119 protein-coding genes and 4 tRNA genes (1 of these 123 running past the window's edge) are annotated in these 113,348 nt (G+C 58.1%); 47 read left to right on the top strand and 76 right to left on the bottom strand.

The features are described from left to right. Together MMG91_RS19000 and MMG91_RS18995 are read left to right on the top strand one after the other, a co-directional pair. Positions 1–21: the 3' end of a C13 family peptidase gene (locus MMG91_RS19000; RefSeq protein WP_310660377.1), read on the top strand. The gene continues 1,695 nt to the left of window position 1, outside the view; only the last 21 of its 1,716 coding nucleotides appear in the window; its start codon lies off the left edge, out of view; the stop codon is at positions 19–21. A 26-nt stretch (positions 22–47) separates the two neighbouring features. After that, positions 48–689 carry an oxidoreductase gene (locus MMG91_RS18995; protein ID WP_305447038.1) on the top strand — a complete coding sequence of 214 codons (642 nt, stop codon included), beginning with the start codon at positions 48–50 and terminating at the stop codon, positions 687–689. A 121-nt stretch (positions 690–810) separates the two neighbouring features. Here the strand turns inward: MMG91_RS18995 and MMG91_RS18990 are convergent, their stop codons facing one another. The 4 genes from MMG91_RS18990 to MMG91_RS18975 form a co-directional block, all read right to left on the bottom strand. Further along, a complete protein-coding gene (locus MMG91_RS18990; protein ID WP_305447039.1) occupies positions 811–1,095 on the bottom strand; it encodes a YceK/YidQ family lipoprotein in 285 nt (94 codons plus the stop codon). Further along, on the bottom strand, positions 1,088–1,720 hold the full coding sequence (gene ubiX, locus MMG91_RS18985; protein ID WP_310660376.1) for a flavin prenyltransferase UbiX: 633 nt from the start codon (positions 1,718–1,720) through the stop codon (positions 1,088–1,090). The genes MMG91_RS18990 and ubiX overlap by 8 nt, the downstream gene beginning before the upstream one ends. Further along, complete coding sequence (gene mpl, locus MMG91_RS18980) at positions 1,717–3,066, bottom strand: UDP-N-acetylmuramate:L-alanyl-gamma-D-glutamyl-meso-diaminopimelate ligase (RefSeq protein WP_310660375.1); 1,350 nt, start codon at positions 3,064–3,066, stop codon at positions 1,717–1,719. Before mpl ends, ubiX begins: the two co-directional genes overlap by 4 nt. Before the next feature lie 187 nt (positions 3,067–3,253). Beyond that, on the bottom strand, positions 3,254–5,167 hold the full coding sequence (locus tag MMG91_RS18975; RefSeq protein ID WP_310660374.1) for a sigma-54-dependent Fis family transcriptional regulator: 1,914 nt from the start codon (positions 5,165–5,167) through the stop codon (positions 3,254–3,256). A gap of 437 nt (positions 5,168–5,604) precedes the next feature. Between MMG91_RS18975 and MMG91_RS18970 the strand changes: the two genes are divergently transcribed. From MMG91_RS18970 to MMG91_RS18895, 16 genes are all read left to right on the top strand, one after another. Beyond that, on the top strand, positions 5,605–7,125 hold the full coding sequence (locus tag MMG91_RS18970) for an aldehyde dehydrogenase family protein (protein WP_030129557.1): 1,521 nt from the start codon (positions 5,605–5,607) through the stop codon (positions 7,123–7,125). A 133-nt stretch (positions 7,126–7,258) separates the two neighbouring features. Next, a complete protein-coding gene (eat, locus tag MMG91_RS18965; RefSeq protein ID WP_038981364.1) occupies positions 7,259–8,707 on the top strand; it encodes an ethanolamine permease in 1,449 nt (482 codons plus the stop codon). A gap of 51 nt (positions 8,708–8,758) precedes the next feature. Next, positions 8,759–10,153, top strand: coding sequence for an ethanolamine ammonia-lyase subunit EutB (locus MMG91_RS18960; protein WP_310660373.1), 1,395 nt, complete (start codon positions 8,759–8,761; stop codon positions 10,151–10,153). Between the two features lie 8 nt (positions 10,154–10,161). After that, positions 10,162–10,986, top strand: coding sequence for an ethanolamine ammonia-lyase subunit EutC (eutC, locus tag MMG91_RS18955; RefSeq protein WP_310660372.1), 825 nt, complete (start codon positions 10,162–10,164; stop codon positions 10,984–10,986). A 112-nt stretch (positions 10,987–11,098) separates the two neighbouring features. Beyond that, complete coding sequence (locus tag MMG91_RS18950) at positions 11,099–11,560, top strand: N-acetyltransferase (protein ID WP_030129561.1); 462 nt, start codon at positions 11,099–11,101, stop codon at positions 11,558–11,560. A gap of 378 nt (positions 11,561–11,938) precedes the next feature. After that, positions 11,939–12,595, top strand: a complete 657-nt coding sequence (locus MMG91_RS18945) for a DedA family protein (protein WP_305447046.1) — start codon at positions 11,939–11,941, stop codon at positions 12,593–12,595. 6 nt (positions 12,596–12,601) lie between these two features. Next, positions 12,602–13,414 carry a zinc-dependent peptidase gene (locus tag MMG91_RS18940; RefSeq protein ID WP_310660371.1) on the top strand — a complete coding sequence of 271 codons (813 nt, stop codon included), beginning with the start codon at positions 12,602–12,604 and terminating at the stop codon, positions 13,412–13,414. Positions 13,415–13,527: 113 nt separating this feature from the next. Then, complete coding sequence (ppa, locus tag MMG91_RS18935) at positions 13,528–14,055, top strand: inorganic diphosphatase (protein ID WP_008052339.1); 528 nt, start codon at positions 13,528–13,530, stop codon at positions 14,053–14,055. Positions 14,056–14,291: 236 nt separating this feature from the next. Next, on the top strand, positions 14,292–15,038 hold the full coding sequence (locus MMG91_RS18930; RefSeq protein ID WP_305503437.1) for a S24 family peptidase: 747 nt from the start codon (positions 14,292–14,294) through the stop codon (positions 15,036–15,038). Positions 15,039–15,708: 670 nt separating this feature from the next. Beyond that, positions 15,709–16,449, top strand: a complete 741-nt coding sequence (locus MMG91_RS18925; RefSeq protein WP_305447058.1) for an SDR family NAD(P)-dependent oxidoreductase — start codon at positions 15,709–15,711, stop codon at positions 16,447–16,449. A 214-nt stretch (positions 16,450–16,663) separates the two neighbouring features. Further along, the gene (locus tag MMG91_RS18920; protein ID WP_305447059.1) at positions 16,664–17,653 is read left to right on the top strand and encodes a hypothetical protein; all 990 of its coding nucleotides are present in this window, start codon (positions 16,664–16,666) and stop codon (positions 17,651–17,653) included. Beyond that, positions 17,653–18,888 carry a hypothetical protein gene (locus MMG91_RS18915; RefSeq protein WP_305447060.1) on the top strand — a complete coding sequence of 412 codons (1,236 nt, stop codon included), beginning with the start codon at positions 17,653–17,655 and terminating at the stop codon, positions 18,886–18,888. The genes MMG91_RS18920 and MMG91_RS18915 overlap by 1 nt, the downstream gene beginning before the upstream one ends. Before the next feature lie 3 nt (positions 18,889–18,891). Then, positions 18,892–19,515: a 2OG-Fe(II) oxygenase gene (locus MMG91_RS18910; RefSeq protein WP_305447061.1), complete on the top strand. Its 624-nt coding sequence runs from the start codon at positions 18,892–18,894 to the stop codon at positions 19,513–19,515. Positions 19,516–19,579: 64 nt separating this feature from the next. Next, positions 19,580–20,479 (top strand): DMT family transporter, encoded by a 900-nt coding sequence (locus MMG91_RS18905; protein WP_310660370.1) that lies wholly within the window; start codon positions 19,580–19,582, stop codon positions 20,477–20,479. A 178-nt stretch (positions 20,480–20,657) separates the two neighbouring features. Next, positions 20,658–21,440: a methyltransferase domain-containing protein gene (locus tag MMG91_RS18900; protein WP_310660369.1), complete on the top strand. Its 783-nt coding sequence runs from the start codon at positions 20,658–20,660 to the stop codon at positions 21,438–21,440. Between the two features lie 82 nt (positions 21,441–21,522). After that, positions 21,523–21,888, top strand: coding sequence for a hypothetical protein (locus MMG91_RS18895; protein WP_305447064.1), 366 nt, complete (start codon positions 21,523–21,525; stop codon positions 21,886–21,888). On the opposite strand, the gene MMG91_RS18890 is transcribed toward MMG91_RS18895, so the two are convergent. Continuing rightward, on the bottom strand, positions 21,869–23,299 hold the full coding sequence (locus tag MMG91_RS18890; RefSeq protein ID WP_310660368.1) for a PLP-dependent aminotransferase family protein: 1,431 nt from the start codon (positions 23,297–23,299) through the stop codon (positions 21,869–21,871). The genes MMG91_RS18895 and MMG91_RS18890 overlap by 20 nt on opposite strands. A 367-nt stretch (positions 23,300–23,666) precedes the next feature. On the opposite strand from MMG91_RS18890, the gene MMG91_RS18885 reads away from it, so the two are divergent. The 4 genes from MMG91_RS18885 (at position 23,667) to MMG91_RS18870 (ending at position 28,834) form a co-directional block, all read left to right on the top strand. Then, positions 23,667–23,909: an exodeoxyribonuclease VII small subunit gene (locus tag MMG91_RS18885; protein ID WP_007894317.1), complete on the top strand. Its 243-nt coding sequence runs from the start codon at positions 23,667–23,669 to the stop codon at positions 23,907–23,909. Continuing rightward, positions 23,906–24,793 carry a (2E,6E)-farnesyl diphosphate synthase gene (gene ispA, locus MMG91_RS18880; RefSeq protein WP_305447066.1) on the top strand — a complete coding sequence of 296 codons (888 nt, stop codon included), beginning with the start codon at positions 23,906–23,908 and terminating at the stop codon, positions 24,791–24,793. The genes MMG91_RS18885 and ispA overlap by 4 nt, the downstream gene beginning before the upstream one ends. 91 nt (positions 24,794–24,884) lie before the next feature. After that, a complete protein-coding gene (gene dxs / locus MMG91_RS18875) occupies positions 24,885–26,783 on the top strand; it encodes a 1-deoxy-D-xylulose-5-phosphate synthase (protein WP_305447067.1) in 1,899 nt (632 codons plus the stop codon). 167 nt (positions 26,784–26,950) lie between these two features. Then, positions 26,951–28,834, top strand: a complete 1,884-nt coding sequence (locus tag MMG91_RS18870) for a TonB-dependent receptor domain-containing protein (RefSeq protein WP_310660367.1) — start codon at positions 26,951–26,953, stop codon at positions 28,832–28,834. A gap of 44 nt (positions 28,835–28,878) precedes the next feature. Here MMG91_RS18870 and MMG91_RS18865 read toward each other — a convergent pair whose 3' ends face one another. The 12 genes from MMG91_RS18865 to nrdR all read right to left on the bottom strand — a co-directional run bounded on the left by MMG91_RS18865 (position 28,879) and on the right by nrdR (position 37,732). After that, complete coding sequence (locus MMG91_RS18865) at positions 28,879–29,679, bottom strand: cobalamin-binding protein (RefSeq protein WP_310660366.1); 801 nt, start codon at positions 29,677–29,679, stop codon at positions 28,879–28,881. Then, a complete protein-coding gene (locus tag MMG91_RS18860) occupies positions 29,679–30,098 on the bottom strand; it encodes an MFS transporter (protein WP_095054591.1) in 420 nt (139 codons plus the stop codon). The genes MMG91_RS18865 and MMG91_RS18860 overlap by 1 nt, the downstream gene beginning before the upstream one ends. Continuing rightward, positions 30,095–30,712, bottom strand: a complete 618-nt coding sequence (ribA, locus tag MMG91_RS18855) for a GTP cyclohydrolase II (RefSeq protein ID WP_007906827.1) — start codon at positions 30,710–30,712, stop codon at positions 30,095–30,097. Before ribA ends, MMG91_RS18860 begins: the two co-directional genes overlap by 4 nt. Positions 30,713–30,991: 279 nt before the next feature. Then, positions 30,992–31,729 carry an ABC transporter substrate-binding protein gene (locus MMG91_RS18850; RefSeq protein WP_305447070.1) on the bottom strand — a complete coding sequence of 246 codons (738 nt, stop codon included), beginning with the start codon at positions 31,727–31,729 and terminating at the stop codon, positions 30,992–30,994. Between the two features lie 23 nt (positions 31,730–31,752). Continuing rightward, positions 31,753–32,256, bottom strand: a complete 504-nt coding sequence (locus MMG91_RS18845) for a phosphatidylglycerophosphatase A (RefSeq protein WP_008073949.1) — start codon at positions 32,254–32,256, stop codon at positions 31,753–31,755. Then, positions 32,253–33,218: a thiamine-phosphate kinase gene (thiL, locus tag MMG91_RS18840; protein ID WP_310660365.1), complete on the bottom strand. Its 966-nt coding sequence runs from the start codon at positions 33,216–33,218 to the stop codon at positions 32,253–32,255. Before thiL ends, MMG91_RS18845 begins: the two co-directional genes overlap by 4 nt. 18 nt (positions 33,219–33,236) lie before the next feature. Further along, a complete protein-coding gene (nusB, locus tag MMG91_RS18835; protein WP_038981348.1) occupies positions 33,237–33,737 on the bottom strand; it encodes a transcription antitermination factor NusB in 501 nt (166 codons plus the stop codon). After that, complete coding sequence (ribE, locus tag MMG91_RS18830; protein WP_003228649.1) at positions 33,734–34,210, bottom strand: 6,7-dimethyl-8-ribityllumazine synthase; 477 nt, start codon at positions 34,208–34,210, stop codon at positions 33,734–33,736. The genes nusB and ribE overlap by 4 nt, the downstream gene beginning before the upstream one ends. 91 nt (positions 34,211–34,301) lie before the next feature. Continuing rightward, complete coding sequence (ribBA, locus tag MMG91_RS18825) at positions 34,302–35,393, bottom strand: bifunctional 3,4-dihydroxy-2-butanone-4-phosphate synthase/GTP cyclohydrolase II (RefSeq protein ID WP_007906834.1); 1,092 nt, start codon at positions 35,391–35,393, stop codon at positions 34,302–34,304. A gap of 31 nt (positions 35,394–35,424) precedes the next feature. Beyond that, positions 35,425–36,090 carry a riboflavin synthase gene (locus tag MMG91_RS18820; RefSeq protein WP_305503452.1) on the bottom strand — a complete coding sequence of 222 codons (666 nt, stop codon included), beginning with the start codon at positions 36,088–36,090 and terminating at the stop codon, positions 35,425–35,427. Positions 36,091–36,137: 47 nt separating this feature from the next. Beyond that, positions 36,138–37,271, bottom strand: a complete 1,134-nt coding sequence (gene ribD, locus MMG91_RS18815) for a bifunctional diaminohydroxyphosphoribosylaminopyrimidine deaminase/5-amino-6-(5-phosphoribosylamino)uracil reductase RibD (protein ID WP_310660364.1) — start codon at positions 37,269–37,271, stop codon at positions 36,138–36,140. Next, complete coding sequence (gene nrdR, locus MMG91_RS18810) at positions 37,268–37,732, bottom strand: transcriptional regulator NrdR (RefSeq protein ID WP_007906838.1); 465 nt, start codon at positions 37,730–37,732, stop codon at positions 37,268–37,270. Before nrdR ends, ribD begins: the two co-directional genes overlap by 4 nt. A 117-nt stretch (positions 37,733–37,849) precedes the next feature. On the opposite strand from nrdR, the gene MMG91_RS18805 reads away from it, so the two are divergent. The 3 genes from MMG91_RS18805 (at position 37,850) to trxA (ending at position 39,939) form a co-directional block, all read left to right on the top strand. Next, entirely contained in the window at positions 37,850–38,314 is a 465-nt protein-coding gene (locus MMG91_RS18805; protein ID WP_310660363.1) for a YbaY family lipoprotein, read from the top strand. Beyond that, positions 38,311–38,967 carry a 50S ribosomal protein L11 methyltransferase gene (locus tag MMG91_RS18800; protein WP_310660362.1) on the top strand — a complete coding sequence of 219 codons (657 nt, stop codon included), beginning with the start codon at positions 38,311–38,313 and terminating at the stop codon, positions 38,965–38,967. The genes MMG91_RS18805 and MMG91_RS18800 overlap by 4 nt, the downstream gene beginning before the upstream one ends. Positions 38,968–39,066: 99 nt before the next feature. Then, a complete protein-coding gene (trxA, locus tag MMG91_RS18795) occupies positions 39,067–39,939 on the top strand; it encodes a thioredoxin (RefSeq protein WP_310660361.1) in 873 nt (290 codons plus the stop codon). A gap of 29 nt (positions 39,940–39,968) precedes the next feature. Here trxA and MMG91_RS18790 read toward each other — a convergent pair whose 3' ends face one another. Then, positions 39,969–40,316, bottom strand: a complete 348-nt coding sequence (locus MMG91_RS18790) for a hypothetical protein (protein ID WP_310660360.1) — start codon at positions 40,314–40,316, stop codon at positions 39,969–39,971. 135 nt (positions 40,317–40,451) lie between these two features. Here MMG91_RS18790 and MMG91_RS18785 point away from each other — a divergent pair, with 135 nt between their 5' ends. The 5 genes from MMG91_RS18785 (at position 40,452) to MMG91_RS18765 (ending at position 44,585) form a co-directional block, all read left to right on the top strand. Next, positions 40,452–41,045 carry a DUF2796 domain-containing protein gene (locus MMG91_RS18785; protein WP_305447079.1) on the top strand — a complete coding sequence of 198 codons (594 nt, stop codon included), beginning with the start codon at positions 40,452–40,454 and terminating at the stop codon, positions 41,043–41,045. A gap of 166 nt (positions 41,046–41,211) precedes the next feature. Beyond that, entirely contained in the window at positions 41,212–41,922 is a 711-nt protein-coding gene (locus MMG91_RS18780; RefSeq protein ID WP_305503460.1) for an ABC transporter ATP-binding protein, read from the top strand. Between the two features lies 1 nt (position 41,923). Then, positions 41,924–43,189 carry an ABC transporter permease gene (locus tag MMG91_RS18775; RefSeq protein ID WP_310660359.1) on the top strand — a complete coding sequence of 422 codons (1,266 nt, stop codon included), beginning with the start codon at positions 41,924–41,926 and terminating at the stop codon, positions 43,187–43,189. A gap of 11 nt (positions 43,190–43,200) precedes the next feature. After that, positions 43,201–43,719, top strand: a complete 519-nt coding sequence (locus MMG91_RS18770) for a DUF3299 domain-containing protein (protein WP_305449867.1) — start codon at positions 43,201–43,203, stop codon at positions 43,717–43,719. Between the two features lie 167 nt (positions 43,720–43,886). Then, a complete protein-coding gene (locus MMG91_RS18765; RefSeq protein WP_305503463.1) occupies positions 43,887–44,585 on the top strand; it encodes an OmpW family protein in 699 nt (232 codons plus the stop codon). 74 nt (positions 44,586–44,659) lie between these two features. Here MMG91_RS18765 and MMG91_RS18760 read toward each other — a convergent pair whose 3' ends face one another. Together MMG91_RS18760 and MMG91_RS18755 are read right to left on the bottom strand one after the other, a co-directional pair. After that, positions 44,660–45,589, bottom strand: coding sequence for an NAD-dependent epimerase/dehydratase family protein (locus MMG91_RS18760; protein WP_310660358.1), 930 nt, complete (start codon positions 45,587–45,589; stop codon positions 44,660–44,662). Further along, positions 45,582–46,466, bottom strand: a complete 885-nt coding sequence (locus MMG91_RS18755; protein WP_305447084.1) for a sugar nucleotide-binding protein — start codon at positions 46,464–46,466, stop codon at positions 45,582–45,584. The genes MMG91_RS18760 and MMG91_RS18755 overlap by 8 nt, the downstream gene beginning before the upstream one ends. Before the next feature lie 225 nt (positions 46,467–46,691). On the opposite strand from MMG91_RS18755, the gene MMG91_RS18750 reads away from it, so the two are divergent. Further along, positions 46,692–51,008 (top strand): DEAD/DEAH box helicase, encoded by a 4,317-nt coding sequence (locus MMG91_RS18750; RefSeq protein ID WP_310660357.1) that lies wholly within the window; start codon positions 46,692–46,694, stop codon positions 51,006–51,008. Between the two features lie 116 nt (positions 51,009–51,124). On the opposite strand, the gene MMG91_RS18745 is transcribed toward MMG91_RS18750, so the two are convergent. Continuing rightward, positions 51,125–53,245, bottom strand: coding sequence for a mechanosensitive ion channel family protein (locus MMG91_RS18745; protein WP_310660356.1), 2,121 nt, complete (start codon positions 53,243–53,245; stop codon positions 51,125–51,127). Between the two features lie 228 nt (positions 53,246–53,473). Between MMG91_RS18745 and MMG91_RS18740 the strand changes: the two genes are divergently transcribed. From MMG91_RS18740 to MMG91_RS18720, 5 genes are all read left to right on the top strand, one after another. Then, positions 53,474–54,685, top strand: a complete 1,212-nt coding sequence (locus tag MMG91_RS18740; protein ID WP_310660355.1) for an MFS transporter — start codon at positions 53,474–53,476, stop codon at positions 54,683–54,685. 180 nt (positions 54,686–54,865) lie between these two features. Beyond that, a complete protein-coding gene (locus tag MMG91_RS18735) occupies positions 54,866–55,792 on the top strand; it encodes a DUF72 domain-containing protein (RefSeq protein ID WP_310660354.1) in 927 nt (308 codons plus the stop codon). After that, a complete protein-coding gene (locus tag MMG91_RS18730; RefSeq protein ID WP_310660353.1) occupies positions 55,789–56,586 on the top strand; it encodes an endonuclease/exonuclease/phosphatase family protein in 798 nt (265 codons plus the stop codon). Before MMG91_RS18735 ends, MMG91_RS18730 begins: the two co-directional genes overlap by 4 nt. Then, on the top strand, positions 56,583–57,869 hold the full coding sequence (gene clsB / locus MMG91_RS18725; RefSeq protein ID WP_310660352.1) for a cardiolipin synthase ClsB: 1,287 nt from the start codon (positions 56,583–56,585) through the stop codon (positions 57,867–57,869). The genes MMG91_RS18730 and clsB overlap by 4 nt, the downstream gene beginning before the upstream one ends. After that, positions 57,866–58,852 carry a lysylphosphatidylglycerol synthase domain-containing protein gene (locus MMG91_RS18720; protein WP_310660351.1) on the top strand — a complete coding sequence of 329 codons (987 nt, stop codon included), beginning with the start codon at positions 57,866–57,868 and terminating at the stop codon, positions 58,850–58,852. Before clsB ends, MMG91_RS18720 begins: the two co-directional genes overlap by 4 nt. Before the next feature lie 67 nt (positions 58,853–58,919). On the opposite strand, the gene MMG91_RS18715 is transcribed toward MMG91_RS18720, so the two are convergent. From MMG91_RS18715 to MMG91_RS18705, 3 genes are all read right to left on the bottom strand, one after another. Continuing rightward, positions 58,920–59,678, bottom strand: a complete 759-nt coding sequence (locus tag MMG91_RS18715; protein ID WP_305447092.1) for a S9 family peptidase — start codon at positions 59,676–59,678, stop codon at positions 58,920–58,922. After that, positions 59,668–60,777 carry a DUF3182 family protein gene (locus MMG91_RS18710; protein ID WP_310660350.1) on the bottom strand — a complete coding sequence of 370 codons (1,110 nt, stop codon included), beginning with the start codon at positions 60,775–60,777 and terminating at the stop codon, positions 59,668–59,670. The genes MMG91_RS18715 and MMG91_RS18710 overlap by 11 nt, the downstream gene beginning before the upstream one ends. Positions 60,778–60,998: 221 nt before the next feature. Continuing rightward, complete coding sequence (locus MMG91_RS18705) at positions 60,999–61,994, bottom strand: GlxA family transcriptional regulator (protein ID WP_310660349.1); 996 nt, start codon at positions 61,992–61,994, stop codon at positions 60,999–61,001. 102 nt (positions 61,995–62,096) lie between these two features. Here MMG91_RS18705 and MMG91_RS18700 point away from each other — a divergent pair, with 102 nt between their 5' ends. From MMG91_RS18700 to MMG91_RS18655, 10 genes are all read left to right on the top strand, one after another. Further along, on the top strand, positions 62,097–62,645 hold the full coding sequence (locus MMG91_RS18700) for a cysteine hydrolase family protein (RefSeq protein ID WP_310660348.1): 549 nt from the start codon (positions 62,097–62,099) through the stop codon (positions 62,643–62,645). Between the two features lie 318 nt (positions 62,646–62,963). Next, positions 62,964–63,545 carry a YjfI family protein gene (locus tag MMG91_RS18695; RefSeq protein WP_030131197.1) on the top strand — a complete coding sequence of 194 codons (582 nt, stop codon included), beginning with the start codon at positions 62,964–62,966 and terminating at the stop codon, positions 63,543–63,545. Positions 63,546–63,569: 24 nt separating this feature from the next. Beyond that, positions 63,570–64,268 (top strand): PspA/IM30 family protein, encoded by a 699-nt coding sequence (locus tag MMG91_RS18690; RefSeq protein WP_007896817.1) that lies wholly within the window; start codon positions 63,570–63,572, stop codon positions 64,266–64,268. Between the two features lie 164 nt (positions 64,269–64,432). Further along, positions 64,433–64,996 (top strand): rhomboid family intramembrane serine protease, encoded by a 564-nt coding sequence (locus MMG91_RS18685; RefSeq protein WP_305447096.1) that lies wholly within the window; start codon positions 64,433–64,435, stop codon positions 64,994–64,996. Positions 64,997–65,068: 72 nt separating this feature from the next. Continuing rightward, complete coding sequence (locus tag MMG91_RS18680; protein WP_310660347.1) at positions 65,069–66,103, top strand: ion channel; 1,035 nt, start codon at positions 65,069–65,071, stop codon at positions 66,101–66,103. Then, the gene (locus MMG91_RS18675) at positions 66,090–66,764 is read left to right on the top strand and encodes a DUF2491 family protein (protein WP_305447098.1); all 675 of its coding nucleotides are present in this window, start codon (positions 66,090–66,092) and stop codon (positions 66,762–66,764) included. The genes MMG91_RS18680 and MMG91_RS18675 overlap by 14 nt, the downstream gene beginning before the upstream one ends. A 14-nt stretch (positions 66,765–66,778) precedes the next feature. Further along, a complete protein-coding gene (locus MMG91_RS18670; protein WP_305447099.1) occupies positions 66,779–67,207 on the top strand; it encodes a DUF350 domain-containing protein in 429 nt (142 codons plus the stop codon). 19 nt (positions 67,208–67,226) lie between these two features. Beyond that, the gene (locus MMG91_RS18665) at positions 67,227–67,952 is read left to right on the top strand and encodes a DUF1190 domain-containing protein (RefSeq protein WP_305503474.1); all 726 of its coding nucleotides are present in this window, start codon (positions 67,227–67,229) and stop codon (positions 67,950–67,952) included. Between the two features lie 12 nt (positions 67,953–67,964). Then, the gene (locus MMG91_RS18660) at positions 67,965–69,122 is read left to right on the top strand and encodes a glutathionylspermidine synthase family protein (protein ID WP_310660346.1); all 1,158 of its coding nucleotides are present in this window, start codon (positions 67,965–67,967) and stop codon (positions 69,120–69,122) included. 107 nt (positions 69,123–69,229) lie between these two features. Continuing rightward, positions 69,230–71,434, top strand: coding sequence for an OsmC domain/YcaO domain-containing protein (locus tag MMG91_RS18655; RefSeq protein WP_310660345.1), 2,205 nt, complete (start codon positions 69,230–69,232; stop codon positions 71,432–71,434). A 69-nt stretch (positions 71,435–71,503) separates the two neighbouring features. On the opposite strand, the gene MMG91_RS18650 is transcribed toward MMG91_RS18655, so the two are convergent. After that, on the bottom strand, positions 71,504–72,028 hold the full coding sequence (locus MMG91_RS18650) for a single-stranded DNA-binding protein (protein WP_007896798.1): 525 nt from the start codon (positions 72,026–72,028) through the stop codon (positions 71,504–71,506). A gap of 9 nt (positions 72,029–72,037) precedes the next feature. Beyond that, on the bottom strand, positions 72,038–73,435 hold the full coding sequence (locus MMG91_RS18645) for an MFS transporter (RefSeq protein ID WP_310660344.1): 1,398 nt from the start codon (positions 73,433–73,435) through the stop codon (positions 72,038–72,040). 190 nt (positions 73,436–73,625) lie between these two features. Here MMG91_RS18645 and uvrA point away from each other — a divergent pair, with 190 nt between their 5' ends. After that, positions 73,626–76,460: an excinuclease ABC subunit UvrA gene (gene uvrA / locus MMG91_RS18640; protein WP_305447104.1), complete on the top strand. Its 2,835-nt coding sequence runs from the start codon at positions 73,626–73,628 to the stop codon at positions 76,458–76,460. 166 nt (positions 76,461–76,626) lie between these two features. On the opposite strand, the gene bfr is transcribed toward uvrA, so the two are convergent. The 50 genes from bfr to birA form a co-directional block, all read right to left on the bottom strand. Beyond that, positions 76,627–77,091: a bacterioferritin gene (gene bfr / locus MMG91_RS18635; protein ID WP_123359019.1), complete on the bottom strand. Its 465-nt coding sequence runs from the start codon at positions 77,089–77,091 to the stop codon at positions 76,627–76,629. A gap of 155 nt (positions 77,092–77,246) precedes the next feature. After that, complete coding sequence (locus tag MMG91_RS18630; RefSeq protein ID WP_310660343.1) at positions 77,247–78,695, bottom strand: catalase; 1,449 nt, start codon at positions 78,693–78,695, stop codon at positions 77,247–77,249. Positions 78,696–78,934: 239 nt separating this feature from the next. Next, entirely contained in the window at positions 78,935–79,321 is a 387-nt protein-coding gene (rplQ, locus tag MMG91_RS18625) for a 50S ribosomal protein L17 (RefSeq protein WP_007896790.1), read from the bottom strand. 42 nt (positions 79,322–79,363) lie between these two features. After that, entirely contained in the window at positions 79,364–80,365 is a 1,002-nt protein-coding gene (locus MMG91_RS18620) for a DNA-directed RNA polymerase subunit alpha (protein WP_003186012.1), read from the bottom strand. Between the two features lie 22 nt (positions 80,366–80,387). Beyond that, the gene (rpsD, locus tag MMG91_RS18615) at positions 80,388–81,008 is read right to left on the bottom strand and encodes a 30S ribosomal protein S4 (RefSeq protein WP_003176404.1); all 621 of its coding nucleotides are present in this window, start codon (positions 81,006–81,008) and stop codon (positions 80,388–80,390) included. 18 nt (positions 81,009–81,026) lie between these two features. Beyond that, positions 81,027–81,416: a 30S ribosomal protein S11 gene (rpsK, locus tag MMG91_RS18610; protein WP_002555466.1), complete on the bottom strand. Its 390-nt coding sequence runs from the start codon at positions 81,414–81,416 to the stop codon at positions 81,027–81,029. Positions 81,417–81,446: 30 nt separating this feature from the next. Beyond that, entirely contained in the window at positions 81,447–81,803 is a 357-nt protein-coding gene (rpsM, locus tag MMG91_RS18605; protein WP_003186020.1) for a 30S ribosomal protein S13, read from the bottom strand. A 130-nt stretch (positions 81,804–81,933) separates the two neighbouring features. Continuing rightward, a complete protein-coding gene (rpmJ, locus tag MMG91_RS18600) occupies positions 81,934–82,050 on the bottom strand; it encodes a 50S ribosomal protein L36 (protein ID WP_002555468.1) in 117 nt (38 codons plus the stop codon). Between the two features lie 27 nt (positions 82,051–82,077). Continuing rightward, complete coding sequence (gene secY / locus MMG91_RS18595) at positions 82,078–83,406, bottom strand: preprotein translocase subunit SecY (RefSeq protein ID WP_007896784.1); 1,329 nt, start codon at positions 83,404–83,406, stop codon at positions 82,078–82,080. Further along, a complete protein-coding gene (rplO, locus tag MMG91_RS18590; RefSeq protein ID WP_007896782.1) occupies positions 83,407–83,844 on the bottom strand; it encodes a 50S ribosomal protein L15 in 438 nt (145 codons plus the stop codon). 3 nt (positions 83,845–83,847) lie between these two features. Beyond that, entirely contained in the window at positions 83,848–84,024 is a 177-nt protein-coding gene (rpmD, locus tag MMG91_RS18585) for a 50S ribosomal protein L30 (RefSeq protein ID WP_003186033.1), read from the bottom strand. Between the two features lie 2 nt (positions 84,025–84,026). After that, entirely contained in the window at positions 84,027–84,527 is a 501-nt protein-coding gene (gene rpsE / locus MMG91_RS18580; protein WP_003186035.1) for a 30S ribosomal protein S5, read from the bottom strand. A 3-nt stretch (positions 84,528–84,530) separates the two neighbouring features. Further along, positions 84,531–84,881 (bottom strand): 50S ribosomal protein L18, encoded by a 351-nt coding sequence (rplR, locus tag MMG91_RS18575; RefSeq protein WP_003186037.1) that lies wholly within the window; start codon positions 84,879–84,881, stop codon positions 84,531–84,533. A 10-nt stretch (positions 84,882–84,891) separates the two neighbouring features. Further along, positions 84,892–85,425: a 50S ribosomal protein L6 gene (gene rplF / locus MMG91_RS18570; protein WP_003176412.1), complete on the bottom strand. Its 534-nt coding sequence runs from the start codon at positions 85,423–85,425 to the stop codon at positions 84,892–84,894. Positions 85,426–85,437: 12 nt separating this feature from the next. Then, complete coding sequence (gene rpsH / locus MMG91_RS18565) at positions 85,438–85,830, bottom strand: 30S ribosomal protein S8 (protein WP_003186040.1); 393 nt, start codon at positions 85,828–85,830, stop codon at positions 85,438–85,440. Between the two features lie 210 nt (positions 85,831–86,040). Then, a complete protein-coding gene (rpsN, locus tag MMG91_RS18560; RefSeq protein WP_003176414.1) occupies positions 86,041–86,346 on the bottom strand; it encodes a 30S ribosomal protein S14 in 306 nt (101 codons plus the stop codon). Positions 86,347–86,359: 13 nt separating this feature from the next. Then, entirely contained in the window at positions 86,360–86,899 is a 540-nt protein-coding gene (rplE, locus tag MMG91_RS18555; RefSeq protein ID WP_003176415.1) for a 50S ribosomal protein L5, read from the bottom strand. Between the two features lie 20 nt (positions 86,900–86,919). Beyond that, a complete protein-coding gene (gene rplX / locus MMG91_RS18550; RefSeq protein WP_007896770.1) occupies positions 86,920–87,234 on the bottom strand; it encodes a 50S ribosomal protein L24 in 315 nt (104 codons plus the stop codon). A gap of 11 nt (positions 87,235–87,245) precedes the next feature. Next, positions 87,246–87,614: a 50S ribosomal protein L14 gene (rplN, locus tag MMG91_RS18545; protein WP_002555479.1), complete on the bottom strand. Its 369-nt coding sequence runs from the start codon at positions 87,612–87,614 to the stop codon at positions 87,246–87,248. Between the two features lie 23 nt (positions 87,615–87,637). Beyond that, on the bottom strand, positions 87,638–87,904 hold the full coding sequence (gene rpsQ / locus MMG91_RS18540) for a 30S ribosomal protein S17 (protein ID WP_003176419.1): 267 nt from the start codon (positions 87,902–87,904) through the stop codon (positions 87,638–87,640). A 2-nt stretch (positions 87,905–87,906) separates the two neighbouring features. After that, a complete protein-coding gene (rpmC, locus tag MMG91_RS18535) occupies positions 87,907–88,098 on the bottom strand; it encodes a 50S ribosomal protein L29 (protein WP_002555481.1) in 192 nt (63 codons plus the stop codon). Further along, positions 88,098–88,511: a 50S ribosomal protein L16 gene (gene rplP / locus MMG91_RS18530; protein WP_007896757.1), complete on the bottom strand. Its 414-nt coding sequence runs from the start codon at positions 88,509–88,511 to the stop codon at positions 88,098–88,100. Before rplP ends, rpmC begins: the two co-directional genes overlap by 1 nt. 12 nt (positions 88,512–88,523) lie before the next feature. After that, on the bottom strand, positions 88,524–89,210 hold the full coding sequence (gene rpsC / locus MMG91_RS18525; protein WP_003176422.1) for a 30S ribosomal protein S3: 687 nt from the start codon (positions 89,208–89,210) through the stop codon (positions 88,524–88,526). Positions 89,211–89,223: 13 nt separating this feature from the next. After that, positions 89,224–89,556, bottom strand: coding sequence for a 50S ribosomal protein L22 (gene rplV, locus MMG91_RS18520; protein ID WP_003103908.1), 333 nt, complete (start codon positions 89,554–89,556; stop codon positions 89,224–89,226). Between the two features lie 13 nt (positions 89,557–89,569). Beyond that, a complete protein-coding gene (gene rpsS / locus MMG91_RS18515) occupies positions 89,570–89,845 on the bottom strand; it encodes a 30S ribosomal protein S19 (RefSeq protein ID WP_002555486.1) in 276 nt (91 codons plus the stop codon). 16 nt (positions 89,846–89,861) lie between these two features. Beyond that, positions 89,862–90,686 carry a 50S ribosomal protein L2 gene (rplB, locus tag MMG91_RS18510; protein WP_003176423.1) on the bottom strand — a complete coding sequence of 275 codons (825 nt, stop codon included), beginning with the start codon at positions 90,684–90,686 and terminating at the stop codon, positions 89,862–89,864. 14 nt (positions 90,687–90,700) lie between these two features. After that, entirely contained in the window at positions 90,701–91,000 is a 300-nt protein-coding gene (gene rplW / locus MMG91_RS18505; RefSeq protein ID WP_002555488.1) for a 50S ribosomal protein L23, read from the bottom strand. Then, the gene (gene rplD / locus MMG91_RS18500; protein WP_007896707.1) at positions 90,997–91,599 is read right to left on the bottom strand and encodes a 50S ribosomal protein L4; all 603 of its coding nucleotides are present in this window, start codon (positions 91,597–91,599) and stop codon (positions 90,997–90,999) included. Before rplD ends, rplW begins: the two co-directional genes overlap by 4 nt. Positions 91,600–91,611: 12 nt before the next feature. After that, positions 91,612–92,247 (bottom strand): 50S ribosomal protein L3, encoded by a 636-nt coding sequence (gene rplC / locus MMG91_RS18495; RefSeq protein ID WP_003186059.1) that lies wholly within the window; start codon positions 92,245–92,247, stop codon positions 91,612–91,614. 80 nt (positions 92,248–92,327) lie between these two features. Then, a complete protein-coding gene (gene rpsJ / locus MMG91_RS18490) occupies positions 92,328–92,639 on the bottom strand; it encodes a 30S ribosomal protein S10 (RefSeq protein WP_003186070.1) in 312 nt (103 codons plus the stop codon). A gap of 156 nt (positions 92,640–92,795) precedes the next feature. Beyond that, positions 92,796–93,989, bottom strand: coding sequence for an elongation factor Tu (gene tuf, locus MMG91_RS18485; RefSeq protein WP_007896660.1), 1,194 nt, complete (start codon positions 93,987–93,989; stop codon positions 92,796–92,798). Positions 93,990–94,020: 31 nt separating this feature from the next. Next, complete coding sequence (gene fusA / locus MMG91_RS18480; protein ID WP_007896659.1) at positions 94,021–96,126, bottom strand: elongation factor G; 2,106 nt, start codon at positions 96,124–96,126, stop codon at positions 94,021–94,023. 30 nt (positions 96,127–96,156) lie between these two features. Beyond that, positions 96,157–96,627 (bottom strand): 30S ribosomal protein S7, encoded by a 471-nt coding sequence (gene rpsG / locus MMG91_RS18475; protein WP_002555493.1) that lies wholly within the window; start codon positions 96,625–96,627, stop codon positions 96,157–96,159. 118 nt (positions 96,628–96,745) lie between these two features. Continuing rightward, positions 96,746–97,117, bottom strand: coding sequence for a 30S ribosomal protein S12 (gene rpsL, locus MMG91_RS18470; protein ID WP_002555494.1), 372 nt, complete (start codon positions 97,115–97,117; stop codon positions 96,746–96,748). A gap of 216 nt (positions 97,118–97,333) precedes the next feature. Continuing rightward, entirely contained in the window at positions 97,334–101,533 is a 4,200-nt protein-coding gene (gene rpoC / locus MMG91_RS18465) for a DNA-directed RNA polymerase subunit beta' (RefSeq protein ID WP_007896632.1), read from the bottom strand. Positions 101,534–101,597: 64 nt separating this feature from the next. Further along, on the bottom strand, positions 101,598–105,671 hold the full coding sequence (rpoB, locus tag MMG91_RS18460) for a DNA-directed RNA polymerase subunit beta (RefSeq protein ID WP_305447107.1): 4,074 nt from the start codon (positions 105,669–105,671) through the stop codon (positions 101,598–101,600). Between the two features lie 220 nt (positions 105,672–105,891). Continuing rightward, positions 105,892–106,257 carry a 50S ribosomal protein L7/L12 gene (gene rplL / locus MMG91_RS18455; RefSeq protein ID WP_008073881.1) on the bottom strand — a complete coding sequence of 122 codons (366 nt, stop codon included), beginning with the start codon at positions 106,255–106,257 and terminating at the stop codon, positions 105,892–105,894. A gap of 80 nt (positions 106,258–106,337) precedes the next feature. Beyond that, positions 106,338–106,838, bottom strand: a complete 501-nt coding sequence (rplJ, locus tag MMG91_RS18450) for a 50S ribosomal protein L10 (RefSeq protein ID WP_007896629.1) — start codon at positions 106,836–106,838, stop codon at positions 106,338–106,340. A 198-nt stretch (positions 106,839–107,036) separates the two neighbouring features. Continuing rightward, positions 107,037–107,732: a 50S ribosomal protein L1 gene (gene rplA, locus MMG91_RS18445; RefSeq protein WP_007896626.1), complete on the bottom strand. Its 696-nt coding sequence runs from the start codon at positions 107,730–107,732 to the stop codon at positions 107,037–107,039. Beyond that, the gene (rplK, locus tag MMG91_RS18440; protein WP_008008888.1) at positions 107,732–108,163 is read right to left on the bottom strand and encodes a 50S ribosomal protein L11; all 432 of its coding nucleotides are present in this window, start codon (positions 108,161–108,163) and stop codon (positions 107,732–107,734) included. The genes rplA and rplK overlap by 1 nt, the downstream gene beginning before the upstream one ends. Before the next feature lie 117 nt (positions 108,164–108,280). Further along, positions 108,281–108,814, bottom strand: a complete 534-nt coding sequence (gene nusG, locus MMG91_RS18435; protein WP_007896622.1) for a transcription termination/antitermination protein NusG — start codon at positions 108,812–108,814, stop codon at positions 108,281–108,283. A gap of 9 nt (positions 108,815–108,823) precedes the next feature. Next, the gene (gene secE / locus MMG91_RS18430; protein ID WP_007896620.1) at positions 108,824–109,192 is read right to left on the bottom strand and encodes a preprotein translocase subunit SecE; all 369 of its coding nucleotides are present in this window, start codon (positions 109,190–109,192) and stop codon (positions 108,824–108,826) included. Between the two features lie 45 nt (positions 109,193–109,237). Beyond that, positions 109,238–109,313 (bottom strand) — tRNA-Trp (locus MMG91_RS18425). A gap of 53 nt (positions 109,314–109,366) precedes the next feature. After that, positions 109,367–110,560 (bottom strand): elongation factor Tu, encoded by a 1,194-nt coding sequence (gene tuf / locus MMG91_RS18420; RefSeq protein WP_310660418.1) that lies wholly within the window; start codon positions 110,558–110,560, stop codon positions 109,367–109,369. Between the two features lie 84 nt (positions 110,561–110,644). Beyond that, positions 110,645–110,720: transfer RNA gene (locus MMG91_RS18415), tRNA-Thr, on the bottom strand. A 26-nt stretch (positions 110,721–110,746) separates the two neighbouring features. Continuing rightward, positions 110,747–110,820 (bottom strand) — tRNA-Gly (locus tag MMG91_RS18410). Positions 110,821–110,844: 24 nt separating this feature from the next. Further along, positions 110,845–110,929, bottom strand: a tRNA-Tyr gene (locus MMG91_RS18405). A 142-nt stretch (positions 110,930–111,071) separates the two neighbouring features. Next, positions 111,072–111,512, bottom strand: a complete 441-nt coding sequence (locus MMG91_RS18400; RefSeq protein ID WP_305447108.1) for a hypothetical protein — start codon at positions 111,510–111,512, stop codon at positions 111,072–111,074. A gap of 7 nt (positions 111,513–111,519) precedes the next feature. Further along, positions 111,520–112,269 (bottom strand): pantothenate kinase, encoded by a 750-nt coding sequence (locus MMG91_RS18395; RefSeq protein ID WP_310660342.1) that lies wholly within the window; start codon positions 112,267–112,269, stop codon positions 111,520–111,522. Continuing rightward, positions 112,259–113,218 carry a bifunctional biotin--[acetyl-CoA-carboxylase] ligase/biotin operon repressor BirA gene (gene birA / locus MMG91_RS18390; protein ID WP_310660341.1) on the bottom strand — a complete coding sequence of 320 codons (960 nt, stop codon included), beginning with the start codon at positions 113,216–113,218 and terminating at the stop codon, positions 112,259–112,261. Before birA ends, MMG91_RS18395 begins: the two co-directional genes overlap by 11 nt. Positions 113,219–113,348: the final 130 nt, after the last annotated feature.

The raw sequence follows: 113,348 nt of genomic DNA, 5'->3' as shown, positions 1-113,348 counted from the left end.
AAGGATGAAAAGAGCAACTAAGCTGAATGTATCAAGGGGGAATTACTATGTACTTGACGCCTCAGCATGTATTGCTTGCCGGAGCTACCGGGTTAACCGGTGAACATTTGCTTGACCGTCTACTCAACGAGCCAACGATTACACGGGTATTGGCCCCCTCACGCCGGCCATTGGCCGAGCATCCTCATCTGGAAAACCCGGTCGGCGACCCGGCGGTGTTTTTGCCGCAGTTGAACGGTCGCGTCGACATTGCCTACTGCTGCCTCGGCACCACGATCAAACAGGCCGGCTCCGAAGAAGCATTTCGCGCAGTGGACCTGGACATGGTCGTGGCCTTCGCCAAACGTGCGCGGGAGATGGGCGCACGGCACTTGATCGTGATCAGCGCCTTGGGTGCTGATCGCAGATCCTCGATTTTCTACAACCGGGTTAAAGGCGAGATGGAACACGCATTGCGCGCGCAGAATTGGCCGCAGCTGACCATTTGCCGGCCTTCGCTGTTATTGGGCGATCGCGTGGAGCCGCGACTGGCCGAGAAAGTCGCCGGTCCGTTGTCGCGATTGATCCCGGGCAAATACCACGGCATCGAAGCCTGCCAACTGGCCCGCGCCATGTGGCGCCTGGCACTGGAAGAGCAGGATGGCGTGCGGATTGTCGAGTCGGATGAGTTGCGCAAGTTAGGCAAGTAATTCAGCGGCACCCAAGAGGACGTCTTCGCGGGCAAGCCTCCCTCCTACAAGCTTTGCATACGTTGTGACACCGTACCTGTAGGAGCGAGGCTTGCCCGCGAATAGAGCGCGAAACGCTCTCTTACAAACCACCCGTCGCCTGAAAACTTACGCCAATCACCGTCAACAACGACAGCGGCAACAGCAGCGTGTCGAGCAACGCACTGGCCGGCAGGTCAACACCCGGATAACTCGGCGCTTCTGCGCCAAATCGGTCCATGGCACAGCAACCGCCGTTCAGCGCATACAAATCCAGACGCGTCCCCGAATACACCACCGGCGCTCCAGGCTTGGCGGCATCGAGGGTGCGCGCCGTGGCGCAGCCCGCCAATTGCAAAGCCAGCAGGATGATCAGCAGCTTATTCATCGCTGCTCAAATGGTGTTCGCCCCAACGCGGCAGCATGTCTTGCGGAATGTTCAGCAGATTGAGAATCCGCGCCACGACGAAATCGATCAAGTCATCAATGGTCTGCGGCTGATGATAGAAGCCCGGCGACGCCGGCAGAATGGTCACGCCCATGTTCGACAGCTTGAGCATGTTCTCCAGATGAATGCTCGAATACGGCGCCTCGCGCGGCACCAGAATCAGCTGACGGCGCTCCTTCAAGGTCACGTCGGCCGCCCGCTCGATCAAGTTGTTGCAGGCTCCGGTCGCGATCGCCGACAAGGTCCCGGTGGAGCACGGTACCACCACCATCGCCGCGGGCGAGCCAGAGCCCGAAGCCACCGGCGACATCCAGTCTTCCTTGCCATACACCCGAATCTGCCCGGCGGCGGCACCGGTGTATTCAGTGAGGAAGGCTTGCATCATCTGCGGTTTCGACGGCAGCGAGACATCGGTTTCGGTAGCCATCACCAGTTGCGCGGCCTTGGAGATCAGGAAGTGCACCTCGCGGTCTTCACGCACCAGGCAGTCGAGCAGGCGCAAGCCATACTGGGCGCCCGAAGCGCCGGTCATCGCCAGCGTGATGCGTTCCGGGTCGTTGTTCATTGCAGCGCCTCGGCCAGTTTGCCGTGCAGGCCGCCGAAGCCGCCATTGCTCATGATCACCACGTGAGTGCCAGGCTGAGCCTGGCTCTTCACGCGTTCGATGATGCCTTCCAGCGAATCGCTGACGATCGACGGCACCGTGCACAACGCAGCGGTGGCGCCCAGGTCCCAACCGAGGTTGGCCGGCGAATACCAGATCACCTGATCGGCATCGACCACACTTTCCGGCAAGCCATCGCGGTGAGCGCCAAGTTTCATGGAGTTGGAGCGCGGCTCGATGATCGCGATCAACGGCGCGTCGCCAATGCGTTTGCGCAGACCGTCGAGGGTGGTGGCGATGGCGGTCGGATGGTGAGCGAAGTCATCGTAAATGGTGATGCCACGGACTTCCGCGACTTTTTCCATCCGCCGCTTCACGCTTTTGAACGCGCTCAGTGCCGCAATGCCCATCGACGGTACTACGCCGACGTGACGCGCAGCGGCCAAGGTGGCCAAGGCGTTGGCGACGTTATGCTGACCGGTCATGTCCCACTCGACCACGCCTTGAACGGCGCCTTCGAACATCACTTCGAATTTCGAACCGTCTTCACTGAGCAGTTTGACTTGCCACTGACCGCCGGCACCGGTGGTTTGCACCGGGGTCCAGCAGCCCATTTCAATCACGCGCAGCAATGCAGGTTCAGTGGTCGGATGGATGATCAGGCCTTCGCTCGGAATGGTGCGCACCAAATGGTGGAACTGCCGCTCGATGGCCGGAAGATCGGGGAAGATGTCCGCATGATCGAACTCAAGATTGTTCAGGATCGCCGTACGCGGCCGGTAGTGAACAAACTTGGAGCGCTTGTCGAAGAATGCACTGTCGTATTCGTCGGCTTCAATTACGAAGAACGGCGTATCACCCAGACGCGCCGACACCGAGAAATTCTGCGGCACGCCGCCGATCAGGAAACCCGGGCTCATGCCGGCGTGTTCCAGAACCCAGGCGAGCATGCTGCTGGTGGTGGTTTTGCCGTGAGTGCCGGCAACCGCCAGCACCCAGCGACCTTGCAATACGTGATCGGCCAGCCATTGCGGGCCGGAGACGTACGGCAGGCCTTTGTTCAGCACGTATTCGACGGCCGGGTTGCCACGGGACATGGCATTGCCGATCACCACCAGGTCGGGGGCCGGATCGAGCTGCGCCGGGTCGTAACCCTGGGTCAACTCAATGCACTGGGCTTGCAGCTGAGTGCTCATCGGCGGATAGACGTTGGCATCGGAGCCCGTCACGTGATGGCCCAGCTCTTTGGCCAGAACCGCCATCGACCCCATGAAAGTGCCGCAAATACCAAGAATATGAATGTGCATAGTCGACCTCGTAAAACATGGCCGCAGGTTAGCGTAGGGAGGGGAAAATCGCACTCTTTAGCTGTAACCACGCTCGTTCCCACGCTCTGCGTGGGAATGCAGCAAGGGAGGCTCTGCGTCCCAAAAGCGGACGCAGAGCGTCCGGGGAGGCATTCCCACGCAGAGCGTGGGAACGATCAGTCACAAGCTAGCGGGCGATACCGTGTTTGCGCAGCTTCCGGTAGAGGGTATTGCGGCTCACGCCCAACTGCTCGGCGGTGTGGGTCATGTGCCAGCGCTGCTGTTCCAATGCGTTGAGCAACGCCAACCGCTCGGCATCGTCCAGCGGATACTCGGACAGGGCTTCAACCGCGGACACCGTCACCGGCCGGGCCTGGCGAATCGTCGCTGGCAAATCCTCCAGCCCGATCCGACCGCCGTCACACAATGCCGCGAGGGTCCGCAGCACATTGCGCAACTGCCGCACGTTCCCCGGCCAGGCAAAATCCAGCAAGGCCTGCCGCGCCGGCCCGTCTATCAATACCGTTTCCCCGCCCGCCTCTTCGGCCAGCAAAAAGTCGAGCAACTGTGATTTGTCAGCGCGCTCACGCAACGCTGGCAATGCGACTTCCAGCCCATTGAGCCGGTAATACAAATCCTCGCGGAAACTGCCGTCCTGCACCCGCTCAAGCAGATTGCGGTGAGTGGCGCTGATGATCCGCACATTGACCGATTCCGGCTCACCGCCAATCGGCACCACCTGACGGTCTTCCAGCACCCTTAATAGACGGGTCTGCATGCTCAGCGGCATGTCACCGATTTCATCGAGGAACAACGTCCCGCCATCGGCCTGCTGCAACTTGCCGCGCATGCCTTCCTTACGGGCGCCGGTGAAGCTGCCGCCGCGATAGCCGAACAGTTCGCTTTCGATCAGGCTTTCGGGAATCGCCGCACAATTGAGGGCGACGAACGATTTTCCTGCCCGTTGGCTGGCCTGATGCACGGCTTTGGCGAAGGCCTCCTTGCCTGAGCCGGTTTCGCCGTTGATCAGCAACGGAACATCCCGTTCAAACACACGCAATGCCTTGCGGAAATCCTCCTGCAATGCGGCATCGCCCAGGCAAATGCCTGACAAGCGCGGACGCTCGGCAACCATCGGGCTTTGCACCACCGGCACCGGAATACTGCGCGGCTGCCCGCGCAATACGGCAAACAACCGCCGTCCGTCACGGGTGCGCAATGGCCAACTGGCGCTGGCATTAGCGCTCGCGCGGCCGAGCAATTCATCCAGCGAGCAGTCGAAAAACGCCTCCACCGGTTTGCCCAACAGCCCGCCACGAATATGCCCCAGCAAATTCAGCGCACTCTGGTTCACCGCACAGATCCGCCCTTCCCCGTCGAACGCCAACAAACCTTCGCTGAACAGCCCCACGGATTCGGCCTGCAGGTGAAAACGCAGCAACCACTGATTGTCGAAGTAACGCAGGAAATAGCAGCTCTCGATCATCTTCGCCGACAGATTGACCAAAGCCATGGTGTGGAACTGGCTCTGACGAGAAACCTCGTGACGCGCCGAAGACACGTCGAGTACCGCCAGCAGCTCGCCGTGAGGATCGAACACCGGGCTCGCCGAGCAGGTCAGGCCGGTGTGACGACCACGAAAATGTTCGTCTTGATGGATGGTCAGGGACTGGCGCTCCACCAGGCAGGTGCCGATGCCATTGGTGCCTTCGCAGGCTTCGCTCCAGTCGGCGCCCAGCCAAAGGCCGGCGCGCTCGAAAATTTTCCGTTCGGTAGGCGCGGTGACGCAGTTGAGGATCACCCCGCGGGCGTCTGTCAGCAGCACCGCGTGGCCGGCGCCGGAAAGTTGCTGGTGGAGGCTGGTCATTTCGTTGCCGGCGATCTGCAGCACTTGCTGCAAACGTTCGCGGCTTTCCAGCACGCGGCCATGTTCCAGCACCGTCGGCGCCATGGTCAGGGCCGGGTCGAGGTGATAGTCCTCAAGACAACGCAGCCAGGAACGGGCAATGGACGGATCGCTGCCGGGACCCTGCAGGTGAGATTTGCCTTGGGTCACGGTCAGCACTTGCTGGGCATGGCGACTCAAATGGTTGTCGTGCATTTCTTATTATTCTCCCCCGCAGGGTCTGGCTCGCTTCCGTGTAGCAGCTGCCGAAGGCTGCGTCCGGCCGCGAAGCGGTCGTAAAACCTGTGCCCCATATTTCATTGCCAAATCGAGGCGAGCGCTTCGCACTCGAACGCAGCCTTCGGCAGCTGCTACAAAAGCAAAGCCTTCACGTGAAGCCAGCATCCTCCAGCCATCGACGCATTGCAATGCTGGCAAGACCCGTCAGTCACAGCCTGCGCCATAAACGGTACAAAGTGTCACGGGGGGCTGTACCGCAAGCGTCACAAACGCCGCCCATCCGTCCGACAAAAAACGCGCAAGGCCTTGATTTACCTGACCTGCAACGCAGTGGCCCGACCTTTGCTCTAAGCTTAATGCAGCGCTCTAGCGCGTCCTCCCTTATAAGCACAAAAGCCAAGGAGAAACCCATCATGCGTTACGCTCACCCCGGTACTGAAGGCGCTATCGTTTCGTTCAAGAGCAAATACGGTAACTACATCGGCGGCGAGTTCGTCGCGCCTGTCAAAGGTCAGTACTTCACCAATACATCGCCGGTCAACGGCCAGCCTATTGCCGAATTCCCGCGTTCCACCGCCGAAGACATCGAAAAGGCCCTGGACGCTGCCCATGCCGCCGCCGATGCCTGGGGCGCCACGTCCGCCCAGGCTCGCTCGCTGGTCCTGCTGAAAATCGCCGATCGCATCGAACAGAACCTGGAAGTGCTGGCGATCACCGAATCCTGGGACAACGGCAAAGCCGTGCGCGAAACCCTCAACGCAGACATCCCGCTGGCCGCCGACCATTTCCGCTACTTCGCCGGTTGCATCCGCGCCCAGGAAGGCAGCGCCGCCGAGATCGACGGCAACACCGTGGCCTATCACATCCATGAACCGCTCGGCGTGGTCGGGCAGATCATTCCGTGGAACTTCCCGATTCTGATGGCCGCCTGGAAACTCGCCCCGGCCCTGGCCGCCGGTAACTGCGTGGTCCTCAAACCGGCCGAGCAAACCCCGCTGGGCATCACCGTGCTGATGGAACTGATCGGCGACCTGCTGCCGCCCGGCGTACTCAACGTGGTGCAAGGCTTCGGCAAAGAAGCCGGGGAAGCCCTGGCCACCAGCAAGCGCATCGCCAAGATCGCCTTTACCGGCTCAACCCCGGTCGGCTCGCACATCATGAAATGCGCCGCCGAGAACATCATTCCATCCACCGTGGAGCTGGGTGGCAAGTCGCCGAATATCTTCTTCGCCGACATCATGCAAGCCGAACCGACCTTCATCGAGAAAGCCGCCGAAGGTTTGGTGCTGGCATTCTTCAACCAGGGCGAAGTCTGCACCTGCCCGTCCCGCGCCCTGGTGCAGGAATCGATCTATGACGAATTCATGAAAGTGGTCATGAACAAAGTCCTGCAAATCAAACGTGGCGACCCGCTGGACACCGACACCATGGTCGGCGCCCAGGCGTCCGAGCAGCAATTTGACAAAATCCTTTCGTACCTGGAAATCGCCAAGGGCGAAGGCGCTGAGCTGCTGACCGGTGGCAAGGTAGAGAAACTCGAGGGCAGCCTGGCGACCGGGTATTACATCCAGCCGACCCTGCTCAAGGGCACCAACAAAATGCGCGTGTTCCAGGAAGAAATCTTTGGCCCGGTGGTGAGCATCACCACCTTCAAGGACGAAGCCGAAGCCCTGGCCATCGCCAACGACACCGAGTTCGGCCTGGGCGCCGGTCTCTGGACCCGCGACATCAACCGCGCCTATCGCATGGGCCGTGCCATCAAGGCCGGTCGAGTGTGGACCAACTGCTATCACCTGTACCCGGCGCACGCCGCGTTCGGTGGCTACAAGAAGTCCGGTGTCGGTCGTGAAACCCACAAAATGATGCTCGATCACTATCAGCAGACCAAAAACCTGCTGGTGAGCTACGACATCAATCCGTTGGGCTTCTTCTAAACGTCTGTCGCGAGCAAGCCACTTCCCCCGTGGGAACGGGCTTGCTCGCGAAACGTTGAACATTCAGCAGAAATACCTAGCGCCACCCCGGCAAAAACGCCGACTAAAAAACAATAAGAACAGGTGAACCCCTATGCCTAGCGATCAAGCCAGCGCGCAGCCGGCAATCTCCTCGGTCGACTTCGAAAAAGTCGGCTCCGATTATTTCCAACAACGTGAACTGAAAAAAGGTGCAGCGGGCTGGGTCCTGCTGGTGGGCCTGGGCGTGGCCTATGTCATCTCAGGTGATTACGCCGGCTGGAACTTCGGTTTGGCCCAAGGCGGATGGGGCGGCATGTTTCTCGCCACGTTGCTGATGGCCACCATGTACTTGTGCATGTGCTTCTCCCTGGCCGAATTGTCTTCCATGATCCCGACCGCCGGCGGTGGCTACGGATTTGCCCGTAGTGCATTCGGGCCGTGGGGCGGGTTCCTCACCGGAACCGCGATCCTGATCGAGTACGCGATCGCCCCAGCGGCGATCGCGGTGTTTATCGGGGCGTATTGCGAGTCGCTGTTCGGCATTGGCGGCTGGATGATTTACCTGGCGTTCTACATCATCTTTATCGCCATTCACATTTTCGGTGTCGGCGAAGCCCTGAAGCTGATGTTCGTCATCACCGCCGTCGCAGCCTTGGCATTGGCAGTATTTCTGATCGCGATGGTGCCGCACTTCAACGTCGCCAATTTGCTGGACATCCCGGTGACCGAGGCCAAGGGCGCCAGCAGTTTCCTGCCCTTCGGCTATGTCGGTGTCTGGGCAGCCATTCCTTACGCAATCTGGTTCTTCCTGGCCGTCGAAGGTGTGCCACTGGCAGCGGAAGAGACCAAAAACCCGAAACGCGATCTGCCGCGCGGGCTGATCGGCGCCATGCTGGTGCTGGTGAGCTTTGCCTTGCTGATTCTGGTTATCGGTCCTGGCGGTGCCGGCTCCAACGCCCTGCTGACCTCTGGTAACCCGTTGGTCGAAGCGCTGACCAAAGCCTATGGCGGCTCGACCTGGATGGGCAGCTTCGTCAACCTTGTGGGCCTGGCCGGGCTGATCGCCAGTTTCTTTTCGATCATCTATGCCTATTCGCGGCAGATCTTTGCCTTGTCCCGTGCCGGCTATCTGCCGCGCAAACTGTCCGAAACCAACAAAAGCAAGGCGCCGGTACTGGCGTTGATCATTCCCGGCATCATCGGCTTTGGTCTGTCACTGACCGGCCAGGGCGACCTGCTGATTCTGGTGGCGGTGTTCGGCGCGACCATCTCCTATGTGCTGATGATGGCCGCGCACATCACCTTGCGTATCCGTCGCCCCAAAATGGATCGTCCGTACCGCACGCCGGGCGGTATCTTCACCTCAGGCGTGGCACTGGTGTTGGCTTGCATCGCCGTGGTGGCGGGTTTTCTGGTGGATCCGCGGGTGGTTATTGGCGCCGCGATCATCTATGGAGTGTTAATTGCTTACTTTGCTTTCTACAGTCGGCATCACTTGGTAGCAGGCACGCCCGAAGAAGAGTTCGCGGCCATTCAGAAAGCTGAAGAAGCCTTGCACTAACGGCCGCAAATCCCGGCGCAGGCCCTGTCTGCGCCGTCACGGAGAATCTGTATGGCGAGTTTTGCTCACACTGTCGGCGCCCAGACCTACCGCTTCGACAGCCTCAAGGACGTCATGGCCAAAGCCAGCCCGGCGCGCTCCGGGGACTTTCTGGCTGGCGTTGCCGCCCTCAACGATGGCGAGCGAGTGGCCGCGCAAATGGCCCTGGCTGACATCCCGCTGACTCACTTCCTGCAGGAAGTACTGATTCCATACGAGACCGATGAAGTCACCCGGCTAATCATCGACACTCATGATAAACAGGCTTTTAAAGCGGTCAGCCACCTCACTGTCGGCGGCTTTCGCGACTGGCTGCTCAGCGACGCCGCCGACGAACAGAGCCTGCGCGCGCTCGCTCCGGGCCTGACCCCGGAAATGGCCGCCGCCGTGTCGAAGATCATGCGCGTGCAGGACCTGGTGCTGGTGGCGCAGAAAATCCGCGTGGTCACGAAATTCCGCGGCACTCTGGGCCTGCACGGCCGACTCTCGACACGCCTGCAACCCAATCACCCCACCGACGAACCGGCCGGCATCGCCGCGAGCATTCTCGACGGCCTGCTGTACGGCAATGGGGACGCAATGATTGGCATCAACCCGGCCACCGACAGCATCGCTTCGATCTGCGCCATGCTGGAAATGCTCGATGCGATTATCCAGCGCTACGAAATTCCGACACAGGCCTGCGTGCTGACCCACGTCACCACCTCCATCGAGGCAGTGAATCGCGGCGTTCCGCTGGACCTGGTGTTCCAGTCGATCGCCGGCACGGAAGCGGCCAACGCCAGTTTCGGTATCAACCTCAACGTCTTGCAGGAAGGCTATGACGCGGGTTTGAGCCTGAATCGCGGCACGTTGGGCCAGAATCTGATGTATTTCGAGACCGGCCAGGGCAGCGCCTTGTCGGCCAACGCCCATCATGGCGTCGATCAACAGACCTGCGAAACCCGCGCCTACGCCGTGGCACGCCATTTCAAACCGTTTTTGGTGAACACCGTTGTAGGCTTCATCGGCCCCGAATACCTCTACAACGGCAAACAGATCATCCGCGCCGGTCTCGAAGACCACTTCTGCGGCAAGCTGCTGGGCGTGCCCATGGGTTGTGATATCTGTTACACCAACCATGCCGAAGCCGATCAGGATGACATGGACACCCTGCTGACCCTGCTGGGCGTGGCCGGGATCAACTTCATCATGGGCATCCCCGGCTCCGACGACATCATGCTCAATTACCAGACCACGTCGTTCCACGACGCTCTCTACGCCCGGAAAACCTTGGGCCTGAAACCGGCGCCGGAATTTGAACAGTGGCTGGCGAACATGGGCATCTTCACCCAGACAGACGGCAAAATTCACTTCGGCGATAACCTGCCGCCGGCCTTCCGTCAGGCCATGGCGCAACTGGGATGAGTATTGAGATGGATAAACCACCTGTCGATCCGCAAAACCCGTTGCTGGAACTGCGTCGCCTGACCCCGGCACGTATCGCTCTCGGTCGCACCGGCACCAGTATGCCGACCAGCGCGCAGCTGGATTTCCAGTACGCCCATGCACAGGCCCGGGATGCGGTGCATCTGCCGTTCGACCACAGGGGGCTCAGTTCGCAACTGGCCGAGCGTGGACGTGAGAGTTTGCTGCTGCACAGCGCCGCCACGGACCGGAACAGCTATCTGCAGCGCCCCGATTTGGGGCGCAAGCTGAGTGATGAGTCGGCGCAGACTCTGCGCGACTACGCGCTGAGTCATCCTGGCGGGGTGGATCTGGCCGTCGTGGTAGCCGACGGCCTCTCGGCATTGGCCGTTCATCGCCACACCTTAGCGTTTCTGGCGCGCATGGAAGAACAGACAGCTGCTGAGGGCTGGTCCCTGTCGCCGGTGATCCTTGTGGAACAGGGTCGAGTCGCGGTGGCCGACGAGATTGGCGAGCTGCTGGGCGCCAAAATGGTGGTCATTTTGATCGGTGAACGCCCTGGTTTGAGCTCGCCAGACAGCCTGGGGTTGTATTTCACCTATAATCCCAAAGTCGGACTGACGGATGCCTATCGCAATTGCATCTCGAATGTCCGTCTCGAAGGCTTGAGTTACGGCATGGCGGCACACCGTTTGCTGTATTTGATGCGCGAAGCCTGTCGGCGGCAGTTATCGGGGGTCAGTCTGAAAGACGAAGCCCAGATTCAGACGCTGGAGTCGGACATTGGTGCGGACATGAAAGGCAATTTCCTACTGAGCCCGTCGGATGCCTGAACCGTTTCCGCATTGCGTTTCTATTCAGGTTTCAGGCAGGATCGATGCACGGCCGCCAGGGTTTCCCGTCGCCGTCACCATGTAAGACAGCCACTTGAAGACGAGACCTACCATGCGGATTATTCAAGCGACCCTCGAACACCTCGACCTGCTGACCCCGTTGTTCGTCAAATATCGCGAGTTTTACGGTTCCCTGCCGTATCCGGACTCGTCCCGGGCGTTCCTCGAGAAACGCCTGCGGCGCAAGGAATCGGTGATCTACCTGGCCCTGGCCGATGACGACAACAACAAACTGATGGGTTTCTGTCAGTTGTACCCGAGCTTTTCGTCTCTTTCGCTTAAGCGCGTGTGGATCCTCAACGATATCTACGTCGCCGAAGACGCCCGCCGCCAATTGGTGGCCGACAACCTGATCCGCACCGCGAAAAAAATGGCCAAGGAAACCAATGCCGTGCGCATGCGCGTTTCCACCAGCAGCAATAACGAAGTCGCGCAGAAAACCTACGAATCCATCGGGTTCAAGGAAGATACCGAGTTCAAGAACTATGTGTTGCCGATCAGTGACGGGCTGTAACACATAGCCTGAAGTTGCGTGCTTTTGGGTGAGGGGGCTTGTCGGAACGCCGCATCGCCCCGTTCGACTGCGCAGCAGTTGCAAATTGCTGAATGCGGTATGCCTGAAGAAACGCGCCGTCTGGTTTAGGGGTCGCTTCGCAACCCAACGGGGCGATGCGGCGTTCCGACAAGCACCTCGCCACAGGGTAATGCGCAAGGGCAAATACCCCGATCGCCCCATCGACATCCCCCGCTACAAACTCGAGGCGTTTTACACTTCTCTCCCCGTATAATGCCCATTCTTCCGGCTCGTAAGAAAAATTACACTCCGCTGTAGTCTTACGCGAAGCCATCCGCACAGGCCTGCAGAGTCGGGCCATCACCACAGGTGCTATTCATGGATTTCAACCCGATCGACCTTATCCTGCATCTCGATGTTTACCTCGACCTGCTGGTGACCAACTACGGGGCATGGATTTACGCCATTCTGTTTCTGGTGATCTTCTGCGAAACCGGTCTGGTGGTGATGCCATTCTTGCCGGGCGATTCCCTGCTGTTCATCGCGGGCGCCGTGGCGGCCGGCGGCGGCATGGACCCGGTGCTGCTGGGCGGCCTGCTGATGCTGGCGGCGATTCTGGGTGACAGCACCAACTACGTAATCGGCCGCACCGCTGGCGAACGGCTGTTCAGCAACCCGAACTCGAAAATTTTCCGCCGCGACTACCTGCAACAAACCCACGACTTCTACGACAAGCACGGCGGCAAAACCGTGACTCTGGCGCGTTTCCTGCCGATCATCCGTACCTTTGCACCATTCGTCGCCGGTGTTGGCAAAATGCCTTACCCGCGCTTCTTTGCCTTCAGTGTCCTGGGCACCATCCTCTGGGTGGGTGGCCTGGTCACCCTCGGTTTCTTCTTCGGCAACGTACCGTTCATCAAGCAGAACCTGTCGCTGCTGGTGGTGGGCATCATCCTGCTGTCGCTGCTACCGATGATCATCGGCGTAATCCGCAACCGCCTCGCCAATGCCTCGTCCAAAGCCGAACCCCGCTGACTCACGATGTGGTCCCTTAGCGCCTGGCGACGCCAGCGTACCCTGGCCAGGCATCCGATTGCCGACGACATGTGGCAACGGGTGCGCCATCACCTGAGTTTTCTAGATGGCCTCAGCGCAGACGAAGACCAGTGGCTGCGGGAAGCCTGCGTGCTGTTCCTGCAAGACAAACACTTGACCGCCCTACCCGGCGTCGAACTTCACCAGGAACAACGCCTGCTGCTCGCCGCCCAGGCCCAATTGCCGCTGATGCATCTGGGCGACCTGAACTGGTATCAGGGTTTCCACGAAATAATCCTTTACCCGGACGACTTCCTCAGCCCCCAGCGCCATCGCGATGCCAGCGGCGTCGAACACGAGTGGGACGGCGAACACAGCGGCGAAGCCTGGCCACAAGGCCCGATCATCCTCGCCTGGCCCGGCGTGATGGCCAGCGGTGGCTGGGAAGGCTATAACCTGGTCATCCACGAACTCGCGCACAAACTCGACATGCTCAACGGCGACGCCAATGGCCTGCCGCCGCTGCATGCCGATATGCGCGTCAGCGACTGGGCCAAGGTGATGCAAGAGGCGTATGACGACCTCGATCGGCAAGTGGACCGCAACCCTGACGCGCAAACCGCCATCGACCCGTACGCAGCGGAAAACCCCGCCGAGTTCTTCGCGGTCACCAGCGAATACTTCTTCAGCGCCCCGGATTTGCTGCACGAGGCTTATCCACAGGTCTATGGGCAGTTGAAGCTGTTTTATCGTCAGGACCCATTGGCCCGGCTGCGGCAACTTCTGGCCGAGAACCCTGTCTATCAGGCACACGACTAACGTCTACGCGACCTCTGGTCCATAGCGTCGAAGGCGGAATATGCCTATAATCGCCGCCACTTTTTGGTCAATCCGGCCAAGTATTTTTGGTCAACTAACGGGGGCACCGCCCAATGAGCTACAGCAAGATTCCGGCTGGCAAAGACCTGCCGAACGACATCTACGTCGCGATCGAGATCCCGGCCAACCACGCGCCGATCAAATACGAAATCGACAAAGACAGCGATTGCCTGTTCGTTGACCGTTTCATGGCCACCCCGATGTTCTACCCGGCCAACTACGGTTACATCCCGAACACCCTGGCTGACGACGGTGATCCCCTCGACGTGCTGGTCGTGACCCCTTACCCGGTTGCCCCAGGTTCGGTAATCCGCGCTCGTCCAGTCGGCATCCTGAACATGACCGACGACGGCGGCGGCGATGCCAAAGTGATCGCGGTTCCACACGACAAGCTGTCCCAGCTGTACGTCGACGTGAAGGAATACACCGACCTGCCACCGCTGCTGATTCAGCAGATCGAGCACTTCTTCGCGAACTACAAAGATCTCGAAAAAGGCAAATGGGTGAAGATCGAAGGCTGGGCCGGCGCAGATGCCGCCCGGGACGCGATCACCAAGTCGGTTGCTGCCTATAAAGGCTGAGAAGCCGCGGTAAGCTTCTAGCTGCAAGCGCCAAGAAGAACCCCGGTTGATCCGGGGTTTTTTGTGGGCGCTCCGCTCAGACACTGACCTTTAACGGTACGTGGAACACTTCTTGGCTTTGGTTTTTTCCTGTTTAAATTCCACTAAAAGCGTCTTACATCCAGTCTTAAATTTCCCTCGAAATTTGAACGGATCGTTTATTCAATCCCCCATCCTGCGCCAGTAAACTCGTGTTTATGAAAAAGAACACTAGCGGCCCACGGTTTAGAGCGCTCCTCGAAGCATCGAAAATCACAACCACAGGATTTGCCGCTTTCTTCGACACGGAAGCGCAAAATATCCATAACTGGTACACCCGAGGTGTGCCCGCCTACCGCATGGAAGAGGTTGCCAGACTACTGTCTGTAAACAGCGACTGGCTGAAAACCGGAGAAGGGCCGAAAGAGTCCTCACGCCTGCGCGTGCTCGACGAGGCCGGCAACACCTTCGACGCCCAGGCCATCCGCGGCATCTACACGGTGATCGAGCCCATCGACGTCGAGTTGCCTTTCTATAAAGAAACAGCCACCGCCCCGGGCTCCAACAAAACTCACGTCGTCAAAGACCCCAGCCAATCCATCCGCCTGCCTCGCAGCCACCTGGACTCCCTGGAAATCAACCACGCCGACGCTATTTGTACCCGCATGATCGGCAACAGCATGGGGGAAAAAATTGAAGACGGTTCGACGCTTGCGATCGACCGCGGGCTGACTCAGGTTATTGATGGGGAGATTTATGCGATCGAGCATGACGGGATGTTGCGGATCAAATACCTGCATCGGATGCCGGGAAATGCACTGCGGTTGCGCAGCTATAACAAAGCCGAGTATCCGGATGAGATCTTCAGTGCCGAACAGATCGACAAGCAAAACATAAGGGTATTGGGATGGGTATTCTGGTGGTCGACGCTCAATAAACGGCGGCCGTCCGTACCGTTTCTCTAAGCGTTAAAAGATCGCAGCCTTCGGCAGCTCCTACGGTGAGATAGGGAAATGCAGGTGGCTGTAGGGGCTGCCGAAGGCTGCGATCTTGGCAATTCCCGAAAACCAAACTGCCCGGCCCCATACAGAAACGCTCCTACCACCACCCCCCATTGCTCTACCCGGCACGTCCCGCTGGGAATTCTTCAAAAAAATCAGTATGCTGCGCCCCACATTTGCGCATCGACCCTTCTTCAGGCTCAGATCGCACCGACAAGGCAGATGACTTTCTCGCCAAGTCCCACAGCCGGACGCAAGATCCGGGTGTACGTTTTGAAGGCTGGCGCGGTTTACCAAAAATAAACCAAGCCAGTCCCCGAGAAGCCGGCCACAAGCCGGCTTTTTAATGCCCGAAATAATCCCCAACACTCTCCTGACCCAATCTCCCTCATCCCCCTTCCTGGTGAAATCCCTCATCAGGCGTCAAGTCGTGCGCACACGCATGCCTGCACTCTATCGAGACCAGACAGGTTTCCAACTGTCATGGTCGCTCAACGATACAGTTCGTTGCCCATCCCCGTCGCCGTACCGGTACATCCCTCGCCAAGCTCCCTAATCTGCAGGTCGTCATCAGGCACCCACGCCTCAGTTCGCCAATTACCGATAAAAAATGCAATAAAAAAAGGAGCTGCAATTGAACACTGATGAAACAGTGGTTGTCACCGGAGTGACATCGGGTATTGGTCTGGCCTGTGCCAGGAAGTTGATAGAGCAGGGAAACAAGGTCGTTGGGATCGGGCGCAGAACCGAGCGCCTCAATGCATTGGCCGATGAATTGGGGGAACGTTTTTACCCCCTAAGCTGTGATGTGCGTGACATCGACTCACTCAACATACAGTTGAAACAACTTCCCGATGCATTTGCCGCCTTTAGCAAACTCATCAATAGCGCTGGCTTGCTTCAGGGACAAGGGACGTTACTGGACGTCTCGGATGCTCAAATATCCACCATGCTGGAAACCAATGTTCACGGTTTGATCAATGTCACTCGGGCGGTATTACCCACGCTGATAGAAAGTGGGTGCGGGCATATTATCAATCTGACCTCGATTGGCGCTCATTATCATTACGCCGGAGGCCATGTCTATGCGGCATCCAAGGCCTTTGTCGACCACTTCGGACAATGCCTGCGCACCGAGCTGGTGGGCGCACGGGTCCGGTTGACCAACATCGCCCCGGGTAAAACCCGCTCAGAATTCGCCTTGGTTCAGTTTGCCGGCGATCAAGCCAGAGCCGACCGCGTGTACAGCACACTGACGCCGCTTGAGCCGATGGATGTTGCCAACTCGATCCTCTGGGCCCTGCATCAGCCCTCCCACGTCAATATTAATCTTATTGAACTAATGCCCGCTGATCAGGAACTTTCATACCGGTGATCCCATGAGCCAATCTCTCGCCCACTACTATGTCAGAAACAAACTCACCCACAAGTTGATCAGCAAGCGTGTGCTGTCACCTATTTCACTTTCCCAGCAGCCACCGGCTGATTTGGTACAGGCACTTTGCATTGAAAGCGAAGTGTCAAAGTTGTCAGCGGTTTATGCCCAATTCCAACACTCGGACGATGGCCAGACGGGTCTTCCTCGTTACATGCCGTTTTATCGTTTCATTCAGTCAAAATTCCCCGGCTTTCAATGGCAGGTTCGTTCCACTCAGGGCAAGAAAACCTTGATTCTGGACAAGCCGTACATCAACCAAAGCCGTCCTTCGCTATTGAATTTGCTGTTGTGTGCGATCAACGACAACACCGCCACGACCCCCGCCCTGAAAGTGCGGTACCCCGCCATGCGAGAACTGCCGGACGAATTGGTGGTGGATCTCGAACAGGCCTTTGAGCGCCTGTCATTTGCCCAATCAGCGCCACACTTTGTAGCGCGTTTCGCCCAGGCCCTGGCCAAGGGATTGGCCGGTGAAACCATTACCCTGGTCTCTCCGGTGTGCCCTGATTACGGCTACGAAAACAAGAATGGCCGCCTGCGTTATACCTTCGAGCATCTGGGCGAAGGCATCGGGCTGGTGGCCGGACGTGTGGTCAAGACCCTGCCTGACCTGCAAGCAGTGCTGAAAAAGCACGGCATCGATGCACGGATCGCCGTCGCGGCCGGGGATTTTGAAGGGTTTGACGCCAGTACCCTGAACCGCCTCAAGGAAACACGCGAAGGCTTCGCTCACAAATTGCGAATCAGCCAGCAAAAAATCCTCGACGTTCTTGGCCCTGACGCCGAGTCGATCATGATCGCCGAAGCCGCCGGTGGCGAAGACTGCTGGCATGCACTGACGGCTGAGGCACAACAGCGCCTGGCACACCAGGAAAATGGCTGCATCGTTGAGGATGATCTCGACTACGCCTCCATCTTCAGTGCACGACTGCCGCTCTATCAGGCGTGGCACCAGCAGCGCAGCAACGAAGAACTGATGCAGATCCTCTATGCCCAGGGTGCGGAGTATGCGGCCATCGGCAAGGTGTTTGCCCAGCAGTGGACCAACCCCATTGTTATCGGTGCGGATCACAATCGCATGCAACCCTTCTATTGGTTGTACAGCACCATTCCTGTTCTTTACTTGACCAGGGTTTACTGATGAACGCCCGTGAAAGTGCAGGTCAATGCACTCTCTACTGTCAGTACGGGCCACAGAGCGATGTCCGCGCCAGCTATGCCCATCTGCCCTTCCAGGGTTTCTGGACCTGGCTGACTGGCAAGGGGCAGGCACTTGCACCCGAGGCGTTGAAAAGCGCAATGAATGAGAGCGGCGAGCGCTTTCTGGTGGCTCATTTGCTGTTCACCTGGGTAGTGATGATCGCCTTGGTGATGCTTGGCCACGCCGTTCTGGAAGGTGCTTTTGCCACGGGTACGTCAGTGGTGCTGGTGCTGGTGGGCTGGGTCCTGATGGTTAACCGCTTGCGCAGCATGCAAGCGACCTTCCACTACTTGACCCACGGCGCGGTGCTCAAGGACAAGGCTCGCGCACAGCGCTATGCCAGGCTCTTTCTGACCACGCCGCTGCTGTACCAGGACTGGGACACCTATAACCAGAGCCATGTGCGCGAACACCACAACATCCACGTGTTGTGTTCTGACACGGATCCCGACCAGCGCTTCATCCGCGAGCAAGGTTTTTACCCGGGGATGCCTGAAGCGGTCTACTGGTGGCGGGTTTGCTGCACGCCCTTTCGCCCCGTTTACCTGATGCGCCAATGGCGTGGGACGTTGCTCGACAGCTTTGTTCGTCTTGACCGTCGTGAAGCGCTGTTTCGCTGGGTGTTCTGGGGCGTATTGCTGACGCTGCTGTGGGCGGCAGGCGGGTTGCAAGCTTTTGGCTTGATGTATGTGATCCCACGCGCCGTGCTGTTTGAGCACTCCATGTGGCTGCAATTGTTTACCGAGCACCTGTGGTTCTATCGCCGGGACACCCGGAACACCGAGAAAAGCCACTATGGCCGACTGACTTGGGGTCGTTTCCAGGGCCGTACACCGCCAGAGCGCGGGATCATCGCGCATGCCGTCTGGGCGCTGAAATGCGCTCTCTACGATCTACCGGTGCGCTTGTATGTGTACCCGCAAGACTTGCCCAACCACGACGCACACCACCGTCGCCCCAACGTGCATTACCGGCATATCGCCAATTATCGCGCCAGCGTCGAGCAACAGCCCTCCCCTTATGGCCCGTTCCTCGAAGTCTGGGGGTTCATGGCGGGGCTGTACCTGATTCGCGACCATTTGTGTCGAGGGGTGGTCGAGCCGTTTACCCCTCGGAAATCTTCTCTCAATACCCCAAACAGCCTGTACCCAACGTCCACCTCTCAAGGAGTCTGAGCAATGCAAGAGACGATTCAAGCTGCGAACCATGAACTGAAGAACAACGCCTACGCCTCCCTTAAAGCCTCACAGCTGTTTTCTCAAGAAGAGCTGGAGTACATGGAAGCGGCGTGCCAGGTCATCCCCAAAACCATCATCGAAATCGGCGATGTGGGCGAAGAAAACTTTCTCGCGGTGGGACGCTTCATGGAGGATCAAAAAGGCCAGTTACCCGTGTATCGCAATGATCCTTACGGACAACGCGTGGTGGAAATCCTCTCTTCGGGGAAAAGTCGTGAGTTCTTCAACGGCATCATGGAAGCCGAGTGTTTTATCCGTCGCTGCCAGTCCAATCTGCTGGAAGCCGGCAACTTCATCGGCAAACACATCGATACCTACAGCAACCTGGAATATCGCTACTCCGTGGTGATCCAGTTCGGCAAACAATACGAAGGCGGCGAGTTTTTTATCGAGCATGAAGGCCGCGAATCGCAATTTAAAACCGGCTACGCCGATGTGCTGATCAATCGCTGCGAGATTCCCCACGGCGTACGCAAGGTGGAGAGCGGCACACGCTCCTCCCTGGTGTTTTTCCTGAGCACCAGCCCGTTGGACAAACCCAACCTCAACAACAAACAGATCTGATCGGCGTGTACGTCCACCCCCGCAGGGTGGACGCTCGACCGACGAAGCCATAAGGAAACGTCCCATGACACAAACCAACGTAGCCAGCTTTCAAGAAACAAAGAATCAAGACCTGCAAGCCTATTTCCTGGGCCTCATTTCGGTCGCGGCCTTTGCCATGACCTTACCGGCGGCAAAAATGCTCGCTGGCGACCTGAGTGCCCTGCAAGTCGGATTCTTTCGGTCGGTGTTGGCTGCGTTTGCGGCAATTCCCTTTTTGCTTATCGGTCGGGCAAAGTTTCCCAATCGCTCACAAATCAAGCGGATGTTGCTGACCTCCACCGGGATTGTTTATGGCTTTCCGATTCTCACCGCGCTGGGCATGCAGTACGTGCCGGTCAGCCATGGTGGCGTGGTGCTCGCGGCACTGCCGCTGTCCACAGCGATCTTCGGCACGCTCATCACAGGCACTCGCCCGTCCAAAATGTTCTGGGCGGTTTCAAGCCTGGGCTTCTTGGTGGTGATGGCCTACACCGTCATCAAGTCGGACGTTTCAGACATCTACATCGGCGACCTGGCGCTGCTGGGCGCCGTGCTGCTGGCCGGTTTTGGCTACGCCCAAGGCGGTGCACTTTCCAAAGAACTGCCAGGTTGGCAGGTCATGTGCTGGACCCTGGTCATCAGCCTGCCTGTGCTGCTGCCGGTCAGCCTCTGGCTCTATGACGCCCAGACTATCGCCAACTTGCCTGGACAAGGCGTCGCCGCCCTGTTGTTCCTGGCCCTGATCAATTCCCTGCTGGGTTTCTTCTCCTGGAACCGCGCCTTGGCCTTGGGTGGCATCCAGCGCATTAGCCAGCTGCAGTTGCTGCAACCGTTCTTCACTTTTGCCTTTTCGATCATCCTGATGGGCGAGTCCTGGAACTGGTTGACCCCGGCCGTTTGCGCCATCGTCATCGTGCTGGTCTGGCTGTCCAAGCGGATCTGAACAGGACAGCGCGCTGGCCAACCAGCGCGCTCCATCAGGCCTTGCGCATCGTGATTTCCCATCCTGATTCCGATATCGGCTCCAGCGACACTAACCACACCATGCTCAACAGAACCCTGATCGAAGGCTTTTCGGCTCAGTCGTTACAGCATCTCCACACTCAGAGGGAAACTCACTCATGACTTCTTCGAGCTTTTTTCGCCCCACCTCTGAACCGCAACAATGGGACGCCTCGCAGCATGAAAACAACGCCCGTTTCGTCGCTCATCTGGCCAATGGAGCGGTGGAACTGTTGGCCCTCAAGGCTGGCGAGCGGGTCTTGGACATCGGTTGTGGCGACGGCTACCTGAGCGAGCAATTGGCTCGGCAAGGCGCTGACGTGGTGGGTTTCGACTACAGCCCGGAACGGGTGAAAGCCGCACGTTTGCGCGGCCTGGATGTGAGGCTGGGGAATGCCGAGGAGCTGATCTTTCACCAAGAGTTCGACGCGGTGTTCAGCAACGCTGCCATGCACTGGATGCGACGTGCCGATCAAGTCGCCCATGGGACCTTTATGGCACTCAAACCCGGTGGGCGTTTCGTCGGTGAATTCGCCGGCGCCGAGAATGCCTTACTGATCCGTCAGGCGATTCATGGTGCCCTCGAACGTAGATCCGTCGATACACAAGACATTGACCCCTGGTACCTGCCCACCGCTGGTGAATACCAACAGGTGCTGGAAAACGCCGGGTTTCACGTCAGCTTCATCAGCTGGTTTGAACGACCCGTAGTGCTGGATTACCCCATTGCCCAATGGATACAAACCTTTGGCAGCCCTTACCTGACGGTGCTGCCCGTTGAGGACCGCGCGGGTTTTCTGGAAGAAGTGACGGAGGAGCTGGCCAATGACCTGCTGAACGCCGACGGTCGATGGATGGTGGACTGCACACGCTTGCGTTTCAGAGCGCAGAAAAACGCATAACCCACGGCTTACTGAAAAAGAGCGGCACATTGAAGCATCAGCAGATGGCGGGCGATGCTGCCGTCGAACTGGGAATAACGATATGTCTATGAAAACCAATGGATTAACGCTTAAGTCTTTTTACGCCGATGCCCAGGTGTGGTCGAGCCAGGACGGTAAACCACTGTACTGGATCGATGACATCAGCCTGGCCGTCAACGGCTCGGAAATCCTCGAGGATTCACTCATTCAATCCCTGCACGATAATGACGAAGTCCAGATCCTCAATGGCGTCATCTACTCCTATGCAGACCTGGGTGAAGTGGCCACTCTGGTGGAATACTTCGAAAGCTGGCAGCAAAATCGGGAGTCGATACACCGCCCTCCTTTCACCTGTGAAACGCCGCCGGGCAGCGAGATCGACTGTCATCAGGCTGACCCGGGTCGTCTCAAACGCCGTGTTCGATGACTCGACGGGCTGTTTCGCTGCCGGCCTGAGATTCGATGAAACGCTTGAACTGGATGTCATTGCAGTGGCTGACGTTCAGGCGGATGTACTGATCGTAGTCCCGGGTGTTGCTGAACAACGACCCTGGAGCCAGAAAGATGCGGGCGTCATGGGCCTGTTCAATCAGACGGCGAATATCCATGTGCGCGGGAAAACGTCCCCACAGGAACAAGCCATCCACGCCGGGTTCGTCAAACACCACGCCGACCTTGCCCAGCCACTCCCGCGCCCTGACACGTTCCTGCATCACCCGCTGACGCAAGGCATCCAGATGGTGTTGATAACGCCCGGATTCCAAGGTGTACGTCACGATGGTTTCGTCCAGGGATGAGCCGCACAACAAGTTATACATCTTCTGCTCCACCAGACGCTCGACAAAGGCCGGCGGTGCCGCCACATACCCAAGGCGCAGGGCAGGACTGAGCACCTTGCTGAAACCGCTGATGTAAAACGTGCGATTCAAACCATCCAGGCTGGCCAGTCGGAGCGTTTGCTTGGCAGACAACGAGCCGAAAATATCGTCTTCAACAATATGAAAATCATATTTCTCTGCCAGCGAAAGAATCTTGAACCCATTGGCCGGGGAGGTATTGCCGCCAGTGGGGTTGTGGATCAGGGTCTGGGTCAGAAACAGTTTTGGCCGGTACTTGATCAGTATCGCCTCCATGGCCTCCAGGTCCGGACCATCACCCATTCGTGGCACCGTGATGATGTTGAAATCCCGCCCCTTGATCAGCTTTAACTGCAGCAACAAGTAGCTTGGATCCTCGACCAGCAGGTAATCACCCGGTTTGAGCATGACATTACGTATCAGCGAGAACGCATGGGTAGCACCCACCGTCACCACAATCTGGCTGCTGGAGGCATTGATATGAACCTCTCGCAACTTGCGCGCAATCACCGAGCGCAACGCCTGGCTCCCCGCTGCGGGCGCCGGGACGCTGCAAGACAACGTGTTACGAATCAACCGTCCGGTCACAGAAACAGGCACAGCTTCAGCCAGCCAGGACGGAGGAAAGTAACCTGAACTGACGGGGATATCGTACTGGGAAGGGTCCAGCGCGCGGTACAGAAACCCCGCATGCAGACTGGACGGCGGGATCAACTCGTCAAGGTCCTTGAGGGTTCCCGCTGGATTGGTCGCCAGAATAAAGTAACCGGCGCCGGGTCGGGACTCGATAATGTGCTGCGCCACGAGATCCTCGTAAGCGCTACTCACCGTAAAGTTACTGACGCCCAGTTGTTTGGACAGCGCCCTGACCGATGGCAACCTGCTGCCTTGAACCCATTGAAAAGATTCAATGCGGCTAATAATTGCGCTTCGGATCTGGTCCACCAACAGCGTCTTACTGCTGCGATCTATCTCGAACATCTCATTCCCTTAATGAAACCACCGCTATCATGGCCTTCCTGATGCCTGACAAAGCGCAGGCCGATGATCGACAGGCCATTCGCGCCAACAGCCGCCTGCGAGACTGGACCCTGAAACTATGTAAGCAAAGTTTACGCCAGCGCTCAAAAACTGCCTCGTTTAATCCAATTTCTGCAGCGATCCTGAACGCCCACCGATTTCTCTCATCACCGCTCAGATTTTTGCCTGTTCCTGACAACCGGTCGAGCGTTAACCTATCGGAACCGGTAATTATGTCAGCACCGCCGTCACACTTACCGCCTATTTGCCCCAACTCCCTCTCTCTGCTAGTGTCGCGCCGGTTTAACGTCAACCGGAAATAGCCGCCATGGCCCGCAAAAAAGCTGCACTGGATTTCGAACAATCTCTCGCTGACCTGCAAACGCTGGTGGAGCGTCTGGAGAACGGCGAATTGTCGCTGGAAGACTCGCTGACCGCTTTCGAGCAGGGCATCGGGCTGACCCGCGATTGCCAGGCGGCGCTGGCTCAGGCCGAGCAGAAGGTTCAAGTGCTGCTCGAGCGTGATGGTGAGCTGGCCGAGGAACCCTTCGACGCGGATCAGCCAGAATGATTGCGGCGTATTCGGCGACCAGCCAGGCCCGCGTCAATGCGGCACTGGAAACCCTGTTCAACGCACCGAGTCCTGAACTCGCCCGCCTTTACGAAGCCATGCGCTACAGCGTGATGAATGGCGGTAAACGCGTGCGCCCGCTGCTGGCTTACGCCGCGTGTGAGGCACTGGGCGGCAAGGCCGAGCAAGCCAATGGCGCGGCCTGTGCGGTTGAGCTGATCCACGCCTATTCGCTGGTGCACGATGATTTGCCGGCCATGGACGACGACGATCTGCGTCGCGGCCAGCCGACTACGCATAAGAAATTCGATGAAGCCTGTGCAATCCTCGCTGGTGACGGTTTGCAGAGTCTGGCCTTCAGCGCCCTGCTCGACCCGCGCTTGAGCAGTTGCGACGCCGAAACCCGTTTGCAGATGGTCAGCGCCCTGGCGTTGGCGGCAGGTCCGGCGGGCATGGTCGGCGGGCAAGCTATCGATCTCGGCTCGGTGGGCCTGAAGCTCGATCAAAAAGCCCTTGAATACATGCACCGGCACAAGACCGGCGCGTTGATCGAAGTCAGCGTCAAACTCGGTGCCCTGGCCAGCGGGCACGCCGCGCAGGACGAACTGAAGTCCCTGCAGAGTTATGCACAGGCCATTGGCCTCGCATTTCAGGTCCAGGACGACATTCTCGACGTCGAAAGTGACACCGAAACCCTCGGCAAACGCCAGGGCGCCGATATCGCTCGGGATAAGCCGACCTACCCGGCCCTGCTCGGTCTCGACGCAGCCAAGGCCTACGCCCTGGAACTGCGCGATCAGGCCCTGCACGCGCTGCGACCGTTTGACGCGGCGGCGGAGCCATTGCGCGATCTGGCCCGGTACATCGTCGATCGCCGCAGCTGACGGCGTATCCGCCAAAAAAAACCAACGCGTGGGCAGGGGGCGATGCATCAGGTAAACTGCCGCATCTTTTATACCTATAACGATTCGCCTGATGCCCACGACGTTTCATGAGATTCCCCGCAAGCGCCCGACCACGCCCCTGCTCGACCGTGCCAACACGCCGGACGGCCTGCGCCGGTTAGGCGAAGCCGAGCTGGAAACCCTGGCTGATGAGTTGCGCCTGGAATTGCTCTACACGGTCGGTCAGACCGGTGGGCATTTCGGTGCAGGCCTGGGCGTGATCGAGCTGACCATCGCGTTGCATTACGTCTTCGACACCCCGGACGACCGGCTGGTGTGGGACGTGGGTCATCAGGCCTACCCACACAAAATCCTCACCGGCCGTCGCGAGCGCATGAGCACCCTGCGCCAGAAGGACGGCGTTGCCGCCTTCCCGCGTCGTTCCGAGAGCGAGTACGACACCTTTGGCGTCGGCCACTCCAGCACCTCGATCAGCGCAGCGCTGGGCATGGCGATTGCCGCCCGCCTGCAACACAGTGATCGCAAGGCGATTGCAGTGATCGGCGACGGCGCACTGACCGCCGGCATGGCCTTCGAGGCGCTGAACCATGCGCCGGAAGTGGACGCCAACATGCTGGTGATCCTCAACGACAACGACATGTCGATCTCGCGCAACGTCGGCGGGTTGTCGAACTATCTGGCGAAAATCCTCTCCAGCCGCACTTACGCGAGCATGCGCGAAGGCAGCAAGAAGGTCCTGTCGCGCTTGCCCGGTGCCTGGGAAATCGCCCGTCGCACCGAAGAATACGCCAAAGGCATGCTGGTTCCCGGCACCCTGTTCGAAGAGTTGGGCTGGAACTACATCGGCCCGATCGATGGCCACGACCTGCCGACCCTGATCGCCACCCTGCGTAACATGCGCGATCTGAAAGGCCCGCAATTCCTGCATGTGGTCACCAAAAAAGGCAAAGGCTTCGCTCCGGCGGAAGTCGACCCGATCGGTTACCACGCCATCACCAAACTCGAACCGCTGGACGCTCCGGCCGCTGCGCCGAAGAAAGCCGGCGGGCCGAAGTATTCCGGTGTGTTTGGTGAATGGCTGTGCGACATGGCCGCAGTCGATGCGCGCCTGGTCGGGATTACCCCGGCGATGAAGGAAGGCTCCGATCTGGTGGCTTTCAGCGAGCGCTTCCCGGAGCGTTATTTCGACGTGGCGATTGCCGAGCAACATGCTGTGACCCTCGCCGCCGGCATGGCCTGCGAAGGCGCAAAACCGGTGGTGGCGATCTATTCGACGTTCCTGCAGCGCGCCTACGACCAACTGATCCATGACGTCGCGGTGCAAAACCTGGACGTTCTGTTCGCCATTGACCGTGCTGGCCTGGTGGGCGAAGACGGCCCGACGCACGCAGGCAGTTTCGACCTGTCGTTCCTGCGTTGCATCCCCGGCATGCTGGTGATGACCCCGAGCGACGAAAACGAACTGCGCAAAATGCTCAGCACCGGCCACCTGTACAACGGCCCGGCGGCAGTGCGTTACCCGCGTGGTACCGGCCCGAATGCACTGATCGAGAAAAACCTCGAACCGATTGAAATCGGCAAGGGTGTGGTCCGCCGTCAGGGCAGCAAAGTCGCCCTGCTGGTGTTCGGCGTGCAACTGGCCGATGCATTGAAAGTCGCCGAGAAGCTGGATGCGACCGTGGTCGACATGCGTTTCGTCAAACCGCTCGACGAAGCGCTGGTTCGCGAAATCGCCGGCAGCCACGAGTTGTTGGTGACTGTCGAAGAGAACGCCATCATGGGCGGTGCCGGTGGCGCGGTCAGCGAATTCCTCGCCCGGGAAAACATCCTCAAATCGGTGCTGCACCTGGGCTTGCCGGATGCCTATGTGGAACACGCCAAGCCTGCGCAGATGCTGGCTGAGTGTGGGCTGGATGAGGTTGGGATCGAAGAAGCGGTGCGTCAACGTCTGCAACTGCTGAATATCTAAACATCAGACATATGCAAAACCCTGTGGGAGCGGGCTTGCCCGCGATAGCGGAATGACAGTCGACTTATTCATTGACTGACACTCCGTCATCGCGGGCAAGCCCGCTCCCACATTGGTTTGTGCAACCTTCAAGAATGTGTTCACTTTAAAGCGCCAACGGACTGCCCATGAAACTCCCCCGCCTCGCCCTGGCGCTGGCTCTCCTGCCGGCCAGCCAACTCTTGGCCGACACTTTCGAACGCGACCAGGCCCTGAAACTGCCGGACGTGCTGATCAGCGCCAACCGTCAGGTCGAAGCACGCAATGACAGCAGCGCTGCAAACACGGTGTTCACCCGCGAAGACATCGACCGTCTGCAACCGAGCAGTGTCACGGATCTACTGCGCCGCGTACCGGGTGTACAGGTCGGGCAAACCGGTGGGCGCGGCAGTCTGCCGGGGGTGTACATTCGCGGTACCAAGTCGGCGCAAAGTCTGGTGTTGGTCGACGGCCAGCGCATCGGCAACTCGACCTCTGGCGACAGCAATCTGCAACACATCAACATCGAACAGGTCGAGCGCGTAGAAGTGCTGCGCGGTTCGCGCTCGGTAATTTACGGCAGCGATGCGATTGGCGGGGTGATCCAGATTTTCACCCGCCGTGGCGGTGAACAAGGCCTGCAACCACGCATGCACGTGGGAGTTGGCAGTAACCAGACTTGGGAGCGCAGCCTTGGATTGTCTGGCGGCAACGCGCAGACACGCTTCAATCTCGGTGCCAGCCTCGACGAAACAGCAGGCATCAATCGCACCCACGAGTCTTATCCCAGTGATGGCGATCACGACGAATACCGCAATAAGTCGGTCAGCTTAAGCCTGAGTCACGCCCTCACCGACGACATCGAAGTCGGCGCCAATCTGCTGGATAACCAGGGCAAAAGTGCATTCGACAACCCGTTCGGTCGCTTCGACATGAACACCTTCGAATCGGTCCAGCAACAGCCCTACAGCGAGTTCTCTGTGAGCAGCGTCAGCAGTTACATCGATGCGCGCATCAACGACGCCTGGAAAACCCGCGTCGAATTCGGCCACAGCGAAAACCGCGAGAAGACGCTCGACAAGCTCAGCGACGAGCGCAGCGTGTTCAACACTTACCGTGATTCAGTGAACTGGCAGAATGACCTGACCCTGGATGAGCGCAACAGCCTGATCCTCGGCGGCGACTGGTACGAAGACCGGATCAACAGCAGCACGGCGTTCGACGAAGACAGCCGCTGGAACGGTGCGGCGTTTATCCAGCATCGCTATCAGGCCGACAGTTTCTCTACCGAACTAGGCCTGCGCCGTGACCAGAACCAGCAGTTCGGCAGCCAGAACAGCTGGAGCGGCACGTTCACCCTGCCGCTGAACCCGGACAACGATGTGCTGTTGACCTACAGCGAAGGCTTCCGCGCGCCGACCTTCAACGACCTGTACTACCCGGATTTCAGCAATCCGGATTTGAAACCCGAAACCTCGAAAAGTTATGAGCTGCAATGGCGCAGCCAGCTGACGCAGAGCAGTCGCCTGGAAGCCTCGCTGTACCGCACCGATCTGCAAGACGCGATTATTTTCGGCAGCAACAACCGCCCGGCGAACGTCGCTTCGGCGCGGATCAACGGTTTTGAGGCGGCCTTGAAACAAGAGCTGTTCGGCTGGCAGAGCAACCTCGGCGTCGCAATCATCGACCCACGGGATCGCGACAGCGGCCACACCCTCGCCCGTCGTGCACGGCGGACGTTGAGCCTGGATCTGGATCGGCAGTTTGACCGACTCGGCTTCGGAGCCAGTTGGCAAGCGGTGAGCAGCAGTTATGACGACGAGAACAACCAGCAGCCGTTGGGCGGGTATGCGTTGTTGGGGTTGCGTAGCAGCTGGGCGCTGAATCGCGAGATCAAGCTGGAATTGAAGGTCGATAACCTGCTGGACAAGGCTTACAGCCGGGCGTTGTACAGCCATGGTGGCAGTCAGTATGGGTATCGCGAGGAAGGCCGGGAGTGGATGTTCGGGGTGACCTGGACGCCGGGGTTTTGACCAGAGATTGTGGTGTCTGAGCCCGCGATGAATGCGCCTCGGTCTTAATGGTCGGGCGCGATCAACTGGCATAACTTGGCAGTCGCTTCGATCATCTGCCCACTCGGCCGCTCCAGGCCTTTATCCGTCACCAGCAGCAATTGCCCCTGCGCCACCGCCGTTACCTGGGGCCAGCTCTTCCATGCATCGAGTTGCGCCTGATCACTGGCCAGAATCACCTCGGGATTGCGCTGCAACACCGCCTCTACACTGACCTGCGGAGCAGGCTGCGTCAGGTCGGCAAACACATTACGCGCCCCGCAGACCTCCAGCGCATCGCTGATGATCTGCCCACCGCCCACGGTGTACAGCGGCCGATCCCAGACTTGATAAAACACCCGTAAGGGCTCGTACCTTCGATAGCGCTGGCGCAGGGAATCGAGTCGCTGACGCAGATTTTCGGCCAATGAAACTCCGCGTTCCGCTCTGCCGAGTTGCGCAGCGATCACTTCAATCTGGGCGGTAAGTTGTTCGAGGTTGTGAGGTTCGGCGACATAGGTGGGAATATTCAGCCGCTTGAGCTGCTCACGCTGAGCCGGCCCCACACTGCCTGGCCATAGCAGCAACAGATCGGGCTTGAGGCTGAGCAGTCGTTCCATGTCCAACTGGCCGTAGCTGCCAACGGAAGGAATGTCTTTGAGTTCAGCGGGACGTTCGCCAGCATCCAGCACACCGACCAGAAGGTCAGCCGAGTTCAACTCAACGACGATTTCAGAAAGCGACGGTGCCAGACTGACAACCCGCTCAACCGCAGTCGCCGAGCCGCTGGCGGCCAATAGCAACACCGCCAGCCAGATGCTGCGCATCAGCCGAGTTGTCGCGGGATACGGTAGAGGTAGAACAGCACCGTGGTCGACAATGCCAGCAGCACCAGCGGTACGGCTTCAAGACCGACGAATACCGCCAGCGCACCGATCCAGGCGGGCAGGCCGGCGACCAGAAACGCGGCACGGCGTTTCGCGGCCAGGGCGATCCAGGCGTCGGGTTCTTCAGGGGTGTCGAGAGCTTTCTGGGTGGCGATCAGCGCGTGCTTGTAGCCGCCAAAGAATTTCAGGCTGACAAACATCGAGGCCACACCGGCGATGAACAACGGCATGGCCAGCACCGGCAGAATCGCCTCGCTTTGGCCGAATACGCCGTTGATCACGAACAGCGGCACCAAGGCCAGCGCCAGGTATTGCCACCAGTTGACGGACAGTCGCCGCCGCACTTGGCCGCGGGTCACGCCCGGTCAACCTCGCCCTGATGCTCGTTGCCCATCATATGGTCGAGCTTGCTCGCCTTGGTGGCCAGATAGAGTTTGTTGTGCGGGTTGTGCCCGGTGTGCAACGGCACGCGCTCGGCCACCACGATGCCCATGTCGGTCAAAGCTTTGACCTTGCGTGGGTTGTTGGTCATCAGACGCAGGGACTTCACGCCCAGGTGCTCCAGCATCGGCAGGCACATGGCATAGTCGCGCTGGTCGGCGGCGAAACCCAGACGCTCGTTGGCTTCAACGGTGTCGGCACCGCCGTCCTGCAATTCATAGGCGCGGATCTTGTTCAACAGGCCAATGCCGCGACCTTCCTGACGCAAGTAGAGCAACACGCCACGGCCTTCACGGGCAATCGCCTGCAAGGCTGCCTCGAGTTGCGAACCGCAGTCGCAACGCTGGCTGAACAAGGCATCGCCGGTCAGGCATTCGGAGTGCAACCGGCCGAGTACCGGAGCACCGTCGGCGAACTCACCCAGGCTCAGCACCACGTGCTCGCGGCCGTTCTCTTCATCGAGAAAGCCATGCATGGTGAATTGCGCAAAAGGTGTTGGCAGCTTGGAAGCGGCGACAAAAACGACAGGCACCGGTGTGCTCCTGATCTATATGTACTGAAGATTCGCAGAGGCGGCATTGTAACAGCACGTTCCCGCAGACGCTTAGGCTGAATTATGGGGCATAACGATCAAAAAGTTTGATCATCGGGTGGACGCGGTACATCCCTGTAGCAGCTGGCGCAGCCTGCGTTCGGCGGCGCAGCCGTCGCAAAACCTGTCGACTCGGTCAATCTGACACACCACAGCGCCTGAATTTACGACGGCTTCGCCGCCGAACGCAGGCTGCGCCAGCTGCTACAAGAGCTATGTTCAGTTCGAGTCAAACGGATAGGGTTGCTTCCAGCGTTCGAAGATCGGTTTCAGCTGGCCATTTTTGACCAACACGTCCATGCGCTGATCGAACAGTGCCATCAGCTTGCGGGCCTTGGGTGTATCGGCAAAGCATAGAAACAGCGGCAACTCCGCAATATGCGTGCGGCGAAACTGCAACGGATCCTTGGCTCGGCTGACGACGTAATCGACTTCGGTCAGTGCATCGATGTAGTAGTCGGCGCGATTGTGGGTCAGCATCGGCAGAATTCCCGTCCGCCGCACGACTTCGTTATAGCGCTGCACATTAGGCAGATAAGCCTGGTACTTGTAACCGCGTACCCACGCCAATCGATAGTTGCCCAAGGTATCCAGGGTCGGCGCCGGATTGCTGGCCAAGCCCAATGCGTAGATGTGATCGGTATCGAAATTCCATCGCGGATAAAGCAGGTCGCTCGCCTCCTCCCGATAAGAACCGACACAGGCGTCCACTTCGCCACGCTGTGCCAGGCCCATGGCGCGCGTATAAGGTTCGGTTCGAATATCCAGTTTTACGCCCGCCGGCTCGAAGATTTTGCGCAACACGTCCCAGCCCAAACCCTGACCATCGGCGGCGGTGTAGTCTTGCCAGGCTTCGCTGGCCAGATGAATCACGGACGGCGTCGTCGGTACATCCTCCGCCCGGGCGAGCGAGCAAAACACCGCGAAAACCATCAGCAGCAACCCGCGTCGCGCCATCCCCGGTTCTCTCACTTGACGCCTCAGACGAAGAACCACACCAGTCCTTGCATCGCCAACCACGCAAATACGCCGGCCAGCACGTCGTCGAGCATGATCCCGACACCACCGTGCACATGACGGTCGATCCAGTGGATCGGCCAGGGCTTGAGGATGTCGAAGAAGCGGAACATCAGGAATCCCGCCAGCAACCAATACCAACCTTCCGGCACCAGCCACAGGGTGATCCACATCCCGACCATTTCGTCCCAGACGATGCCTTCGTGGTCGTGCACGCGCAAATCATCGGCGACCTTGCCGCACAGCCAGAAGCCGAACAGCATGGTAATGCCGAGCATCAGCCAGTAGCCCCAATCGGGCAGCATCTGCCACAACGGAATGAAGGGTAACGCCACTAACGAACCCCAGGTGCCCGGCGCTTTTGGCAGGGTGCCCGAGCCGAAGCCGAACGCCAGGAAATGCCAAGGGTTGCGCCAGACCGACGGCGGTACGAACTCCGCCGGGACCTGTTTGGGATGATCTGTCACGGTGTCTCCCGAAAATGTTGATAACCCCGGATTGGCGGGGTGATGTCGTGTCCGTCGGCGTCCAGCAGAATCACGCCCTGCCCTGCAACCACCTGCCCGAGCACATGGATCGGCCAGCCGTCCGCCAGCAACGATGGCAACTCGGCGGGCGGCAAGGTGAAGGCCAGCACGTAATCGTCACCACCGCTCAGGGCGGCTTGCTCGGCGCCCGACTGACCAAGGAAGGCCAGCAGCGCCTTCGACAACGGCAGCTTACTGTGCTCTACCTGAACCCCGACTTTCGACGCCAGGGCAATGTGCCCGCAGTCGGCGAGCAGGCCGTCGGAGATGTCCAGCGCCGCAGTGGCTCTGCCGCGCAATGCCATGCCCAGACCCAGCTGCGGTTGCGGCGACCAGTAATGGGCACGCAACGGATCAGCGATGGCCGGGTCAGCCATTCGCTGGCCGAGCACCAACGGCAATGCGCCCGCGCCGTTACCCAACTCACCGCCCACGCAGAGCAAATCGCCCGGTTGAGCACCACTGCGGGTCAACGCCAAACCGGCCGGCACCCGACCGAACACGGTCATGGTCAGGCTCAACGGCCCGCGGGTGGTATCGCCACCCACCAGCGCCACGCCGCAATTTTGCGCCATGAGGTTCAAACCACGGGCGAAGGCTTCCAGCCAATCGGTGGTCACCGTCGGCAAGGTCAGGGCAAGGGTAAAGGCAATGGGAGCAGCGCCCATGGCGGCAAGGTCACTGACAGCCACAGCCAGCGAGCGCTGACCGAGCAGAAACGGGTCGCAGGGGTCTGCGAAATGCACACCGGCCACGAGCGTGTCGGTGGAAATCGCCAACTGCTCCCCGGGGGGAACAGCCAGCAAGGCGCAGTCGTCGCCGATCCCGAGGGCAACGCCTTCGCCGCCCTGCGCACAAGGCGCGGCGGCGAAGAAATTGCGGATCAGCTCAAACTCGCCCATTGCAAATTCAAGCGCTGGTTAGCGCTTGAACGCCTTCACTTCAGCTTCACGCAGACGCGGAGCCAGCTTGTCGAGCACACCGTTGACGAACTTGTGGCCGTCCGTGGAACCGAAGACCTTGGCCAGTTCGATACCTTCGTTGATCACAACGCGGTACGGCACGTCGACACGCTCGAGCAGTTCCCAGGTGGACAGGCGCAGAACCGCCAGTTCAACCGGGTCCAGCTCTTCGATGGTGATGTCCAGGCATGGCGCCAGTGCGGCGTCGATCCGGTCCTTCTGTGCCGGAACCCCATGCAGGATTTCACGGAAGTAGGCGCCGTCGACATCGCTGAAATCGTTATCGACCCGAAACTGCGCTTCGATCTCGTTCAGCGACTGCTTGGCCATATGCCATTGGTACAGCGCCTGAGTCGCGAGCTGACGGGCTTCGCGACGCTTGACGCTTTTCGATGGCTTGCCGGCATCCGCAGGCTTTGGATCGCGCGGGTTGAAACGATCGCTATCGTCGCTAATCACTTGGCCTCCAACTGCGCCAGCAGGCTGACCATTTCCAGAGCGGACAGGGCAGCTTCAGCACCTTTGTTACCGGCCTTGGTGCCGGAACGTTCGATGGCTTGTTCGATGGAATCAACGGTCAGTACGCCGAAAGCGACCGGTACGCCGAACTCCATGGACACCTGGGCCAGGCCCTTGGTGCATTCGCCCGCCACGTATTCGAAGTGCGGAGTACCGCCACGAATGACTGCGCCCAGGGCGATGATTGCCGCGAACTCGCCTTTCTGAGCGACTTTTTGCGCAACCAGCGGGATTTCGAAGGCGCCAGGCGCACGGATGATGGTGATATCGCTTTCGCTCACGCCATGGCGAACCAGGGCATCAACTGCACCGCTGACCAGGCTTTCAACGACGAAGCTGTTGAAGCGGCCCACTACCAAAGCGTAGCGGCCTTTAGGGGCGATGAAGGTACCTTCGATGGTCTTCAGGGTCATTCGTTAGATCTCTTAAAGAGCCGGGACGCGTTTTCTACGCGCCCCTCAGTGATGTGTTAACCGCGAATACAGGCCCGCAAACTGCCGGTCATTATTCGGAGGGCACGTATTCTACAACTTCCAGATCGAAACCGGATATCGCATTAAATTTCATCGGCGCACTCATCAGGCGCATTTTGCGCACGCCCAGGTCCCGAAGGATCTGCGAACCGGCACCGACGATGCTGTAAGTGGTCGGTTTTTTCACTGCGCTGTGATCCGCGGTTTCGCGGATATGCGCCAGCAACACGTCGCCATCGAGCGGGTGACCGAGCAACAGCACCACGCCGCTGCCAGCCTCGGCAACCGCAGCCATGGCGGCGCGCAGGCTCCAGCGGCCCGGTTGTTTGACCATCAACAGGTCACGCAGCGGGTCCATGTTGTGCACCCGGACCAGCGTCGGCTCTTCGGCGCACACGGTGCCCAGGGTCAGGGCCATATGCACGTCGCCTTCTACCGAATCACGATAGGTGACCAGGTTGAACTGGCCCAATTCGCTGTCCAGCGGCTGCTCGGCAATCCGCTGAACGGTACGTTCGTGGATCATCCGGTAGTGGATCAGGTCAGCGATGGTGCCGATCTTGATGTTGTGTTCGGCGGCAAACGCTTCGAGTTCGGCGCGACGGGACATGGTGCCGTCGTCGTTCATCACTTCGCAGATCACACCGCTCGGCTCGAAACCGGCCATGCGCGCCAGGTCGCAGGCAGCTTCGGTGTGACCGGCGCGGGCCAGCGTACCGCCGGCCTGGGCCATCAGCGGGAAGATGTGGCCGGGGCTGACGATGTCTTCAGCCTTGGCATCTTTGGCGGCAGCGGCTTGCACGGTGCGCGCACGGTCGGCCGCGGAGATACCGGTGGTCACCCCTTCGGCGGCCTCGATGGACACGGTGAACTTGGTGCCGAAACCGGAACCGTTGCGCGGCGCCATCAACGGCAGCTTGAGCAGTTCGCAGCGCTCGCGGCTCATCGGCATGCAGATCAGGCCACGGGCGTGCTTGGCCATGAAGTTGATGTGTTCAGGCTGGCAGCACTCGGCGGCCATGATCAGGTCGCCTTCGTTCTCGCGGTCTTCGTCATCCATGAGGATGACCATCTTGCCTTGGCGGATGTCTTCAACCAGTTCTTCGATGCTATTGAGCGCCACAAGGCACCCCCCTTCTTTCAAAAATTGAGGTTCAGGATTTGAGGTAGCCGTTGGCGGCCAGAAAGCTTTCGGTAATGTTGCCGGACTTTGCAGGCTCTGCGGCCTTATCGCCCAACAACAGGCGCTCCAGATAACGGGCCAGCAAGTCGACTTCCAGGTTTACCCGGCGACCAGGCTGGTACGACGCCATGATGGTTTCGCTCAGGGTGTGCGGAATGATCGTCAGCAGGAATTCGGCGCCATCGACCGCGTTCACGGTCAGGCTGGTGCCGTCGACGGTGATCGAGCCTTTGTGGGCGATGTACTTGGCCAGTTCTTTCGGCGCGCGGATGCGAAATTCCACGGCGCGGGCATTTTCGGTGCGGGCAACCACTTCGCCGACACCATCGACGTGACCGCTGACCAAGTGCCCACCGAGGCGGGTGGTCGGGGTCAGGGCTTTTTCCAGGTTGACCGGGCTGCCGCTTTTGAGGTCATTCATGGCGGTGCAATCGAGGGTTTCGCGACTGACGTCAGCCGCAAAGCCATTGCCCGGCAATTCAACCGCCGTCAGGCACACACCGTTGACGGCAATACTGTCGCCCAGCTTGACGTCGCTCAGGTCGAGCTTGCCGGTTTCTACGTAAACCCGCACATCTCCACCTTTTGGGGTCAATGCACGAATACTGCCGATGGATTCGATGATACCGGTAAACATGGAGTCCTCCTCGAGAACAGAGCCAGCGCTAGAGCAATGGCCGGGAATTATACGCTCGCCAATGGCACAGGAATGGCAGTGACTCGCCAGTCATCGCCAACCGCACGAATTTCCGTGATTTTGAGCTCAGGCGCATCTTTCATCTGCGCCAGTGGCCAGTCCAGCAAGGGACTGGCCGAGGAGCCGAGAAACTTGCCGGCGATGAAGATCTGGAATTCGTCCACCAGCCCGAGCTGGGCAAACGCGCCAGCCAGTCGCGGGCCGGCTTCGACCAACACGTCATTGACGCCACGGTTGGCGAGTTCGACCAGCAACTGATGCAGATCGACCTGGCCATCATCGCCCGGCACGATCAGGCATTCCGGGCCGTTGGCGTACTGTTCTTCCACCGCGACACACGTGGCGACCAGTGCAGGACCCGCCTTGAAGAACGGTGCATTCAGCGGCACCCGCAGGCGACCGTCGATCAGCACGCGAAGCGGCGGACGGCTCATGGCCAACGCGGTCTGCTCAGCGTCCAGACCCAACTCGTCGGCACGCACAGTTAAACGGGCGTTGTCCGCCAGCACCGTGTCGGCGCCGGTCAGCACCACGCTGGCCTGGGCGCGCAAACGCTGTACCGCCGAACGCGCCGCGGGGCCGGTGATCCATTGGCTTTCACCGCTTTCCATCGCCGTGCGACCGTCCAGGCTCATGGCCAACTTGACCCGCACGAACGGCAAGCCGTGTTCCATGCGTTTAAGGAAGCCTTGATTGAGCGTGCGCGCCTCGCCTTCCAGCACGCCGCTTTCAGTGACGATACCGGCCTGGGCCAGACGTTGCAGACCGCGACCGGCGACTTCCGGGTTCGGGTCCTGCATCGCCGCAACGACGCGCGCCACACCGGCATTCACCAGCGCATCGGCGCAAGGCGGCGTACGGCCGTGGTGGCTGCAAGGCTCAAGCGTCACGTAAGCCGTGGCGCCCCGCGCCTTGTCGCCAGCGGCGCGCAGGGCGTGGACTTCGGCGTGGGGCTCGCCGGTGCGCACATGCCAGCCTTCGCCGACAATCTGCCCGTCGCGCACCACCACGCAGCCAACCCGGGGGTTGGGATGCGTCGTGTAATGACCTTTGCGCGCCAGTTCCAGAGCCCGGGCCATGTAATGGGCGTCGAGGATGGCTTGTTCCGCAGAAGTGGTCATTCTTTCACCGGTTCACGGGCGAGGCGATCGATCTCTTCGCGGAACTCGTTGAGGTCCTGGAAGCGTCGGTACACCGAAGCGAAGCGGATATAGGCGACTTCATCAAGCTTCTTCAGCTCGGCCATCACCAGTTCGCCGACCACGAGGGATTTGACCTCGCGTTCGCCGGTGGCGCGCAACTTGTGTTTGATGTGCACCAGCGACGATTCGAGGCGCTCGACACTCACCGGGCGCTTCTCCAGCGCCCGCTGCATACCGGCGCGGAGTTTTTCTTCGTCGAACGGCTGGCGACTGCCGTCGGTTTTGATCAGGCGCGGCAACACCAGTTCAGCGGTTTCAAACGTCGTGAAACGTTCGCCGCAGGCCAGGCATTCACGCCGGCGGCGCACCTGTTCGCCCTCGGCGACCAGACGCGAGTCGATGACCTTGGTGTCGTTGGCACCGCAGAAGGGACAGTGCATGGTGGCAGGCAACAAAAAATGGGAGGGCCATGGTAGCGCATCCCCGTGGCAAGACAAGCCATAGGGTTTGCGGTATACAGACTGGCTGTATATGGATTTCGCTTGCTGGAGCCGCCAATGTCTTTACGACCACTCATTTTGCTCAGTCTTTTCAGCCTGTTGGTGGCCTGTGGCAGCGATGCGCCCAAGCCCCAGCCGCCAACGCCCGGCCCTGCACAGCAACAGGCGCAGAAGAAAGCCAAGGTGTCGGCCGAACTCGGTCCGCTGCCGGCTTATCAACGTGAATTGAGCGGCACCCTGCAGGGCGTGCCGGCCGGTGCCGAAGTCGAACTGGCATTGCTGGTGGTCGACGAAAAGGATCGCCCGCAACAATTGCTCGCCAGTTCCAACCTGATCGGCACCAATCAGGCGTTGCCGTTTCGTCTGCGTTTCAACCCCGAATCCTTTCCGGCCGGTGCCCGCGTCGAGCTTCGCGGCCGCGCCAGCCAGTCCGGGCAGTTGATTCTGCATCTGCCGGCGCAAATGATCACACAGCCAACCACCCAGGCATTGGGTCAGCTGCAATTCGTCAAAGCGCCATGATTGCACCGCTCGACCTGCAACAGGCGTTAAGTGAACTGCTCGGCGATGCACAGCTTGTAGCCTGTGAGTTACCCGGCACCGAGCTGAAACTCTGGCTGATCGACGGCGATAACATGGACCGAGCCTTCAGCCCGGAAGAAACCCGGCGGATTCTCCACGAGCCGCCGTACTGGAGTTTCTGCTGGGCCAGTGGGCTGGCCGTGGCTCGCTATCTCGCCGAGCACCGGCAATGGGTCGAAGGTAAACGAGTGCTGGATTTCGGCGCCGGCTCAGGGGTCGCCGCGATTGCGGCGGTGAAAGCCGGGGCGCTGGAAGTGGTGGCCTGTGACCTGGACCCGCTGGCGATTGCCGCGTGTCGGGCGAATGCCGAACTCAATGGCGTGCAACTCAACTACTCGACGGATTTTTTCGCCGAGGCCGATCGGTTTGATCTGATTCTGGTGGCCGATGTGCTCTACGACCGGGCGAATCTGCCGTTGCTCGACGAGTTTCTCAGCCGTGGTCGGGAAGCGTTGGTGGCGGATTCGCGGGTGAGGGATTTCCGCCATCCGTTGTATCGGTGCATTGAAATGCTGGAAGCGATGACCTTGCCGGATCTGGCCGAGCCTGAAGAGTTTCGGCATGTGAGTCTTTACCACGCCACCCGGACATGATCGTTCCCACGCAGAGCGTGGGAACGATCAGTACTCTGACTTCCGGCCGCCCCCACCAAGCCTTATAGTGACCACATCCACGCTTTTACGAGATCCCCCATGAGTCAGGAAACGCCGTACATTTTCGACGCCACGACTGCCGATTTCGACCAGTCGGTGATCGAGAACTCTTTTCACAAACCGGTGCTGGTGGATTTCTGGGCCGAATGGTGTGCGCCGTGCAAGGCCTTGATGCCGATGCTGCAAACCATCGCCGAGAGCTATCAGGGCGAGTTGCTGCTGGCCAAGGTCAACTGCGACATCGAGCAGGACATTGTTGCGCGCTTCGGCATTCGCAGCCTGCCGACGGTGGTGCTGTTCAAGGACGGTCAGCCGGTGGACGGCTTTGCCGGTGCGCAACCGGAATCGGCTGTGCGCACCATGCTCGAACCCCACGTGCAAATGCCGCCGCCCGCTGCGGCCGACCCGTTCGAACAGGCTCAGGCGCTGTTCGATGATGGCCGCTACGCCGACGCCGAAGCCACGCTCAAAATATTGCTGGCTGAAGACAACACCAATGCCAAGGCGCTGATTCTCTATGCCCGCTGCCTCACCGAGCGCGGTGAACTGAGTGAAGCGCAAATCGTGCTTGATGCGGTCAAGACCGATGAGCACAAGGCCGCGCTGGCCGGCGCCAAGGCGCAGATCCAGTTCCTCGGCCAGGCCAGGGATTTGCCGGATGCGGCAGACCTGAAAGCGCGCCTGGCGAAAGATCCGCAAGACGATGAGGCGGTCTATCAACTGGCTATCCAGCAACTGGCCCGTCAGCAATACGACGCGGCGCTGGATGCCTTGCTGAAACTGTTCATCCGCAATCGCAGCTACAGCGAAGGCTTGCCGCACAAGACCTTGCTGCAGGTGTTCGAACTGCTGGGCAATGATCACCTGCTGGTGACCACGTACCGTCGCAAGTTGTTTGCTGCTCTCTATTAACGTCAAAAGATCGCAGCCTGCGGCAGCTCCTACGCTGGCTCGATCCAGCTGTACAGCGGCGTATCTCCGCCGCTCACCACTTTGACGGTTGCGCAGTGGCGCAAGCGCACCAACAAGCGTTTGCCCGCCGCTGCGCTGCCGGTCAGCCCTTCCAGCTGCTCCAGCAAATCCGGCCCGCTCAATTGTCCGGCCTTGCGCAACAGCTCTTGGGCGATCTGCCACAGCGCATCGTCCTGATTCATCGGTTTGGCGGGCGTCGCACTCGCCTCGGGTTTTGCTGCCTGCAACTGCGCACCGAGCTGCGCCCAGTCGCCCTCATCCAGTTCCAGCGTCAAATCCACCGGCCAGTCGCCGATGCTTCCGCGTATTCGCAACATAAGTCTGCTCCTGCACATACCTGACCCGCATGCTCCCATGGGTCTTGCGCAACGCCAAGCAGACGGTCAAACTCTCCGCGCTTTCGTTATAAGATTACATAACAAATTTTTCATTTTACTTTTCGGAGACCCGTCATGCGCCGTCTGCTGCTCGCTTTGCCGTTTGCCCTGTTGCCGCTGGCTGTCGCCCATGGGGCTGTCGAGCATGATCATGATCACGATGAACACGGCAGCCTCAGCGCCCACGAACATGGCGTCGGTCGCCTGAACGCGGCGCTGGATGGCCAGACGCTGGAGCTGGAACTGGAAAGCCCGGCGATGAACCTGGTGGGTTTTGAACATGCCGCCACCACCGATGCCGACAAGGCCAAAGTCGCCGCCGTCCGCGCGCAACTGGAAAAACCGCTGGTGCTGTTCAACCTGCCGAAAGCCGCCGGTTGCGTAATCGCGACTCAGGAACTGGAAAGCCCGTTGTTCGGCGACAAGCCGGATGCCGATGATCATGACGAAGAAGACGCCAAGGACGGTCACGAGCATCACCGCGACCACAGCGAGATCCACGCCCACTACCAATTCAGCTGCTCGGCCCCGGGCGCGCTGAAGACCCTGGACCTGGCGAATATCTTCAACACATTCCCGGCCACCCAGAAAATTCAGGTACAACTGATCAGCCCGAGCGGGCAGCAAGGGGTTGAAGTGACGGCCAAGGCTGCCGCCCTGAAATTCTGAATTCACCGAAGATCCCCTGTGGGAGCGAGCCTGCTCGCGATAGCGACCGAACAGTCGACATCTATGTTGAAGGTGACGGCCTCATCGCGAGCAGGCTCGCTCCCACCGGGGGTTTGTGTTGAGTGTGACATTGAGACGAGTACCCAAAACCCATGAAATCGGCGCTATGACCCAAGCACTCATCGAACTGTCCGACCTGGGCTTCAGTTGGCCCGGTCATCCGCCGCTGCTGGACATCCCGGCGTTTCGCCTTATGCCAGGTGAAACCCTCTTTCTCAAAGGCCCCAGCGGCAGCGGCAAGACCACTCTGCTGGGCCTGCTCGGTGGCGTGCAAAAGCCTGATCGCGGCAGCATTCGCCTGCTCGGCCAAGAGTTGACCGAACTCTCTGCCGGCGCCCGCGACCACTTCCGCGTCGATCACACCGGCTACATCTTCCAGCAGTTCAACTTACTGCCGTTCCTCTCGGTGCGCGAGAACGTCGAATTACCCTGCCACTTCTCCAAACTGCGCGCGGAACGGGCGAAACAGCGTCACGGCAGTGTCGATCAGGCCGCAGCTACCCTGCTCGCCCACCTGGGTTTGACCGATCAAAACCTGCTTGGCCGCCGCGCCGATTCGCTGTCCATCGGCCAGCAGCAACGGGTCGCCGCCGCACGTGCGTTGATCGGTCAGCCGGAACTGGTGATCGCCGACGAACCGACCTCGGCGCTGGACTACGACGCCCGCGAGAACTTCATTCGCCTGCTGTTCGCCGAATGCCGCGAAGCCGGGTCGAGCCTGTTGTTTGTCAGCCATGACCAGAGCCTCGCTCCGCTGTTCGATCGCCACCTGTCGCTGGCCGATCTCAATCGCGCCGCCACCCCGTCCGAGGTCTGAGATGTATTTGTTTCGTCTAGCCATGGCCAGCCTGGCTAACCGTCGCTTCACCGCGATCCTCACCGCGTTCGCCATCGCCCTGTCGGTCTGCCTGCTGCTGGCGGTGGAGCGGGTGCGCACCGAGGCCAAAGCCAGTTTCGCCAGCACCATCAGCGGCACCGACCTGATCGTCGGCGCGCGCTCCGGTTCGGTGAACCTGCTGTTGTACTCGGTGTTTCGCATCGGCAATGCCACCAACAACATTCGTTGGGACAGCTTCGAACATTTCGCCAATAACCCGAAAGTAAAGTGGGCGATCCCGATGTCCCTCGGCGATTCCCATCGCGGTTATCGGGTGATGGGCACCACCGAGGCGTACTTCGAGCATTACCAGTACGGCCATCAACAGCACCTCGAACTGGCCGACGGCCGCGCCTTCGCCAGCGATCCGTTCGAAGTGGTACTCGGTGCCGAAGTGGCCGATGCGCTGCACTACAAGCTCGGCGACAAACTGGTGCTGGCCCATGGCGTGGCGGCGATCAGCCTGGTCAAACACGACGACAAACCGTTCACCGTCGTCGGCATTCTCAAACGCACCGGCACCCCGGTAGACCGCACGCTGCACATCAGCCTCGGCGGGATGGAAGCGATCCACATCGACTGGCACAACGGCGTGCCGGCACGTGGCAATGGTCGGATCAGTGCCGATCAGGCGCGCAACCTGGACCTGACGCCGCAAGCAATCACCGCCTTCATGCTCGGCCTCAACAGCAAGATTTCGACGTTTGCGCTGCAACGGGAGATCAACGAATTCCGTGGCGAACCGATGCTGGCGATCCTGCCGGGTGTGGCATTGCAAGAGCTGTGGAGTTTGATGAGCACGGCGGAAAAAGCCTTGTTCGTCGTCTCGCTGTTCGTGGTGCTGACCGGGTTGATCGGCATGCTCACGGCGATCCTCACCAGCCTCAACGAGCGGCGCCGCGAGATGGCGATTCTGCGTTCGGTGGGCGCGCGGCCGTGGCATATTGCGACCTTGCTGGTGCTGGAAGCGTTTGCCCTGGCGCTGTCGGGGGTGATTGCCGGGGTGGCGCTGCTGTATGTGGGCATCGCCGTGGCGCAGGGTTATGTGCAGTCGAATTACGGCTTATACCTGCCGCTGGCCTGGCCGAGCGAATATGAATGGACGCTGCTCGGTGGCATCCTGATCGCCGCGCTGCTGATGGGCAGCGTGCCGGCCTGGCGCGCTTATCGCCAATCCTTGGCCGATGGCCTGTCGATCCGACTATGAGGACGTTAATGATGCCCCGCGCTGTGCTTGCGCTATTGATGCTGGTTGCCCTTCCGCTGTGGGCGGCCGAGCCGAAAGACCTGACCTGGTCGGAAATGATCCCGCCGGATGCGGCGCCAGAAGTGCCGAACATGACGCCGCTGCATGACCTGTCGAAGATGAGCGACGCGTTGTCCGCGGAGTCGGCCCCAGCGGCCAGGCAGGACATGCCGAACGCGCCGGTGGTGAAGAGCCTCGACGGCCAGAATATTCGTTTACCGGGGTACATCGTGCCGCTGGAAGTCAGTGAAGAAGGCCGCACTACGGAGTTTCTGCTGGTGCCGTATTTCGGCGCCTGCATCCACGTACCGCCTCCTCCGTCGAACCAGATCGTGCATGTCAAAAGCGAGGTCGGTGTGAAGCTTGATGAGCTGTATCAGCCGTACTGGATCGAAGGTGCGTTGCAGGTCAAGGCGTCCACGAGTGAGTTGGCGGATGCCGGGTATCAGATGGAGGCTGACAAGATTTATGTGTATGAGCTGCCGGAGTGAGTCCGGTAGTGATGTGTTGCCAACAAAACTGCCATCGCGGGTTTGCCCGCGATGAGGCTCCGCAAAAATCGGGGCCATCACTGTTTCATTGAGCTGAGTCAAAAGACCGTATCAGTTGGATCCCTACCATTGGACATCGAACATTTCTGACGTCCTTTGGAGCCCCCATGCACAAGTTCAAGCTCTGCGCTTCGCTGTTCGCCCTCGCGCTCGCCGCCCCGCTCGTCCATGCTCACACCGCCGGTGACATCATCGTTCGGGCCGGTGCGATCACCGTCAACCCGGAAGCCGACAGCTCCAGCGTCAAGGTCGATCAGGGCCCGCTGAAGGGCGCCGATCTGGGTGGCAAGGCCACCATGAGCAGCGACACGCAACTGGGTCTGAACTTCGCCTACATGATCACCAACAACCTGGGGATCGAACTGCTCGCGGCCTCGCCGTTCGAGCATGACGTGAAGCTCAAAGGCACCGCCCTCGGCGCCGCCAACGGCAAACTCGGCACTCTGAAACACCTGCCGCCGACCCTGAGCCTGGTCTACTACCCGCTGGACGCCAAGTCCGCGTTCCAGCCGTATATCGGCGGCGGTATCAACTACACCTGGATCTACGATGAGCATGTCAGCAGCGAAGCCGCCGCCAATGGCTTCAGCAACTTCAAGGCGGATAACTCCTGGGGTCTGGCCTGGCAGATCGGTGCCGACTACATGCTGACCGACAACGTAATGATCAACGCCCAGGTACGTTACATCGACATCGACACCACCGCGACCGTGGAAAACAACGCCGTCGCGCCGGGCACCCGGGCCAAGGTCGACGTTGATGTGGACCCGTTCATCTACATGGTTGGTTTGGGTTACAAGTTCTAAACCCGCGGCAAAAAAAAGGCGCCTCGACAGGCGCCTTTTTCATTGATCGTATCCACGCTCCGCGTGGGAACGATCTATCGTCCCAGCAACCGCGCCAGGCCGACGCTCATCGGTGTCTGCTGCGGGTAGGTAAACCGCTCCAGCAACCGCCGGTTGTTCGCACGTGAATGGCGGATGTCACCGGAGCGCGCCGGGCCGTAGCTCACGGGCGGCAGCTTGCCGACCACCGCTTCAAGGGCTGCAAGCATTTGCTTGAGGGTCGTCGCCTGATTCCAGCCGACATTCACCGCGCCGACTTCGACCTGCGGCTTCTCGATGGCTTGCACCAACACGTCCACCAAGTCCTCGACATAGACAAAATCCCGAGTCTGCTCGCCATCGCCGAACACGGTGATCGGCAAGCCTTTCTGCGCGTGCTCGCTGAAAATGCTGATCACCCCGGAATACGGCGAGGACGGATCCTGGCGCGGGCCGAAGATGTTGAAGAAACGGAAAACCACCGGTTCCAGACCATGCTGGCGGCGATAGAATTCGAAGTAATGTTCGCTCGCCAACTTGTCCGCCGCGTACGGCGTCAACGGTGCCTTGGGCGTGTCTTCATCAATCGACTCGCCTTCGCCATTGTTGCCGTAGACCGCTGCGCTGGACGCGTACAGCACCCGTTTGACGCCGGTCTGACGCATGGCTTCGCAGACATTCAGCGAGCCGATGAAATTGCTCTGATGCGTCTTCACCGGATCATCCACCGAGGCCTGCACCGAGGCCACCGCGGCCAGGTGCGCCACAGCGCTGCAACCAACCATCGCCTGCGCCACCAGTGCAGCATCGGCGACGTCGCCCACGATCAGTTCGACGAGGGGATTGTCCAGCGGCAGGTTGCTGCGTTTGCCGGTGGAGAGGTCATCGAGAATCCGCACCGAATACCCTTTGGCGAGCAAGGCGTCGGTCAGGTGCGAACCGATGAAACCGGCACCGCCGGTGATTAAAACAGGGCCGTCAGCCATGGCGATAAAACCTATCCAGTAAGCCCGGGAGTGCCGCGCGCCAAGCGCGGGGCTTGATCCCGAAAGTGTGCAGAATTTTCTTGCAGGCCAGCACCGCGTGTTGCGGTTCTTCGGCGGCGTCGGGCCGGGCTGCATGAGCCTGGGCGGTCGGCGCTTCGATGGCCAGCGGGTGTAAAGCGCGTGCTTCGGTAAGGATAGCCTGCCCCAACGCCAGCGGCGTGGTCGCCTCATGCCCGGCGTAGTGGTAAGTGCCCCACAGTGGCGCGGAGCAATCGAGTTGCTTGAGCACCGAAATGATCACCCGGGCGGCATCGTCCACCGGCGTCGGATTACCGCGACGGTCATCGGCCATCAGCAGTTCTTCAGCTTTCTCGGCCCGGCTCAGGAATCGCCCGAGGGTGCCCTCGGGGCTGTCATCGAGCAGCCAGCCAAAACGCAGCAGCACATGCTGCGGACAGGTGGCGCGCACGCTTTGCTCGATTCGCCACAAGGCCTGACCGCGCAAGCCCAGCGGTACCGGTTCGTCTTTTTCGCTGTAAGCAGTTGCCCGGGAGCCATCGAACACGCGATAACTCGACGGTTGCAGCAGCACAATGTTGTGATGCTGGCACAGCTCGGCCAGCCGTTCGACGGCTCGCTCCTGCCCGGCCAGACGCTGTTCGCTGACGGTCTCCGCCTGGAACCAGTCAAAATAGTAGGCGAGATTGATCAACGCATCCGGACGGGTATCGTCGAGCAGTTGCGTCAGGCTCGCGGCGTCCCAGCCGTCTTGTGGTGGGCGGGGGGCGAGGAAACCGATGTCTTCCTCCGCACCGAGGCGAATCAGCGCCTGCCCAAGGGCATTTCCGCCGCCCAGTAACATAAGGCGCATTCGCATAGAGTCAGCAGGCCCAGTCTGATTGGAACGATGGCTTTATCGACAGCGCCCGCAGGCGATGCCCTCAATAATTGCCGGAATCGTTGCATTTTGCGGGTTTAGTACGCAACCGTCATCCGTAAAGTGTAGATCCCAGGGATTTGTGGTGCTGCTACTGGTCTCTTCGCGGGCACAGATCCTGAGCGGTACTTGCAACTTCCCGCCCCCACCCGCATAAATTACTCCATGAATCTGCCCATCCCCACGGACGCTGCTCTGGCAGGCTTTCACCCCGCCGTCAGCGCCTGGTTCAGCAATACCTTCGCGACGGCCACCGCCGCCCAGGCCCGGGCGTGGCCGTTGATCCGCCAGCGCCGCTCGACCCTGATCGCCGCGCCCACCGGCTCCGGCAAAACCCTCACCGCGTTTCTGGCCGTGCTCGACGATCTGGTCCATCGTGGCCTGGAGAGCCCGGACGGCCTGCCGGACGAAACCCTGGTGGTCTACGTTTCGCCGCTCAAGGCGCTGTCCAACGACATCCAGATCAACCTGCAAAACCCGCTGGCCGGCATCACCGAACAGTTGCGGGTGATGGGCCTGCCCGACGTGCCGATCAGCACCGCCGTGCGCACCGGCGATACGCCGCAAAAAGAGCGCTCGGCCATGCGCAAAACCGCGCCGCACATTCTGGTGACCACCCCGGAATCCCTTTACGTGCTACTCGGCTCCGACTCCGGCCGGCAAATGCTCGGCACCACCCACACGGTGATTGTCGACGAAATCCACGCCATTGCCGCCAGCAAACGTGGCAGTCATCTGGCCCTGAGCCTGGAGCGTTTACAGGCGCTTTGCGCGCAACCGTTGGTGCGTATCGGCCTGTCCGCCACGCAAAAACCCATCGAAGCGGTGTCGCGCTTTCTGGTCGGCCGTGATCGCGACTGCGACATCATCGACATCGGCCACGCCCGCCCACGGGATCTCGATATAGAGGTGCCGCCCGTGCCGTTGTCGGCGGTAATGGCCAACGACGTCTGGGAATTGGTCTATGACCGACTCGCCGCCCTCGCCCGTGAACACCGGACCACGCTGATTTTCGTCAACACCCGGCGCCTGGCCGAACGCCTGAGTCGCCACTTGAGCGAACGTCTCGGCAAAGAGGCCGTTGCCGCCCACCATGGCAGCCTGGCCAAAGAGTTTCGCCTGGACGCCGAGCAACGGCTCAAGCGCGGCGAGCTGCAGGTACTGATCGCCACCGCTTCGCTGGAGCTGGGGATCGATATCGGCGACGTCGACCTGGCGTGCCAGATCGCGTCACCGCGCTCGATTGCCGGGTTTCTGCAACGGGTCGGCCGCTCCGGGCACCAGGTCGGCGGCACGCCCAAGGGCCGGTTATTCGCCACCACTCGCGACGATCTGATCGAATGCGCCGCCCTGCTCGACTGCGTCCGCCGTGGCGAACTCGACACGTTGCAGATCCCAGAAGCGCCGCTGGACGTGCTGGCCCAGCAGATCATCGCCGAGGTCAGCTGCCAGGAATGGCAGGAACAGGCGCTACTGGACATGCTGCGAAAAGCCTCGCCTTACGCCACGCTCGACGAAAAGCACTATCAGGCACTGCTGCAAATGCTCGCCGAGGGCTACAACGGGCGCCTGGGTATTCGCAGCGCTTACCTGCACCGGGACGCTGTAAGCCGCACTCTGCGCGGCCGTCGAGGCGCCAAGCTGACTGCAGTGACCAGCGGCGGGACGATTCCGGACAACGCCGACTACAGCGTTTTGCTGGAGCCTCAAGGGCTGAACATCGGCAGCGTCAACGAAGACTTCGCGGTGGAAAGCATCGCCGGGGATATCTTTCAGTTGGGTAATACGTCGTATCGAATCCTGCGGGTCGAAACCGGCAAGGTCCGGGTCGAGGACGCACAGGGCCAACCACCGACCATTCCGTTCTGGCTCGGCGAAGCACCGGGTCGCAGCGATGAACTGTCGTTCGCCGTGGCCCGCCTGCAAGCGCAACTCGATGAGCGGCTCGGCGCCACACCCGGCAACCTGCAGCCAGCGGTCGACTGGCTGACCGACACCCTCGGCCTGAACCTCGCCAGCGCCGAGCAATTAGTCGATTACCTGGCCCGGGCACGGCAGGCCCTCGGCGCCTTGCCATCGCAAGACACGCTGCTGATGGAGCGGTTTTTCGACGAGTCCGGCGGCACGCAGTTGATCATCCACTCGCCGTTCGGCAGCCGCATTAACCGCGCCTGGGGCCTGGCCCTGCGCAAGCGCTTCTGCCGCACCTTCAACTTCGAATTGCAGGCCGCCGCCAGCGAGGACGCCATCGTGCTGTCGCTGTCCACCGGTCACAGCTTCGAGCTGGAGGACGTCTGGCGTTATCTGCACAGCAATAGCGCCGAGCACACTCTGATTCAAGCAGTGCTCGAGGCGCCGCTGTTCGGTGTGCGTTGGCGCTGGAACGCCGGGGTCGCTTTGGCGCTGCCGCGCTACAGCGGCGGACGCAAAGTACCGCCGCAGATCCAGCGGATGAAGAGCGAAGACCTGATCGCCAGCGTGTTTCCCGATCAAATCGCCTGTGTGGAAAACCTCGCCGGCGAGCGCGAGATTCCCGACCATCCGCTGGTGGAACAAACCCTTGATGATTGCCTGCACGAAGCCATGGACAGCGAAGGCTGGCTGGCGTTGTTGCGGCGCATGGAACAGGGCGACATCCGTCTGATCAGCCGTGATCTGCCAGCGCCTTCGCCACTGGCGGCGGAGATTCTCAGCGCCCGCCCCTACACCTTTCTCGACGATGCGCCACTGGAAGAGCGCCGCACTCAGGCAGTGCTCAACCGTCGCTGGAGCGATCCGCAGTCCACCGATGATCTCGGCGCGCTGGACGCTGAGGCGATTACCGCCGTGCGTGACGAAGCCTGGCCAACGCCCACCGGCATTGATGAAATGCATGAAGCGCTGATGAGCCTCGCGTGCATTACCGAGGCCGAAGCCCAGGCCAACCCGAATTGGCTCGAGTGGCTGAACACCTTGGCCGACAGTGGCCGCGCCAGCCGTTTGCAGATCAACACCGAGCAATCGCTGTGGTTAGCGCTGGAACGACTGACCTGCCTGCGGGCGATTTATCCACAGGCCAAATTAATCCCTCCGTTGGAGGCATTGCCCGGTTTCGATGAAACCTGGGAGCCGGACGAAGCGGTGCTGGAAGTGATCCGCGCGCGGCTCAGCGCGTTTGGTCCGTTGCCGCTAAAGGTGATTGCCGAGCCGCTTGGATTACCGGCGACTCAAGTCACTCAGGCTCTGGGGCAACTGGAGCGCGAAGGTTATGTACTACGTGGGCAATTCACCCCAGGCGCCCCTGACGAAGAATGGTGCGAACGGCATCTGCTGGCGCGGATTCATCGCTACACGGTCAAACGACTGCGACGGGAAATCGAACCAGTCGCGTTGCAGGATTTCATGCGCTTTCTGTTCGACTGGCAGCATCTTTCCGCCGCCTGCCAAGGCCAGGGCAACGCAGTGTTGCCGGCGATCATCAGCCAGTTCGAAGGCTACCCCGCCGCCGCTTCGGCGTGGGACAGCGATATTCTGCCGGCGCGGCTCAAAGACTATTCGGCGAGTTGGCTGGATGAGTTATGCCGCAGCGGAAAACTGGTCTGGACCCGCCTGACCGCGCGCAACAAGAGCGCCGGCACGGCATTGCGCAGCACGCCGATTCTGCTGCTGCCGCGCAGTCAGGTCGGGTTGTGGAGCAGCTTGACCGAACAGACGCCGGTCAGCGAGCTGTCACCCAAAACGCAAAAAGTCCATGAAGCGCTCAGCCAGCACGGCGCACTGTTTTTCGATGAGTTGATTCACGAAGCCCATCTGCTGCGCTCGGAACTGGAAATCGCCTTGCAGGAACTGGTCGGTGCCGGGTTGGTAAACGCCGACAGTTTCGCCGGCCTGCGGGCGCTGATTACCCCGGCCAGCAAACGCCAGAATCGCAGCAGCCGACGCGGGCGTGGAGCGTTTGTCGGCGGCATGGACGATGCCGGACGCTGGGCCTTGTTACGCCGCGGTGCTGCCGCCCCGGTTGTGGATAAGCAACGTCCCGCGCCTACGCCCAGCGAAACCCTGGAACACATCGCCATGACCTTGCTACGCCGTTACGGCGTGGTGTTCTGGCGCTTGCTGGAACGTGAGGCGGACTGGCTGCCGAGTTGGCGGGAATTGCTGCGCACGTTCCATCGGCTCGAGGCCCGGGGCGAGATTCGGGGCGGGCGGTTTGTCAGTGGTCTGGCGGGGGAGCAGTTTGCGCTGCCTGAGGCGATTCCGTTGCTACGCGAAGTTCGGCGGCGCCCACACGATGGAAGTCTGATCGCGGTGTGTGGGGTGGATCCGCTGAACCTCGCCGGCACCCTGTTGCCAGGCGCGAAAGTGCCGGCGCTGGCGAGCAATCGACTGGTGTATCGCGACGGCATACCGGCCGCCGCCGAGATCGCCGGCAAGCAGCAGTTCTGGCTGGAGCTGGATCAGCAGGCCAGTGCCGAATTACACAACAAACTCACCCGACACTGATCGTTCCCACGCTCTGCATGGGAATGCAGCCAGGGACGCTCTGCGTCCCAAAGCGGACGCGGAGCGTCCAGTGAGGCATTCCCACGCGGAGCGTGGGAACGATCAATTAGAGGGTGTTATTGGGGTCGTGGTTGATCCGGCAACAACACCGGCGATTCCTCCAGCGCCGGTCCGTCATTTTCTCCCTCGTCCACATGCCTTTTGGGAATCAAAACCTGCTGTGGATAAGTCTGCGCGAAATGCACCCATGGGCTGTTATCCACAAGCTTTTTCAAACGCTGATTGAACGCCCGGCTTACCGCATATTGCCCTCCCGACACGGTACGAAACTGCGCCGTCAACACCACGCCGTTAAGGTCCATTTTGTCGACGCCGAACACGTCCAGCGATCCTTGCAGGTTGTACTTGAGAAACGCATCGTCGCGAATCGAATCCCCAGCCTCGCGGATCAGTTCTATAGCCTTGTCGACATCGGTGTCGTAGGTGAACTGCACCGAGAAAAACGCAAATGCATACTGCCGCGATTGATTGGTCACGGCCTTGATCTGACCGAACGGCACCGAATGCACAAAGCCCTTGCCGTCGCGCAAACGCAGGGTGCGAATGGTCAGGCCTTCGACAGTGCCGGCGTGGCCAGAATCGAGCACCACCCAATCGCCGATCGACAAAGTGTCTTCGATGATGATGAACAACCCGGTGATCACGTCCTGCACCAGTTGCTGGGAACCGAAACCAATCGCCAGACCGACCACCCCGGCACCCGCCAGTAGCGGCGCGACGTTGATCCCCAGATTGGCCATGGTGGTGATCGCGCAAATCACCACCAGGATGATTTTGATCGCGTTGCGCAGCAGCGGCAGGATGGTTTTCACCCGCGTGCTCGGCTGGCGCACCGAGCGTTTACTGACAGGTGGTTTCAAGGCTTCCTGAATCGCGGTGTCGAGCACCACCCAGAGCAACCACGTCACCAGAAAGATCATGCCGATACTGCTTAACGAATTACTGATCGCTCGGCCCACGGAGTTGCGTTCGGCGAATTCGAACAGCGACACGCCCCAGATTCGTCCGAGGATTTCGATGAACGCCACGGCCATGACGATGCGCAGCAAGGCATGAAGCAAACTGAGAAAACGCTCCTTGTAAGCACTGCTGCGCTGGATCGCCTCGGCCCGGCGCGACTTGAACAAGTGCTGGAAAATCGTGCTGAGAAACACCATGGCGATCAGCAACACGGTGGTGAATAACGCACAGCGCAGGGCCTTTTGATTGTCCTCGCCGACGCCGATCAGGTTGATCGCCGACACCAGCACCATCAGCAGGATCGGCCAGTACCAGAGCCCGGAAAAGATTCGCAGGGACTCCTGCAACGAGGGCTGTTTGAGGCGCTGGGCCAATGGGCGGTTACGGATCAGATGCGCCACCGGACGACGCAGGCGAATCACCAGCAAACCGAAGATGATCGACGCGAACAGCCCCGTGAAGACCGCGATGCTGCTGGTGATGTTGCCGCCCAATTGCCGGGCGATCTGCGGGCTGGTCAAGGCATCGCTCAGCGCCGCAAGAAAGCCAATCATGAACAGCGGTCTGGGGCAGTAGTCACGGATGATCTGCACCGCCGGGCGCTTGTGGCCCGTATTGAACATGACGATCACGCAGAGAAGCATCGAGGTCGAGAAAATGCCGCTGCTGGTGGCGTAGGCGAAACACAGCGCCAAGGCGCGACCGACCGAAGCTTGCAGGAAATGGCTGACGTAGAGGGTCAGCGGCAGACAGATCACGGCGGGCAAGGTGAAAGGCATCAAATACTTGAGCAGGTCCTGGCTGCGCTGGCGCGTTCGTAGCCAGCGCCCCTGATTCAAATGCCTGGCCAGAATTGCGCCAAGCACCGTGAGCAAGGCAAACGTGCCGAGCCACACACCGGACAACAACAGGAAGTCAGCGGCCACTCCCCAAGAGGAGCGGGACGACGGCTGATTCACCAGTTTGTCCACTTCATCCGCCGCCCGATCGGCGCGCAAACGCCAGGCGTCCACCAGATTTTGGTTGAGATCGAGTTTGTTCTGAACGTCGTCGATGCTGGAGCTGATGGCCCCGAGCAGGCCGCCCTGGACCAGCGGCTCAGCCTTGGCCGGCTCTTCGGCTGCTGCGGGAACGCCTGGCAACGTGGCGGCTTGCAGTTCGTTGCTGCCCACAAACAGCAACGCCCCCAGTAGTATCGCGGTCTTGAACTTGAGCAAAACGCGGAGCTCCTTCACAAGGGTCTGTAAGGAACTGATTGGCAAATGGCGGCCAAGTTCGGTTTTGGCCGCAAGATAGCCCGCCGATGCAGTTCACTGTGGCGAGGGAGTTCACCCGCTCGATATTTGACCTACGCGCAAATATCAAATGCCCATCCCTGTATTTTTCCGCACGACCCAAACCCCGACACTGCGCTCCATCAATCAATCCCCACCGGAGTTGCAGCCATGCCCATTGCCTTGCTCGCGCTGACCCTTAGCGCTTTCGCCATCGGGACGACGGAGTTCGTCATCGTTGGCCTGTTACCTACTATCGGCGCCGACCTTGGTGTCAGCCTGCCGTCCGCCGGTTTGCTGGTCAGTCTGTATGCACTCGGGGTGGCCATCGGCGCGCCGGTGCTGACCGCCCTCACCGGCAAAGTCCCACGCAAATTGCTGTTGTTGTCGTTGATGGTGCTGTTCACCCTCGGCAACTTGTTGGCCTGGAAAGCGCCGAGCTACGAGTCGCTGATCATTGCGCGGATCGTCACGGGCCTGGCCCACGGGGTGTTTTTCTCGATTGGCTCGATCATCGCCACCAGCCTGGTGCCAAAGGAAAAAGCCGCCAGCGCGATTGCCATCATGTTCACCGGCCTGACCGTAGCGCTGGTCACCGGCGTGCCGTTGGGGACGTTTATCGGTCAGCATTTCGGCTGGCGTGAAACCTTCCTCGCGGTATCTGCATTGGGTGTGATCGCCTTCATCGGTAGCCTGCTCTACGTGCCGAAGAACATCGCCCACAGCAAACCGGCTTCGCTGTTGCAGCAATTGCAGGTGCTCAAGCAACCGCGCCTGCTGTTGGTGTATGCCATGACGGCGGTCGGTTACGGCGGCTCGTTCATTGCCTTCACCTTTCTGGCGCCGATTCTTCAGGACATTTCCGGCTTCAGCGCCAGCACCGTCGGCCTGGTGCTGCTGGTCTATGGCATCTCGGTAGCCGTCGGCAACATCTGGGGCGGTAAACTGGCGGACAAGCGGGGTCCGATCAGCGCCTTGAAAATCATCTTCGCCCTGCTCGCCGCCGTGCTGTTCGTGCTGACTTTCACCGCCGGCAATCCATGGCTGGCCCTGGCCACCGTGCTGGTTTGGGGGGCTGTGGCTTTCGGCAACGTGCCGGGCCTGCAGGTGTATGTGGTGCGTCAGGCCGAACATCACACCCCGAATGCAGTGGACGTGGCGTCGGGCCTGAACATTGCGGCATTCAACCTCGGCATTGCCGGTGGGGCGTGGGGCGGTGGTTTGATCGTGGCGCACATGGGCCTGATCCATACCGCGTGGATCGGCGGCCTGGTGGTCTTGGTCGCACTGGCACTGACCGCCTGGAGTGGTCGCCTTGATCGGTTGGGTCCGGTGTATGCCGAACCGGCTGAGGGTTCTGCCCGTATCGTCATAAGTCATTAATAAATCAAAAGATCGCAGCCTTCGGCAGCTCCTACATGAGCATATGAATACCTGTGGGAGCGAGGCTTGCCCGCGAAGCTCTTCGCTTTACCGTCCGTACCCCCATCGAAACTTTCTCGCACGCCCGGCAGTCATCAAAAGACAGAGGCTGTCCGAGGGCTACATTAGACGGGAGGCGACATGGCGGCGATTCATATCGGTATTTCAGGCTGGCGCTACACGCCATGGCGGGGGGAGTTCTACCCGAAGGGGCTGACCCAGAAGCGCGAACTGCAATTCGCTTCACGGGCAGTGAACAGCATCGAAATCAATGGATCGTTCTACGCCCTGCAACGGCCCGAACGTTATGCCCAGTGGTACGCCGAAACCCCGGCGGGCTTCGTGTTCAGCGTCAAGGCGCCGCGTTTTATCACCCACATCAAGCGCTTGCGGGACATTCATAAGCCGCTGGCGAATTTCTTTGCTTCCGGGGTGCTGGAACTCAAGGAGAAACTCGGCCCGGTCCTCTGGCAGTTTCCACCCACCTTTAAATTCGACCCGGAACTGTTTGAAAGCTTTCTAGAACAATTACCCCACGACACGGAACAGGCCGCCGCCCTCGCCCGCCAGCATGAGCCGCGCCTGAATGGTCACGCCAGCATGAAGGCCTACGGCAAAAAACCACTGCGCCATGCCGTGGAAATTCGCCACGAAAGCTTTGTCGATCCCGCCTTTGTCCGCCTGCTCAAACGCTACAACACCGCGCTGGTCATCGCTGACACCGCCGGTAAATGGCCGTATCGCGAAGACCTCACCAGCGATTTCGTCTACCTGCGCCTGCACGGCGCCGAAGAACTCTACGCGGGCGGTTACACCCCACAAGCCCTGCAACGCTGGGGCGACCGGATCGAGGCCTGGTATCACGGCCAGCAGCCGGTAGACCCGCAACTGATCGCTCCCCGACAAAAGCCAAAAGTGCGCAAATCCCGGGAGGTGTTCTGCTATTTCGATAACGACATCAAAGTCCGGGCGCCCTTCGATGCCCGCCGCTTGCTTGAGCGTTTGCATCTGGACAAAGACCTTGTCACCGCCCCCGGTGAGCCAGTTGCCGAAGGAGTGCTGCCATGAGCGTTCCCGAACCGGTCGGCACAACGGATGAACAGCAACCCATCATCAGTGCCGTGAGCCGTTTTACCGTGCTGACGGTCAACACGCACAAGGGTTTCACCGCGCTGAACCGGCGCTTCATCCTGCCCGAATTGCGCGAAGCGGTACGCAGTGTGTCCGCCGATGTGGTGTTTTTGCAGGAAGTCCATGGCACCCACGAACATCATCCACAGCGCTACCTCAATTGGCCGGCAATGCCCCAGTACGAATTCCTCGCCGATACCTTGTGGCCGCAATTCGCCTATGGGCGCAACGCGGTCTACCCGGCGGGCGATCATGGCAATGCGTTGTTGTCGAAATTCCAGATCATTCGCCACGACAACCTCGACGTGTCCATCAGCGGCCATGAAAACCGTGGAATCCTGCATTGCGTGCTGCGCATGCCGGGCGACGGCCGGGAAGTGCATGCCATTTGCGTCCATCTGGGGCTTCGCGAAAGTCACCGGACAGCACAACTCAAGCTGCTGAGCCAACGTCTGGAAGAACTGCCGGAGGATGCCCCGGTGGTGGTCGCCGGCGATTTCAACGACTGGCGCCTGCGCGCCGATGCGCTGCTCAAGCCCTGCGGCTTGCGTGAAGTCTTTGCCGAACTGCATGGCAAGCCAGCGCGTAGTTTCCCGGCGCGTTTGCCAGCGCTGCGCCTGGACCGCATCTATGTGCGCAACCTCAAGGCCAGCCATCCGCAAGTACTGGCGACACGGCCCTGGTCACACCTTTCCGACCATGCACCGCTATCGGTGGAGATCGAGCTATGACTGGCCCATTGATGGAAAAAACCACGATCGAACACGTTTCCGCACCTCCGCCCATACGTGAGCCGGCGGTCGTTAACGTCGAATACGGTTGGCACAGGAACAACCGGGTCCAATTGCTGGAAAACGGTGAGGAATATTTTCCACGGGTGTTTGAAGCGTTGCGCCAGGCCCAGAGTGAAATCCTGCTGGAGACCTTCATTGTGTTCGAAGACAAGGTCGGCAATGAGCTGCAAAAAATCCTGATTGAAGCGGCTCAACGCGGTGTGCGCATCACCGTCAGCCTCGACGGTTTTGGCTGTGGCGAACTGAGCACGGAGTACCTCGCCGCCCTGAGCAATGCAGGTGTGCGCCTGCAAATATTCGACCCCGCCCCGCGTCACTTCGGCATCCGCACCAACTGGTTCCGCCGCCTGCACCGCAAGATTGTGGTGGTCGACGGCACGATTGCGTTCCTCGGCGGAATCAACTTTTCCGCCGACCATTTGGCCGACTTCGGCCCCGAGGCCAAACAGGATTATTCGGTTGAAGTGCAAGGCCCGGCGGTGGCCGATATTCATCATTTCGCCTTGCTGCAAAGCGGTCGCCCGGCCCGGGCCAAGTACTGGTGGCAACGCCGCAGACAGCGGCGCGCGGAGCTGGCGGTCAGCGATCATGATGGCCAGGTACGGCTGGTGTATCGCGACAATGCCGAACACCCGAGCGATATTGAAGAGGTGTACTTGCAGGTCGTGCGCGGTGCGCGGCATCGCGTTGTGATCGCCAACGCCTACTTCTTTCCAGGCTATCGGTTGCTGCGGGAGATCCGCAACGCGGCGCGCCGAGGGGTCGAGGTACGCCTGATTCTTCAGGGGCAGCCGGACTTGCGGGTGGCCAGACTCGCCGCACGCATGACCTACGATTACCTGCTGCGGGCCGGGGTAGTGATTTACGAATATTGCGAGCGCCCCCTGCATGGCAAAGTCGCCCTCGTCGACGAGGACTGGAGCACCGTCGGCTCAAGCAACCTCGACCCGCTGAGCCTGTCCCTGAACCTGGAGGCCAATGTGTTGATCCGCGACCGCGCCTTCAACCGCGACCTGTTCGAGCGTCTCGACGAATTGAGCAGCAACCACTGCAAGGCCATGTCGGCGGACAAGGCGCCTCGCGGGCGGATCTGGCACATGACCATCGGTTTTCTGGTGTTTCACGTCCTGCGGCATTTCCCGGCATGGGCCGGTTGGCTGCCGGCGCATAAACCGCGCCTCAAACCCTTCATCCATCCGACCGGGAGCGATAAGGCATGAGTCATTCTGATGCGCAGCCTGCCCCTCACTCCGACACGCCGCGAAAATCCCACTGGCAGCGCTGGAAAAAGCCTCTCACGATGCTGTTTTTCCTGGCCTTGATCGTACTGTTCACGATGCTCGCCCAACGCATCGAATGGGGTGAAGTGTTCGATACCCTGGCCAACTTCAAAGTGCGCACACTGATCATCGCGTCCGGACTGACGTTGACGAGTTTTCTGGTGTACGCCTGTTTCGACCTGATCGGCCGCACCTATATTCGGCAGGACCTGACCTGGCGGCAGATCCTCCCGGTGGGGATCATCAGCTATGCCTTCAACCTTAACCTGAGCGCCTGGGTCGGCGGGGTCGCCATGCGTTATCGGTTGTATTCGCGGCTCGGCGTGAGCAAAAGCAACATCGCGAAAATCCTCGGGCTGAGCCTGGCGACCAACTGGTTCGGCTACATGGTGATTGCCGGCACCGTGTTCAGCAGCGGACTGGTGCGAATGCCCCCAGGCTGGAAACTGAGCAGCGGTGCCCTGCAAGGCGTGGGCGTGTTATTACTGCTGATAAGCGCGGGGTATCTGGCAGCCTGTCGGTTTTCCAGGCGACGGCAATGGTCGATTCGCGGCGTGGAAATCAATCTGCCGTCGCTGCACATGGCGGTCCTGCAACTGGCCCTCGGCGCGCTCAACTGGTCGCTGATGGCGGCGGTGATCTTCACCCTGCTGCCGAGCAAGCTGGACTATCCGCTGGTGCTGGGCGTGTTGCTGATCAGCGCCTTTGCCGGAGTTATTACCCACATTCCGGCCGGGCTCGGCGTGCTGGAAGCGGTGTTCGTGGCGTTGCTGCAACACGAGGCCTCACAAGGAGGTCTGGTGGCGGGGTTGCTCGCTTATCGGGCGATCTATTTCCTTCTGCCGCTGCTGATTACGGTGGTGATGTATCTGGTGGTGGAGGCAAAGGCCAAGTCGTTGCGGATTTCGAAGAAGCCTTCTTGAGCAACACGGTGACGCGGTGTCCGTCATCGCGAGCCTGCTCGCGATTGATCCCAAGAACACTGCAAATCTAACTCGACTGAATAATGCTCAACCGCTCGCCCACCACCATCTCCGTGATCCAGCCCACCAGGATCGAGGTGTACGCCTGTTGCGAAACCGGATCGCTCAAGGCGTGATCGGCACCGTCGATAATCCGGTGAGTCAGCGAGTGGGTCTGCTGACACGCCGCGCGGTAACTCATGATGGTCGCGTGGGGCACATAGGCATCGGTCTCGGACTCCACCAGCAACACATCCCCGGTAAATTGCGAACAGGCATGCAGTGCTCGATTGCTGTCGGCGCTGACCCGCGTGCTGCGGTAATCGCGCAAATCGAGCTTATCCAGCTCACGCTTGGGCGTGTGCCAAAAGTCGTCGCGATACAACGCCGGCACCCGCAACGCCAACCAACGCACCGGGCGCAACGACGTCAGGATCGATGCCAGATAACCGCCATAACTGGTGCCGACCACCGCGATCGCCGAAGTGTCGAGCGCCGGATGGGCGAGCAAGCGGTCGTAGGCCGCCAGCAGGTCGCGCAGGTTGTCTTCGCGGGTCACCCTGGATAACGGAATACCGGTGCCACCGGTGTGGCCGCGCAAGTCGAATGTCAGGCACACGCAACCCAAACCGGCGATGCCTTTGGCGCGCTCCAGGTCGCGCTCCTGACTACCGCCCCAGCCATGAACGAAAAGCACACCCGGGACTTTCGATTTGGGGCTGAGGAAGGTTCCGCTCATCTGTTCATCGTCGATGTCGATCTGAATGGTTTCGCTTCTAGCCGTCATAGGATTTGACCGTTACGTACTTGAGAAGAAAGTCACTGTGTTCCGCTGGCCCGCGATAGACCTCAATGGCGTTGGCCGGCAGCGGTCGGTCGGTATAGGTTTCGACCGACGACACGCGAGTCGCGCGCAAGCCAGGGTTGTTGACAAAGTTCTGCAGTGCCGCGACTTCAGCACTGCTGGCACCGCCCAGGCGCCAGGATTGTTCGAGCACGCCGCTACGTTGTTTGCCATCGCAATCCAGCCCCTGGGCGATGTCATAGTTGCGCCGCGAGGCGTAGAAACCGGGATAGGCTTCATCGGCCGCGCTGTCGAATACCTGCGCCTGCTGGATCGCCAGCCGCACATCGTCCGGTAGTTCCAGCGCCAGCAGGTCCTCGTAATAACCCTGCACCACCAACAAATTGGACCCGCCATAAACCTGGTCGCCCTGACCGTCTTCGGTCAAGTATTGATCACCGCAATAACTCAGCACTTTGTCGCCGATAAAACTCTGACCGACGCTATGGGTGACCACCTCGGTCAAGTCTTGTTCCAGCACCACACCTTCGGTGAACAATGTTTTGGCATCGGGGCGAGCGAGGATGGCGTCGAACTGGTCGAGGCTTTTGATCACTTCCTGACCGCGTCCGGCGCAGGCATGAATAGGCTTCATGCGGATCGGGCCGCTGTAGAGCAGATGCTCCGCCGCCGGGCGAGCATCCTCCAGGGAGAACACGCTGAGGCCGTCGAGCACGACGCTGCGCACCCGCTCGGCGAACAACGACGACCAGCCTTCAGGCGCGAACGCATAGCGGTTCAACAACCCATGGCTGATGGCTTTTGTGCAGATGAAATCATGGTCGACGTAACCGCCCCACAAATCCTCCGGCCCTTTGACGCCCAACTGCCGGGCGACAGCCACACCCACCAGTGTTTGGGTCGGCAACAGATAAACGTCACGACTCCTGTGCAATTCGGGGTTGTAACTGCCACCGTATTCGAGCCCGGCGACCTGCGCCAGCCAACGGGCCAGCGCGCGATTGGTGTCAACTTCGTGCAGCGGGGCATCAGGCCGCACCGAATGGGCGAGTACCAGTTTGTTGCGGTTTGTTGGGGTCATGCGTTCCCCTTCAATCTGCGTTTGATAAATGTAGCTCAAGGAGGTGCAGAGATCAGGCCAATGGCGGCTGGAAAGAAACGGTCTTCAAATCAGCCAGTTGCGAAATGCGTGGTAGCACAAGGCCTGTTTTATTCTGCACGACGCCTTTCAATACTCCCGGCATTTTGCACGACTCAAACCTGCCGCCTCGCTCCCACATTTTTTGATCTGAGGTGATCTGGCTACCGAGACACAGCTGTGTTTGGCGTTACCCCAAACCGCCCCCGATAATCACTCGGCGCCAGCCCGGTAATCTTTTTGAACGTTGCCCGAAACGCACTCGGGTCCTGGTAACCCACGGTCCAGGCAATGTGATCAATGGTGCCGTTGGTGAATTCGAGCATTTCTCGCGCCTTGCCGACCCGCAGGTGCTGGCAGTACTCGGTGGGTTTCAACCCGGTTGCCGCACGGAATCGTCGCAGGAAGGTGCGTTCTTCCAGCCCTGCCCGCTCGGCCATCGCCGCCAATGAGACATCGGTCGCCCCGGTGCTTTGCAGCCAATGCTGGACCTTGAGAATCGACGCATCGCCATGGCTGAGAATCGGTGAAAAATTACTGCCGCACTCGCTCGCGCTGTCGCTGTGTTCCACCACCAGAAACCGCGCTGTGCCGGTCGCAATGCTCGGCCCGAGCAAGCGGTTCACCAACCGCAATCCCAGCTCTGACCAGGCCATTAACCCGGCTGTGGTGATCAGGTCACCATCGTCGACAATGGGCGTGTCAGCCTTGAGCTTGATCGCCGGGAAACGCTCGGCGAAAGCCTTGGCCGAGGTCCAGTGGGTGGTGGCGCTACGACCATCGAGCAGACCGCTTTCGGCCAACAGAATAGAACCCACGCAGACCCCACCGAGGGTCGCACCGTTGGCATGTTGCTGACGAAGCCAGTGAGTCAGCCCTTGGGGCGCCTGCCCCTCGGAAAAACCTCCGATCGAGGGCGGGATCAACACGGCGACCAATGCGCCGGCCGGGCCAGGATGAGTGTCATAGGCCCGCTCGGGCGCTTGATCGCCCTCGACCTGCCAGTGACTGACCCGCAGCAATGGTAGCTGCGCCGCCTGATGCTCGGCGGCGATCCGGTTGGCCACACCGAACAGGTCCGTCAGCCCATGCACCGCCGCCATCTGCGCACCGGGATAAATCAGCACCCCCAGTTCGGCGACTGCCCTTTCTACACCCATTGTCAGTTTTCCCCCTGCTATTGTCGGTGCGGCCAATCCTCGAACCGCCCGCTAAACCCAATACTTGATTCCACACCCAACACACACTTCGAGGAAACACCCATGGCCAAGCAAGCACTCATCGTAGTCGATATCCAAAACGACTACTTCCCCCAGGGCAAGTGGCCGCTGGTGGGCGCAGACGCAGCAGCGGACAACGCCGCACGGTTGATTCAGGCGTTTCGCGAGGCCGGTGATCCGGTGGTGCATATCCGCCATGAATTCACCTCAGACGCCGCACCGTTCTTCATACCGGGCTCCGACGGCGCGAAGTTGCACTCCAAAGTCCTCAACCGCGCCGACGAACCGGTGGTGCTCAAGCATTTCGTCAACGCGTTCCGCGAGACCGAACTGGAAGCCATCATCGACCAGCAAGGCATCGAGCACCTGGTGATTGTCGGGAGCATGAGCCACATGTGCATCGATGGCATTACCCGCGCCGCGGCCGACCTGGGTTACACCGTTACCGTCGTCCACGATGCCTGCGCCACCCGTGACCTGGAATTCAACGGTGTCACCGTCCCGGCCGCCCACGTTCACGCCGCCTTCATGTCAGCCCTGGGTTTTGCTTATGCAAGCGTGATCTCCACCGATGACTTCCTCGCTGGCTAGATGAGGAGCCTGTGGGAGCGGGCTTGCCCGCGAAAGCGGTGTATCAGGCAACATCAATGTTGACTGTGCCGCCGCCTTCGCGAGCAAGCCCGCTTGTGTCTTGCGCCTGTGCAACAGTCGAAAAAAACTCACGCGTGAGCTATTGAGGTCCGCAAAAATTGCCTGTAGTGTTTCTCACGCGTGAGATTTTTCACAACGGGGGTCAGCATCATGAAAAGCAGCTCTCCATCAGATCCGCCTGCCGGGTCTGCTACCGATTCAGCGAGCCGCAAGGGAGAGCGCTCGAAACCCTCCGCGAAAAAACCATCCAGCTTTTACATGAAGCAGATGCGCGCGGGCCTGGGTGCCGCCGGGTATGTGAAACACGAGACTTGGGTGCTTCCCGAAAACCGAAGCCTGCTCAAGCAGATGGAGAAACAGCTACGCCAACCGATTCTGGCTGGCTCATTCATGTCGGAGAATTACATGAGCGCAGGTAATAACTGGAACATCGATCGCCTCTACAGCGCCCTTCAGGCCCTCGACGAAGTGGTTTCGAACGACATCACCCTCTCCCTCGTTCAAGGTTCCGAATCCAGCATCAAGCTGGAAATGAACGATTTCGGTGGCTTGCCGATTTACATCGCCGTGGTTGGTGATCAGGTCATCGTGGACACCGTTCTGGTCGATGTCGAGTCCATCAACGACGTACCGGCATTCAATGATGCCGTTCTGCGCAGCCGGGAAATGTTCCCGCTGTCCTCAATCGGTATCGAGTCCATGCCCAACGGGCAGGTCGTTTACAACATGTTCGGCGCGTTGAGCTCCGACTCCAGCCTGACCAACGTCGTGACCGAGGTCAAAACCCTCGTCGACAACGTCCAGCGCGCCAGCGAAGCCTTTGAACGTTTCTTCATCTAATTTTTCGGGAACAGGAAATATCCAATGACTCAGTCCATCTGGAGCAAATTGTTCACCGCGCTGCGTGGCGGTGCCAACGAAGTCGGCGAATCGATCGTCGACCAACAGGCCCTGCGCATCCTCGACCAGGAAATTCGTGATGCTGACAGCGCGCTGGCCAACGCCAAGCGTGAGCTGGTCACCATCATGGCCAAGCACAAACTGTCGGCTGACCGCGTCAGCGAGTACAACGCCAAGATCAAGGACCTGGAATCCAAAGCCCTGGCCGCGATCCAGGCCAACCGCGAAGACCTGGCACTGGAAGTGGCCGAAGCTATTTCGACCCTGACCAATGAACTGGATGTCGAGCAAAAGCAGGCCACCGAATTCGGCGGTTACGCTGACAACATGCGTAAAGACATCACCAAGGCCGAAAACCGCATCAAAAGCCTGCGTCAGCAAGTGGACATGGCCAAGGCGCGTGAAAGCGTACAGAAAGCCCAGGTCAGCGCTTCGATCGCCAGTGGCGGCGCCAACGGCAAACTGGAAACCGCCGTCGGTACTCTGAACCGCTTGCAAGCCAAGCAGCAGCAACGCGCCGCGGAACTGGAAGCCCAGGACCAACTGGCCGATGCGTCGACCGGCACCGACCTGGAGCGCAAGCTGCGCGAAGCCGGCATCACGCCGAACGAAGGCAGCGCCAATGCGATTCTGGAACGCCTGAAGAAAAAATCGGCCGAGTAATCGACTCAAGTGCCGGATGCATAACCTGTGGGAGCGAGCCTGCTCGCGAAGAGGGAGTGTCAGTCAACATCAATGTTGCCTGACAAAACGCTTCGCGAGCAGGCTCGCTCCCACAATGGATTGCGTTTCAATTTTCGTCGAGTCGAGTTGAGTCGAGGTCACGGATGGATGCCCTGAAGGGTTTCAAGACAATCGCAGGCGTGGCTGGCTTCATGGTTGCGCTGCAACTGCTTAATGTGGCGACCGGCTACAGTCTCATTGCCTTCGGCCTGGTGCCGAGGACACTGCAGGGACTGGTCGGCATCATCACCTCGCCTTTCTTGCACGGGTCCTTTGCGCACCTGAGCACCAACCTGATTGCCTTTTTGATCCTCGGTACCCTGGTCATTGCCGAAGGGCTCAGCCGGTTCGTGGTCGTCAGCGCCATCATTATTCTGCTGGGCGGTACGCTGGTCTGGCTGTTCGGTTTCGCAGGCGTACACATCGGTGCCAGCGGATGGGTATTCGGGCTGTGGGCGTACCTCCTGTCGCGCGCCTGGTTCCAGAGGAGCTGGAGCAACCTGATCACGGCCAGTGTCGTGGTTCTGCTCTATGGCGGCTTGATCTTTGGCTTCTTTCCCCGTCAGGGCATGTCCTTCGAAGGGCATATTTTTGGAGCGATCGCCGGATTTATTGCAGCCAAGGTACTGTTATCTACGCCGCGCAGCAGGTTTAATGCCGCCCGGTAACCGCATTTGAGCACTCAGACGCCAGAGCGATTACGTCGCCAGGAATAAGCCCCCCACGGAGTCAGGGATGTAATGTCGATTTTCCTTTTATTGCGCACGTACGCCTCGTCCTTCTTCCATCGGTTCGGCTGGGCAGGCCTGGCCATTGCGTTGGGCATACACCTGAGCACGGCCTATATCGGCTTGGTGCTTCTAGGCGAACAACACCTCATCGCCCCCGCCACGTTTACCTACTTCTATCTCACCACCACACTCACCGTCGGCTATGGCGATCTCGCGCCCCAGACATCGGCGGGACGAATTTTCGTGGCTACCTGGGTCATGCTCGGGGGCATTGCGCTGCTGACGGCAGCCATCGGCAAAACCACCAGCAGTGTCATCGATGTATGGAGAAAAGGCATGAAGGGCAAAGGCGATTTCACCGGCAAGGTCGGCCATACGGTTCTCATCGGCTGGGAAGGCGCGTCCAGCGAGCGGGTGATTGAATTATTGCTGCAGGACGAAACGTCCAATGACAACCTGATCGTCATTTGCGATTGCGACCTTGAAGAAAATCCCATGCCGGGCAAAGCGGACTTTATCAAAGGCGAAAGCCTGTCCTCTGCCGCGCTTTTGCTACGCGCCGGCGTTCCCGGTGCAGAACGCGTTCTGGTGCGAACCCATTCAGACGATCTGACCCTCGCCACCGTGCTGGCGATCAATCAACTGAGCCCTGTCGGGCATGTGGTCGCCCACTTCAATGAAAGTGAAATCGCCGCGCTCGCCAGCGCCTACGCGCCTAGCCTGGAATGCACCTCGAGCATGGCCATCGAGATGTTGGTGCGTGCCTCTCAGGATCCGGGCTCATCAGTGGTCATCAATGAATTGCTGTGCGTGGGTCAAGGCGCCACCCAGTACCTGATGAAACTACCCGAGACTTTTGAAGCAACGTTCGGCGATCTGTATGCACAGATGAAAGAGCGCCACAACGCGACCCTTATCGGCTATCGCGCCAAAGGCGCCCGACAGCCTTCGATCAACCCGCCCGGCGCCACCCGCGTTGAGGGCGGCGAACTCTTCTACATCGCCTCCACTCGCCTCAAGGAAATCACCAATGGGATGGTTTAAACAGTTGATGGGGCTTGAGGCCCCGAAAGCGAATACGGAATCGAAATGGACAGCCAACGAAACCCTGCCCGTCACCGGTCCGCTGGGCCTGGCATTGGGCAAAGGGGTGATGTTCGACACCAGCCTGAAATTGTTGCTCGACGGCAACACCACCGTGGTCATCCCTGGCTCCCAACAGATCTGGAGCGCTGGCACTGTTGATCTCGGGCAGTCGACCTGGCTGTCACGCTATTACATGAACGACGAAGACCACTGGCTGCAAGTGCACACCACCGGCGACATCGCCGGGCAAGTCGAGTCGGTGATCCTGTTCAATTACCTCAGCTATATCACCATCAACAGTGAGTCGGAGTTGCGTCGACTGGCCGGTCCTGAAAGCTTGATCGGCCTGCCGACTTACAACCACAACGGTGTCGAATACACCCGAGAATGGGGCACCGAGAGCGGCCAGACAGAACTGGTGGCGCTGAGCGAACACCTGAAAAACCCGGATGAGTCTTACAGCATCGAGCACCGTTCGATGCTGTACGCCCGCGAAACCGGCCTGACCGATCGCCGGGAATTCCTGCTGTTTTCCGTCGAGGAAGACGCCGAAGGCACTATCAGCTTGAGCACTTCGCTGGGCATTTCTCTGTACACCACTGACCTGAACACTTTTTAAAAAGGAAGAAGTCCATGCTTGAAGCGCTCTCCATCTCCCTGAACAAAGCCGCCGTGCTCGGGTTTGTGTTGTACATCCTCGGCGCCGCCGTATTGTTCGCGCTGTTCCAGTTCATCTACACCCGAATCACCCCGCACAAAGAATTCGAACTGATCCGTTCGGGCAACGTTGCGGCCGCGATCGCGCTGGGTGGCGCCATCATCGGTTTCGCCATTCCGGCCAGCAATGTGATTGCCTTCTCGATCAGCATTCTGGATTTCGTCGTCTGGGCCGTGATCGCCGCTTTCGTACAACTGCTGGCGTTCCTGGTGACCAGCCTGGTGCTAAAAGGCGCCTCTGAACGGATCAAAAAAGGCGAAATCGCTGCGGGTATCTATGTCGCGGCAGTGGCCATCAGCGTCGGCATGTTGAACGCCGCGTGCATGACTCCTTCCCAGTACTGATTACGCCACGGAGATTGCAATGAAACGAAGCAAGTACGTTCAGCTCTCGCTGGCAGCGTCGGTCGCCATGGCGATATCAGGCTGCGGGCAGGCGGAAAAAACCTACCCGGTGCAGAAGAAGTACAACTTCCAGTCTGTTCAGCAGTGTGCCGATGAAAAACTCCCGGTAGACGTCTGCTCTGACGCCTACATGACCGCCATGGCTGAGCATCGCCGTATCGCGCCGGTGTACGACAACCAGGCCGATTGCGATGCCGACTTTGTCGCCGACTGGTGCCAGCAGGATTCCGCCGGCAAATTCATCCCCAAGCTGGGCGGCTTCGAGCTGACCGCCGATGGCGAGGTGACGCAATCCCAGGTGGACGCGGCCAAGGCTCAATTGCCCGCCTCGGAAGCGAACAGTGGAGGCTCCGGATTCTCCGGCACCAGCCTGCTGACCGGGCTGCTGATCGGCAACATGCTGAGCAGCAACCGCAACAGCTACTTCTCCCAGCCGGTCTACCGCTACCGCGATGATCGCGGAAACTACGCCTCTTCAACGCTCAGCCAACGGATTTCGAAAGGCTCGACCTTTACCAAGTCCAATCAGGCAAGGTACGGCAGCAGCTACACCGACTCCATCCGCTCCTCTGCCAGCAAGCCGATGTCCGTGGACTCGTCCACCTCCCGTGGCGGCTTCGGCAGCAAAGCCAGTGCCCGCAGCGGTTGGGGCGGTTCGAGCAGCGCTGGCCGATCGAGCAGTTAAGGAACGAGCACCATGAAGAAGATTCTCTGCGCAGAGCGTCATGACTGGAAACAGACGGCCGAAAGTCTTGGGTTTCTGTTCCATACCATCGACGACGAACCCTATTGGGACGAGAGCGCGTATTACCAGTTCACGCTCAAACAGATCGAGAACGATCTCGAAGACCCGACCACCGAGATTCATGAGATGTGCATGGACCTGGTGGCCCGCGTGGTTCAGAGCGAGGAGTTGCTGGAGCGCCTGAGCATTCCTGCGCCATTCTTCGACATGGTTCGCACTTCATGGCTCGAAGGCCACCCGCACCTGTATGGACGCATGGATTTCTCCTACAACGGCACCGGTCCCGCCAAGTTGCTGGAACTGAACTACGACACGCCGACCAGCCTGTATGAGGCCGCGGCGTTTCAGTGGGGCTGGCTGGAGCAATGTATCGAGCGCGGCTTGCTGCCCAAGCATGCCGACCAGTTCAATAGCATCGACACCAAGCTGCACCAGGCCTTTGCCCAACTGCAGCTCAAACAGCCCTTCTATTTCGCTTCGATGAAAGACTCGGTCGAAGACAAAGGCACCACCGACTATCTGCGCTTGATCGCGGAAAAGGTCGGCATCGAATCACGGCACATCGATATCGAGGACATCGGTCTCACCAGTGATGGACGTTTCGTCGACCTCGAAGATCGCTGGATCCCTCACCTGTTCAAGCTGCATGCCTGGGAGTTCATCTTCCACGAACCCTTTGGGGCAGCGATTGCTCAGAGCGATACACAGTTTTTCGAACCAGCCTGGAAATCGATCATTTCCAACAAGGGCATCCTGCCGCTGCTGTGGGAGTTCAACAAAGGTCACCCGAACCTGCTCGCCGCGCACCTGGATACCGACCCGGGCAAAGCGGTGCCCAAAGGCTGGGTGCGCAAGCCGTTCTTCTCCCGGGAAGGCGCCAACATCGAGCTGCAAACCGCTGACGGTCTGATCGTGAAAGAGGACGGCCCCTACACCGACGCACCTTTTATCCTTCAGGAGTTCGCCCCACTGCCGAAGTTTGGCGACAGCTTTACGCTGGTTGGCTCTTGGGTGATCGGCGATCAGGCGGCCGGTATTGGCGTGCGGGAAGACAACAGTTTGATCACCAAGGATTCGAGCCGTTTCTTGCCGCACCTGATACTCGATTGATCCATCCATCGCCGGTGTGGACATAAGTACGATGCCCGCAAGACTTACGGCTGAAATACCGGATAATGGCGGCCAAATCGTCTAGCCCGTTATTCTGGTAATCCCCCATGGAAATCAAGGTCAACTTTCTCGACAACCTTCGGCTTGAAGCCAAGTTCGATGACTTCACGGTGGTGGCCGATCAACCTATCCGCTACAAGGGCGATGGCTCGGCACCAGGTCCATTCGACTACTTCCTGGCTTCGTCGGCGTTGTGTGCAGCTTATTTCGTGAAGTTGTACTGCGACACTCGCAGTATTCCCACCGATAACATCCGCCTGTCGCAGAACAACATTGTTGATCCGGAAAATCGCTACAACCAGATTTTCAAGATTCAGGTCGAGTTGCCGGCGGACATCTCCGACAAGGACCGCCAGGGCATCCTGCGCTCCATCGACCGTTGCACCGTGAAAAAAGTGGTGCAAGCCGGGCCTGAGTTTGTGATCGAAGAAGTCGAAAACCTCGACGCCGATGCCCAGGCGCTGCTAATGCCTGCGTCCAGTTCAGAGGCGAGCACTTATATCGTGGGCAAGGATCTGCCGCTGGAGCAAACCATCGCCAATATGTCAGCCATTCTGGCGGACCTGGGCATGAAGATTGAAATCGCCTCGTGGCGCAATATCGTGCCCAATGTGTGGTCGCTGCATATCCGCGATGCGCACTCGCCGATGTGCTTTACCAACGGCAAAGGTGCGACCAAGGAAGGCGCGTTGGCGTCTGCGTTGGGCGAGTTTATCGAGCGACTCAACTGCAACTTCTTCTACAACGACCAGTTCTGGGGCGAAGACATCGCCAACGCAACGTTTGTACATTACCCGGACGAACGCTGGTTCAAGCCTGGCCGAAAAGATGAGCTGCCAACTGAAATTCTCGACGAGTACTGCCTGAAGATTTACAACCGCGACGGCGAGTTGCGTGGCTCCCATCTGATCGATACCAACTCGGGCAATGAAGAGCGCGGCATCTGCTCGCTGCCGTACGTGCGCCAGTCGGACGGCGAGGTGGTGTATTTTCCGTCCAACTTGATTGAAAACCTGTTCCTGAGCAACGGCATGAGTGCCGGTAACACGCTGGCCGAAGCCCAGGTGCAGTGCCTGTCGGAGATCTTCGAGCGCGCGGTAAAACGCGAAATCATCGAAGGTGAATTTGCATTGCCGGATGTGCCGGCCGATGTACTGGCGAAGTACCCCGGGATACTGGCCGGTATTCAGGCCCTGGAAGAGCAAGGGTTCCCCGTGCTGGTGAAGGATGCATCCCTGGGCGGTGAATTCCCGGTGATGTGTGTCACTTTGATGAACCCGCGTACCGGCGGTGTGTTCGCCTCGTTCGGCGCGCACCCGAGCCTGGAAGTGGCGCTGGAACGCAGCCTGACCGAATTGCTGCAGGGCCGCAGCTTCGAAGGCCTCAACGACTTGCCCCAGCCGACTTTTGAAGGGCATGCGGTGACCGAGCCGAATAACTTCGTCGAGCACTTTATCGACTCCAGCGGCGTGGTGTCGTGGCGCTTCTTCAGTGCCAAGTCGGATTACGAATTCGTGGAATGGGACTTCTCCGGCCAGGGTGAAAACTCGAACGCCGAGGAAGCCGCGACCTTGTTCGGCATTCTCGAAGGCATGGGCAAGGAAGTGTACATGGCGGTCTACGAGCATATCGGCGCGAAGGCGTGCCGCATCCTGGTGCCGAACTATTCAGAAATCTATCCCGCGGACGATCTGATCTGGGATAACACCAACAAAGCGCTGTTCTTCCGCGCCGATATCCTGAACCTGCATCGCCTGGACGAAGACGAACTGCAAGCGCTGGTTGAGCGCCTGGTGGAAAGCGAGCTGGACGACTACACCGACATCACCACCTTGATCGGCATCGAATTTGACGACAATACGGCTTGGGGTCAGCTGACGATCCTGGAGTTGAAGCTGCTGATTTATCTCGCCTTGCAGCGATTTGAAGAGGCGAAAGAGGCGGTTGAAATGTTCCTGCAGTACAACGACAACACGGTTGAGCGTGGCTTGTTCTACCAGGCCGTCAACGTGGTGCTGGAGATGAAGCTGGACGAAGACCTGGAGCTGGAAGACTACGAGGCCAATTTCCGCCGGATGTTTGGTAACGAGCGAACGGATGCAGCGATCGGATCGGTGGACGGCAGCATGCGTTTCCATGGCTTGACGCCGACCAGCATGGAACTGGAGGGGCTCGACAGGCACCTGCGGTTGATCGATAGCTACAAGAAACTGCACATGGCGCGGGCAAACGTGACTAACTTATCCCGTTAACAGCGCCAACAAAAAAGCGAAGCCAGATCACTGGCTTCGCTTTTTTATTACTGACTGGATAGCTGCTTTTTAGAACGGGATATCGTCATCAAAGCTGTCGAAATCCGGAGCCGGCTGAGGAGCGGCCTGCTGCTGTGGAGCCGGACGCGACTGTTGCGGTGCCGACTGCTGCGGACGCGGAGCCTGCTGGCGTGGGGCTGGAGCGGATTGCTGGTAGTTATTGCCCCCGCCTTGTTGGTCGCCCTGCTGTGGACGACCGCCCAGCAGTTGCATGGTGCCTTGCATGTCGACCACGATTTCAGTGGTGTAACGCTTGATACCGTCTTTTTCCCACTCGCGGGTCTGCAGCTTGCCTTCGATGTACACCTGCGAACCTTTGCGCAGGTATTCGCCGGCAATTTCGGCAACCTTGCCGAACATCGAAACACGGTGCCATTCGGTCTTCTCGACCTTCTGACCGGTTTGCTTGTCGGTCCACTGTTCGCTGGTCGCCAGACTCAGGTTGGTCACGGCGTTACCGTTAGGCAAGTAGCGAACTTCGGGATCCTGGCCGCAAGTGCCGACCAATATGACTTTGTTAACCCCACGGGCCATAACGTTCTCCTAGGCTACGCACGCTGCCCCGGCCGGGTTGTTCACCAGGCGCTCAAGGGTGGTGCGATCCAATAGTTCTGTGTCCAATTTGATGTAAATCGCCGCTTCATCTTCGACGATCACTGCATCTGTTACCCCTACGACGGCCTTCAGGCGCTCGACCAGACCCGCTTCGCGGATCGCCTCGGGCGACAATGGCAAGCGCAGGCTCGTGACGTAAGGTGGTTCGCGCATGGTAACAGCAAAGGCCAGCCAGAGGGCAGCCAGGCCGGCGCATCCGAGGAATACAACCGACAAACCGCCGTGCTGGAACATCCAGCCGCCGAGGATCCCGCCCAGCGCCGAACCGAGGAACTGACTGGTGGAATAAACCCCCATTGCCGTGCCCTTGCCGCCCGCCGGTGAAACCTTGCTGATCAGCGATGGCAAGGAGGCTTCCAGCAGATTGAACGCGGTAAAGAACACCACCGTACCAATCACCAGAGCCCGCAAGCTATCGCCGAACTGCCAGAAGAATAGCTCAGTGAACATCAGCGTCACGACGGCACCGAGCAAAACTCGTTTCATTTTGCGTCTCTTCTCGCCATAGATAATGAACGGGATCATGGCGAAGAAGGAAATCAGCAGCGCGGTCAGGTACACCCACCAGTGCTGCTCTTTGGGCAGCCCGGCTTTTTCGACCAGGGCCAGGGGCAATGCAACGAAGCTTGACATCAACATCGCGTGCAACACAAAAATGCCCAGATCCAGGCGCAGCAGATCCGGGTGCTTGAGTGTCGGTATCAGCGCCTGTCGCGCAACGCCGGACTCGCGGTGCTGCAACGGCCCGGTTGCGCGCGGCACCATGAACATCACGATGACGATGCCGACCAGCGCCATGCCACCGGTGGCGAAGAACAACCCGGACAGGCCAAAAACACGGGTCAGCAATGGTCCTGCAACCATGGCGACAGCGAACGACAGACCAATCGTCATGCCGATCATGGCCATGGCTTTGGTCCGATGCTGTTCCCGGGTCAGGTCTGACAGCAACGCCATGACCGCCGCGGAAATCGCCCCGGCGCCTTGCAGGATGCGTCCGGCGATGACACCCCAGATCGAATCGGCATTGGCCGCCAGCACACTCCCCAGGGCGAAGATGATCAGCCCCAGGTAAATCACCGGTCGGCGACCGATGCGGTCGGAAATGAAGCCGAAAGGAATCTGAAAGATCGCCTGGGTCAGGCCGTAAGCGCCAATCGCCAACCCGATGAGGGCCGGGGTCGCTCCTGCCAGGTCCATCCCATAGGTCGCCAGAACCGGCAACACCATGAACATGCCAAGCATACGGAAGGCGAACACCAGGGCCAGACCGCTTGCTGCGCGGGTCTCACTGCCACTCATGCGTTCGCTGTGGGGATCGTGCATGGAAAAACCTCATGTGAACCGGCGGCGATTCTACCAGTCCCATCGATTGACGGGGTATATCGCGACGCTATGACGCGCACAGATGAAGCAGTCTTCATGCAAGGCTGCGCGCCCGCATTTGATAGTGTGCATCCATCCAGTATTTGGCCGTATACTCCTACGTTTTCGACGCCCGCCGAGCGAGGCCACTTTGGACAAGATCCTGATTCGTGGGGCCCGAACCCACAACCTGAAGAACATCGACCTGACCCTGCCACGGGACAAACTGATCGTTATCACCGGCCTGTCCGGATCCGGCAAGTCGTCCCTGGCCTTCGATACGCTGTACGCCGAAGGCCAGCGCCGTTATGTCGAATCGCTGTCGGCCTACGCTCGGCAGTTTCTGTCGATGATGGAAAAACCTGACGTCGACACCATCGAAGGCCTGTCGCCAGCGATCTCCATCGAACAGAAGTCGACCTCGCACAACCCGCGTTCGACGGTTGGCACCATTACCGAAATCTACGACTACCTGCGCCTGCTCTACGCTCGCGTCGGTATTCCGCGCTGCCCGGATCACGACATTCCGCTGGAAGCCCAGACCGTCAGCCAGATGGTCGACCTGGTGCTTGCGCAACCGGAGGGCAGCAAACTGATGCTGCTGGCCCCGGTGATCCGCGAGCGTAAGGGCGAGCACCTTTCGGTCTTCGAAGAACTGCGCGCCCAGGGCTTTGTACGGGCCCGGGTCAACGGCAGGCTCTGCGAGCTGGACGAGTTGCCGAAGCTGGATAAACAGAAGAAGCACTCGATCGACGTCGTAGTCGACCGCTTCAAGGTCCGCGCCGATCTGCAACAACGCCTGGCCGAATCGTTCGAGACCGCGCTGAAACTGGCGGACGGTATCGCCCTTGTGGCGCCAATGGATGACGAGCCCGGCGAAGAAATCATCTTCTCTGCGCGCTTCGCCTGCCCGATCTGTGGCCACGCCATCAGCGAGCTGGAACCCAAGCTGTTCTCCTTCAATAACCCGGCCGGTGCTTGCCCTACCTGCGATGGTCTGGGGGTTAAACAGTTCTTCGATATCAAACGATTGGTGAACGGTGAACTGACCTTGGCCGAGGGCGCGATTCGCGGCTGGGACCGGCGTAACGTCTACTACTTCCAGATGCTTGGCTCACTGGCCTCCCATTACAAATTCAGCCTCGAAGTGCCGTTCAACGAGCTGCCGGCCGATCAGCAGAAATACATCCTGCATGGCAGCGGCTCGCAGAACGTCGATTTCAAGTACCTGAACGACCGTGGCGATATCGTCAAACGTTCGCACCCGTTTGAAGGCATCGTGCCGAACCTGGAACGCCGCTACCGCGAAACCGAATCGGCCTCGGTCCGTGAAGAGCTGGCCAAATTCCTCAGCACCCAGCACTGCCCGGATTGCCGCGGCACCCGTCTGCGGCGTGAGGCGCGGCACGTGTGGGTTGGCGAGAAGACCTTGCCAGCGGTGACCAATCTGCCAATCGGCGACGCCTGTGAGTATTTCGGCGTGCTGAAACTGACCGGCCGCCGTGGCGAGATCGCCGACAAGATTCTCAAGGAAATCCGCGAGCGACTGCAGTTTCTGGTCAACGTCGGCCTCGACTATTTGTCGCTGGACCGCAGTGCCGATACGCTGTCCGGCGGTGAAGCCCAGCGAATTCGTCTGGCCAGTCAGATTGGCGCCGGCCTGGTGGGGGTTCTGTACATCCTCGATGAACCGTCGATTGGTCTGCACCAGCGCGATAACGATCGATTGCTGGGCACCCTCAAACATCTGCGAGATATCGGCAACACGGTGATCGTGGTCGAGCACGACGAAGACGCGATTCGTCTGGCCGATTATGTGGTGGATATCGGCCCGGGCGCCGGGGTCCACGGTGGGCATATCGTCGCCGAAGGGACGCCGGCCGAGGTCATGGCTCACCCTGATTCGCTGACCGGCAAGTATTTGTCGGGCCGGGTGAAGATCGCAGTGCCAGCCAAACGCACGCCGCGTAACAAGAAGTTGTCGCTGTCGCTCAAGGGCGCTCGCGGCAACAATCTGCGCAATGTCGACCTGGAGATTCCGATTGGTCTGCTGACCTGCGTGACCGGTGTGTCCGGCTCAGGCAAATCGACGCTGATCAACAACACACTGTTTCCTTTGAGCGCTACCGCACTCAATGGAGCCACGACCCTGGAAGCGGCTGCTCACGAGAGCATCAAAGGTCTGGAGCATCTGGATAAAGTCGTCGACATTGACCAGAGCCCGATCGGTCGCACGCCGCGCTCCAACCCGGCGACCTACACCGGGCTATTCACGCCGATTCGCGAACTGTTCGCCGGCGTGCCGGAATCTCGCTCCCGCGGTTACGGGCCGGGGCGTTTCTCCTTCAACGTGAAGGGCGGACGCTGCGAAGCTTGTCAGGGCGATGGCCTGATCAAGGTGGAAATGCACTTCCTGCCGGACATCTATGTCCCGTGCGATGTCTGCAAGAGCAAGCGCTACAACCGCGAGACGCTGGAGATCAAGTACAAGGGCAAGAGCATCCACGAAACCCTCGAGATGACCATCGAGGAAGCCCGGGTGTTCTTCGACGCGGTTCCAGCCTTGGCGCGCAAGCTTCAGACATTGATGGACGTAGGTCTTTCGTACATCAAGCTGGGGCAATCAGCGACGACGCTTTCTGGCGGTGAAGCCCAGCGGGTGAAACTGTCTCGCGAGCTGTCCAAGCGCGATACCGGCAAGACGCTGTACATCCTCGATGAGCCGACCACCGGCCTGCACTTTGCGGATATCCAGCAACTGCTCGACGTGTTGCATCGTCTGCGCGATCACGGCAATACCGTAGTAGTGATCGAGCACAACCTGGACGTGATCAAGACCGCAGACTGGTTGGTGGACCTGGGGCCGGAAGGTGGTTCCAAAGGTGGGCAGATCATTGCCGTTGGTACGCCAGAGGAAGTGTCGGAGATGAAGCAGTCTCACACTGGCTTCTATCTCAAACCGCTGCTGGCTCGCGACAGGGCCTGAGCCGGGCCCACGAAAAAGCCCCTGTCACTTCACCAGTGACAGGGGCTTTTTTGTGCGTTTCTGTAGGAGAGAGGGCTGCCCGCGAAGGCCTCACCTCGGTCTGGCTGACACCGCGGCGTTCCCTTCGTGGGCAAGGGCAAGCCGTCCCCCTGCTCCTACAACAGCATCAGAACTGCGATTGCAGGTAATTTTCCAGACCGATCAGTTTGATCAGACCCAGCTGCTTCTCGAGCCAGTAGGTATGGTCTTCTTCGGTATCGGCCAGCTGAATACGCAGGATCTCGCGGCTGACATAATCCTTGTGCAGCTCGCAAAGCTCGATGCCCTTGCACAGAGCTGCACGAACTTTGTATTCCAGACGCAGGTCAGCGGCGAGCATGTCAGGCACAGTGGTGCCGACATCCAGATCGTCCGGACGCATACGCGGAGTGCCTTCGAGCATGAGGATCCGGCGCATCAGGGCGTCAGCGTGCTGCGCCTCTTCTTCCATCTCGTGGTTGATACGTTCGTAGAGCTCGGTGAAACCCCAGTCCTCGTACATCCGCGAATGGATGAAATATTGATCACGGGCTGCCAGTTCGCCTGTCAGCAACGTGTTGAGGTAATCGATTACGTCTGGGTGACCTTGCATCGCCCTACATCTCCCTGCTTGAAAGTCTGTAGTTTGAACCAACCTGACCGGAAGGTCACTCGCCCGACGCTATAAAAGCGAAGATATTCTTAGAAAAATAGCTTAAATAACGCAAAAACCGCCCAAATGAGGGCGGTTCTGCTTATCGTTTAGACTTAGTTAAGCTGTACGTTGAGTGCCTTTGCGATTGCTTCTCCATACGCCGGGTCGGCCTTGAAGAAATGCTGCAATTGGCGATCAACCACATCGCTGGAGACACCAGTCATTGCGCCGGCAATGTTGTTGACCAGCAGATTTTTCTGCTCATCACTCATCAGGCGGAACAGCGCACCAGCGTGGCTGTAGTAGTCGCTATCTTCGCGATGATCGTAACGATCAGCCACGCCGCTCAGGGCCAAAGCAGGTTCCGCGTAGCGCGGTGCCTGTTTCGGGGATTCTACGTAGCTGTTCGGCTCGTAGTTCGGTGCTGCACCACCATTGGCACCAAACGCCATGGAGCCATCGCGCTGGTAAGTGTTGACCGGGCTGCGAGGCGCATTCACCGGCAGTTGCTGGTGATTGGTGCCAACACGGTAGCGGTGGGCATCAGCGTAAGCGAACACGCGACCTTGCAACATGCGGTCAGGCGACAGACCAACACCCGGGACCATATTGCTCGGACCGAACGCCGCCTGCTCGACTTCAGCGAAGTAGTTCAACGGATTACGGTTGAGCTCAAGCTCGCCCACCTCGATCAATGGGAACTCTTTCTGCGACCAGGTCTTGGTCACATCGAACGGGTTCTCGTAATGGGCCTCAGCTTGGGCCTCGGTCATGATCTGGATATTGACACTCCATTTCGGGAAATCACCGCGTTCAATGGCGCCGAACAGGTCACGTTGTGCGTAATCCGGATCGGTACCCGCCAAGCGCGCTGCGTCTGCCGGATCGAGGTTCTTGATCCCTTGTTTGGTTTTGTAGTGCCACTTCACCCAGTGTCGCTCGCCATTGGCGTTGATCAGGCTATAGGTGTGGCTACCGAAGCCGTGCATGTGGCGATAGCCGTCAGGGATGCCACGGTCCGAGAACAGAATGGTGACCTGGTGCAACGCCTCAGGCGAGTGCGACCAGAAATCCCACATCATCTGCGCGCTTTTCAGGTTGCTCTGCGGCAGGCGCTTCTGGGTATGGATAAAGTCAGGGAATTTAAGCGGATCACGGATGAAGAACACCGGCGTGTTGTTACCGACGATGTCCCAGTTGCCTTCTTCTGTGTAGAACTTCAGGGCAAAACCGCGGGGATCACGCTCGGTGTCGGCCGAACCGCGTTCGCCGCCCACAGTGGAGAATCGCAGGAAGGTCGGGGTTTGTTTGCCGACGGACTCAAACAGCTTTGCGCTGGTGTACTGAGTGATATCGCGAGTTACGGTGAACGTACCGTAAGCACCTGAACCTTTGGCGTGTACACGACGCTCAGGAATGTTTTCACGGTTGAAGTGCGCAAGCTTCTCGATCAGGTGGAAATCGTCGAGCAGCAAAGGGCCACGAGGGCCGGCGGAGCGGGAATTCTGGTTGTCGGCGACAGGAGCGCCACTGGCGGTCGTAAGCGTTTTGTTTTGGCTCATGCGATCTCATCCTCTGTCAGTTGTGGAACTGCCGGCTAATCGGCGTGGGAGGGAGTATTGACCATCAATCATGGCACCTACAAATTCATTAATTTGCAGACATCAATAGAAAAATACTACCAACAATCCCGCTCATATACTGAGGGCATGAACCGCAAGGAAGCTTGTACAAACAGCGCGTTTCTTACACGCACAAAAAACCGGGCACTAGGCCCGGTTCTTTGTTTCAGACTGACGTCTTACTCAGCGGATACAGCTTCACCGCCGACAGGACGATCAACCAACTCGACGTACGCCATAGGCGCGTTGTCGCCAGTGCGGAAGCCGCACTTGAGGATGCGCAGGTAGCCACCCTCACGGGTAGCGTAACGCTTGCCCAGGTCGTTGAAGAGCTTACCAACGATAGCTTTCGAACGAGTACGGTCGAAAGCCAGACGGCGGTTAGCCAGGCTGTCTGTCTTGGCCAAAGTGATCAGCGGCTCAGCAACGCGGCGCAGTTCTTTGGCTTTTGGCAGTGTAGTTTTGATCAGCTCGTGCTCGAACAGCGACACCGCCATGTTTTGAAACATGGCCTTGCGGTGCGAGCTGGTGCGGCTCAGGTGACGACCACTTTTACGATGACGCATGGTTCATTCCTTACCAAACACAACGTTCGGTGATTACGACGATCAGGCAGTCGCCTTGTCGTCCTTCTTAAGACTTGCAGGCGGCCAGTTGTCGAGGCGCATGCCGAGGGACAGACCGCGGGAGGCCAGAACGTCCTTGATTTCAGTCAAGGATTTCTTGCCAAGGTTCGGAGTCTTCAACAGCTCTACTTCGGTACGCTGAATCAGGTCACCGATGTAGTAGATGTTTTCCGCCTTAAGGCAGTTAGCCGAACGTACAGTCAGTTCCAGATCGTCAACCGGGCGAAGCAGGATCGGATCGATCTCGTCTTCCTGCTCGACAACCACTGGCTCACTGTCACCTTTGAGATCGACGAACGCAGCCAACTGCTGTTGCAGAATGGTTGCAGCGCGGCGGATAGCCTCTTCAGGATCCAGGGTACCATTGGTTTCCAGATCAATAACCAGCTTGTCCAGGTTAGTACGCTGCTCGACACGGGCGTTTTCCACCACGTATGCGATACGGCGAACCGGGCTGAACGAAGAGTCAAGCTGCAAGCGACCGATGCTGCGGCTTTCGTCTTCATCGCTCTGACGCGAGTCTGCCGGCTCATAACCACGACCACGAGCTACGGTGAGCTTCATGTTCAGGGCGCCGTTAGACGCCAGGTTAGCGATTACGTGATCGGGGTTAACGATCTCGACATCATGATCCAGCTGAATATCGGCAGCGGTAACCACCCCCGAACCCTTCTTCGACAAGGTCAGCGTAACTTCGTCTCGACCGTGCAGCTTGATAGCCAGACCTTTAAGGTTCAACAGGATTTCAATTACGTCTTCCTGTACACCTTCGATGGCGCTGTACTCATGGAGTACACCGTCAATCTCGGCCTCGACTACTGCACAGCCGGGCATTGAGGACAACAGGATGCGGCGCAGCGCGTTGCCCAGGGTGTGGCCGAAACCACGCTCGAGAGGCTCGAGAGTGATCTTGGCGCGGGTTGGACTGACAACCTGCACATCAATATGGCGGGGTGTCAGGAACTCATTTACCGAAATCTGCATGGATGCACCTATTTTCTAGCCCTTACTTGGAGTAGAGCTCGACAATCAGGCTTTCGTTGATGTCGGCGGACAGATCACTGCGAGCTGGAACGTTCTTGAAAACGCCCGACTTCTTCTCAGTGTCTACTTCTACCCATTCTACGCGGCCACGTTGGGCACACAGATCGAGAGCTTGGACAATGCGAAGTTGGTTCTTTGCTTTCTCGCGAACTGCGACCACGTCACCAGCACGAACCTGGTAAGACGGAACGTTTACGGTCTGACCGTTAACGCTGATCGACTTGTGCGATACCAGCTGGCGGGATTCGGCACGAGTAGAGCCAAAACCCATACGGTATACAACGTTGTCCAGACGGCATTCGAGCAGCTGCAACAGGTTTTCGCCAGTTGCGCCTTTCTTGCCAGCAGCTTCTTTGTAGTAGCCGCTGAATTGACGCTCGAGAACGCCGTAGATACGACGGACCTTCTGCTTTTCACGCAGTTGGGTGCCGTAATCGGACTGGCGACCGCGGCGTTGGCCGTGGATACCAGGTGCTGCTTCGATGTTGCACTTCGATTCGATCGCGCGCACGCCGCTCTTCAGAAAGAGATCGGTGCCTTCGCGACGAGCGAGTTTGCATTTTGGACCAATGTAACGAGCCATTCTTTACAATCTCCTGGATTACACGCGGCGCTTCTTCGGCGGACGGCACCCGTTGTGCGGGATTGGCGTCACGTCGGTGATGCTGGCGATCTTGTAGCCACAGCCGTTCAAAGCGCGGACTGCGGATTCACGACCTGGGCCTGGACCTTTGACGTTAACGTCGAGGTTTTTCAGGCCGTATTCCAGCGCAGCTTGACCAGCACGTTCAGCAGCTACTTGAGCAGCGAACGGGGTGGATTTGCGGGAACCGCGGAAACCCGAACCACCGGAGGTAGCCCAGGAAAGAGCGTTGCCTTGACGGTCGGTGATGGTCACGATTGTGTTGTTAAAAGAAGCATGGATGTGGGCAATGCCATCAACCACTGTCTTTTTAACTTTTTTACGAGGACGAGCAGCAGGTTTAGCCATGATTAATTTCCTGTCGATTCGCTGGGGCGATTACTTGCGGATCGGCTTACGCGGACCTTTACGGGTACGCGCGTTAGTCTTGGTACGCTGACCGCGTACTGGAAGACCACGACGATGACGCAGACCGCGATAGCAACCGAGGTCCATCAAACGCTTGATTTTCATGTTGATTTCGCGACGCAGGTCACCTTCAGTGGTGAACTTCGCCACTTCGCCACGCAGCTGTTCAATCTGCTCGTCGCTCAGATCCTTGATCTTTGCGGCTGGGTTTACCCCAGTCACTGCACAAATTTTCTGTGCAGTAGTGCGACCAACACCATAGATGTAGGTCAGCGAGATAACAGTATGCTTGTTATCTGGAATGTTAACGCCTGCAATACGGGCCATTCAGTGGGACTCCAATTGACAGCTACCTACGCCCCGGAAGCCAAGAAATAGGGCGCGAGATAATATCGCTGTAATAACAAATAATCAACCCGGCAGCGCACTAGCTGCCGGGCTTGAAGCACAATCACACTCAGCCTTGGCGCTGTTTGTGACGCGGTTCCGCGCTGCAAATTACTCGAACAACACCTTCGCGGCGAATAATCTTGCAGTTACGGCACAGCTTTTTCACCGATGCACGAACTTTCATCACCAACTCCTCGAACCTTATGGGTACTCAGCGCAACATGCCGCTGCCGTAACCCTTCAGGTTGGCTTTCTTCATCAGGGATTCGTACTGGTGCGAAACGAGGTGCGATTGTACTTGGGACATGAAGTCCATCACAACCACGACGACGATCAGCAACGAGGTCCCGCCAAGGTAGAACGGAACGTTTGCCGCAACCACCAGGAACTGGGGCAACAGACACACGGCCGTCATATATAGAGCACCGAACAGGGTCAAACGAGTCAGAACGCCATCAATGTAGCGCGCAGACTGCTCACCTGGACGGATGCCCGGAATAAAGGCACCGGACTTCTTCAGGTTTTCCGCTACGTCTTTCGGATTGAACATCAACGCCGTATAGAAGAAGCAGAAGAAAATAATCCCTGCACTAAACAGCAGAATATTCAACGGCTGACCAGGAGCGATCGACTGCGAGATGTCCTGCAGCCAGCCCATACCTTCAGACTGACCAAACCAGGTACCCAACGAAGCCGGGAACAGCAAAATGCTGCTCGCGAAAATGGCTGGAATAACACCGGCCATGTTCACCTTCAACGGCAAGTGGCTAGTCTGCGCAGCAAAGACCTTACGGCCCTGCTGACGCTTGGCGTAATGAACAGCAATACGACGCTGACCACGCTCAATGAACACCACGAAACCGATAATCGCTACTGCCAGCAAACCGATGGCAACCAAGGCAAAAATGTTGATATCACCCTGACGCGCAGACTCGAAAGACTGCCCGATCGCTCTCGGAAGACCGGCGACGATACCTGCGAAAATCAACATCGAGATACCGTTGCCAACACCACGCTCAGTAATCTGCTCACCCAGCCACATCATGAACATCGCACCAGCCACAAAAGTGGATACCGCGACGAAATGGAAGCCAAAGTCACCAGTGAACGCAACACCCTGCCCCGCCAGACCAATGGACATGCCAATGGCCTGAACGAGAGCGAGGACGACAGTGCCGTAGCGGGTGTACTGAGCGATCTTGCGACGCCCAGCTTCACCTTCCTTCTTCAACTGTTCCAGCTGCGGGCTGACGGCGGTCATCAGTTGCATGATGATCGATGCCGAAATGTACGGCATGATCCCCAGCGCAAAGATGCTCATCCGTTCCAGCGCGCCGCCGGAAAACATGTTGAACAAGCTAAGAATGGTCCCCTCATTCTGTCGAAACAGGTCCGCGAGTCGGTCCGGGTTGATACCTGGAACCGGGATGTGTGCGCCTATTCGGTAGACGATAATCGCCAAGAATAGAAAACGCAGACGAGCCCAGAGTTCAGACATACCGCCTTTGCCGAGCGCAGAGAGAGCACCTTGCTTAGCCATTTATTCCTCGAACTTGCCGCCAGCTGCTTCGATAGCCGCACGCGCACCTTTGGTGGCGCCGATTCCCTTTCCGATGGTAACAGCGCGAGTAACTTCGCCGGACAGCATGATTTTCACACGCTGTACGTTGACGTTGATCACGTTGGCATCTTTCAGGGACTGCACGGTGACGATGTCGCCTTCCACTTTAGCCAGCTCGGACAAACGCACTTCTGCGCGATCCATGGCCTTCAAGGAAACGAAACCGAACTTCGGCAGGCGACGATGCAGCGGCTGTTGACCGCCTTCAAAGCCTGGAGCAATGGTGCCACCGGAGCGGGAGGACTGACCTTTGTGGCCACGGCCACCGGTCTTGCCCAAACCACTACCGATACCACGGCCCGGACGATGCTTTTCGCGACGGGAACCCGGCGCTGGACTCAGATCATTGAGTTTCATCGATTAACCCTCGACACGCAGCATGTAGTAAGCCTTGTTGATCATCCCGCGATTCTCGGGAGTATCAAGTACTTCTACAGTGTGACCGATGCGACGCAGACCCAGACCCTTAACGCACAGTTTGTGGTTAGGGATGCGGCCGGTCATGCTTTTGATCAGCGTAACTTTAACGGTAGCCATGATCAGAAGATCTCCTTGACGCTTTTGCCACGCTTGGCGGCAATGGATTCAGGAGACTGCATAGCTTTCAAACCTTTGAAAGTGGCGTGAACCACGTTTACCGGGTTAGTCGAGCCGTAGCACTTGGCCAGAACGTTCTGAACGCCAGCAACTTCGAGGACAGCACGCATAGCGCCGCCAGCGATGATACCGGTACCTTCAGAAGCAGGCTGCATGTACACCTTCGAAGCGCCATGGGCGGACTTCATTGCGTACTGCAGAGTGGTGCCGTTCAGATCAACTTGGATCATGTTGCGGCGAGCAGCTTCCATTGCCTTCTGGATCGCAGCAGGCACTTCACGCGACTTGCCACGGCCGAAGCCAACACGCCCTTTACCATCACCAACCACGGTCAACGCGGTGAAAGTGAAGATACGGCCGCCTTTAACGGTTTTGGCTACGCGGTTAACTTGAACCAGCTTCTCGATGTAGCCTTCGTCGCGCTTTTGGTCGTTATTTGACATAACTTAGAACTCCAGCCCAGCTTCACGAGCAGCATCAGCCAGCGCCTTGACGCGGCCGTGATACTTGAAGCCAGAGCGGTCGAAAGCCACCTGCGAGACGCCAGCGGCTTTAGCACGCGTAGCGACCAGCTGGCCAACCTTAGTGGCCGCGTCGATGTTGCCAGTGGCGCCATCACGCAGTTCTTTATCCAAAGTCGAGGCACTTGCCAGGACTTTGTTGCCGTCGGCCGAAATGACCTGGGCGTAGATGTGCTGCGACGAGCGGAACACGCAGAGACGCACGACTTCGAGTTCGTGCATTTTCAGGCGTGCTTTGCGAGCGCGACGCAGTCGAGTAACTTTTTTGTCGGTCATTTGCTATGCCCTACTTCTTCTTGGCTTCTTTACGACGGACGACTTCGTCCGCGTAGCGCACACCTTTGCCTTTGTACGGCTCTGGTGGACGGAAGTCGCGGATCTCGGCGGCCACTTGACCTACCAGCTGCTTATCGATGCCCTTGATCAGGATATCGGTCTGGCTAGGAGTCTCAGCGGTGATGCCTTCCGGCAGTTCATAATCCACTGGATGCGAGAAGCCAAGAGCCAGGTTCAGCACTGTGCCTTTTGCTTGCGCTTTGTAACCAACACCGACCAGCTGGAGCTTACGCTCGAAGCCTTGGCTTACGCCTTGGACCATGTTGTTAACCAACGCACGAGTGGTACCAGCCATTGCGCGAGTTTGTTGATCGCCATTGCGAGCAGCGAAACGCAGCTCACCAGCTTCTTCAACGATCTCAACGGACGAATGGATGTTCAGTTCGAGAGTACCCTTGGCACCCTTCACCGAAAGCTGTTGGCCTGCGAATTTGACTTCGACACCGGCTGGCAGCTTAACGGGGTTCTTAGCGACGCGTGACATGCTTATCCCCCCTTAGAACACAGTGCAAAGAACTTCGCCGCCGACACCGGCAGCGCGCGCAGCACGATCCGTCATCACACCTTTGTTGGTGGAGACGATAGACACACCGAGACCGCCACGAACTTTTGGCAGATCATCGACGGACTTGTACTGACGCAGGCCTGGACGGCTAACGCGCTTCACTTCCTCGATGACCGGACGGCCTTCGAAGTACTTCAGCTCGATGGACAGCAGTGGTTTGATTTCGCTGCTGATCTGATAACCCGCAATGTAACCTTCATCCTTCAGGACTTTGGCAACAGCTACCTTCAAAGTAGAAGATGGCATGCTTACGACGGACTTTTCAGCCATCTGGGCATTACGGATTCGAGTTAGCATGTCCGCTAACGGGTCCTGCATACTCATGGGCTAGACGCTCCTAATACACAAAAAATTAGCCTTGCGGCTACTACGTGTCGCCGAGTACATCCGCGCGAAAAAAGCACGGGCTCAGGCGAGCCGGGTATTCTAGACACACCCCACAAATGAATCAAGCCCCAATAGGGGCTTGATTCAAGTTCAAGGTCACCGATGGTCAGGATCTTGCGATCCCGAACACCGAGACTTTGATAGTGCTTACCAGCTGGCTTTAACCAGACCAGGTACGTCACCACGCATTGCAGCTTCACGCAGCTTGTTACGGCCGAGGCCGAACTTGCGGTAAACGCCGTGTGGACGACCGGTCAGGCGGCAGCGGTTACGCATGCGCGAAGCGCTTGCGTCACGTGGCTGCTTCTGCAGAGCTACTGTAGCTTCCCAACGCGCTTCTGGACTTGCGTTCAGATCAACGATGATAGCTTTCAGTGCTGCACGCTTTTTGGCGTACTTGGCAACCGTGAGCTGACGTTTCAGCTCGCGGTTTTTCATGCTCATCTTGGCCATTTTCCTACTCCAATCAGTTGCGGAACGGGAATTTGAAAGCGCGCAGCAGAGCGCGACCTTCATCATCGTTCTTGGCAGTGGTGGTCAGGGTAATGTCCAGACCGCGGAGAGCATCGATCTTGTCGTAGTCGATTTCCGGGAAGATGATCTGCTCTTTAACGCCCATGCTGTAGTTACCACGACCATCGAAGGACTTGGCATTCAGGCCGCGGAAGTCGCGCACCCGAGGCAGGGAGATCGACAGCAGACGATCCAGGAATTCGTACATACGCTCACGGCGCAGGGTCACTTTGACGCCGATCGGCCAACCTTCACGGACTTTAAAGCCAGCGATGGATTTCCGAGCGTAAGTCACAACGACTTTCTGACCAGTGATCTTTTCCAGGTCGGCAACAGCGTGCTCGATGACTTTCTTGTCACCGACCGCTTCGCCCAGACCCATGTTCAGGGTGATTTTGGTAACGCGTGGAACTTCCATCACGTTCGAAAGCTTAAGTTCTTCCTTAAGCTTCGGTGCGATTTCCTTCCAGTAAATCTCTTTTAGTCGTGCCATGGTCTTCTACCTAGCAGTGTTCAAGCATCAACCGCTTTTTGGGTCGACTTGAAGACACGAATTTTCTTGCCGTCTTCTACTTTAAAACCAACGCGATCAGCCTTGTTGGTTTCGCCGTTGAAAATGGCAACGTTGGAAGCGTGCAGTGGCGCTTCTTTCTCGACGATACCGCCTTGTACGCCCGACATCGGGTTAGGCTTGGTATGACGCTTGACCAGGTTCAGACCACCAACGACCAGACGGTCGTCAGCCAGAACCTTAAGCACCTTACCGCGCTTACCTTTGTCTTTGCCGGCGATCACGATGATCTCGTCGTCACGACGAATCTTTTGCATGTCGGATCTCCTTACAGCACTTCTGGGGCGAGCGAGACGATCTTCATGAACTTCTCAGTACGAAGTTCACGGGTCACTGGCCCAAAGATACGGGTGCCGATCGGCTCTTGCTTGTTGTTCAGAAGAACAGCAGCGTTGCCATCAAAGCGGATAATGGAGCCATCAGCACGGCGAACGCCGTGACGAGTGCGGACTACTACAGCAGTCATCACTTGGCCTTTTTTCACTTTACCGCGAGGAATTGCTTCCTTCACGGTAACTTTGATGATGTCACCGATACCAGCGTAACGACGATGGGAGCCACCCAGCACCTTGATGCACATAACACGGCGAGCGCCGCTGTTATCGGCCACATCGAGCATGGATTGAGTCTGAATCATATAATTTCTCCGACCCCTAGTCCTTAGACTTCCACAGCGCGTTCGAGAACATCAACCAGCGCCCAAGACTTAGTCTTGGCCAAAGGACGAGTTTCACGAATAGTGACTTTGTCGCCGATGTGGCACTGATTGGTTTCGTCGTGCGCGTGCAGCTTAGTCGAACGCTTAACGTATTTACCGTAGATCGGGTGCTTAACGCGACGCTCGATCAGAACGGTGATGGTTTTGTCCATCTTGTCGCTGACAACACGGCCAGTCAGCGTACGGACAGTTTTTTCGGCTTCAGCCATGATTACTTACCTGCCTGCTGGTTGAGCACAGTCTTCACGCGAGCGATGTCACGCTTAACTTGCGAGAGCAGATGAGACTGCCCCAACTGGCCAGTTGCTTTCTGCATACGCAGATTGAACTGGTCGCGCAGCAAGCCGAGCAGTTGCTCGTTCAGCTGCTGTGCGGATTTTTCACGAAGTTCATTCGCTTTCATCACATCACCGTCCGTTTAACAAAGGCGGTGGCGAGCGGCAGCTTTGCAGCAGCCAGGGCAAAAGCCTCACGCGCCAGCTCTTCAGAAACACCCTCGATTTCATACAGGACTTTGCCTGGCTGAATCTGGGCAACCCAGTACTCCACACTACCCTTACCTTTACCCATCCGAACTTCGAGTGGCTTTTTGGAAATAGGCTTGTCCGGGAATACACGGATCCAGATCTTGCCGCCACGCTTAACGTGACGGGTCAGAGCACGACGCGCTGACTCGATCTGACGAGCGGTGAGACGACCACGAGCTACAGACTTCAGCGCGAACTCGCCGAAGCTGACTTTGCTACCGCGCTGAGCCAGACCACGGTTGTGGCCTGTCATCTGCTTGCGGAACTTCGTACGCTTTGGTTGCAACATTTGGCGTACCCCTTACTTAGCAGCTTTTTTACGAGGCGCTGGTGCTTGTGGTTTCAGTTCTTCTTGGCGACCACCAATTACTTCGCCTTTGAAGATCCAAACCTTTACACCGATCACACCGTAAGTGGTGTGAGCTTCGTAGTTGGCATAGTCGATGTCGGCACGCAGGGTGTGCAGTGGCACACGACCTTCGCGATACCATTCAGTACGTGCGATTTCAGCACCGCCGAGACGACCACTCACTTGGATTTTGATGCCTTTGGCACCAATGCGCATGGCGTTCTGTACAGCGCGCTTCATAGCGCGACGGAACATTACGCGACGCTCCAGCTGCTGAGCTACGCTCTGCGCAACCAACATACCGTCGAGTTCCGGCTTGCGGATTTCTTCGATATTGATGTGCACAGGCACACCCATTTGTTTGGTCAGGTCCTGACGCAGTTTCTCAACATCTTCACCTTTCTTCCCGATAACGATACCTGGACGAGCAGTGTGGATGGTGATACGTGCAGTCTGAGCCGGACGATGGATATCGATACGGCTTACGGACGCGCTTTTTAGTTTGTCTTGGAGATACTCACGCACCTTCAGATCAGCGAACAAATAGTCCGCATAAGTCCGACCGTCTGCGTACCAGACGGAGGTGTGCTCCTTGACGATTCCCAGGCGAATGCCAATGGGATGTACTTTCTGACCCATCTCTTCGACTCCGTTACTTGTCAGCAACCTTGACAGTGATATGGCAAGACCGCTTGACGATGCGATCAGCACGGCCTTTGGCACGTGGCATGATTCGCTTCAGCGAACGCCCTTCGTTGACGAAAACGGTGCTGACCTTCAGGTCATCAACATCTGCGCCTTCGTTATGCTCGGCGTTGGCTACGGCCGACTCCAGCACTTTCTTCATGATCTCGGCGGCTTTCTTACTGCTGAAAGCCAACAGGTTGAGCGCTTCGCCCACCTTCTTCCCGCGGATCTGGTCGGCGACCAAGCGGGCTTTCTGGGCGGAGATTCGAGCGCCCGACAACTTAGCGGCTACTTCCATCGTTCCTTACCCCTTAACGCTTGGCTTTCTTGTCTGCCACGTGCCCACGATATGTGCGGGTACCGGCAAACTCGCCCAGTTTGTGGCCGACCATGTCTTCGTTCACGAGAACTGGAACATGTTGACGACCGTTATGCACTGCAATGGTCAGACCGACCATTTGTGGCAGGATCATCGAACGACGCGACCAGGTTTTAACTGGTTTGCGATCGTTCTTTTCCGCCGCCACTTCGATCTTCTTCAGTAGGTGAAGATCAATAAAAGGACCTTTTTTCAGAGAACGTGGCACTGTCGTATCCCTCTATTTACTTGCGACGACGGACGATCATTTTGTCGGTACGCTTATTACCACGAGTCTTCGCGCCCTTAGTCGGGAAGCCCCATGGCGATACCGGATGACGACCACCAGAGGTACGACCTTCACCACCACCATGTGGGTGGTCAACCGGGTTCATGGCAACACCACGAACGGTTGGGCGAACGCCACGCCAGCGTTTGGCACCAGCTTTACCCAGCGAACGCAGGCTGTGCTCGGAGTTCGAGACTTCGCCCAGGGTCGCGCGGCATTCAGCCAGCACTTTACGCATCTCACCAGAACGCAGACGCAGGGTCACGTAGACACCTTCACGAGCGATCAGCTGAGCCGAAGCACCAGCGGAACGAGCGATTTGCGCGCCTTTACCTGGCTTCAATTCGATGCCGTGTACGGTGCTACCAACTGGAATGTTACGCAGTTGCAGAGCGTTGCCCGGCTTGATCGGCGCCAAAGCACCTGCGATCAGCTGGTCACCAGCACTCACGCCTTTAGGGGCGATGATGTAGCGACGCTCGCCATCTGCGTACAGCAGCAGAGCGATGTGAGCAGTACGGTTTGGATCATATTCGATACGCTCGACGGTGGCAGAGATGCCATCTTTGTCGTTGCGACGGAAATCGACCAGACGATAATGCTGCTTATGGCCACCACCGATGTGACGAGTGGTAATGCGACCATTGTTGTTACGACCACCAGTCTTCGATTTTTTCTCGAGCAGCGGTGCGTGAGGAGCGCCTTTATGCAGCTCCTGGTTGACCACCTTGACCACAAAACGGCGGCCAGGGGAAGTCGGTTTGCATTTAACGATTGCCATGATGCACCCCTTCCTTACTCAGCACTGCTGCTGAAATCGAGATCTTGGCCTGGCTGAAGGGAGATAACTGCCTTCTTCCAGTCATTACGCTTGCCCAGACCGCGAGCAGTGCGCTTGCTCTTACCCAGAACATTCAGGGTAGTAACACGCTCTACTTTCACGCTGAACAGGCTTTCGACGGCCTTCTTGATTTCCAGCTTGGTTGCGTCAGTCGCAACCTTGAAAACGAACTGGCCTTTCTTGTCAGCCAGAACCGTAGCCTTCTCGGAAACGTGCGGGCCAAGCAGAACTTTAAATACGCGTTCCTGGTTCATCCCAGCAGCTCCTCGAATTTCTTCACGGCCGACACGGTGATCAACACCTTGTCGTATGCGATCAGACTAACTGGATCGGAACCTTGCACGTCACGTACATCAACGTGTGGCAGGTTGCGAGCAGCCAGGTACAGGTTCTGATCAACCACTTCAGACACGATCAAGACGTCAGTCAGGCCCATGCCGGTCAGTTTGTTCAGCAGATCTTTGGTCTTCGGTGCATCAACAGCGAAGTCCTGAACCACAACCAGACGATCAGTACGCACCAGCTCAGCAAGGATGGAACGCATTGCTGCGCGATACATCTTCTTGTTCAGCTTCTGGGTGTGATCCTGAGGACGAGCTGCGAAAGTGGTACCGCCGCCACGCCAGATTGGGCTACGGATAGTACCGGCACGAGCACGGCCAGTACCTTTCTGACGCCATGGGCGCTTACCGCCACCACGAACGTCGGAACGGGTCTTTTGCTGCTTGCTACCTTGACGGCCGCCGGCCATGTAGGCCACGACTGCTTGGTGAACCAGCGTCTCGTTGAATTCGCCGCCAAATGTCAGTTCGGAAACTTCGATCGCTTGAGCGTCATTTACATTTAATTGCATGTCAGCTTCCCCTTAACCGCGAGCCTTGGCTGCTGGACGTACAACCAAGTTGCCGCCAGTAGCGCCAGGAACAGCACCCTTGACCAACAACAGATTGCGTTCAGCGTCCACGCGCACTACTTCGAGGGACTGCACGGTCACGCGCTCAGCGCCCATATGACCGGACATTTTTTTGCCCTTGAATACACGACCAGGAGTCTGGCACTGGCCGATAGAGCCTGGAACGCGGTGGGACACGGAGTTACCGTGGGTATTATCTTGCCCGCGGAAGTTCCAACGCTTGATCGTACCCTGGAAGCCTTTACCCTTGGACTGACCGGTTACATCAACCAGTTGACCAGCAGCGAAGATTTCAGCGTTGATCAGATCGCCGGCCTGGTACTCGCCTTCTTCAAGGCGGAATTCCATTACGGTACGACCAGCGGCAACGTTCGCTTTAGCGAAGTGGCCAGCTTGAGCAGCTGTAACACGCGAAGCACGACGCTCGCCTACAGTGACTTGCACTGCACGATAGCCATCGGTCTCTTCAGTTTTGAACTGGGTGACGCGATTCGGCTCGATCTCAATGACCGTGACCGGAATGGAGACACCTTCTTCGGTGAAAATACGGGTCATACCGCATTTACGACCGACTACACCAATAGTCATGTTGTAAACCTCATGAGTGTACGGGGCTTTCACCCGCTATGGCCGCCCATTTCAGAGCGTTACACGACTAAGACCGAGTCTTAGCCGAGGCTGATCTGCACTTCCACACCGGCCGCAAGATCAAGCTTCATAAGTGCATCAACGGTTTTATCCGTTGGCTGGACGATGTCCAGAACGCGCTTATGAGTACGGATCTCGTACTGGTCACGCGCGTCTTTGTTGACGTGCGGGGAGACCAGAACGGTGAACCGCTCTTTACGGGTAGGCAGTGGAATTGGACCACGCACTTGAGCACCAGTACGTTTCGCGGTTTCCACGATTTCCTGGGTGGATTGGTCGATCAGGCGATGGTCAAAAGCCTTCAACCTGATACGGATTTGCTGATTTTGCATTGGATTTCAGACTCCGGCTGCTATTCCCACCGAGCGCAATACGCCCGTTAAAAGGAGGCGCAATTCTATAGACGCCCCATATAGGTGTCAACCCAATAAAAAAGCCCCCGCTAAGCGGGGGCTTTTTCAACTATCGAAGCTTACTCAAAAAAGAGCTTACTCGATGATTTTGGCTACGACGCCAGCGCCGACGGTACGACCGCCTTCACGGATAGCGAAACGCAGACCGTCTTCCATTGCGATGGTCTTGATCAGGGTGACAACCATTTTGATGTTGTCGCCTGGCATTACCATTTCAACGCCTTCCGGCAGTTCGCAGTTACCAGTCACGTCAGTTGTACGGAAGTAGAACTGTGGACGGTAGCCTTTGAAGAACGGAGTGTGACGACCGCCTTCTTCTTTGCTCAGAACGTAGACTTCAGCTTCGAACTTGGTGTGCGGCTTAACCGAACCTGGCTTAACCAGAACCTGGCCACGCTCAACGTCGTCACGCTTGGTACCACGCAGCAGAACGCCGCAGTTCTCGCCAGCACGACCTTCGTCGAGCAGCTTACGGAACATTTCAACACCGGTGCAGGTGGTGACGGTGGTGTCACGCAGACCAACGATTTCCAGTGGATCCTGAACCTTGACGATACCGCGCTCGATACGGCCAGTTACAACAGTACCGCGACCGGAGATCGAGAATACGTCTTCGATTGGCATCAGGAACGGCTTGTCGATAACACGGACCGGATCTGGGATGTAGCTATCCAGAGTCTCAACCAGTTTACGAACGGCAGTGGTGCCCATTTCGTTGTCGTCTTGGCCGTTCAGAGCCATCAGAGCCGAACCGATGATGATCGGAGTGTCATCGCCCGGGAAGTCGTAAGTGCTCAGCAGATCGCGCACTTCCATCTCAACCAGTTCCAGCAGCTCAGCGTCGTCAACCATGTCAGCCTTGTTCAGGAAGACCACGATGTACGGAACGCCAACCTGACGGGACAGCAGGATGTGCTCACGGGTTTGAGGCATCGGACCATCAGCGGCCGAGCAAACCAGGATAGCGCCGTCCATCTGAGCAGCACCGGTGATCATGTTCTTCACATAGTCAGCGTGACCTGGGCAGTCAACGTGAGCGTAGTGACGGATCAGCGAGTTGTATTCAACGTGCGCGGTGTTGATGGTGATACCACGAGCCTTTTCTTCCGGAGCGCTGTCGATCTTGTCGAAAGCAACAACGGCCGAACCGAAAACTTCGGAGCAGACGCGAGTCAGAGCAGCGGTCAGCGTGGTTTTACCGTGGTCGACGTGACCGATGGTGCCAACGTTGACGTGCGGGAGGGTACGGTCAAATTTTTCTTTAGCCACGACAATTAACTCCTAGCCTAAAGGGGCTGAATCAGCCTTGTTTTTTGGTAACGGTTTCGACGATGTGCGACGGAGCCGTATTGTATTTTTTGAATTCCATAGAGTAGCTTGCGCGACCTTGGGACATGGAACGGACGTCAGTTGCATAACCGAACATCTCGCCCAGCGGAACTTCGGCACGAATTACTTTGCCGGAGACCGTGTCTTCCATACCCAGGATCATGCCGCGACGACGGTTAAGGTCGCCCATCACGTCACCCATATAGTCTTCAGGCGTAACAACCTCTACCGCCATGATCGGCTCAAGCAGCTCACCACCACCCTTCTGGGCCAGTTGCTTGGTCGCCATGGAAGCAGCCACCTTAAACGCCATCTCGTTGGAGTCGACGTCGTGGTAGGAACCATCAAACACGGTAGCCTTCAAGCCGATCAGCGGATAGCCGGCGACGACGCCGTTCTTCATCTGCTCTTCGATGCCCTTCTGGATAGCCGGGATGTATTCCTTAGGAACCACACCACCCACTACTTCGTTCAGGAATTGCAGACCTTCCTGACCTTCGTCAGCAGGAGCAAAACGAATCCAGCAGTGACCGAACTGGCCACGACCGCCGGACTGACGAACGAACTTGCCTTCAATTTCGCAGCTCTTCGTGATGCGCTCACGGTACGAAACTTGAGGCTTACCGATGTTGGCTTCGACGTTGAACTCACGGCGCATCCGGTCAACTAGGATGTCCAGGTGCAACTCGCCCATGCCGGAGATGATCGTTTGACCAGTCTCTTCATCAGTCTTGACGCGGAAAGACGGGTCTTCCTGAGCAAGTTTGCCCAGAGCGATACCCATTTTTTCCTGGTCGTCCTTGGTCTTAGGCTCTACGGCAACCGAAATAACCGGCTCCGGGAAGTCCATGCGAACCAGGATGATTGGCTTGTCAGCGTTGCACAAAGTCTCACCAGTGGTGACATCCTTCATGCCGATCAAGGCCGCGATGTCACCAGCGCGTACTTCCTTGATCTCTTCACGGGCGTTTGCGTGCATTTGCACCATACGACCCACGCGCTCTTTCTTGCCTTTAACCGAGTTGATAACGCCGTCGCCGGAGGCCAACACGCCCGAGTAAACCCGAACAAAGGTCAAGGTACCCACGAATGGGTCGGTAGCGATCTTGAACGCCAGAGCCGAGAACGGCTCGCTGTCGTCTGCGTGACGCTCCATCTCCTTGGTCTCGTCATCCGGGTCAGTACCCTTGATGGCAGGAATGTCGGTAGGAGCCGGCAGGTAGTCGATCACGGCGTCGAGAACCAGGGGAACACCCTTGTTCTTGAAGGAAGAACCACAAACAGCCAGAACGATCTCACCAGCGATAGTACGCTGACGCAGAGCGGCCTTGATTTCCGCGTTGGTGAGCTCTTCACCTTCGAGGTACTTGTTCATCAGCTCTTCGCTGGCTTCGGCCGCAGCCTCAACCATGTTGCCGCGCCACTCGTCAGCCAGTTCCTGCAGTTCAGCAGGGATAGGCTTGCGAACTGGAACCATGCCCTTGTCAGCATCATTCCAGTAAACAGCTTCCATGGACATCAGATCGATCTGACCCTGGAAGTTGTCTTCGGAACCGATGGCCAACTGGATTGGCACCGGAGTGTGACCCAGACGCTGCTTGATCTGACCGATCACGCGCAGGAAGTTGGCACCAGCACGGTCCATCTTGTTTACGTAAACAAGACGTGGAACGCCGTATTTGTTGGCTTGACGCCATACGGTTTCCGACTGAGGCTCAACACCCGAGGTGCCGCAGAACACAACGACCGCGCCGTCGAGAACACGCAAGGAACGCTCAACTTCAATAGTGAAGTCAACGTGGCCCGGGGTGTCGATGACGTTGAAGCGGTATTGGTCCTTGTGCTGCTTCTCGGAACCCTGCCAGAAGGCGGTAATGGCAGCAGAAGTAATGGTAATACCACGCTCCTGCTCCTGCACCATCCAGTCTGTGGTCGCGGCGCCGTCATGCACCTCGCCCATTTTGTGACTTTTGCCAGTGTAAAAAAGGACGCGCTCGGTGGTGGTGGTTTTACCAGCATCCACGTGAGCAACGATACCAATGTTACGGTAGCGGTTAATCGGTGTAGTACGAGCCATAAAGCCCTCGCAAAATTAGTGACGCTAAAATTAGAAGCGGTAGTGCGAGAAAGCCTTGTTGGCTTCAGCCATACGGTGCACGTCTTCACGCTTCTTAACTGCAGCACCTTTGCCTTCGGCAGCGTCCAACAGTTCGCCAGCCAAACGCAGAGCCATAGACTTCTCGCCGCGCTTACGGGCGAAGTCTACCAACCAGCGCATTGCCAGAGCGTTACGACGGGACGGACGAACTTCGACCGGAACCTGGTAAGTAGCACCGCCTACACGGCGCGACTTCACTTCGACCAGCGGAGCGATGGCGTCGAGAGCTTTCTCGAAGATTTCCAGGGGATCGCTGTTCTTGCGTTCTTTAACCTTTTCCAGCGCGCCATAAACGATACGCTCGGCAACGGCTTTCTTGCCGCTTTCCATTACGTGGTTCATGAACTTGGCCAGAATCTGGCTGCCGTATTTTGGATCGTCAAGCACTTCGCGCTTGGCTGCTACGCGTCTTCTTGGCATGGATAAGCCCTCAAACGGTCTTCAGGTTCGCTCGGAATCGGTGCCCTTTCGGGACGCCTCCGACCTTACTCTTATCGACTCAGAAAAATAGAAAATCAGTTCTTACAAAAAGCCACTACTACTTAGGCTTTTTGGTACCGTACTTCGAACGACCCTGGTTACGACCTTTAACGCCGGAAGTATCCAAAGAACCGCGTACGGTGTGGTAACGAACACCTGGCAAGTCTTTTACACGACCGCCGCGGATCAGTACCACGCTGTGCTCTTGCAGGTTGTGGCCTTCACCACCGATGTACGAGGAAACCTCGAAACCGTTGGTCAGACGCACACGGCATACTTTACGCAGTGCCGAGTTAGGTTTTTTCGGCGTGGTGGTATACACACGGGTGCATACGCCACGACGTTGCGGGCAGTTCTGCAGCGCAGGCACGTCGGATTTCTCGACGATACGCTTACGCGGCTGACGTACCAGCTGGTTGATAGTTGCCATCTACTAGCTCCACTGTTGTCTTGCGACGCTATTGTCTTGCAAGAAAAGCAAAATGGCAGGAACGAATTCCCGCCAAATTTAGGGGTACAAGAGTCTAAAGAGGATCTTGTCCCCAGTCAAGGCAAGGCCCCGACCTCCCCGCTCATCCAACCTCGACAAATTGTCTCGATTCGATGAACGGAACGGCCAGGGCCTTACGCTCATTTATCGCAGAACTCAGTTACCGCTTGAGTTCAGCGCTTCGGTCAGTGCAGCTTCCACTTCACTGGCGCTTACGCGCAACGGTTTGTCAGCATCACGACGGCGCTTACGCTCACTGTGATAAGCCAGACCGGTACCCGCCGGGATCAGACGACCCACGACTACGTTTTCTTTCAGGCCGCGCAGGTAATCGCGCTTGCCGGTTACCGCCGCTTCGGTCAGTACGCGGGTGGTTTCCTGGAAGGAAGCCGCCGAAATGAACGATTCGGTGGACAACGACGCCTTCGTGATACCCAACAGCACGCGAGTGAACTTGGAAACGAATTTCTCGTCGCCAGCCAGACGCTCGTTCTCTACCAGAACGTGAGTCAATTCCATCTGGTCGCCCTTGATGAAACTGGAATCGCCGGATTCAGCGATTTCAACTTTACGCAGCATCTGACGCAGGATGGTCTCGATGTGCTTATCGTTGATCTTCACGCCTTGCAGACGGTAAACGTCCTGGATCTCGTTCACGATGTACTTGGCCAGCGCACTCACACCCAGCAGACGCAGGATGTCGTGTGGATCGCTCGGACCGTCGGAGATAACTTCGCCGCGGTTTACCTGTTCGCCTTCGAAGACGTTCAGGTGACGCCACTTCGGAATCAGCTCTTCGTACGGATCGCTACCGTCGTTCGGGGTGATAACCAGACGGCGCTTGCCTTTGGTCTCTTTACCGAACGCGATGGTGCCGCTGACTTCAGCCAGAATCGACGCTTCTTTCGGGCGACGGGCTTCGAACAAGTCGGCAACACGCGGCAGACCACCGGTGATGTCACGGGTCTTCGAAGTCTCTTGCGGAATACGAGCGATAACATCACCGATCGCGATTTTCGCACCATCCGCAACACCGACCAGGGCGTTGGCTGGCAGGAAGTACTGAGCGATAACGTCAGTGCCTGGCAGCAACAGATCCTTACCGTTGTCATCAACCATCTTCACAGCAGGACGGATATCTTTGCCGGCAGCTGGACGGTCTTTGGCGTCGAGTACTTCAATGTTGGTCATACCGGTCAATTCGTCAGTCTGACGCTTGATCGTGATGCCTTCTTCCATGCCCACGTAGGTCACGGTACCTTTCATTTCGGTAACGATTGGGTGAGTGTGCGGATCCCACTTGGCCACGATTGCGCCAGCGTCGACCTTGTCACCTTCTTTAACCGAAATCACAGCACCATACGGCAGCTTGTAACGCTCGCGCTCACGACCGAAGTCATCAGCGATCGCCAGCTCACCGGAACGGGACACAGCAACCAGGCAACCATCCACTCGCTCAACATGCTTCAGGTTATGCAGACGGACGGTACCGCCATTCTTCACCTGAACGCTGTCGGCTGCGGAGGTCCGGCTTGCCGCACCACCGATGTGGAAAGTACGCATGGTCAGCTGGGTACCCGGCTCACCGATGGACTGGGCAGCGATAACGCCGACCGCCTCACCGATGTTCACCTGGTGACCACGAGCCAAGTCACGGCCGTAGCACTTGGCGCAAATGCCGTAGCGGGTTTCGCAGCTGATCGGCGAACGCACGATCACTTCGTCGATGCTGTTCAGCTCGATGAACTCGACCCACTTCTCGTCTACCAGCGTGCCGGCAGGAACGATGATTTCTTCGGTACCTGGCTTGAATACGTCACGGGCAATGACACGACCCAATACGCGCTCACCCAACGGCTCGACAACGTCACCGCCTTCGATGTGCGGAGTCATTACCAGGCCATGTTCGGTGCCGCAATCGATCTCGGTCACAACCAGATCCTGCGCCACGTCTACCAGACGACGAGTCAGGTAACCGGAGTTCGCAGTTTTCAACGCGGTATCCGCCAAACCTTTACGAGCACCGTGAGTGGAGATGAAGTACTGAAGTACGCTCAAACCTTCACGGAAGTTCGCAGTAATCGGCGTTTCAATGATGGAACCGTCCGGCTTGGCCATCAGGCCACGCATACCGGCGAGCTGACGGATCTGAGCAGCAGAACCCCGTGCGCCCGAGTCGGCCATCATGTACATCGAGTTGAAGGACTCTTGGTCGACTTCGACGCCATGACGGTCGATGACTTTCTCTTTCGAGAGGTTGGCCATCATCGCCTTGGAAACTTCGTCGTTCGCCTTGGACCAAAGGTCGATTACTTTGTTGTACTTCTCGCCCTGGGTTACCAGGCCGGAGGCGTACTGACTTTCGATCTCTTTCACTTCGTCGGTGGCTGCACCGATGATGCGGGCTTTTTCATCCGGGATAACGAAGTCGTTAACACCGATGGAAACGCCGGAGATGGTCGAATAAGCAAAACCGGTGTACATCAACTGGTCAGCGAAGATCACGGTCTCTTTCAAACCAACCACGCGGTAGCACTGGTTGATCAGCTTGGAGATCGCCTTTTTCTTCATCGGCTGGTTGACGACGTCGTACGACAGGCCAGGTGGAACAACCTGGAACAACAGCGCACGACCAACAGTAGTGTCAACGATACGGGTGTTCTTGACGCTGCCACCATCACGATCGTTGACGGTTTCGTTGATCCGCACTTTGACCTTGGCGTGCAGTGCGGCTTCGCCGGCACGGAACACACGGTCAACTTCCTGCAGATCCGCGAACACACGACCTTCGCCCTTGGCGTTGATCGCTTCACGAGTCATGTAGTACAGACCCAATACAACGTCCTGCGACGGAACGATGATTGGCTCACCGTTGGCTGGCGACAGAATGTTGTTGGTCGACATCATCAACGCACGCGCTTCCAACTGGGCTTCCAGTGTCAGCGGTACGTGCACGGCCATTTGGTCGCCGTCGAAGTCGGCGTTGTACGCAGCACAGACCAGAGGGTGCAGCTGGATAGCCTTACCTTCGATCAGTACCGGTTCAAACGCCTGGATACCCAGACGGTGAAGGGTCGGTGCACGGTTGAGGAGAACCGGGTGTTCGCGAATCACTTCAGCGAGAACGTCCCAAACCTCTGGCAGCTCGCGCTCGACCATCTTCTTGGCAGCTTTGATGGTGGTAGCAAGACCACGCATTTCCAGCTTGCCGAAAATGAACGGCTTGAACAGCTCGAGAGCCATCTTCTTCGGCAGACCGCACTGGTGCAGACGCAGGGTCGGGCCAACGGTAATTACCGAACGACCGGAGTAGTCAACACGCTTACCGAGCAAGTTCTGACGGAAACGACCCTGCTTACCCTTGATCATGTCAGCCAGGGATTTCAGAGGACGCTTGTTGGAACCGGTGATAGCGCGACCACGACGACCGTTGTCGAGCAGTGCGTCGACGGCTTCCTGCAACATACGCTTTTCGTTGCGCACGATAATGTCCGGAGCGGACAGATCGAGCAGACGCTTCAAGCGGTTGTTACGGTTGATCACTCGACGATACAGATCGTTGAGGTCGGAAGTCGCGAAGCGACCGCCATCCAGCGGGACCAGTGGGCGCAGATCTGGTGGCAGAACCGGCAGAACGGTCAGCACCATCCACTCTGGCAGGTTGCCGGAACCCTGGAAGGCTTCCATCAACTTCAGACGCTTGGACAGCTTCTTGATCTTGGTTTCAGAGTTGGTTTGCGGAATTTCTTCACGCAGACGGCCAATCTCGTGCTCCAGGTCGATAGCGTGCAGCAGTTCGCGGACAGCTTCAGCCCCCATGCGAGCATCGAAATCGTCACCGAACTCTTCCAGCGCTTCGAAGTACTGCTCGTCGTTGAGCAGCTGACCTTTTTCAAGGGTGGTCATGCCTGGATCAATAACGACATAGCTCTCGAAGTAGAGAACGCGTTCGATATCACGCAGGGTCATGTCCATCAGCAAGCCGATACGGGACGGCAGCGATTTCAGGAACCAGATATGGGCAACTGGCGAGGCCAGCTCGATGTGCGCCATGCGCTCACGACGAACTTTTGCCAGCGCGACTTCAACGCCGCACTTCTCGCAGATCACACCACGGTGCTTCAAGCGCTTGTACTTACCGCACAGGCACTCGTAATCCTTTACCGGGCCAAAGATCTTGGCGCAGAACAGGCCGTCACGCTCAGGTTTGAACGTACGGTAGTTGATGGTTTCCGGCTTTTTAACTTCACCGAACGACCACGAACGGATCATCTCAGGCGATGCCAATCCAATACGGATGGCGTCGAACTCTTCGACTTGACCCTGGTTTTTCAGCAAATTCAGTAGGTCTTTCAAGGCCTTTCCTCCTGGCGGAGCAGAGAGCGGGCAATCCTGCCCCGCTCTCGATTCGCGTCACGTGTTATTCGGTTTCCAGATCGATATCGATGCCGAGGGAACGAATTTCTTTGATCAACACGTTGAAGGACTCGGGCATGCCCGGTTCCATACGGTGATCGCCGTCCACGATGTTTTTGTACATCTTGGTCCGGCCGTTCACATCGTCCGACTTCACTGTGAGCATTTCTTGCAGAGTGTAAGCAGCACCGTATGCTTCCAGTGCCCAGACCTCCATCTCCCCGAAACGCTGACCACCGAACTGTGCCTTACCACCCAGCGGCTGCTGGGTAACCAGGCTGTACGAACCGGTAGAACGAGCGTGCATCTTGTCGTCTACCAAGTGGTTCAGCTTCAGCATGTACATGTAGCCAACAGTAACCGGGCGCTCGAACTTGTTGCCGGTACGGCCGTCGGTCAGCTGCATCTGGCCGCTTTCTGGCAGGTCTGCCAGTTTCAGCATGGCCTTGATTTCGCTTTCCTTGGCGCCGTCGAACACTGGAGTGGCCATTGGCACGCCGCCACGCAGGTTCTTCGCCAGATCCAGGATTTCCTGGTCGGAGAAGCTATCCAGATCTTCGTTACGACCGCCGATCTGGTTGTAGATCTCGTCCAGGAAGGTGCGAAGTTCAGCAACTTTACGCTGCTCTTCTACCATCCGGTTGATCTTCTCGCCCAGACCTTTGGCCGCGAGGCCCAGGTGGGTTTCAAGGATCTGACCAACGTTCATACGCGAAGGTACGCCCAACGGGTTGAGGACGACGTCGACCGGGGTGCCATTGGCATCATGCGGCATGTCTTCAACTGGCATGATCACGGAGACCACACCTTTGTTACCGTGACGACCGGCCATCTTGTCGCCCGGCTGGATGCGACGACGGATTGCCAGGTAAACCTTGACGATTTTCAGCACGCCTGGAGCCAGGTCATCGCCCTGCTGCAGTTTGCGCTTCTTGTCTTCGAACTTGTCGTCCAGCAGACGGCGGCGATCAACGATGTAGGCCTGAGCCTTCTCGAGCTGCTCGTTCAGAGCATCTTCAGCCATGCGCAGCTTGAACCACTGACCATGCTCAAGACCGTCGAGAACTTCGTCGGTGATTTCCTGACCTTTCTTCAGACCGGCGCCGCCTTCGGCTTTGTGGCCGACCAGAGCGGAACGCAGACGTTCGAAAGTGGCGCCTTCAACGATACGGAACTCTTCGTTCAGATCCTTGCGGATCTCGTCGAGCTGAGTCTTCTCGATCGACAGTGCACGAGCATCACGCTCGACGCCGTCACGGGTGAAGACCTGTACGTCGATGACGGTACCCTTGGTGCCGGTAGGCACACGCAGAGAGGTGTCTTTAACGTCGCTGGCTTTTTCACCGAAGATGGCACGCAGCAGTTTTTCTTCCGGAGTCAGTTGGGTCTCGCCTTTCGGAGTGACCTTACCAACCAGGATGTCGCCTGCGCCAACTTCAGCACCTACGTAAACGATACCGGCTTCGTCCAGTTTGTTCAGTGCAGCTTCACCCACGTTCGGGATGTCTGCAGTGATTTCCTCAGGCCCAAGCTTGGTGTCACGTGCCACACAGGTCAGTTCCTGAATGTGGATCGTGGTGAAACGGTCTTCCTGAACAACACGCTCGGACAGGCAGATGGAGTCTTCGAAGTTGAAGCCGTTCCATGCCATGAACGCGATGCGCATGTTCTGACCCAGAGCCAGTTCACCCATATCGGTGGACGGACCATCGGCCATGATGTCGCTGCGCTGAACCCGATCACCCTTGCTCACCAGCGGACGCTGGTTGATGCAGGTGTTCTGGTTGGAGCGGGTGTACTTGGTCAGGTTGTAGATGTCGACACCAGCTTCGCCGGTTTCAACTTCGTCATCAGCAACACGAACCACAATACGGCTGGCGTCGACGGAATCGATCACGCCACCACGACGAGCCACGACGCAAACGCCGGAGTCACGGGCTACGTTACGCTCCATGCCGGTACCGACCAGCGGCTTGTCAGCGCGAAGCGTTGGTACAGCTTGACGCTGCATGTTCGAACCCATCAACGCACGGTTGGCGTCGTCGTGCTCGAGGAACGGGATCAGCGACGCAGCAACCGAAACTACCTGCTTGGGCGATACATCCATCAAGGTGACGTCTTCCGGCGCCTTAACGGTGAACTCGTTCAAGTGACGAACAGCTACCAGCTCGTCGATCAGGATTTTCTTGTCGTTCATCGTGGCCGAAGCCTGAGCGATCACGTGATCAGCTTCTTCGATGGCGGACAGGAATACGATCTCGTCGGTGACCAAAGCGTCTTTCACCACACGGTACGGGCTCTCGAGGAAGCCATACTGGTTGGTGCGCGCATAAGCAGCCAAGGAGTTGATCAGACCGATGTTCGGACCTTCCGGCGTTTCAATCGGGCATACACGACCGTAGTGAGTCGGGTGTACGTCACGCACTTCAAAGCCAGCACGCTCACGAGTCAAACCGCCAGGGCCGAGTGCAGAGACACGACGCTTGTGGGTGATCTCGGACAGCGGGTTGTTCTGGTCCATGAACTGGGAAAGCTGGCTGGAACCGAAGAACTCTTTCACCGCCGCAGCCACTGGCTTGGCGTTGATCAGGTCTTGCGGCATCAGGCCTTCGCTTTCAGCCATCGACAGACGCTCTTTGACCGCACGCTCAACACGCACCAGGCCAACGCGGAACTGGTTCTCGGCCATTTCGCCTACGCAGCGAACACGACGGTTACCCAGGTGGTCGATGTCATCGACGATGCCTTTGCCGTTACGGATGTCGACCAGAGTCTTCAGTACCGCGACGATGTCTTCTTTGCACAACACGCCCGAACCTTCGATCTCGGTACGACCGATACGACGGTTGAACTTCATCCGGCCGACCGCAGACAGGTCATAGCGCTCAGGGCTGAAGAACAGGTTGTTGAACAGGGTTTCGGCAGCGTCTTTGGTTGGCGGCTCGCCAGGACGCATCATGCGATAGATCTCGACCAGCGCTTCCAATTGGTTGCTGGTGGAGTCGATCTTCAGAGTGTCGGAGACGAACGGACCGCAGTCGATATCGTTGGTGTACAGAGTTTCGATGCGAACAACCTGAGCCTTGGCGATTTTTGCCAGGATTTCGGTGTTCAGCTCGGTGTTGCACTCTGCCAGGATTTCGCCGGTTGCCGGATGCACGATGACCTTGGCGGTAGTGCGACCCAGGACGTAGTCCAGAGGCACTTGCAGCTCTTTGATCCCTGCTTTTTCCAGCTGGTTGATGTGGCGAGCAGTAATACGACGACCTTGCTCGACAATAACCTTGCCTTTGTCATCCAGGATATCCAGGACAGCAATTTCACCACGCAGACGCTGAGGAACCAGTTCCAGGCTGAGGTTTTCACCTTGCACGTGGAAGACGTTGGTGGTGTAGAACGCATCCAGCACTTCTTCAGTGGTATAGCCCAGAGCGCGCAGCAGTACCGATGCAGGCAGCTTGCGACGACGGTCAATACGCACGAACACGCAGTCTTTCGGATCGAACTCGAAGTCCAACCACGAACCGCGGTAAGGAATGATGCGCGCGGAGTACAGGAGTTTGCCGGAGCTGTGCGTCTTGCCACGGTCGTGGTCGAAGAACACGCCCGGGGAACGGTGCAGCTGGGAAACGATTACACGCTCGGTACCGTTGATTACGAAGGTACCGTTTTCAGTCATCAGGGGGATTTCACCCATGTAGACTTCTTGCTCTTTGATGTCCTTGATCGCTTTGTTCGACGATTCTTTGTCGAAAATGATCAGGCGCACTTTTACCCGCAAAGGTACGGCGTAAGTTACACCGCGCAACACGCATTCTTTGACATCAAATGCCGGTTCGCCCAGGCGATAACCGACGTACTCCAGCGCAGCATTGCCGGAGTAGCTGATGATCGGGAAAACGGATTTGAAGGCCGCATGCAGGCCCACGTCGCGGAACTGATCTTTAGTCGCTCCCGCTTGCAAGAATTCACGATACGAATCCAGCTGGATGGCCAGGAGGTACGGCACATCCATGACGTCCGGCAACTTGCTAAAGTCCTTGCGGATACGTTTTTTCTCAGTATATGAGTAAGCCATCAGCGTTCCCCAGCTTGGTCACCTGCTTGTTTGGCCCCTCCCGACGGGAGCAGCCAGAAAATCGTGCAAACCCCATGGTTTGCGCCACCGCATCGGGTGGTTACAACTCGTTACCAGCACCGACCCAGTCGGCTGCCAATAACGGAAAAAGGCCGGTGGCAAGAGCCACCAGCCATCAGCCTTTCGCTTAACGCTCGGGCTGGAGGTGCAAAGTCGATGCTTACTTCAGCTCGACTTTAGCGCCTGCTTCTTCCAGAGTTGCTTTGGCTTTGTCAGCTGCGTCTTTCGAAACAGCTTCCAGAACCATCGCAGGAGCACCGTCAACTACAGCCTTGGCTTCTTTCAGGCCCAGACCGGTCAGTTCACGTACTGCCTTGATCACGTTAACTTTCTTCTCGCCAGCTTCGGTCAGCATGACGTTGAATTCAGTTTGTTCTTCAACAACGGCAGCAACAGCAGCTGGACCAGCGGAAGCAGCGGCAGCGGAAACGCCGAACTTCTCTTCCATGGCCTTGATCAGCTCAACGATTTCCAGAACGGATTTTTCGCCGATTGCTTCGATGATTTGGTCGTTAGTCAGAGACATGACTATAAATTCCTGTATTGGGGTGACAGCCTACGCGGCCATCGAAATAAACAATAAACGCTGAAAGGAGTCGCTCAGCCTTAGGCTGCGGCAGCTTCTTTCTGGTCGCGAAGGGCCGCCAGAGTACGAGCCAATTTGCTGGTTGCGCCTTGAATCACGCTCATCAGCTGAGAAATTGCTTCGTCACGGGTCGGCAGACTTGCCAGTACGTCGATCTGATTAGCTGCGAGGAACTTGCCCTCGAACGCAGCTGCCTTGATCTCGAACTTATCCTGACCTTTTGCGAATTCTTTGAAGATGCGAGCAGCAGCGCCCGGATGTTCTTTCGAAAATGCAATCAAGGTCGGGCCGGTGAACACGTCGTTGAGCACGTCATATTGAGTGCCAGCAACGGCGCGCTTGAGCAGGGTGTTACGTACAACACGTACGTAAACGCCAGCTTCACGAGCCTCTTTACGGAGTCCGGTCATAGCGCCAACTGTCACGCCGCGGGCATCAGCCACAACAGCAGACAGGGCAACATTGGCAGCCTCGTTGACTTCAGCGACGATGGCCTTCTTGTCTTCGAGTTTAATTGCCACGGGTTTAACTCCTGCTTGTTACCGTTTCATCCAACCGAAGCCGGATGTCGTTTTGGTGTCTGATTCGGTAAGGAACCGGGAGCACCATCTGCGTAGGCTTGGGGTTTAAGACTTGCGTCGCCTACGGTCTTGGATAGCCCCCGCCAGGCAGGGACCCCAATCTTTCAATTGACGCAATCGCTTGCGCCAACCTGTGTCTTACGCGTCGAGCGAGCCTTGGTCGATGACCAGACCTGGACCCATGGTGGTGCTCAGGGTAACGCGCTTGACGTAAATACCTTTCGAGGAAGCTGGCTTGATACGCTTCAGATCAGCGATCAGGGCTTCAACGTTTTCCTTCAGCTTGACGGCATCGAAGCCGACTTTGCCAACGGAGGTGTGGATGATGCCGTTTTTGTCGGTGCGATAACGAACCTGACCAGCCTTGGCGTTTTTAACCGCGGTAGCTACGTCTGGAGTTACAGTGCCGACTTTAGGGTTAGGCATCAGGCCGCGCGGGCCCAGGATCTGACCCAACTGACCCACAACGCGCATTGCATCCGGGGATGCGATAACTACGTCATAGTTCAGGTCGCCGCCTTTCATTTCGGCAGCCAGGTCGTCCATACCTACACGGTCAGCGCCGGCAGCCAGAGCGGCCTCAGCAGCTGGACCCTGGGTGAACACAGCAACGCGAACGGTCTTGCCAGTGCCGTGTGGCAGCACAGTAGCGCTACGAACAACCTGGTCAGATTTACGCGGGTCAACACCCAGGTTCACAGCAACGTCGAACGACTCGCTGAACTTTACAGTCGACAGCTCAGCCAGCAGAGCAGCAGCGTCTACAAAGTTGTAGGACTTGCCTGCTTCGATTTTGCCGGCGATAGCCTTTTGACGCTTGGTCAACTTAGCCATTACACACCCTCCACGTTAAGGCCCATGCTACGAGCAGAACCGGCGATAGTACGCACGGCTGCTTCCATATCAGCTGCAGTCAGATCCGCGTTTTTGGTTTTCGCGATTTCTTCCAGCTGAGCACGAGTCACGGTGCCAACCTTAACGGTGTTCGGACGAGCGGAACCGCTAGTCAGACCAGCAGCCTTCTTCAGCAGAACCGAAGCAGGTGTGGATTTGGTTTCGAAAGTGAAGCTACGGTCGCTATAGACAGTGATGATCACTGGAGTCGGCAGACCTGGCTCAATACCCTGAGTACGGGCGTTGAAAGCCTTGCAGAATTCCATGATGTTCACGCCGTGCTGACCCAGAGCAGGACCAACAGGTGGGCTTGGGTTAGCCTGAGCGGCCTTCACTTGCAGCTTGATGTAAGCGGTAATCTTCTTGGCCATGAGGCACTCCAATTACGGGTTCGAACGCCTCGAAAGGCTCCCCGGTTACTTGCGCGTTTATCCCAGTGACGACAAAACCCCACAGCCTAGGGCTGCGGGGTTGGGATGCTTGCTCAGCTAGACTTTTTCGACCTGGCTGAACTCTAGCTCTACCGGAGTAGAGCGACCGAAAATGAGCACTGCCACTTGGATCCGGCTCTTCTCGTAGTTAACTTCTTCAACCGTGCCAGTAAAATCAGCAAACGGCCCGTCATTGACACGTACCGACTCGCCCGGCTCGAACAACGTCTTCGGCTTCGGCTTGTCGCTACCGTCAGCAACGCGACGCAGAATCGCTTCTGCCTCTTTATCTGTGATCGGTGCAGGCTTATCAGCAGTACCGCCAATGAAACCCATCACCCGAGGAGTATCCTTGACCAAGTGCCAAGTACCCTCGTTCATGTCCATCTGGACCAGCACATAACCTGGGAAGAACTTGCGCTCGCTTTTGCGTTTCTGGCCATTACGCATTTCAACCACTTCTTCAGTGGGAACCAGAATTTCGCCAAAGCCATCTTCCATGCCAGCCAGCTTTACGCGCTCTACCAACGAGCGCATGACATGCTTCTCGTAACCGGAGTAAGCATGCACAACGTACCAACGCTTAGCCACGGGACACCCTTAGCCGACAATCAAGGAAACAAGCCAGCCGAGCAGGGAATCAAGCCCCCACAACAGCAACGCCATAACCAGAACAACAGCCACAACAATCAGCGTGGTCTGCGTGGTTTCTTGGCGAGTTGGCCATACGACTTTACGAATCTCGGTGCGAGCTTCCTTAACCAGTACAAAGAATGACTTGCCCTTGACTGTCTGCAAGCCTACAAAGGCAGCTACAGCAGCAATGACAAGCAAAGCAAGTACGCGGTACAGGATCGGCGAAGCAGAGTAATACTGATTGCCAACAACGCCAACAACCACCAAAGCGACTACTACTAGCCACTTGAGCAGATCGAAGCGAGAGCCTTGAGCTTCAGCTTTAGGAGTCATCTATGAAGATCCTGTGAAAAGAAAGCCAGACACACCAAGTGAATCTGGCAGGTCAGGAGGGAATCGAACCCCCAACCTACGGTTTTGGAGACCGTCGCTCTGCCAATTGAGCTACTGACCTAAAACAAAATCAGGCCGACCATTATGCCGGCCCGAAAAAGACATTACAACAACTTACTCGATGACTTTTGCTACGACACCAGCGCCGACGGTACGACCGCCCTCACGGATAGCGAAACGCAGACCATCTTCCATCGCGATGGTTTTGATCAGGGTAACGGTCATTTGAACGTTGTCACCTGGCATCACCATCTCAACACCTTCTGGCAGCTCGCAGTTACCAGTCACATCAGTTGTACGGAAGTAGAACTGTGGACGGTAGCCTTTGAAGAATGGCGTATGACGACCACCTTCTTCCTTGCTCAAAACATAAACCTCAGCAGTAAACTTGGTATGCGGCTTGACAGTGCCGGGCTTGACCAGAACCTGACCACGCTCAACATCATCACGCTTGGTACCACGCAGCAGAACGCCGCAGTTCTCACCTGCACGACCCTCGTCGAGCAGTTTGCGGAACATTTCAACACCAGTACAAGTAGTTTTGACAGTGTCGCGAAGACCAACAATCTCAACTTCTTCCTGGATGCGAACAATGCCACGCTCAACACGACCAGTCACGACAGTACCGCGACCAGAGATCGAGAACACGTCCTCGATCGGCATCAGGAACGGCTTATCGATAGCACGCTCAGGCTGCGGAATATAGCTATCCAGAGTCTCGACCAACCTCTTGACGGCGGTAGTACCCATCCCGTTATCATCTTGACCATTCAGCGCCATCAGCGCCGAACCAATGATGATTGGAGTGTCATCCCCCGGGAAATCGTAAGCGCTCAGCAGATCGCGCACTTCCATCTCAACCAGCTCTAGCAGCTCAGCGTCATCAACCATGTCAGCCTTATTCAGGAAGACAACAATGTACGGAACGCCAACCTGACGAGACAACAGGATATGCTCACGGGTTTGCGGCATCGGACCATCAGCAGCCGAGCAAACCAGAATCGCACCATCCATCTGCGCAGCACCGGTGATCATGTTTTTTACGTAGTCAGCGTGACCTGGACAGTCAACGTGCGCGTAGTGACGCACAGCCGAATCGTACTCAACGTGAGCAGTATTAATGGTGATACCACGAGCTTTTTCTTCTGGGGCGCTATCGATCTTGTCGAAGTCAACCTTTGCCGAACCGAACACTTCGGAGCAGACACGGGTCAGAGCGGCGGTCAAAGTCGTTTTGCCATGATCTACGTGACCAATGGTGCCAACGTTGACGTGCGGCTTGTTACGTTCGAACTTTTCCTTAGCCATCGAAATCACCCCTAGCAGAAGAATTAAGCAAGTACTATCAGCCATTAAAACAAAGGCAGATATTTTCATATCTGCCTTGTTATATGGAGCTCTTGAGCGGATTTGAACCGCTGACCTCACCCTTACCAAGGGTGTGCTCTACCAACTGAGCTACAAGAGCGTAACACTTTGCAGGACCTGCAAACTTGGAGCGGGTAGCGGGAATCGAACCCGCATCATCAGCTTGGAAGGCTGAGGTTCTACCACTAAACTATACCCGCGGAGCTTGCAGCTCTCGCTAAAAATGGTGGAGGGGGAAGGATTCGAACCTTCGAAGTCGTAGACGTCAGATTTACAGTCTGATCCCTTTGGCCGCTCGGGAACCCCTCCTAAGCGAGCCGGCATTCTATATCATGCCAGCCTTCTGTCAAGCATTTTCTCATTAAAAACCTGAGGTTAGCTGCGTTGACCTCGCCTCACACTGCCAACCGTTAAAGGTCTTCACTGCGAAGCGGGCGCCATTCTATGCAAACTATTCGGCGGGTGCAACCCCCTCGCACGGCATTATTTTATGTTTTAACTCATTGAATTCTTTGGAAAGGTTTTTTAGCTGCGAGTCATCTAGCCAACGCCGGCTTTCTGGTGCCACACGCACCCAGTAACCATCAGACTCGGCGGGAGCCCTCAGCAAGGACTCAAACTTGATTTCCATGCCACTCAATCGCCGCTCAACCGCCTGAGCCGCTTCCTGACGAGTAAAACCGCCAAGATAGAGGCATCCATCGTCTGCCTGGGCAGGCTTTCCTTTATCACGAGCCGCGTCAGTCGCTTCACTTAACAAGCGAATATCCTGCTGCGAGCCACGATACAAACTCAAGGGGGTTACATCTTTCGCGCGAAGCGGAGCCTCCTGTTGATGCCAGACGTAATAGAACACATTGAGAACAAGCAACAGCAGGAACAACCAACGCATAAAAACCTCAGGACAAGGGACACGCCATCGCCAAACCTACAAATACCAGGTCTGGAACCATCCTGGCCTCGGGCACAATCTCGGAGACCAGATCAGCATCCCCTCCAGTCAGGAAGACTGCGAAATCTTCTCCCCAATAGCTGCGCGCCAACTCTAACTGAGTCAGGACAAACCCTCTCAACATTAGCAAACAACCTCGCTCGACCGCCTCGACGGTTGTGCGCCCAGGAACAAGACTCTCCAAAGCGCGCTCGGCAGCAAGATCTCCATAGCGAATTCTACGGGTATGGGTGCGCAGCTGGTTGCGCATCAAAGCCATCCCCGGACAGATAAATCCTCCGAGATGCTCACCATCCCCCGCAATAAAGTCAGCCGTAACAGCCGTACCAAAGTCGAGCACCAGACAAGCACCCGAAGCCAGATGAAATCCTCCGAGCATTGCAAGCCAGCGATCAAGCCCTAGCCGCTCGAACTCCTCATAACCATTCCGAACCCCGGACATCTCCCGAGCCGGTGCCGCGCACACTACGGAAACGCCAAAAGCCTCGGCCAGCAGAGAAATCAGTGCACTGGTTTCTTCGGCAGTTCTGACACTGACCAAGCGACAATGTATGAGAGCGAGCCCCTTGAGCCCTTTCAAGCTCTCCAGCAATGCGAGATCCGAATCAACGACCCCCTCGCCAATCACCCGCCCGACATCCTCGCCGAGCACACGCCACTTGATGAAGCTGTTTCCACAATCGAGCTCAAGAATCATCACGCAACCTCAGGCTGAGCTCGCCACCACTAAAGACCTTCTCCACACCATTCACCTTCAAGCGCAAGGCACCCTGACCATCGATACCCAGCACCTCACCATCTATCTGACTAACACCGGCAATCAACGATACCGCCCGCCCCTGCCATAGATGATTTTGCTCCCACTCCGCCTGGATAGCCGGAAATCCGCCGCTCTGGTGGCGATTTAAATAGGTCTGGAGCATCAACCCTAACTCCGCAACCAGATGATTGCGATCAACAGCCTTACCCGACTCGAGGCGCATGGACGTCCATTGCTGATCAACCTCATCGGTCATCTGCATGTTCACATTTATTCCGACACCGATCACCACGTGACACACATCAGCAGGATCCCCCACCAACTCGAGCAGTATTCCAGCAATCTTTTGCTGCCCCACCAGAACATCATTCGGCCACTTCAACCCCACACCTGAAACACCAAGCCCTCGTAAGGCTTGCATTACGGCAAGCCCGACAACAAGACTCAAGCCTTCCAGCTGCCGCATCCCGCCATCAATGCGCAGTACCAGACTGTAATAGATGTTTTCCGCGAACGGGCTCACCCATTTGCGCCCACGCCGCCCACGACCGGCCGTCTGCCGCTCAGCGAGCACCAGAAATGGCGCAGGTTGGCCACGCTCGATAGCGCGCAAGGCTTCAGCATTGGTAGAGTCAATTGAATCGAAGACTAGAATAGGCCACTCGCAAGAAGGCACCCGCGCGCTTATTTCCGCAGGATCAAGCAGTGTCAACGGCGCAGCCAGTTGATAGCCGCGACCGCGCACTTTATGAATGGATAAACCGAGCTCAGCTTCCAAGTGCTGAAGCTGCTTCCATACAGCGCTACGACTGACGCCCAAGGCAGCACCCAGGGCTTGGCCCGAATGGAATCGACCATCCTTAAGAAGCTTTAACAACGTCAGCATGCAAGTCTCGCCTCACAATGAGGCCCGCATGATAGCCATGCCCCGGGCTGTTGCATAGAAACCCTACAAACGAGATTTTCCTGCGGACAAAAACAAAACCCCTACCTGCATACGCAGATAGGGGTTTCGG

The sequence above is a fragment of the Pseudomonas sp. JL3 genome (genome assembly GCF_031570575.1).
In the GTDB taxonomy this organism is placed as follows: Bacteria; Pseudomonadota; Gammaproteobacteria; order Pseudomonadales; family Pseudomonadaceae; genus Aquipseudomonas; species Aquipseudomonas cucumis.
This window is presented reverse-complemented; position numbering and strand designations above follow the sequence as displayed.

Excerpts from the sequence above, each read along its gene's own strand:
- MMG91_RS18995 (WP_305447038.1), top strand. The coding sequence starts at position 48 with ATGTACTTGACGCCTCAGCATGTATTGCTTGCCGGAGCTACCGGGTTA.
- MMG91_RS18990 (WP_305447039.1), bottom strand. The coding sequence starts at position 1,095 with ATGAATAAGCTGCTGATCATCCTGCTGGCTTTGCAATTGGCGGGCTGC.
- ubiX (WP_310660376.1), bottom strand. The coding sequence starts at position 1,720 with ATGAACAACGACCCGGAACGCATCACGCTGGCGATGACCGGCGCTTCG.
- mpl (WP_310660375.1), bottom strand. The coding sequence starts at position 3,066 with ATGCACATTCATATTCTTGGTATTTGCGGCACTTTCATGGGGTCGATG.
- MMG91_RS18975 (WP_310660374.1), bottom strand. The coding sequence starts at position 5,167 with ATGCACGACAACCATTTGAGTCGCCATGCCCAGCAAGTGCTGACCGTG.
- MMG91_RS18970 (WP_030129557.1), top strand. The coding sequence starts at position 5,605 with ATGCGTTACGCTCACCCCGGTACTGAAGGCGCTATCGTTTCGTTCAAG.
- eat (WP_038981364.1), top strand. The coding sequence starts at position 7,259 with ATGCCTAGCGATCAAGCCAGCGCGCAGCCGGCAATCTCCTCGGTCGAC.
- MMG91_RS18960 (WP_310660373.1), top strand. The coding sequence starts at position 8,759 with ATGGCGAGTTTTGCTCACACTGTCGGCGCCCAGACCTACCGCTTCGAC.
- eutC (WP_310660372.1), top strand. The coding sequence starts at position 10,162 with ATGGATAAACCACCTGTCGATCCGCAAAACCCGTTGCTGGAACTGCGT.
- MMG91_RS18950 (WP_030129561.1), top strand. The coding sequence starts at position 11,099 with ATGCGGATTATTCAAGCGACCCTCGAACACCTCGACCTGCTGACCCCG.
- MMG91_RS18945 (WP_305447046.1), top strand. The coding sequence starts at position 11,939 with ATGGATTTCAACCCGATCGACCTTATCCTGCATCTCGATGTTTACCTC.
- MMG91_RS18940 (WP_310660371.1), top strand. The coding sequence starts at position 12,602 with ATGTGGTCCCTTAGCGCCTGGCGACGCCAGCGTACCCTGGCCAGGCAT.
- ppa (WP_008052339.1), top strand. The coding sequence starts at position 13,528 with ATGAGCTACAGCAAGATTCCGGCTGGCAAAGACCTGCCGAACGACATC.
- MMG91_RS18930 (WP_305503437.1), top strand. The coding sequence starts at position 14,292 with ATGAAAAAGAACACTAGCGGCCCACGGTTTAGAGCGCTCCTCGAAGCA.
- MMG91_RS18920 (WP_305447059.1), top strand. The coding sequence starts at position 16,664 with ATGCCGTTTTATCGTTTCATTCAGTCAAAATTCCCCGGCTTTCAATGG.
- MMG91_RS18915 (WP_305447060.1), top strand. The coding sequence starts at position 17,653 with ATGAACGCCCGTGAAAGTGCAGGTCAATGCACTCTCTACTGTCAGTAC.
- MMG91_RS18910 (WP_305447061.1), top strand. The coding sequence starts at position 18,892 with ATGCAAGAGACGATTCAAGCTGCGAACCATGAACTGAAGAACAACGCC.
- MMG91_RS18905 (WP_310660370.1), top strand. The coding sequence starts at position 19,580 with ATGACACAAACCAACGTAGCCAGCTTTCAAGAAACAAAGAATCAAGAC.
- MMG91_RS18900 (WP_310660369.1), top strand. The coding sequence starts at position 20,658 with ATGACTTCTTCGAGCTTTTTTCGCCCCACCTCTGAACCGCAACAATGG.
- MMG91_RS18895 (WP_305447064.1), top strand. The coding sequence starts at position 21,523 with ATGTCTATGAAAACCAATGGATTAACGCTTAAGTCTTTTTACGCCGAT.
- MMG91_RS18890 (WP_310660368.1), bottom strand. The coding sequence starts at position 23,299 with ATGTTCGAGATAGATCGCAGCAGTAAGACGCTGTTGGTGGACCAGATC.
- MMG91_RS18885 (WP_007894317.1), top strand. The coding sequence starts at position 23,667 with ATGGCCCGCAAAAAAGCTGCACTGGATTTCGAACAATCTCTCGCTGAC.
- ispA (WP_305447066.1), top strand. The coding sequence starts at position 23,906 with ATGATTGCGGCGTATTCGGCGACCAGCCAGGCCCGCGTCAATGCGGCA.
- dxs (WP_305447067.1), top strand. The coding sequence starts at position 24,885 with ATGCCCACGACGTTTCATGAGATTCCCCGCAAGCGCCCGACCACGCCC.
- MMG91_RS18870 (WP_310660367.1), top strand. The coding sequence starts at position 26,951 with ATGAAACTCCCCCGCCTCGCCCTGGCGCTGGCTCTCCTGCCGGCCAGC.
- MMG91_RS18865 (WP_310660366.1), bottom strand. The coding sequence starts at position 29,679 with ATGCGCAGCATCTGGCTGGCGGTGTTGCTATTGGCCGCCAGCGGCTCG.
- MMG91_RS18850 (WP_305447070.1), bottom strand. The coding sequence starts at position 31,729 with ATGGCGCGACGCGGGTTGCTGCTGATGGTTTTCGCGGTGTTTTGCTCG.
- thiL (WP_310660365.1), bottom strand. The coding sequence starts at position 33,218 with ATGGGCGAGTTTGAGCTGATCCGCAATTTCTTCGCCGCCGCGCCTTGT.
- ribE (WP_003228649.1), bottom strand. The coding sequence starts at position 34,210 with ATGACCCTGAAGACCATCGAAGGTACCTTCATCGCCCCTAAAGGCCGC.
- MMG91_RS18820 (WP_305503452.1), bottom strand. The coding sequence starts at position 36,090 with ATGTTTACCGGTATCATCGAATCCATCGGCAGTATTCGTGCATTGACC.
- ribD (WP_310660364.1), bottom strand. The coding sequence starts at position 37,271 with ATGACCACTTCTGCGGAACAAGCCATCCTCGACGCCCATTACATGGCC.
- nrdR (WP_007906838.1), bottom strand. The coding sequence starts at position 37,732 with ATGCACTGTCCCTTCTGCGGTGCCAACGACACCAAGGTCATCGACTCG.
- MMG91_RS18805 (WP_310660363.1), top strand. The coding sequence starts at position 37,850 with ATGTCTTTACGACCACTCATTTTGCTCAGTCTTTTCAGCCTGTTGGTG.
- MMG91_RS18800 (WP_310660362.1), top strand. The coding sequence starts at position 38,311 with ATGATTGCACCGCTCGACCTGCAACAGGCGTTAAGTGAACTGCTCGGC.
- trxA (WP_310660361.1), top strand. The coding sequence starts at position 39,067 with ATGAGTCAGGAAACGCCGTACATTTTCGACGCCACGACTGCCGATTTC.
- MMG91_RS18790 (WP_310660360.1), bottom strand. The coding sequence starts at position 40,316 with ATGTTGCGAATACGCGGAAGCATCGGCGACTGGCCGGTGGATTTGACG.
- MMG91_RS18785 (WP_305447079.1), top strand. The coding sequence starts at position 40,452 with ATGCGCCGTCTGCTGCTCGCTTTGCCGTTTGCCCTGTTGCCGCTGGCT.
- MMG91_RS18780 (WP_305503460.1), top strand. The coding sequence starts at position 41,212 with ATGACCCAAGCACTCATCGAACTGTCCGACCTGGGCTTCAGTTGGCCC.
- MMG91_RS18775 (WP_310660359.1), top strand. The coding sequence starts at position 41,924 with ATGTATTTGTTTCGTCTAGCCATGGCCAGCCTGGCTAACCGTCGCTTC.
- MMG91_RS18770 (WP_305449867.1), top strand. The coding sequence starts at position 43,201 with ATGCCCCGCGCTGTGCTTGCGCTATTGATGCTGGTTGCCCTTCCGCTG.
- MMG91_RS18765 (WP_305503463.1), top strand. The coding sequence starts at position 43,887 with ATGCACAAGTTCAAGCTCTGCGCTTCGCTGTTCGCCCTCGCGCTCGCC.
- MMG91_RS18760 (WP_310660358.1), bottom strand. The coding sequence starts at position 45,589 with ATGGCTGACGGCCCTGTTTTAATCACCGGCGGTGCCGGTTTCATCGGT.
- MMG91_RS18755 (WP_305447084.1), bottom strand. The coding sequence starts at position 46,466 with ATGCGAATGCGCCTTATGTTACTGGGCGGCGGAAATGCCCTTGGGCAG.
- MMG91_RS18750 (WP_310660357.1), top strand. The coding sequence starts at position 46,692 with ATGAATCTGCCCATCCCCACGGACGCTGCTCTGGCAGGCTTTCACCCC.
- MMG91_RS18740 (WP_310660355.1), top strand. The coding sequence starts at position 53,474 with ATGCCCATTGCCTTGCTCGCGCTGACCCTTAGCGCTTTCGCCATCGGG.
- MMG91_RS18735 (WP_310660354.1), top strand. The coding sequence starts at position 54,866 with ATGGCGGCGATTCATATCGGTATTTCAGGCTGGCGCTACACGCCATGG.
- MMG91_RS18730 (WP_310660353.1), top strand. The coding sequence starts at position 55,789 with ATGAGCGTTCCCGAACCGGTCGGCACAACGGATGAACAGCAACCCATC.
- clsB (WP_310660352.1), top strand. The coding sequence starts at position 56,583 with ATGACTGGCCCATTGATGGAAAAAACCACGATCGAACACGTTTCCGCA.
- MMG91_RS18720 (WP_310660351.1), top strand. The coding sequence starts at position 57,866 with ATGAGTCATTCTGATGCGCAGCCTGCCCCTCACTCCGACACGCCGCGA.
- MMG91_RS18715 (WP_305447092.1), bottom strand. The coding sequence starts at position 59,678 with ATGACGGCTAGAAGCGAAACCATTCAGATCGACATCGACGATGAACAG.
- MMG91_RS18710 (WP_310660350.1), bottom strand. The coding sequence starts at position 60,777 with ATGACCCCAACAAACCGCAACAAACTGGTACTCGCCCATTCGGTGCGG.
- MMG91_RS18705 (WP_310660349.1), bottom strand. The coding sequence starts at position 61,994 with ATGGGTGTAGAAAGGGCAGTCGCCGAACTGGGGGTGCTGATTTATCCC.
- MMG91_RS18700 (WP_310660348.1), top strand. The coding sequence starts at position 62,097 with ATGGCCAAGCAAGCACTCATCGTAGTCGATATCCAAAACGACTACTTC.
- MMG91_RS18695 (WP_030131197.1), top strand. The coding sequence starts at position 62,964 with ATGAAGCAGATGCGCGCGGGCCTGGGTGCCGCCGGGTATGTGAAACAC.
- MMG91_RS18690 (WP_007896817.1), top strand. The coding sequence starts at position 63,570 with ATGACTCAGTCCATCTGGAGCAAATTGTTCACCGCGCTGCGTGGCGGT.
- MMG91_RS18685 (WP_305447096.1), top strand. The coding sequence starts at position 64,433 with ATGGATGCCCTGAAGGGTTTCAAGACAATCGCAGGCGTGGCTGGCTTC.
- MMG91_RS18680 (WP_310660347.1), top strand. The coding sequence starts at position 65,069 with ATGTCGATTTTCCTTTTATTGCGCACGTACGCCTCGTCCTTCTTCCAT.
- MMG91_RS18675 (WP_305447098.1), top strand. The coding sequence starts at position 66,090 with ATGGGATGGTTTAAACAGTTGATGGGGCTTGAGGCCCCGAAAGCGAAT.
- MMG91_RS18670 (WP_305447099.1), top strand. The coding sequence starts at position 66,779 with ATGCTTGAAGCGCTCTCCATCTCCCTGAACAAAGCCGCCGTGCTCGGG.
- MMG91_RS18665 (WP_305503474.1), top strand. The coding sequence starts at position 67,227 with ATGAAACGAAGCAAGTACGTTCAGCTCTCGCTGGCAGCGTCGGTCGCC.
- MMG91_RS18660 (WP_310660346.1), top strand. The coding sequence starts at position 67,965 with ATGAAGAAGATTCTCTGCGCAGAGCGTCATGACTGGAAACAGACGGCC.
- MMG91_RS18655 (WP_310660345.1), top strand. The coding sequence starts at position 69,230 with ATGGAAATCAAGGTCAACTTTCTCGACAACCTTCGGCTTGAAGCCAAG.
- MMG91_RS18650 (WP_007896798.1), bottom strand. The coding sequence starts at position 72,028 with ATGGCCCGTGGGGTTAACAAAGTCATATTGGTCGGCACTTGCGGCCAG.
- MMG91_RS18645 (WP_310660344.1), bottom strand. The coding sequence starts at position 73,435 with ATGCACGATCCCCACAGCGAACGCATGAGTGGCAGTGAGACCCGCGCA.
- bfr (WP_123359019.1), bottom strand. The coding sequence starts at position 77,091 with ATGCAAGGTCACCCAGACGTAATCGATTACCTCAACACGTTGCTGACA.
- MMG91_RS18630 (WP_310660343.1), bottom strand. The coding sequence starts at position 78,695 with ATGAGCCAAAACAAAACGCTTACGACCGCCAGTGGCGCTCCTGTCGCC.
- rplQ (WP_007896790.1), bottom strand. The coding sequence starts at position 79,321 with ATGCGTCATCGTAAAAGTGGTCGTCACCTGAGCCGCACCAGCTCGCAC.
- MMG91_RS18620 (WP_003186012.1), bottom strand. The coding sequence starts at position 80,365 with ATGCAGATTTCGGTAAATGAGTTCCTGACACCCCGCCATATTGATGTG.
- rpsD (WP_003176404.1), bottom strand. The coding sequence starts at position 81,008 with ATGGCTCGTTACATTGGTCCAAAATGCAAACTCGCTCGTCGCGAAGGC.
- rpsK (WP_002555466.1), bottom strand. The coding sequence starts at position 81,416 with ATGGCTAAACCTGCTGCTCGTCCTCGTAAAAAAGTTAAAAAGACAGTG.
- rpsM (WP_003186020.1), bottom strand. The coding sequence starts at position 81,803 with ATGGCCCGTATTGCAGGCGTTAACATTCCAGATAACAAGCATACTGTT.
- rpmJ (WP_002555468.1), bottom strand. The coding sequence starts at position 82,050 with ATGAAAGTTCGTGCATCGGTGAAAAAGCTGTGCCGTAACTGCAAGATT.
- secY (WP_007896784.1), bottom strand. The coding sequence starts at position 83,406 with ATGGCTAAGCAAGGTGCTCTCTCTGCGCTCGGCAAAGGCGGTATGTCT.
- rplO (WP_007896782.1), bottom strand. The coding sequence starts at position 83,844 with ATGAAACTCAATGATCTGAGTCCAGCGCCGGGTTCCCGTCGCGAAAAG.
- rpmD (WP_003186033.1), bottom strand. The coding sequence starts at position 84,024 with ATGGCTACCGTTAAAGTTACGCTGATCAAAAGCATGACCGGCCGCATC.
- rpsE (WP_003186035.1), bottom strand. The coding sequence starts at position 84,527 with ATGTCAAATAACGACCAAAAGCGCGACGAAGGCTACATCGAGAAGCTG.
- rplR (WP_003186037.1), bottom strand. The coding sequence starts at position 84,881 with ATGACCGACAAAAAAGTTACTCGACTGCGTCGCGCTCGCAAAGCACGC.
- rplF (WP_003176412.1), bottom strand. The coding sequence starts at position 85,425 with ATGTCACGCGTCGCTAAGAACCCCGTTAAGCTGCCAGCCGGTGTCGAA.
- rpsH (WP_003186040.1), bottom strand. The coding sequence starts at position 85,830 with ATGAGTATGCAGGACCCGTTAGCGGACATGCTAACTCGAATCCGTAAT.
- rpsN (WP_003176414.1), bottom strand. The coding sequence starts at position 86,346 with ATGGCCAAGATGAGCATGAAAAACCGCGAGCTGAAACGTCAGCTCACG.
- rplE (WP_003176415.1), bottom strand. The coding sequence starts at position 86,899 with ATGGCACGACTAAAAGAGATTTACTGGAAGGAAATCGCACCGAAGCTT.
- rplX (WP_007896770.1), bottom strand. The coding sequence starts at position 87,234 with ATGCAAAAGATTCGTCGTGACGACGAGATCATCGTGATCGCCGGCAAA.
- rplN (WP_002555479.1), bottom strand. The coding sequence starts at position 87,614 with ATGATTCAGACTCAATCCATGCTCGATGTGGCCGATAACAGCGGCGCT.
- rpsQ (WP_003176419.1), bottom strand. The coding sequence starts at position 87,904 with ATGGCTGAAGCCGAAAAAACTGTCCGTACGCTGACTGGCCGTGTTGTC.
- rpmC (WP_002555481.1), bottom strand. The coding sequence starts at position 88,098 with ATGAAAGCGAATGAACTTCGTGAAAAATCCGCACAGCAGCTGAACGAG.
- rplP (WP_007896757.1), bottom strand. The coding sequence starts at position 88,511 with ATGTTGCAACCAAAGCGTACGAAGTTCCGCAAGCAGATGACAGGCCAC.
- rpsC (WP_003176422.1), bottom strand. The coding sequence starts at position 89,210 with ATGGGTCAGAAAGTACATCCCATTGGCATTCGCCTGGGAATCGTCAAG.
- rplV (WP_003103908.1), bottom strand. The coding sequence starts at position 89,556 with ATGGAAGTAGCCGCTAAGTTGTCGGGCGCTCGAATCTCCGCCCAGAAA.
- rplB (WP_003176423.1), bottom strand. The coding sequence starts at position 90,686 with ATGGCAATCGTTAAATGCAAACCGACTTCCCCTGGCCGCCGTTTTGTG.
- rplW (WP_002555488.1), bottom strand. The coding sequence starts at position 91,000 with ATGAACCAGGAACGCGTATTTAAAGTTCTGCTTGGCCCGCACGTTTCC.
- rplD (WP_007896707.1), bottom strand. The coding sequence starts at position 91,599 with ATGCAATTAAATGTAAATGACGCTCAAGCGATCGAAGTTTCCGAACTG.
- rplC (WP_003186059.1), bottom strand. The coding sequence starts at position 92,247 with ATGACTATTGGTGTAGTCGGTCGTAAATGCGGTATGACCCGTATTTTC.
- rpsJ (WP_003186070.1), bottom strand. The coding sequence starts at position 92,639 with ATGCAAAATCAGCAAATCCGTATCAGGTTGAAGGCTTTTGACCATCGC.
- fusA (WP_007896659.1), bottom strand. The coding sequence starts at position 96,126 with ATGGCTCGTACTACACCGATTAACCGCTACCGTAACATTGGTATCGTT.
- rpsG (WP_002555493.1), bottom strand. The coding sequence starts at position 96,627 with ATGCCAAGAAGACGCGTAGCAGCCAAGCGCGAAGTGCTTGACGATCCA.
- rpsL (WP_002555494.1), bottom strand. The coding sequence starts at position 97,117 with ATGGCAACTATCAACCAGCTGGTACGTCAGCCGCGTAAGCGTATCGTC.
- rpoB (WP_305447107.1), bottom strand. The coding sequence starts at position 105,671 with ATGGCTTACTCATATACTGAGAAAAAACGTATCCGCAAGGACTTTAGC.
- rplL (WP_008073881.1), bottom strand. The coding sequence starts at position 106,257 with ATGTCTCTGACTAACGACCAAATCATCGAAGCAATCGGCGAAAAATCC.
- rplA (WP_007896626.1), bottom strand. The coding sequence starts at position 107,732 with ATGGCTAAGTTGACCAAGCGTCAAAAGGCTATCGCCGGCAAAATCGAA.
- rplK (WP_008008888.1), bottom strand. The coding sequence starts at position 108,163 with ATGGCCAAGAAGATTACCGCTTACATCAAGCTGCAAGTGAAGGCCGCT.
- secE (WP_007896620.1), bottom strand. The coding sequence starts at position 109,192 with ATGACTCCTAAAGCTGAAGCTCAAGGCTCTCGCTTCGATCTGCTCAAG.
- tuf (WP_310660418.1), bottom strand. The coding sequence starts at position 110,560 with ATGGCTAAGGAAAAGTTCGAACGTAACAAGCCGCACGTCAACGTTGGC.
- MMG91_RS18400 (WP_305447108.1), bottom strand. The coding sequence starts at position 111,512 with ATGCGTTGGTTGTTCCTGCTGTTGCTTGTTCTCAATGTGTTCTATTAC.
- MMG91_RS18395 (WP_310660342.1), bottom strand. The coding sequence starts at position 112,269 with ATGATTCTTGAGCTCGATTGTGGAAACAGCTTCATCAAGTGGCGTGTG.
- birA (WP_310660341.1), bottom strand. The coding sequence starts at position 113,218 with ATGCTGACGTTGTTAAAGCTTCTTAAGGATGGTCGATTCCATTCGGGC.